The 115,343-nt window shown below is 63.2% G+C and carries 103 protein-coding genes (2 of these 103 only partly in view); 62 read left to right on the top strand and 41 right to left on the bottom strand.

All coding sequences use genetic code 11. The features are described from left to right. Positions 1 to 363 carry the final stretch of a urate hydroxylase PuuD gene (locus BLU15_RS13805; RefSeq protein WP_034799370.1) on the top strand. The gene continues 876 nt to the left of window position 1, outside the view, so the window shows 363 of its 1,239 coding nt (coding positions 877-1,239); its start codon lies off the left edge, out of view; its stop codon occupies positions 361 to 363. Continuing rightward, complete coding sequence (gene guaD / locus BLU15_RS13800; protein WP_090295943.1) at positions 360 to 1,712, top strand: guanine deaminase; 1,353 nt, start codon at positions 360 to 362, stop codon at positions 1,710 to 1,712. The genes BLU15_RS13805 and guaD overlap by 4 nt, the downstream gene beginning before the upstream one ends. A gap of 89 nt (positions 1,713 to 1,801) precedes the next feature. Here the strand turns inward: guaD and BLU15_RS13795 are convergent, their stop codons facing one another. After that, a complete protein-coding gene (locus tag BLU15_RS13795; RefSeq protein ID WP_034799375.1) occupies positions 1,802 to 2,623 on the bottom strand; it encodes an IclR family transcriptional regulator in 822 nt (273 codons plus the stop codon). A gap of 171 nt (positions 2,624 to 2,794) precedes the next feature. Here BLU15_RS13795 and gcl point away from each other — a divergent pair, with 171 nt between their 5' ends. The 4 genes from gcl to BLU15_RS13775 all read left to right on the top strand — a co-directional run bounded on the left by gcl (position 2,795) and on the right by BLU15_RS13775 (position 7,869). Further along, positions 2,795 to 4,579 (top strand): glyoxylate carboligase, encoded by a 1,785-nt coding sequence (gcl, locus tag BLU15_RS13790; RefSeq protein ID WP_034799378.1) that lies wholly within the window; start codon positions 2,795 to 2,797, stop codon positions 4,577 to 4,579. Between the two features lie 77 nt (positions 4,580 to 4,656). Then, on the top strand, positions 4,657 to 5,472 hold the full coding sequence (hyi, locus tag BLU15_RS13785) for a hydroxypyruvate isomerase (protein ID WP_060530281.1): 816 nt from the start codon (positions 4,657 to 4,659) through the stop codon (positions 5,470 to 5,472). A 5-nt stretch (positions 5,473 to 5,477) separates the two neighbouring features. After that, positions 5,478 to 6,362 (top strand): 2-hydroxy-3-oxopropionate reductase, encoded by an 885-nt coding sequence (locus BLU15_RS13780; protein WP_034799385.1) that lies wholly within the window; start codon positions 5,478 to 5,480, stop codon positions 6,360 to 6,362. A 238-nt stretch (positions 6,363 to 6,600) separates the two neighbouring features. Then, on the top strand, positions 6,601 to 7,869 hold the full coding sequence (locus BLU15_RS13775) for a glycerate kinase type-2 family protein (protein WP_090295941.1): 1,269 nt from the start codon (positions 6,601 to 6,603) through the stop codon (positions 7,867 to 7,869). Between the two features lie 42 nt (positions 7,870 to 7,911). On the opposite strand, the gene hpaH is transcribed toward BLU15_RS13775, so the two are convergent. The 3 genes from hpaH to BLU15_RS13760 form a co-directional block, all read right to left on the bottom strand. Then, on the bottom strand, positions 7,912 to 8,715 hold the full coding sequence (gene hpaH / locus BLU15_RS13770; RefSeq protein WP_090295938.1) for a 2-oxo-hept-4-ene-1,7-dioate hydratase: 804 nt from the start codon (positions 8,713 to 8,715) through the stop codon (positions 7,912 to 7,914). A 72-nt stretch (positions 8,716 to 8,787) separates the two neighbouring features. Continuing rightward, complete coding sequence (locus BLU15_RS13765) at positions 8,788 to 9,402, bottom strand: LysE family translocator (RefSeq protein WP_090295935.1); 615 nt, start codon at positions 9,400 to 9,402, stop codon at positions 8,788 to 8,790. 208 nt (positions 9,403 to 9,610) lie between these two features. After that, positions 9,611 to 10,270 (bottom strand): response regulator, encoded by a 660-nt coding sequence (locus tag BLU15_RS13760; RefSeq protein WP_034799397.1) that lies wholly within the window; start codon positions 10,268 to 10,270, stop codon positions 9,611 to 9,613. A 68-nt stretch (positions 10,271 to 10,338) separates the two neighbouring features. Here BLU15_RS13760 and BLU15_RS13755 point away from each other — a divergent pair, with 68 nt between their 5' ends. Then, positions 10,339 to 12,135: a hybrid sensor histidine kinase/response regulator gene (locus BLU15_RS13755; RefSeq protein WP_090295933.1), complete on the top strand. Its 1,797-nt coding sequence runs from the start codon at positions 10,339 to 10,341 to the stop codon at positions 12,133 to 12,135. Here the strand turns inward: BLU15_RS13755 and pbpC are convergent. The 3 genes from pbpC to BLU15_RS13740 form a co-directional block, all read right to left on the bottom strand. Further along, positions 12,125 to 14,206, bottom strand: a complete 2,082-nt coding sequence (gene pbpC / locus BLU15_RS13750; RefSeq protein ID WP_176960289.1) for a penicillin-binding protein 1C — start codon at positions 14,204 to 14,206, stop codon at positions 12,125 to 12,127. The genes BLU15_RS13755 and pbpC overlap by 11 nt on opposite strands. Before the next feature lie 8 nt (positions 14,207 to 14,214). Beyond that, on the bottom strand, positions 14,215 to 19,665 hold the full coding sequence (locus tag BLU15_RS13745) for an alpha-2-macroglobulin family protein (protein WP_060521826.1): 5,451 nt from the start codon (positions 19,663 to 19,665) through the stop codon (positions 14,215 to 14,217). 218 nt (positions 19,666 to 19,883) lie between these two features. Next, entirely contained in the window at positions 19,884 to 20,549 is a 666-nt protein-coding gene (locus tag BLU15_RS13740) for a GntR family transcriptional regulator (protein WP_051659493.1), read from the bottom strand. Positions 20,550 to 20,837: 288 nt separating this feature from the next. Between BLU15_RS13740 and BLU15_RS13735 the strand changes: the two genes are divergently transcribed. Then, positions 20,838 to 21,701 carry a GNAT family N-acetyltransferase gene (locus tag BLU15_RS13735; RefSeq protein WP_371589889.1) on the top strand — a complete coding sequence of 288 codons (864 nt, stop codon included), beginning with the start codon at positions 20,838 to 20,840 and terminating at the stop codon, positions 21,699 to 21,701. Positions 21,702 to 21,994: 293 nt separating this feature from the next. Further along, positions 21,995 to 23,026 (top strand): trans-3-hydroxy-L-proline dehydratase, encoded by a 1,032-nt coding sequence (locus tag BLU15_RS13730; RefSeq protein ID WP_090295928.1) that lies wholly within the window; start codon positions 21,995 to 21,997, stop codon positions 23,024 to 23,026. 71 nt (positions 23,027 to 23,097) lie between these two features. Here BLU15_RS13730 and BLU15_RS13725 read toward each other — a convergent pair whose 3' ends face one another. After that, positions 23,098 to 23,718 carry a helix-turn-helix domain-containing protein gene (locus BLU15_RS13725; RefSeq protein ID WP_082566307.1) on the bottom strand — a complete coding sequence of 207 codons (621 nt, stop codon included), beginning with the start codon at positions 23,716 to 23,718 and terminating at the stop codon, positions 23,098 to 23,100. A gap of 227 nt (positions 23,719 to 23,945) precedes the next feature. Here BLU15_RS13725 and BLU15_RS13720 point away from each other — a divergent pair, with 227 nt between their 5' ends. The 15 genes from BLU15_RS13720 (at position 23,946) to BLU15_RS13650 (ending at position 41,971) form a co-directional block, all read left to right on the top strand. Further along, positions 23,946 to 25,523: an ABC transporter substrate-binding protein gene (locus tag BLU15_RS13720; protein WP_060586177.1), complete on the top strand. Its 1,578-nt coding sequence runs from the start codon at positions 23,946 to 23,948 to the stop codon at positions 25,521 to 25,523. A 63-nt stretch (positions 25,524 to 25,586) separates the two neighbouring features. Continuing rightward, entirely contained in the window at positions 25,587 to 26,528 is a 942-nt protein-coding gene (locus BLU15_RS13715) for an ABC transporter permease (protein ID WP_060601471.1), read from the top strand. Then, a complete protein-coding gene (locus BLU15_RS13710; protein WP_090295926.1) occupies positions 26,525 to 27,394 on the top strand; it encodes an ABC transporter permease in 870 nt (289 codons plus the stop codon). The genes BLU15_RS13715 and BLU15_RS13710 overlap by 4 nt, the downstream gene beginning before the upstream one ends. Position 27,395: 1 nt before the next feature. Beyond that, positions 27,396 to 28,409: an ABC transporter ATP-binding protein gene (locus tag BLU15_RS13705; RefSeq protein ID WP_060530290.1), complete on the top strand. Its 1,014-nt coding sequence runs from the start codon at positions 27,396 to 27,398 to the stop codon at positions 28,407 to 28,409. A gap of 2 nt (positions 28,410 to 28,411) precedes the next feature. After that, complete coding sequence (locus tag BLU15_RS13700) at positions 28,412 to 29,434, top strand: ABC transporter ATP-binding protein (RefSeq protein ID WP_063894882.1); 1,023 nt, start codon at positions 28,412 to 28,414, stop codon at positions 29,432 to 29,434. 10 nt (positions 29,435 to 29,444) lie between these two features. Beyond that, positions 29,445 to 31,247: an aminopeptidase P family protein gene (locus BLU15_RS13695; RefSeq protein ID WP_090295924.1), complete on the top strand. Its 1,803-nt coding sequence runs from the start codon at positions 29,445 to 29,447 to the stop codon at positions 31,245 to 31,247. 223 nt (positions 31,248 to 31,470) lie between these two features. Further along, on the top strand, positions 31,471 to 32,202 hold the full coding sequence (locus tag BLU15_RS13690) for a DeoR family transcriptional regulator (protein ID WP_060601463.1): 732 nt from the start codon (positions 31,471 to 31,473) through the stop codon (positions 32,200 to 32,202). Positions 32,203 to 32,375: 173 nt separating this feature from the next. After that, positions 32,376 to 33,389, top strand: a complete 1,014-nt coding sequence (deoC, locus tag BLU15_RS13685; protein ID WP_043613541.1) for a deoxyribose-phosphate aldolase — start codon at positions 32,376 to 32,378, stop codon at positions 33,387 to 33,389. A 5-nt stretch (positions 33,390 to 33,394) separates the two neighbouring features. Continuing rightward, positions 33,395 to 35,779 (top strand): aldehyde dehydrogenase family protein, encoded by a 2,385-nt coding sequence (locus tag BLU15_RS13680; RefSeq protein ID WP_090295921.1) that lies wholly within the window; start codon positions 33,395 to 33,397, stop codon positions 35,777 to 35,779. A gap of 134 nt (positions 35,780 to 35,913) precedes the next feature. Continuing rightward, positions 35,914 to 36,366, top strand: a complete 453-nt coding sequence (locus tag BLU15_RS13675; RefSeq protein WP_060518285.1) for an RbsD/FucU family protein — start codon at positions 35,914 to 35,916, stop codon at positions 36,364 to 36,366. A 103-nt stretch (positions 36,367 to 36,469) separates the two neighbouring features. Further along, on the top strand, positions 36,470 to 37,402 hold the full coding sequence (gene rbsK / locus BLU15_RS13670) for a ribokinase (protein WP_090295919.1): 933 nt from the start codon (positions 36,470 to 36,472) through the stop codon (positions 37,400 to 37,402). Further along, complete coding sequence (locus BLU15_RS13665; protein WP_034799444.1) at positions 37,399 to 38,274, top strand: carbohydrate ABC transporter permease; 876 nt, start codon at positions 37,399 to 37,401, stop codon at positions 38,272 to 38,274. The genes rbsK and BLU15_RS13665 overlap by 4 nt, the downstream gene beginning before the upstream one ends. After that, the gene (locus BLU15_RS13660) at positions 38,271 to 39,299 is read left to right on the top strand and encodes a carbohydrate ABC transporter permease (protein WP_090295916.1); all 1,029 of its coding nucleotides are present in this window, start codon (positions 38,271 to 38,273) and stop codon (positions 39,297 to 39,299) included. Before BLU15_RS13665 ends, BLU15_RS13660 begins: the two co-directional genes overlap by 4 nt. A gap of 40 nt (positions 39,300 to 39,339) precedes the next feature. Further along, positions 39,340 to 40,794 carry an extracellular solute-binding protein gene (locus tag BLU15_RS13655; RefSeq protein WP_034799450.1) on the top strand — a complete coding sequence of 485 codons (1,455 nt, stop codon included), beginning with the start codon at positions 39,340 to 39,342 and terminating at the stop codon, positions 40,792 to 40,794. 85 nt (positions 40,795 to 40,879) lie between these two features. Next, positions 40,880 to 41,971 carry an ABC transporter ATP-binding protein gene (locus tag BLU15_RS13650; protein ID WP_090295915.1) on the top strand — a complete coding sequence of 364 codons (1,092 nt, stop codon included), beginning with the start codon at positions 40,880 to 40,882 and terminating at the stop codon, positions 41,969 to 41,971. A 43-nt stretch (positions 41,972 to 42,014) separates the two neighbouring features. Here the strand turns inward: BLU15_RS13650 and BLU15_RS13645 are convergent, their stop codons facing one another. From BLU15_RS13645 to BLU15_RS13625, 5 genes are all read right to left on the bottom strand, one after another. Continuing rightward, positions 42,015 to 42,521, bottom strand: coding sequence for a GAF domain-containing protein (locus tag BLU15_RS13645; protein ID WP_034799456.1), 507 nt, complete (start codon positions 42,519 to 42,521; stop codon positions 42,015 to 42,017). A gap of 68 nt (positions 42,522 to 42,589) precedes the next feature. After that, complete coding sequence (locus BLU15_RS13640; protein WP_034799753.1) at positions 42,590 to 43,330, bottom strand: ABC transporter ATP-binding protein; 741 nt, start codon at positions 43,328 to 43,330, stop codon at positions 42,590 to 42,592. Further along, positions 43,327 to 44,160, bottom strand: a complete 834-nt coding sequence (locus BLU15_RS13635; protein ID WP_034799458.1) for an ABC transporter ATP-binding protein — start codon at positions 44,158 to 44,160, stop codon at positions 43,327 to 43,329. The genes BLU15_RS13640 and BLU15_RS13635 overlap by 4 nt, the downstream gene beginning before the upstream one ends. Continuing rightward, a complete protein-coding gene (locus tag BLU15_RS13630; RefSeq protein ID WP_034799460.1) occupies positions 44,160 to 45,065 on the bottom strand; it encodes an ABC transporter permease in 906 nt (301 codons plus the stop codon). The genes BLU15_RS13635 and BLU15_RS13630 overlap by 1 nt, the downstream gene beginning before the upstream one ends. Before the next feature lie 13 nt (positions 45,066 to 45,078). Next, positions 45,079 to 46,152: an ABC transporter permease gene (locus BLU15_RS13625; RefSeq protein WP_051659494.1), complete on the bottom strand. Its 1,074-nt coding sequence runs from the start codon at positions 46,150 to 46,152 to the stop codon at positions 45,079 to 45,081. 129 nt (positions 46,153 to 46,281) lie between these two features. On the opposite strand from BLU15_RS13625, the gene BLU15_RS13620 reads away from it, so the two are divergent. The 3 genes from BLU15_RS13620 (at position 46,282) to BLU15_RS13610 (ending at position 49,119) form a co-directional block, all read left to right on the top strand. Further along, positions 46,282 to 46,965 (top strand): helix-turn-helix domain-containing protein, encoded by a 684-nt coding sequence (locus tag BLU15_RS13620; protein WP_034799462.1) that lies wholly within the window; start codon positions 46,282 to 46,284, stop codon positions 46,963 to 46,965. Between the two features lie 10 nt (positions 46,966 to 46,975). Further along, on the top strand, positions 46,976 to 48,565 hold the full coding sequence (locus BLU15_RS13615; RefSeq protein ID WP_090296064.1) for an ABC transporter substrate-binding protein: 1,590 nt from the start codon (positions 46,976 to 46,978) through the stop codon (positions 48,563 to 48,565). 125 nt (positions 48,566 to 48,690) lie between these two features. Next, entirely contained in the window at positions 48,691 to 49,119 is a 429-nt protein-coding gene (locus BLU15_RS13610) for an OsmC family protein (protein ID WP_060518277.1), read from the top strand. 81 nt (positions 49,120 to 49,200) lie between these two features. On the opposite strand, the gene BLU15_RS13605 is transcribed toward BLU15_RS13610, so the two are convergent. The 5 genes from BLU15_RS13605 to BLU15_RS13585 all read right to left on the bottom strand — a co-directional run bounded on the left by BLU15_RS13605 (position 49,201) and on the right by BLU15_RS13585 (position 52,687). Beyond that, positions 49,201 to 50,496, bottom strand: coding sequence for an MFS transporter (locus BLU15_RS13605; protein ID WP_034799465.1), 1,296 nt, complete (start codon positions 50,494 to 50,496; stop codon positions 49,201 to 49,203). A gap of 185 nt (positions 50,497 to 50,681) precedes the next feature. Next, the gene (locus BLU15_RS13600) at positions 50,682 to 51,077 is read right to left on the bottom strand and encodes a MarR family winged helix-turn-helix transcriptional regulator (protein WP_034799468.1); all 396 of its coding nucleotides are present in this window, start codon (positions 51,075 to 51,077) and stop codon (positions 50,682 to 50,684) included. 69 nt (positions 51,078 to 51,146) lie between these two features. Continuing rightward, a complete protein-coding gene (locus tag BLU15_RS13595; protein WP_034799471.1) occupies positions 51,147 to 51,671 on the bottom strand; it encodes a GNAT family N-acetyltransferase in 525 nt (174 codons plus the stop codon). A gap of 16 nt (positions 51,672 to 51,687) precedes the next feature. Then, positions 51,688 to 52,209, bottom strand: coding sequence for a carboxymuconolactone decarboxylase family protein (locus tag BLU15_RS13590; RefSeq protein ID WP_034799759.1), 522 nt, complete (start codon positions 52,207 to 52,209; stop codon positions 51,688 to 51,690). A 52-nt stretch (positions 52,210 to 52,261) separates the two neighbouring features. Beyond that, entirely contained in the window at positions 52,262 to 52,687 is a 426-nt protein-coding gene (locus tag BLU15_RS13585; RefSeq protein WP_034799473.1) for an Lrp/AsnC family transcriptional regulator, read from the bottom strand. A gap of 92 nt (positions 52,688 to 52,779) precedes the next feature. On the opposite strand from BLU15_RS13585, the gene BLU15_RS13580 reads away from it, so the two are divergent. The 8 genes from BLU15_RS13580 to BLU15_RS13545 all read left to right on the top strand — a co-directional run bounded on the left by BLU15_RS13580 (position 52,780) and on the right by BLU15_RS13545 (position 60,036). Further along, positions 52,780 to 53,862 carry an ornithine cyclodeaminase gene (locus BLU15_RS13580; RefSeq protein WP_060530301.1) on the top strand — a complete coding sequence of 361 codons (1,083 nt, stop codon included), beginning with the start codon at positions 52,780 to 52,782 and terminating at the stop codon, positions 53,860 to 53,862. 1 nt (position 53,863) lies between these two features. Further along, positions 53,864 to 54,835 (top strand): citrulline utilization hydrolase CtlX, encoded by a 972-nt coding sequence (ctlX, locus tag BLU15_RS13575; protein WP_034799479.1) that lies wholly within the window; start codon positions 53,864 to 53,866, stop codon positions 54,833 to 54,835. Between the two features lie 30 nt (positions 54,836 to 54,865). Continuing rightward, a complete protein-coding gene (locus BLU15_RS13570; protein WP_034799482.1) occupies positions 54,866 to 55,669 on the top strand; it encodes a dimethylarginine dimethylaminohydrolase family protein in 804 nt (267 codons plus the stop codon). A 28-nt stretch (positions 55,670 to 55,697) separates the two neighbouring features. Continuing rightward, positions 55,698 to 56,498: a transporter substrate-binding domain-containing protein gene (locus BLU15_RS13565; RefSeq protein ID WP_034799485.1), complete on the top strand. Its 801-nt coding sequence runs from the start codon at positions 55,698 to 55,700 to the stop codon at positions 56,496 to 56,498. Between the two features lie 160 nt (positions 56,499 to 56,658). Further along, entirely contained in the window at positions 56,659 to 57,372 is a 714-nt protein-coding gene (locus BLU15_RS13560; protein WP_034799489.1) for an ABC transporter permease, read from the top strand. After that, a complete protein-coding gene (locus BLU15_RS13555; protein WP_060586196.1) occupies positions 57,372 to 58,073 on the top strand; it encodes an ABC transporter permease in 702 nt (233 codons plus the stop codon). The genes BLU15_RS13560 and BLU15_RS13555 overlap by 1 nt, the downstream gene beginning before the upstream one ends. Positions 58,074 to 58,109: 36 nt before the next feature. Next, a complete protein-coding gene (locus BLU15_RS13550) occupies positions 58,110 to 58,874 on the top strand; it encodes an ABC transporter ATP-binding protein (RefSeq protein WP_090296061.1) in 765 nt (254 codons plus the stop codon). A 10-nt stretch (positions 58,875 to 58,884) separates the two neighbouring features. After that, the gene (locus BLU15_RS13545) at positions 58,885 to 60,036 is read left to right on the top strand and encodes a M20 aminoacylase family protein (protein WP_090295907.1); all 1,152 of its coding nucleotides are present in this window, start codon (positions 58,885 to 58,887) and stop codon (positions 60,034 to 60,036) included. 26 nt (positions 60,037 to 60,062) lie between these two features. On the opposite strand, the gene BLU15_RS13540 is transcribed toward BLU15_RS13545, so the two are convergent. Continuing rightward, a complete protein-coding gene (locus BLU15_RS13540) occupies positions 60,063 to 61,439 on the bottom strand; it encodes an FAD-containing oxidoreductase (RefSeq protein ID WP_090295904.1) in 1,377 nt (458 codons plus the stop codon). Then, a complete protein-coding gene (locus BLU15_RS13535; protein WP_034799505.1) occupies positions 61,436 to 61,903 on the bottom strand; it encodes a membrane protein in 468 nt (155 codons plus the stop codon). Before BLU15_RS13535 ends, BLU15_RS13540 begins: the two co-directional genes overlap by 4 nt. A gap of 335 nt (positions 61,904 to 62,238) precedes the next feature. On the opposite strand from BLU15_RS13535, the gene BLU15_RS13530 reads away from it, so the two are divergent. The 14 genes from BLU15_RS13530 to BLU15_RS13465 all read left to right on the top strand — a co-directional run bounded on the left by BLU15_RS13530 (position 62,239) and on the right by BLU15_RS13465 (position 74,895). Beyond that, a complete protein-coding gene (locus tag BLU15_RS13530) occupies positions 62,239 to 63,150 on the top strand; it encodes a glycine betaine ABC transporter substrate-binding protein OsmF (RefSeq protein WP_060518255.1) in 912 nt (303 codons plus the stop codon). Between the two features lie 99 nt (positions 63,151 to 63,249). Continuing rightward, positions 63,250 to 64,419: an ABC transporter permease gene (locus BLU15_RS13525; RefSeq protein WP_060601441.1), complete on the top strand. Its 1,170-nt coding sequence runs from the start codon at positions 63,250 to 63,252 to the stop codon at positions 64,417 to 64,419. Further along, positions 64,416 to 65,354 carry an ABC transporter ATP-binding protein gene (locus BLU15_RS13520; protein WP_090295903.1) on the top strand — a complete coding sequence of 313 codons (939 nt, stop codon included), beginning with the start codon at positions 64,416 to 64,418 and terminating at the stop codon, positions 65,352 to 65,354. Before BLU15_RS13525 ends, BLU15_RS13520 begins: the two co-directional genes overlap by 4 nt. Further along, the gene (locus BLU15_RS13515) at positions 65,354 to 66,091 is read left to right on the top strand and encodes an ABC transporter permease (protein WP_060601437.1); all 738 of its coding nucleotides are present in this window, start codon (positions 65,354 to 65,356) and stop codon (positions 66,089 to 66,091) included. The genes BLU15_RS13520 and BLU15_RS13515 overlap by 1 nt, the downstream gene beginning before the upstream one ends. 79 nt (positions 66,092 to 66,170) lie before the next feature. Next, on the top strand, positions 66,171 to 66,983 hold the full coding sequence (locus BLU15_RS13510) for a pirin family protein (RefSeq protein WP_090295900.1): 813 nt from the start codon (positions 66,171 to 66,173) through the stop codon (positions 66,981 to 66,983). Between the two features lie 241 nt (positions 66,984 to 67,224). After that, on the top strand, positions 67,225 to 68,382 hold the full coding sequence (locus tag BLU15_RS13505; RefSeq protein WP_034799520.1) for a Gfo/Idh/MocA family protein: 1,158 nt from the start codon (positions 67,225 to 67,227) through the stop codon (positions 68,380 to 68,382). A gap of 13 nt (positions 68,383 to 68,395) precedes the next feature. Then, entirely contained in the window at positions 68,396 to 69,280 is an 885-nt protein-coding gene (locus tag BLU15_RS13500; RefSeq protein ID WP_034799524.1) for a carbohydrate ABC transporter permease, read from the top strand. After that, a complete protein-coding gene (locus tag BLU15_RS13495) occupies positions 69,277 to 70,134 on the top strand; it encodes a carbohydrate ABC transporter permease (protein WP_034799530.1) in 858 nt (285 codons plus the stop codon). The genes BLU15_RS13500 and BLU15_RS13495 overlap by 4 nt, the downstream gene beginning before the upstream one ends. A gap of 38 nt (positions 70,135 to 70,172) precedes the next feature. Continuing rightward, entirely contained in the window at positions 70,173 to 71,402 is a 1,230-nt protein-coding gene (locus BLU15_RS13490) for an ABC transporter substrate-binding protein (protein ID WP_034799533.1), read from the top strand. A gap of 95 nt (positions 71,403 to 71,497) precedes the next feature. Further along, positions 71,498 to 72,631, top strand: a complete 1,134-nt coding sequence (locus BLU15_RS13485) for an ABC transporter ATP-binding protein (protein ID WP_034799536.1) — start codon at positions 71,498 to 71,500, stop codon at positions 72,629 to 72,631. Between the two features lie 152 nt (positions 72,632 to 72,783). After that, a complete protein-coding gene (locus BLU15_RS13480) occupies positions 72,784 to 73,560 on the top strand; it encodes a helix-turn-helix transcriptional regulator (protein WP_090295898.1) in 777 nt (258 codons plus the stop codon). 126 nt (positions 73,561 to 73,686) lie between these two features. Then, positions 73,687 to 74,082: a VOC family protein gene (locus tag BLU15_RS13475; protein ID WP_060518244.1), complete on the top strand. Its 396-nt coding sequence runs from the start codon at positions 73,687 to 73,689 to the stop codon at positions 74,080 to 74,082. Positions 74,083 to 74,137: 55 nt separating this feature from the next. Further along, on the top strand, positions 74,138 to 74,542 hold the full coding sequence (locus BLU15_RS13470; protein ID WP_060518242.1) for a VOC family protein: 405 nt from the start codon (positions 74,138 to 74,140) through the stop codon (positions 74,540 to 74,542). Then, on the top strand, positions 74,542 to 74,895 hold the full coding sequence (locus BLU15_RS13465; RefSeq protein WP_200949900.1) for a DUF1801 domain-containing protein: 354 nt from the start codon (positions 74,542 to 74,544) through the stop codon (positions 74,893 to 74,895). Before BLU15_RS13470 ends, BLU15_RS13465 begins: the two co-directional genes overlap by 1 nt. Positions 74,896 to 74,930: 35 nt before the next feature. On the opposite strand, the gene BLU15_RS13460 is transcribed toward BLU15_RS13465, so the two are convergent. Together BLU15_RS13460 and BLU15_RS13455 are read right to left on the bottom strand one after the other, a co-directional pair. Then, a complete protein-coding gene (locus tag BLU15_RS13460; RefSeq protein ID WP_090295895.1) occupies positions 74,931 to 76,406 on the bottom strand; it encodes a M81 family metallopeptidase in 1,476 nt (491 codons plus the stop codon). Between the two features lie 122 nt (positions 76,407 to 76,528). Next, on the bottom strand, positions 76,529 to 77,026 hold the full coding sequence (locus tag BLU15_RS13455) for a hypothetical protein (RefSeq protein ID WP_034799555.1): 498 nt from the start codon (positions 77,024 to 77,026) through the stop codon (positions 76,529 to 76,531). Positions 77,027 to 77,140: 114 nt separating this feature from the next. Between BLU15_RS13455 and BLU15_RS13450 the strand changes: the two genes are divergently transcribed. From BLU15_RS13450 to BLU15_RS13425, 6 genes are all read left to right on the top strand, one after another. Beyond that, a complete protein-coding gene (locus BLU15_RS13450; RefSeq protein ID WP_034799761.1) occupies positions 77,141 to 77,530 on the top strand; it encodes a RidA family protein in 390 nt (129 codons plus the stop codon). 72 nt (positions 77,531 to 77,602) lie between these two features. After that, positions 77,603 to 78,466: a MurR/RpiR family transcriptional regulator gene (locus BLU15_RS13445; RefSeq protein WP_034799558.1), complete on the top strand. Its 864-nt coding sequence runs from the start codon at positions 77,603 to 77,605 to the stop codon at positions 78,464 to 78,466. 21 nt (positions 78,467 to 78,487) lie between these two features. Next, positions 78,488 to 79,264, top strand: coding sequence for an SDR family oxidoreductase (locus BLU15_RS13440; RefSeq protein ID WP_034799561.1), 777 nt, complete (start codon positions 78,488 to 78,490; stop codon positions 79,262 to 79,264). 24 nt (positions 79,265 to 79,288) lie between these two features. Continuing rightward, positions 79,289 to 81,208, top strand: a complete 1,920-nt coding sequence (locus BLU15_RS13435) for a beta-N-acetylhexosaminidase (RefSeq protein WP_090295891.1) — start codon at positions 79,289 to 79,291, stop codon at positions 81,206 to 81,208. A gap of 11 nt (positions 81,209 to 81,219) precedes the next feature. After that, positions 81,220 to 82,662: a M81 family metallopeptidase gene (locus tag BLU15_RS13430; protein ID WP_090296059.1), complete on the top strand. Its 1,443-nt coding sequence runs from the start codon at positions 81,220 to 81,222 to the stop codon at positions 82,660 to 82,662. Positions 82,663 to 82,843: 181 nt separating this feature from the next. Then, positions 82,844 to 84,064, top strand: coding sequence for an MFS transporter (locus BLU15_RS13425; protein WP_090295889.1), 1,221 nt, complete (start codon positions 82,844 to 82,846; stop codon positions 84,062 to 84,064). Position 84,065: 1 nt separating this feature from the next. Here the strand turns inward: BLU15_RS13425 and BLU15_RS13420 are convergent, their stop codons facing one another. The 15 genes from BLU15_RS13420 to BLU15_RS13350 all read right to left on the bottom strand — a co-directional run bounded on the left by BLU15_RS13420 (position 84,066) and on the right by BLU15_RS13350 (position 100,785). Continuing rightward, positions 84,066 to 84,704 carry a hypothetical protein gene (locus tag BLU15_RS13420; protein WP_034799569.1) on the bottom strand — a complete coding sequence of 213 codons (639 nt, stop codon included), beginning with the start codon at positions 84,702 to 84,704 and terminating at the stop codon, positions 84,066 to 84,068. 268 nt (positions 84,705 to 84,972) lie between these two features. Then, positions 84,973 to 86,646, bottom strand: a complete 1,674-nt coding sequence (gene hutU, locus BLU15_RS13415) for a urocanate hydratase (protein ID WP_034799763.1) — start codon at positions 86,644 to 86,646, stop codon at positions 84,973 to 84,975. A gap of 2 nt (positions 86,647 to 86,648) precedes the next feature. Beyond that, on the bottom strand, positions 86,649 to 87,467 hold the full coding sequence (gene hutG, locus BLU15_RS13410) for an N-formylglutamate deformylase (protein ID WP_090295886.1): 819 nt from the start codon (positions 87,465 to 87,467) through the stop codon (positions 86,649 to 86,651). Position 87,468: 1 nt separating this feature from the next. Continuing rightward, positions 87,469 to 89,004, bottom strand: a complete 1,536-nt coding sequence (hutH, locus tag BLU15_RS13405; RefSeq protein ID WP_090295883.1) for a histidine ammonia-lyase — start codon at positions 89,002 to 89,004, stop codon at positions 87,469 to 87,471. Further along, on the bottom strand, positions 89,001 to 90,245 hold the full coding sequence (gene hutI, locus BLU15_RS13400; protein WP_090295880.1) for an imidazolonepropionase: 1,245 nt from the start codon (positions 90,243 to 90,245) through the stop codon (positions 89,001 to 89,003). The genes hutH and hutI overlap by 4 nt, the downstream gene beginning before the upstream one ends. A gap of 300 nt (positions 90,246 to 90,545) precedes the next feature. Next, positions 90,546 to 91,130, bottom strand: coding sequence for a phosphonate metabolism protein/1,5-bisphosphokinase (PRPP-forming) PhnN (gene phnN, locus BLU15_RS13395; RefSeq protein WP_060518225.1), 585 nt, complete (start codon positions 91,128 to 91,130; stop codon positions 90,546 to 90,548). Then, on the bottom strand, positions 91,127 to 92,266 hold the full coding sequence (locus BLU15_RS13390; RefSeq protein WP_090295877.1) for an alpha-D-ribose 1-methylphosphonate 5-triphosphate diphosphatase: 1,140 nt from the start codon (positions 92,264 to 92,266) through the stop codon (positions 91,127 to 91,129). Before BLU15_RS13390 ends, phnN begins: the two co-directional genes overlap by 4 nt. Position 92,267: 1 nt before the next feature. After that, positions 92,268 to 92,975 (bottom strand): DUF1045 domain-containing protein, encoded by a 708-nt coding sequence (locus tag BLU15_RS13385; RefSeq protein ID WP_090295874.1) that lies wholly within the window; start codon positions 92,973 to 92,975, stop codon positions 92,268 to 92,270. 128 nt (positions 92,976 to 93,103) lie between these two features. Then, positions 93,104 to 94,621, bottom strand: coding sequence for a phosphonate ABC transporter, permease protein PhnE (gene phnE / locus BLU15_RS13380; RefSeq protein ID WP_090295871.1), 1,518 nt, complete (start codon positions 94,619 to 94,621; stop codon positions 93,104 to 93,106). A gap of 9 nt (positions 94,622 to 94,630) precedes the next feature. Next, complete coding sequence (gene phnE, locus BLU15_RS13375) at positions 94,631 to 95,593, bottom strand: phosphonate ABC transporter, permease protein PhnE (protein WP_089043833.1); 963 nt, start codon at positions 95,591 to 95,593, stop codon at positions 94,631 to 94,633. A gap of 169 nt (positions 95,594 to 95,762) precedes the next feature. Then, positions 95,763 to 96,668, bottom strand: coding sequence for a phosphonate ABC transporter substrate-binding protein (gene phnD, locus BLU15_RS13370; protein ID WP_034799586.1), 906 nt, complete (start codon positions 96,666 to 96,668; stop codon positions 95,763 to 95,765). A gap of 84 nt (positions 96,669 to 96,752) precedes the next feature. After that, positions 96,753 to 97,595, bottom strand: coding sequence for a phosphonate ABC transporter ATP-binding protein (gene phnC / locus BLU15_RS13365; RefSeq protein WP_034799588.1), 843 nt, complete (start codon positions 97,593 to 97,595; stop codon positions 96,753 to 96,755). Between the two features lie 241 nt (positions 97,596 to 97,836). After that, positions 97,837 to 98,220 carry a YciI family protein gene (locus tag BLU15_RS13360; protein ID WP_090295868.1) on the bottom strand — a complete coding sequence of 128 codons (384 nt, stop codon included), beginning with the start codon at positions 98,218 to 98,220 and terminating at the stop codon, positions 97,837 to 97,839. Positions 98,221 to 98,609: 389 nt separating this feature from the next. Further along, positions 98,610 to 99,737, bottom strand: coding sequence for an NAD(P)/FAD-dependent oxidoreductase (locus tag BLU15_RS13355; RefSeq protein WP_090295866.1), 1,128 nt, complete (start codon positions 99,735 to 99,737; stop codon positions 98,610 to 98,612). Between the two features lie 94 nt (positions 99,738 to 99,831). Further along, a complete protein-coding gene (locus tag BLU15_RS13350) occupies positions 99,832 to 100,785 on the bottom strand; it encodes a LysR family transcriptional regulator (protein ID WP_090295864.1) in 954 nt (317 codons plus the stop codon). Positions 100,786 to 101,020: 235 nt separating this feature from the next. On the opposite strand from BLU15_RS13350, the gene BLU15_RS13345 reads away from it, so the two are divergent. Further along, on the top strand, positions 101,021 to 102,208 hold the full coding sequence (locus BLU15_RS13345; protein WP_090295861.1) for an acyl-CoA dehydrogenase: 1,188 nt from the start codon (positions 101,021 to 101,023) through the stop codon (positions 102,206 to 102,208). Positions 102,209 to 102,219: 11 nt separating this feature from the next. Continuing rightward, complete coding sequence (locus BLU15_RS13340) at positions 102,220 to 103,404, top strand: CaiB/BaiF CoA transferase family protein (protein ID WP_060601419.1); 1,185 nt, start codon at positions 102,220 to 102,222, stop codon at positions 103,402 to 103,404. Positions 103,405 to 103,496: 92 nt separating this feature from the next. Here BLU15_RS13340 and htpG read toward each other — a convergent pair whose 3' ends face one another. Beyond that, positions 103,497 to 105,386: a molecular chaperone HtpG gene (gene htpG, locus BLU15_RS13335; protein WP_060586224.1), complete on the bottom strand. Its 1,890-nt coding sequence runs from the start codon at positions 105,384 to 105,386 to the stop codon at positions 103,497 to 103,499. Between the two features lie 358 nt (positions 105,387 to 105,744). On the opposite strand from htpG, the gene BLU15_RS13330 reads away from it, so the two are divergent. The 4 genes from BLU15_RS13330 to fabI are packed head-to-tail and all read left to right on the top strand — an operon-like array spanning position 105,745 to position 110,923. Next, on the top strand, positions 105,745 to 107,961 hold the full coding sequence (locus BLU15_RS13330; RefSeq protein ID WP_090295859.1) for a DUF3141 domain-containing protein: 2,217 nt from the start codon (positions 105,745 to 105,747) through the stop codon (positions 107,959 to 107,961). Positions 107,962 to 107,976: 15 nt separating this feature from the next. Then, a complete protein-coding gene (locus tag BLU15_RS13325) occupies positions 107,977 to 108,933 on the top strand; it encodes a phosphate acetyltransferase (RefSeq protein WP_060518203.1) in 957 nt (318 codons plus the stop codon). A 2-nt stretch (positions 108,934 to 108,935) separates the two neighbouring features. After that, the gene (locus tag BLU15_RS13320; RefSeq protein ID WP_090295857.1) at positions 108,936 to 110,120 is read left to right on the top strand and encodes an acetate/propionate family kinase; all 1,185 of its coding nucleotides are present in this window, start codon (positions 108,936 to 108,938) and stop codon (positions 110,118 to 110,120) included. Positions 110,121 to 110,137: 17 nt separating this feature from the next. Next, entirely contained in the window at positions 110,138 to 110,923 is a 786-nt protein-coding gene (fabI, locus tag BLU15_RS13315; RefSeq protein WP_034799607.1) for an enoyl-ACP reductase FabI, read from the top strand. A gap of 20 nt (positions 110,924 to 110,943) precedes the next feature. Here fabI and BLU15_RS13310 read toward each other — a convergent pair whose 3' ends face one another. Next, on the bottom strand, positions 110,944 to 112,419 hold the full coding sequence (locus tag BLU15_RS13310) for an NAD-dependent succinate-semialdehyde dehydrogenase (RefSeq protein WP_090295854.1): 1,476 nt from the start codon (positions 112,417 to 112,419) through the stop codon (positions 110,944 to 110,946). Positions 112,420 to 112,676: 257 nt separating this feature from the next. Beyond that, the gene (locus BLU15_RS13305; RefSeq protein ID WP_034799611.1) at positions 112,677 to 113,945 is read right to left on the bottom strand and encodes a 4-aminobutyrate--2-oxoglutarate transaminase; all 1,269 of its coding nucleotides are present in this window, start codon (positions 113,943 to 113,945) and stop codon (positions 112,677 to 112,679) included. A gap of 225 nt (positions 113,946 to 114,170) precedes the next feature. On the opposite strand from BLU15_RS13305, the gene BLU15_RS13300 reads away from it, so the two are divergent. Further along, positions 114,171 to 114,983 carry a MerR family transcriptional regulator gene (locus BLU15_RS13300; protein ID WP_060601409.1) on the top strand — a complete coding sequence of 271 codons (813 nt, stop codon included), beginning with the start codon at positions 114,171 to 114,173 and terminating at the stop codon, positions 114,981 to 114,983. Between the two features lie 143 nt (positions 114,984 to 115,126). Here BLU15_RS13300 and fba read toward each other — a convergent pair whose 3' ends face one another. Beyond that, a protein-coding gene (gene fba, locus BLU15_RS13295; RefSeq protein ID WP_034799614.1) for a class II fructose-bisphosphate aldolase crosses the window boundary here: on the bottom strand, positions 115,127 to 115,343 show its 3' end. The gene runs 827 nt beyond the window's last position; the window shows 217 of its 1,044 coding nt (coding positions 828-1,044); its start codon lies off the right edge, out of view; the stop codon is at positions 115,127 to 115,129.

The raw sequence follows: 115,343 nt of genomic DNA, 5'->3' as shown, positions 1-115,343 counted from the left end.
GTCGTCATCATGTGGCTGTCGACCGTGCCGAAGATTCTTGCCGGCGGCGAGGAGGCGAAGATTTCCGCCGCGCAACAGCCGTTCGTCACCGCGGAAGCCTTTCCGAAGGTCCGCGACACGGTGCTTGGCCGCTGTTCCATGTGCCATGCCAAGGAGCCGGGCTGGGAGGGCATCGTCGTCCCGCCGAAGGGCGTGATGCTCGAGACCGACACTGAGATCGCCAATCACGCGCGTGAAATCTACCTGCAGGCCGGCCGCAGCCACGCGATGCCGCCCGCCAATGTCACCGGCGTATCGGACGAGGAGCGGCAGCTGCTCGTCGCCTGGTACGAATCCGTCGTGAATGGAGGAAAGACCCAATGACCGATCTGCTGATCCGCGGCCGTGTGCTGACCTTCGTCGAGGAACCGAAGGGCATCGACGGCACTACCTCCTATCGCTACTTCGAAGACGGCGCCGTGCTCGTGCGCGGCGGCAAGGTTGCCGATATCGGTGATCACGCCGATGTCGCCCGTCGTGCCGGTGCCGGCGTCAAGGTCGCCGACCATCGCCCCCATCTGGTGTTGCCAGGCCTGATCGATACGCATCTGCATTTCCCGCAGACGCAGGCGATCGCCTCCTACGGCGCCCAGCTTCTCGAATGGCTGAACACCTACATTTTCGTCGAGGAGCAGAAGTTCCGCAAACCGGAGCACGCCGACTTCATCGCCGGCCGTTTCCTGGATGAGCTTCTGGCGAACGGCACGACGACGGCGGCCGCCTATTGCTCGGTGCATCCGGAGAGCGTCGACGCCTATTTCGGGGCGGCCGAAGCGCGCGGCATGCTGATGATTGGCGGCAAGGTGATGATGGACCGCAATGCGCCCGATGCGCTGCGCGACACGGCGCAGCAGGGCTATGACGAGACGAAGGCGCTGATTGCCAAGTGGCACGGCCGTGGCCGCGCGCACTACGCCATCAGTCCGCGCTTTGCCATTACCTCGACGCCGGAGCAGATGGAGGCGAGCCGCGTGCTCGTCGCCGAGCATCCGGAGTGCTACGTCCAGACGCATCTCTCTGAAAACAGGGACGAAATCGCCTTCGCCACGTCGCTCTATCCGGAGGCGAAGGACTATACCGACATTTACGCGCGCTACGATCTGCTGACGCGCAAGACCTTGCTCGGCCACTGCATCTATCTGAGCGACCGCGAGATTTCGGTACTCGCCGAAACCGGTGCCGTCGGCAATTTCTGCCCGACCTCGAACCTGTTCCTCGGCTCGGGTCTCTTCGATCGCGATCGCTTCGACAAGCTCGGCGCCCGCTGGTCGGTCGCGACCGATGTCGGCGCCGGCACCAGCTTCTCGATGCTGGAGACGATGGACGAGGCCTACAAGGTTCTGCACCTGCAGGGCCAGCGGCTGACGCCATTCAACTCCTTCTACCGCATGACACTCGGCAACGCCCGGGCGCTCGATCTCGACGACCGTATCGGCTCGCTGCATGTCGGCGCCGATGCCGATATCGTGGTGCTTGATAGCCGCGCCAAGCCGTCGATGGACTTGCGCATGCGGGTTGCCGGTTCGCTTGTCGAGGAACTCTTCATCCTGCAGACGATGGGTGACGACCGATGCGTGGCCGAGACCTATGTCGCCGGCAAGCCGATGAAGGGAGCTGCACGCGCTGCGAAGGACGCAGCCACCTCGGCAGTAAAGAGCCTCGAAACGGCCTAAGGCGCGTCCGCCCCTGCTGGCTCGCCAGCATTGCTTATTATAACGCCGCGTGTCCGGATCGGACGCGCGGCGTTTCTGTTGGTCGGGGTTTAAAGCTCTTCCGGTCGCTTGCCGCCCATCGCCTTGGTCAGCGCATCCGCGCGTTCGCGCACGATGGGGCCGAAGGTCGAGAGCTTCTGATCGCTGACGCGGACCGACGGGCCCGAGATGGATATGCCGGCGATCGTTTCGCCATATTCGTTGAAGATCGGAGCGGCGACGCAGCGCATGCCGAGCGTGTGCTCCTCGTCGTCGACCGACCAGCCGCGGTGGCGGATCTCCTGTATATCCTTCAACAGCGCCGGCAGTGTATCGCGCGTCTTGTCGGTGAAATGCGCGAGTTCGCGACCGTGGAGCAGCTGGGCGATCTCCTTGTCGGACCAGGTGGACAGGATGGCCTTGCCGATGCCGGAGGCATGAACCGGACCGCGGCGGCCGGGACGGAAGAAAGCGCGCATCGGCGCGTGGCTTTCGACCTGCGAAATGAAGACGACGTCGCCGCCTTCCTCGATGCCGATATTCGCCGTCTCGCCGCTTTCCTCCATCAGTCCTTTTAGAAACGGCCGACTGATGGTGCCGAGCTTGCGGAAGCGCAGATAGGCGTTGCCGATCTCGAACGCCTTCAAGCCGACTGTCCAGGCGCCCGTGTCCGGGTCGTGCATCACCATGCCGTGGCCGGCAAGCGTTGCCAGCAGCCGGTGCACGGTCGACGGCGCCATGCCGGTCTCGTCGGCGAGCTGGGTGAGGGTTGAGCCGTCGCCTTCGGCCACGACCGTCAAAAGGGCGAGACTGCGATCAAGCACCTGGACGGATGAAGGGGCGGCGTTCTCGCCCGCCTTGCGTCCGCGTTTTCCCCTGCCGTTGCCGTCCATAAAAGCCTCTCTGCAAATCACGTGTCTCGCCCATCATCCTCTATCAGGCCATGCCGCGATTTTCTCCGAATTATTGAAGATCTTTATTTCCACATGCTGGAAATGAATTCCATTTGCGTGTTGCGTATCGACGATAATGGATTATTGTTTCAGGAAATTGGAGGAGTTCCCATGGCTAAGATGCGTGCCGTTGACGCGGCTGTTATTGTTCTGGAAAAGGAAGGCATCGACTGTGCCTTCGGCGTACCGGGTGCCGCCATTAATCCGTTCTACTCGGCGCTGAAGGCGCGCGGCTCGGTTCGTCATATCCTGGCGCGCCACGTCGAAGGCGCTTCCCACATGGCCGAAGGCTATACGCGCGCCAAGCACGGCAATATCGGAGTCTGCATCGGCACGTCGGGCCCGGCCGGCACCGACATGATCACCGGCCTCTATTCGGCCTCGGCGGATTCGATCCCGATCCTCTGCATCACCGGCCAGGCGCCGCGCGCCCGTCTCGACAAGGAAGATTTCCAGGCTGTCGATATCGCCAAGATCGCAGCACCGGTCACCAAGTGGGCGGTTACCGTCATGGAGCCGGCGCTCGTTCCCTTCGTCTTCCAGAAGGCGTTTCACATCATGCGCTCCGGCCGTCCCGGCCCGGTGCTGATCGACCTGCCGGTCGACGTCCAGCTTGCCGAGATCGAATTCGATCCGGACACCTACCAGCCGCTTGAAGCCTACAAGCCGAAGGCGACGCGGGCCCAGGCCGAGAAGGCGATCGCGATGCTGAACGAAGCGGAACGCCCGCTGATCGTTGCCGGCGGCGGCATCATCAACGCCGATGCATCGGACCTTCTGACAGAATTTGCCGAAATCACCGGAATTCCGGTCATTCCGACGCTGATGGGCTGGGGCACGATCCCGGATGACCATCCGCTGATGGCCGGCATGTGCGGCCTGCAGACCTCGCATCGCTACGGCAATGCCAACATGCTCGCCTCCGACTTCGTGCTCGGCGTCGGCAACCGCTGGGCAAACCGCCACACCGGCAACGTTCCGACCTACACGGAAGGCCGCAAGTTCGTTCACGTCGACATTGAGCCGACGCAGATCGGCCGCGTCTTCGCGCCCGATTTCGGTATCGTCTCGGATGCCGGCGCTGCGCTGAAGCTCTTCCTCGATGTCGCGACGGAATGGAAGACGGCGGGCAAGCTGCGTGACTGGTCCGCCTGGGCGGAGGAGTGCCGCGAGCGCAAGCGCACCATGCTGCGCAAGACCCACTTCGACCAGACGCCGCTGAAACCGCAGCGCGTCTATGAAGAGATGAACAAGGCCTTCGGCCGCGACACCTGCTACGTTTCGACCATCGGCCTCAGCCAGATCGCCGGCGCCCAGTTCCTGCACGTCTACAAGCCGCGCAACTGGATCAATTGCGGCCAGGCCGGACCGCTCGGCTGGACCTTGCCTGCGGCACTCGGTGTTCGCGCTGCCGATCCGGACCGAACGATCGTGGCACTCTCAGGCGACTACGACTTCCAATTCCTGATCGAGGAGCTGGCTGTCGGCGCCCAGCACAAGCTGCCTTACCTGCATGTGGTCGTGAACAATTCCTATCTCGGCCTCATCCGCCAGGCGCAGCGCGGTCTCAACATGGACTTCGAAGTCAGCCTCGCCTTCGACAACATCAACGCGTCGGGCGATGCGGAGAAGGGTTACGGCGTCGACCACGTCGCGGTTGCCGAAGGTCTCGGCTGCAAGGCGATCCGGGTGCGCAGTCCGAACGAGTTCCAGGAAGCCTTCGACCGGGCGCGCGCGCTGATGGACGAGCACCAGGTTCCCGTCGTCATCGAGTTCATCCTCGAGCGCGTCACCAACATCTCCATGGGCGCCGACATCAATGCAGTCGTCGAGTTCGAGGAACTGGCGCTGCGCGGCGAGGACGTGCCGACCGCGATCACGGCCCTGCTCGACTGAGCCTTGAATGACTGAGGAGATGCGGGCGCTCCGCCGCCCGCATCGCTCACAAGACAAACACAAGGAGGAAACATCGCATGGCGAAGTTCGCTGCGAACCTGACAATGCTGTTCAACGAGGTGCCGTTCCTCGATCGTTTCGCCCTTGCTGCCAAGGCCGGCTTCGAGGGCGTGGAATATCTGTTTCCCTACGAATTCGAAAAGGTGAGCCTGCGCGCAGAGCTTCAGCGCCATGGCCTGACCCAAGTTCTGCACAACCTGCCGGCCGGCAACTGGGCGAGCGGCGAACGCGGCATCGCCATCCTGCCTAACCGGGTCGACGAGTTCCGCAAAGGCGTGGCGAGCGCCATCGACTACGCGACGGCGCTCGACTGCAAGCAGGTCAACTGCCTGGTTGGCATCGCGCCTCACGGTGTCTCTGAACAGGTGCTGCGCGACACGCTGGTCGCCAATCTCAAGCTTGCTGCAAGCGAACTCGGCAAGCAGGGCATTCGCCTGCTCATCGAACCGATCAACGACTTCGATATTCCGGGCTTCTATCTCAACACGGTCGAGCAGGCGGCTTCGATCATTGAGGAGGTCGGCAGCGACAACCTGTTCATCCAGTACGACCTCTACCACCAGCAGCGCACGCAGGGCGAGTTGATCGGCACCTACAAACGCTTTGCCGATCGCATCGTTCATGTCCAGCTTGCCGACAATCCGGGCCGCAACGAGCCGGGCACCGGCGAGATCAACTATCCCTTCGTCTTCGACGCGCTGGAAGCGGCCGGCTACGACGGCTGGATCGGTTGCGAATATAAGCCGCGCACCACGACTGCCGAGGGCCTTGGCTGGCTCGGCGCCGAGCGCCAGCGCACCCAATCCGCAGACATCATCAAGATCAGGAGCTAAACACCATGGCAACAATCGGTTTCATTGGACTGGGTATCATGGGCACGCCGATGGCGCGCCACCTGCAGGATGCCGGCCACACCATCGTCACCTCGAAGTTCGTCATCCCGCCGCGCCAGGAGCTGCTCGACAACGGCCTCAAGTTCGTCGACTCGCCGAAGGCGTTGGCCGAAACCGTCGACACCATCATCCTGATGCTGCCGGATACCCCTGAGGTCAAGGATGTTCTCTTCGGCGAAAACGGCGTCGCCTACGGTCTTTCCAAGGGCAAGCTCGTCATCGACATGAGCTCGATCTCGCCGATCGAGACGAAGGAATTCGCCAAGAAAGTTCGCGAGACCGGTGCCGAATACATCGACGCCCCGGTTTCCGGCGGCGAAGTCGGCGCCAAGAATGCTTCGCTCTCGATCATGGCGGGCGGCGCCCAGGAGAGCTTCGACCGCGCCCTGCCGCTCTTGAAGTTGATGGGCAAGAACATCACGCTCGTCGGTGATTGCGGCGACGGCCAGGTCACCAAGGTCGCCAACCAGATCATCGTTGCGCTGACGATCGAAGCGGTCTCGGAAGCGCTTGTCTTCGCCTCCAAGGCGGGTGCTGATCCGGCGCGCGTCCGCGAAGCGCTGATGGGCGGCTTTGCCTCCTCGCGCATTCTCGAAGTTCACGGCGAGCGCATGATCAAGCGCACCTTCGATCCGGGCTTCCGCATCTCGCTGCACCAGAAGGACCTCAACCTGGCTCTCCAGGGTGCCAAGTCGCTCGGCATCTCGCTGCCGAACACGGCGGCAACGCAGGAACTCTTCAACAACTGCGCAGCCAACGGCGACAGCGGCCTAGACCACTCCGGCCTCGTCCGGGCGCTGGAGCGCATGGCGAACCACCAGGTTGCCTAAGCAATTCCAGGGAACGTGCGAAGCGGTTTTCCGTTAGGAATTGCGCCGCTTTGAAAAGATCAGGCGACGACCTTAAATGCGCATGACTCGTCCGGCGTCCCATTGTGCCGGACCGGTCATGCGTCCGGGCGGCGGTTGGAGGAACCGCCGCCCGAGACTTTCATGCAGTTCCAACCGCGATTTGCGCTGGGATGACATATAAGGATGGAGCGACGCGACATCCTCCAGGGGGAGACCAATGCCAACCATCACCGATCCACGCCGTTTCCTCGAAGCGCTGTTCACCTCGGCCGTTGCCGCGGCTGATCCGGAGAAAGTGATCGCGGCCAACCTGCCGGCGCGACCGAAGGGGCGGACGGTGGTGGTTGGGGCCGGCAAGGGTGCGGCCCAGATGGCAGCCGCCTTCGAACGCCATTGGGATGGTCCGCTCTCGGGCGTGATCGTCACCCGCTATGGCTATGCTGCCCCATGCGAGACGATCGAGGTGCTGGAAGCGTCGCACCCCCTGCCTGATGAAAACGGTTTGCTGGCCTCGAAGCGCTTGCTCGCCGAAGTCGGCGGCCTGACGGCGGACGATCTTGTCGTCGCGCTCGTCTGCGGCGGTGGCTCGGCGCTTTTGCCCTCGCCACCACCCGGCTTGACGCTGGAAGACGAGATCGCCGTCAACCGGGCGTTGCTTGCCTCCGGCGCGCCGATCAGCGCCATGAATGCCGTGCGCAAGCACGTCTCGATGATCAAGGGCGGTCGGCTGGCTGCCGCGGCCTATCCGGCCAAGGTCGTTTCGCTGATCGTTTCCGATATTCCGGGCGACGATCCGGCGCTGGTCGCCTCCGGCCCGACACTGGCGGACGCCAGCACGCGCGAGGATGCGCTGACGCTGATCGAGCGCTACAGTCTGAACCTGCCGGCAAAGGTTATGGCGTGGATCAATAGCCCGGAAAGCGCCGCGCCATCTCCTGATGACCCGCGTTTTGCCCGTAACGAAGTCCGGCTGATCGCATCCGCATCCGTCTCGCTCGAGGCCGCGGCTGCAGAGGCGCGTGCCGCCGGCATCGACGCGATCATTCTTTCCGATGCGATCGAGGGCGAGGCGCGCGACGTTGGCGGTGTGCATGCGGCGATCGCCCGGGAAGTCGTCGGCCGCGGTCGACCGTTCACCAAACCGGTCGTCGTTCTCTCGGGCGGCGAGACGACCGTCACCATCCGCGGCAAGGGCAAGGGCGGACGCAACAGCGAATTCCTGCTGGCGCTGGCGCTCGGCATCGACGGTGCCAAAGGGGTCTCGGCGCTGGCCGCAGACACCGACGGCATCGACGGCTCCGAGGACAACGCCGGCGCTTTCGCCGACGATACCACCATCGCCCGTCTCGCGGCGCAACGGCTGGATGCCGCGGCATTCCTGCAGAAGAACGACAGCTGGTCGGCGTTCGATGCGCTCGGCGATCTCTTCAAGCCCGGCCCGACCGGCACCAACGTCAACGATTTCCGCGCCATCCTGGTGCAGTGATATCCGCGCGGCGGGTGTGTAGCTTGCCTGTCGTTATACACTTCACGCGAAGTGGCAACTGACCGAGCCGTAAGCGCCGAAATCGGCGACGATCGTGTCGCCGCTCCTGGCTTCGAGCGTGCGGATGAAAGAGCCTGAGAGAACGATCTGGCCGGGCTCGATCGCGTCGCCGCATTGCGCGAGACGATTGGCGAGCCAGGCGATGCCGCGCGCCGGATGGTTGAGCACGCCGGCCGCAAGCCCCGTTTCCTCGATCACCGCATTGCGCGAGACGATCGCCCCCATCCAGCGCATGTCGACCGTATCGGGGCGCACGGCGCGGCCGCCGAGGATGAGGCCGCCATTGGCGGCATTGTCGGCGATCGCATCGACGAGGATGCGCGCCTTCTTTGTTTTCGGATCCGTGCGGACGATCCGGCTGTCGAGAATTTCCAGCGCCGGCATGACATAATCCGTGGCGTTCAGGACCTGGACGATGTTGACCCGCGGGCCTTTGAGCCCGGTTTTCATGATGAACGCGATCTCCGCTTCGACCCGTGGCTGGATGAAGCGATCGGGGGGTATGCTTGCGCCGTCGTCGAACAGCATGTTGTCGAAGAGCACGCCGGAATCGGGCGTGTCGATGCCGAGCGCCTGCTGCATGGCATTGGACGTCAGCCCGATCTTCCAGCCGATGATGCGGTGGCCGTCGTCGCGTTTGCGCCGGACCAGAGCCGCCTGGATCGCATAGGCGTCGTCGACCGTCATTTCGGGATGCTTGAGCGACAGGAGCCCGATCTGTTTTCGATCGCGTTCGGCCTGATGCAGGCTTTCGGCGGCCTTGGCGATCTCGGTTGCATTCAGCATGGCGCCCCCCGACTTCAGCGCCCTTAAGGATACACCAAGGTCGGACCCGGCGCGCGCACCGTCTTTGGGCGATCAGATCGGCTGACTTGCCAGCATCAGGCCGAGGCCGATGAGGATCGAACCGCAGGTGCGCGGAACAAGATTGCCGGCGCCACCAACCAGCCGACCGAGCGTGAAGGAGGCGAGGAAGACGGCCGCGATATCGGCGACCGACAGGGCAAGGTTCACCAGCAGGCCGAACATCAGGAACTGCAGCGACATCGGCATCGCCACGGCCGGATCCACGAACTGCGGCAGGAAGGTCACGAAGAACAAGGCGGTCTTGGGATTGAGGACCTCCACCCCGATGCTGTCGCGCAGGACGCCGGGTTTCGCAGCCTCGGCGTGGGCGGCATGTTTGCCGACCCCGAGCAGCATGGTCGCGCCGAGCCAGACCAGATAGACGGCGCCGGCAAGCTTGATCGCCCCATAGAGAAGCGGTGCATGGTGAAGCAGGGCGGCAAGCCCGAGCGCCGCGGCGGCGATGTGGACGTAGCAGCCGATATGAATGCCGAGCGCCGCCAGGAGGCCGGCCTTGCGGCCATGCGCCAACGTCTGCGCCGTCATATAGAGAATGGCAGGACCCGGCATGAAGGCGAAAATCGCCGTTGCCAGTGCGAACGAAATCCAATGCTCCAGCGACGGCATGGGGGCTCCTCCCGAAATAGCCGGAACGCCCCCGGGCCGACGTCTTGGCGTCGAACCATCTCGGTGGCGCGATAGAGCGGGAGAACTACGCTTGGTTGTATCCGATTGACATACGGCAGGTGCCGTATTTCGGCGTTGTGGCAGGATCGCCTGTTTTGCCGTGGTTAAGGGAAGGTGACTTCCGGAAAGACCGGCGAGGACTGCGATATCAACCGATCGGCAGGCCGATGCGCAGCGCATAGGCGGCGATCTCTGCCGTGTTGTGCAGACTGAGCTTGCGCATCAGGTTCTCGCGATGCTTGCGGGCCGTGAGCGGGCTGATACCGAGGCGATCGGCGGTCTCGCGCGCGGTCAGCCCCTGGGCGGCGAGAGAGAGGATCTGCATTTCGCGGCGGGTGAGGGGGATGGGGGAGAGCGCCGTATCGGTTGTCGGCGGCGGCTGGTGGCTGCGGGGATCGTCGATGGCGAAACGAACCGATTGGCTGAGATAAATTTCGTTTCGCAGCATTGCGTCGAGTGCTGCATTCAGTTCGGCCGGATCGCCGGTCTTCGTCAGGTAACCGCTGGCCCCGGCGGCGATCACGGCCCGCACGGTTCGCGGCTCGATGTTTGCGGTCAGCGCCAGGATCTTCATGCGCGGCGCGACCGCCCGGAGTTCGTTGATGAACTGCACGCCGGCAACCCCCGGCATGCCGAGGTCGAGGATCACCAGATCAGGACTGCTGGCGCGAACGATGGTCGTCAGCGTCTCGCCGTCGGCCGCTTCCGCAACCACCGATACATGGTCCATGGTGGAGAGCAGCAGCTTCAGGCCCTCGCGAACGATGGCGTGATCGTCTGCCACCACGATCGTCAGCAGTTTGCGCATGTAAGCAATCCTTCATCGAAATCGGCAATTCTCCGCGGACATGGCGTTGCATCGAGACAGGAGCGGCAATGGAGACTCGCGAACACCTGCAACCTCTCCTGATAGGCTTATTATTTCGTCAATCTTACGCGGTGCTTTTTGCCAATTTCGCAATTCCACTGCCGGTTGCTTATGTCCTGCGCGATCTTGTGTCGTGGGATCTGCTGTTTTCATGGGGTGCCGCACTCTATCTGCTGACGTTCGCCCGCATTCTTCTCGACTGGCGATATCGGCGTCAGACCGATGAAGGGCGGACGCGGGACTGGCGGCGATGGGCCTGGCGCTTCACGCTGCTTTCGTGGGTTTCCAGCGGTCTCTGGGGCGCGCTTGGCTGGTTTGCCTTCCATCCGGACGAGCCGCAGACGCTTGCCTTCGTCTGCATCGTGATCACAGGCATTGCCAGCGGTGCGGTGCCGTCGCTGTCTGCCTTTCCGCTCGCCTATGCCGGCTCGCTGGTTGCGATCCTCCTGCCCTTCGCGATCCGCTGCTTCCTCGGCGAAGGGCCGATCTACGACACCTATCTGATTTTCACCATCTGCCTCTTCGGCGTCGACCTCTACTACAGCCGCGTCACCCACAGGACGCTTGCCGAAACGGTGCGGCTGCGTTTCGAGAATCTGTCGCTGATCACGAGCCTTGAGGCAGAGCGCGACAAGGCGCAGAGCGCCGATCGCTCCAAGTCGCGGTTCCTCGCTGCCGCAAGCCACGACCTGCGTCAGCCGATCCACGCCCTCAGCCTTTTCACCTCGACGCTCGCAGCACTCGGTCGCAACGGTGACGTTCCGGCCAAGAACGCCCGCGACCTCGCCGATCGCGCGCGCTCGGTTATCGGCAATCTCGGCGGTCTGCTCGACGCGTTGCTCGACATTTCCAAGCTTGACGCGGGAATCGTGACCGTCGCGCGAGAACCGGTGTCCCTACGGCGACTGTTCCACGACCTCAAGGCGGAGTTCTCCGGCATTGCGAAGGACCAGGGCCTCGGATGGCGCGTGGTGATGACGGATGTCTGGGTCGATACCGACCCGATGATGCTGAAGCGTGTCCTCGACAACCTTCTTTCCAATGCCTTCCGCTACACGCGGACCGGCACGGTGCTGATCGGTTGCCGACGCCGCGGTGCTGCGCTGGAGGTGCAGGTCTGGGACACCGGTGTCGGCATCCCGGCGTCCGAACAGGACGCAATCTTCGAGGAGTTCGTACAGCTTCAGAACCCGGCGCGCGACCGGGCGCAAGGGCTCGGGCTCGGCCTTGCTATCGTCCAGCGTACCGCCGCTCTGCTCGGCCACCCGGTCAAGGTGGTCTCGACGGAGGGTCGCGGTTCGATGTTTTCCATCACTTTGCCGGTGGTCGCGCCGCCTTCGCTGGCACAGCCCGGACGCGCCCATCCGGCCGCTGCGACGCAGCATGGGGGCATCGTCGTCATCGACGATGAGCGCGACGCGCTGGATGCGACGGCGCTGTTGCTCCGCACGCTCGGCTATGCGGTCTATGCCGGGCGTTCGGCTGCCGGGGCCCGAAAGGAGCTTGCGAAGGCTGCGCGCTTAGGAGAGGTGCCGGTCGATCTTGTCATCACCGATTACCGTCTCGAGGCCGGCAAGACCGGGATCGATGCGATCCGGGAGATCAGGGCCCATCTCGGGCGGGAGGTGCCGGCGCTGATCCTTTCCGGCGATACGTCGCCGATACGGCTGAAGGAAGTGACCGCAAGCGGCCACCGTCTTCTCCACAAGCCGCTCGATGCGGTGCGGTTGGAGGAGGAGATCGAAGCGCTCCTCGCCGAGCGGGCTGAAGACGCGGCACGCGAGATCCGCACTGTTACTCGATGAAGACGCGCACGCTGGCGGCGCGGCCGACGGAATCGATCACCGTCAGCGTCGAATAGCCGGCACCATCCGGTTGCCACTGCGTGACCCGCCGGCGGGTGAGCTCCGGCAGAGGCTTGCCATTGGCAAGCCAGCGGAACGGCGCGCGTCCGCCCTGGAGCTTGAGTGTCAGCGGCGAAAGCGCCTGATGGTTCGCACTGAGCTCGACGCGTGCGCCCTCGGGCGGAAACACGATCTGCGGTGCCGGCTCGCGGGCCGAAGCGTTGACGAGGCCGCTTGCCGTCAGCGAGAAGCGGCGCTGGCTGATCGGCAGTTCGGCTTGAGAAATGCGGATCGCGCCGGCCGGCGCATCGGGCAGCGGCGTGATGCCGAAGCCGGATTTGGCGAAGCCTTCGAAGAGAATGGGGGCGGCGCTGCCATAGCCGGTGAGGCCGGGAACCGCCCCATTGTCGGGCCGTCCGACCCAGACCCCGAGCACATGGCGGCCGTCATAGCCGACCGACCAGGCATCACGGTAGCCATAGCTGGTGCCGGTCTTATAGGCGATGCCGCGCTGGCGACTGCCAGCGGGCGGCAACACGCCGGAGAGCGCGTCGGAGACATTCCAGACGGCGACCGGCGAAAGCACCGGTTCCGCTTCGATCAGGCCCGCCTTGCCCTCAACGCCGTCGCCGAGCCGGAGCGGGAAGCCGCGGTTGGCAAGCGCCGCATAGAGCTGCACGAGATCGCGCAGGGAAAGTCCGACGCCGCCAAGACCGATCGCAAGGCCGGGTGCTTCGCCGGCAGGAAGTGCCGGCTTCACCTCGCCGCGGCGAAAGCGCATCATCAGCTCGGCCGGGCCGACCGCGTCGAGCAGGCGGATCGCCGGAACGTTCAGAGACAATTGCAGCGCCTCGCGCACGCTGACATCGCCCTGGTAGCTCATGTCGAAGTTGCGTGGGCGGTAGCCGAAGAAGTCCGCCGGCCGGTCCTCGATGATCGTTTCCTGGCTGACGAGCCCTTCTTCGAAGGCAAGGCCATAGATGAAGGGCTTGAGGGTGGAGCCCGGCGAACGCGTGATGCGCGTCATGTCGATCCAGCCGGAGCGGCTCGCATCGAAATAGTCGGCCGATCCGACCGAAGCGACGATCTCTCCGGTCTTCGCATCGGCCATCACCATGGCGACCGAAACCTTCGGTCCGAGCTTGGCTGCCCCTTCCTTTGCCACGGCTTCGAGGTTGCGCTGGACGGCAAGGCGCAAGCTCGTCTCATGCCGAACCGCCCGCGGGTCCTTGCGCAACGCCCGTTCGGCGAGGTGCGCGGCATAGGCCGGGAGTTGCAGCCTGCGCGACGGAACGGACGTGGCGATTGCGCGTTCCGCTTCGCCGTCGCCAATCACGTCAGCAACGGCGAGACGCGTCAGCACCCGTTCGCGGGCGGCGACAGCGGCGGCATGGTTGCGGTCCGGGCGGCGCTTCTCCGGCAATTGCGGTAGTGCCACGAGCAGGGCCGCTTCGCCGGCCGTCAGCCGTTTCGGCTCCTTGCCTAGCCACGAGAGGCTCGCGGCGCGCACACCCTCGATATTGCCGCCATAAGGCGCATGGGTGAGATAGAGATTGAGGATCTGGTCCTTCGATAGCCGTCGCTCGATCTGGATCGCGCGTGCGATTTGCAACATCTTGGCGGTTATCGAGCGCTGCTGCCGCGGCTCGATCAGCCGGGCGACCTGCATGGAAAGCGTCGAGGCGCCCGAGACGATCCGGCCATTGCTGACGAATTGAAGCGCGGCGCGGCCAAGCGCCAATATATCGACGCCGGAATGCTCCTCAAAACGCTGGTCTTCGTAGGCGATCAGCATCTTCAGGAACTGCGGATCGACATCGTCGACCGTGGTCTGCAGTCGCCAGAGGCCATCCGGCGTTGCGAAGGCGCGCAAGAGCTGTCCGTTGGCGTCGTCCACCTCGCGCGAGACGACGTCCGCCTCCGCAAGCGGCGGCGGGAAGGCCTCGTCAGCCTTTTCGATCGCAAAGCCCGTCAGCCCCGTCACCAGCAGGCAGACGGGCAAGGCGATCAGCAGTTTGCGCCCAATCGACATGATCTTGCCTATTGCGCGGCCAGCACCTCCATGCGCCCGGTCGCGGTGCGGGCCGAAAGCTGCGGCCGGTACATGTCCTCGACAGTTGCGGCCGGATGGTCATAGGTGCCCGGCGTTACCGCGCGCACGACATAGGCCAGCGTGACCTCGCGGCCGGCGCCGATGCTGCGGTCGAGTGCTGCGACGAAGCGGTCGTTACGGAACTCCGTATGGGTCGCGGTGATTTCGCCGAGCCACTCGAAATTGCTGAGCTGGGCACTGTCGACGAGGCTCGGATTGTCGATCTGGAAACCGGCCGGCAGCAGGTCGGTGACCAGCACGCGCGACGGCCAGTCGTTGGCCTCCGTGACTTTCAGCACGACGACGTAGCGTTCGTTCTGCCGCGCTTCCATGACGTTCGCCTCGGCTCCGTCGAGCGTGTAGTAGGTGCGCTCGATGGTGAAGCCGTCGCCGCCGGCCGAAAGCGGCTGGGCGGGGGCGGCGACCGTGGTGACCACGGCCGAAACCGGATCGGCACCCTGGTTGCGGATCACCACCGGGTGGGTGATGAGCGCGTCGCCGGTCATCTGGGCGGCATAGCTGCCGGACTTCGATGCGCCGTTGACGTCGAGCGCCATGTCCTCGTCGCCATTCTGGATGGCGCGGGCGGCAAGCAGCATCCAGGCCTGTTCCTGGGTGCTGGTATAGGTCTTCTGTTCCCATTCGCGGGCGACCATTTTCGATAGCTCTGGAACGATCGGCGGGACCGGTCGGCTTTCGGCCGCAAGCGCCAGCACCGCCGCGCCGTCACGCAGCGACGAGCCGTAGTCGGAGCGCGACAGGCTGACATTGACGAGGCCCGTCGACATGTTCGCCGCGTTGGCAAACGTGTCCTGCGCCCCTTGAGCATCGCCATACAGCGAAAGCGCTGCGGCGATATGAGCCTTGGCGAGCGGCGTCGGGAAATCGTTGATCAGCGTGTTTGCGTAATAACGCAGGTCGTTGATCGCCGCCTTGCGATTGCGGGCAAGCACGTAGAGCGCATAGGCGATCTCGTTGCCGCGATCCTTGGCGTTGGTGTCGTAGCTGACGCCGTTCTGCAGGTTTTCCAGCGCCTGAACCATTGCGGCCTCGGGCACGTCATATTTCTGCTCGCGGGCGCGGGTCAGGAAGTCGGTGACATAGGCGTCGAGCCAGAGGTCGCCGTAGCCCGGGCCCCAAAGCCCGAAGCTGCCCGACGAGGACTGGTTGGAGAGCACGCGGTAGATCGCCTCCTGCACCCGTTTCGTCACGCCCTCGTCATCGGCAAGGCCGGACTGCTTGGCGAGTTCGCTCAGGTAGAGCAGCGGCAGCGCGCGGCTGGTCGTTTGCTCCGTGCAGCCATAGGGATAGCGATCGAGGGTCATCAGCAGTGCCGGCATATCGAAGGCGGCAGAGCGGGTGACGCTGAGGTTGACGGAAGCGCCCTGCAGGATGCTGTCGGCGAGCAACTGCCCGTCGACCGTCAGGCTGCTTCCTGGCGCGATCGAAACCACTTGTCGCTGTGTCACCGGCAGGGTTGCCGGACGCACGAGCAGGTCGAGCGACTGCTCGAGCGAAAGGCCGTTGGCGCCGGTCAGCGCCACGGTGACGACGCCGTTGCCGGGATATTGCCCGACGACCGGCAAGGTGATGGAGGAGCGACCGCCCTGGTCCAGGGTGACCGTGCTGCCCGTCCCCGGTTGCTCGACCGTGGCTTGGCCACTGGTCGTCACATGGATCTGGTAATCGCCGGCCGGTGCGTCGGTATTGGCGATATCGAGCCTCAGGTCCGACCGGTCTCCGGGCGCCAGGAACCGCGGCAGGCTGGCGGTAACGACGACGGGGTCGCGGATCACCACGTCGCGCGTGGCGTGGCCGACACCGGATTTCGTCCAGGCAACGGCCATCAGTCGCGCCGTTCCGTTGAACTGCGGGATGTCGAAGCTGACGGTTGCCTTGCCGTCGCCGTCGAGCTGTACCGGTCCTTCGAAGAAGGCGACCAGCTTTTCCGTGGGCGGGCTGCCCTGAAGCGCGACCTGGCCGCCATCGCCGCCGGTGCGCAGTTTTCCGGTCGCGCCGAGCGAGCCGTCGATCAGGCGACCGTAAAGGTCGCGGATTTCAAGGCCGAGCTGTCTCTGGCCGAAATACCAGGCTTCCGGGTTCGGCGGCTCGTAGCGGGTGAGATTGAGAATGCCGACATCGACGGCGGCGATCGTCACATAGGCTTCCTCATTGGCACCGGCACCGGCGACCTGGAGGCTGATGTCGAGCGGCTGGCGCGGCTCCATCTTTTCGGGCGCGTTAAGCGTGACGGCGAGCTTGCGCTCGGCCGGATCGACGGTGAGCCATTTGATGCCGATGGCGCGCATCGGCATGCGGCTTTCCTGGGCATCGCCCGGCCGGTAGAGCGTGGCGGTGACATAGGCGCCGGCGCCCCAGGCGTCGGTGACCGGCAATTCGACTTCGCCGCCTTCAGCCGCAATCGATACCGTCTCGGTCGTGATCAGGTTCTCTGTGCCGACGGTGACCAGCAGTTCGCCGGCAAAACGCGGCGAGACCTTCAGCTTGGCCGTGTCGCCGACCGCATACTTCTCCTTGTCGAGCGCGATCTCAAGGCCGTCAGGCGTTTCCGTCGAGGTGGCCGCGACATACCAGCCGGCGTCGAATTCGACGCTCGAAGTCGGGCCATCGACCGCGGCCGTCTCGACTTCCAGGCGATAGCGCCCCCAGCCGACGGGCACGGAGATATCGCCGCCGTCTTCCGTCAGGTCGACGCTGCCGTTGGCCACCTGTTTGGTGGTAACGACGGGCTCGTATTTCCAGGCGCTGCCGTCGCGATACCAGTGATAGTTCCGTTCGACGCTGATCAGCTTCCAGAGGAGCCCCTGCATGGCGACCTTGCTGCCGGCCGGATCGACGGCGATGACGCGGAACTTGCCGACGGAGTTTTCGGCGAGCTCACCCTCGAATTCCGGCTTGATGCCGAGCATCGGGCCCTCGGCGCGCACCGGCAGTTTCAGCGAGCGCTCGACGGCGCGGCCGCCGGCTTCACGCATGCGAACGGTCACGGTGGCATTTAGCAGCTGCGTGGTCGAGGGCACTTCGTCGATGAGGACGTCGAAGCTGGATTTGCCTTCCTCGTCGAGCGACGAAAGCTCTTCGAGCGGCAGGCGCGTGTCTTCGCTCGCCTCTTCGTCGGCAAGACCGAAGGAATAGCCCTTGAAGGCGGCGTTTTCGCGCGTCGGCTTGATCGTCACTTCGCCTTCAAGTTCGAGGCCGGCAGCCGGTGCGCCATAGAGATAGCGCCCGTCGACTGCCACGCTTGCCGTCTCACCGACGGCGATTTCCTTGGCGTCGCTGGTGAGATCGAATTCGGTGCGATCCGGCACGAAGTCATCGATCAGGAACTGCTTCTCGCCGATCGCAGGCGACTTCGGGTCAGTGAAGATCTGCATCGTCCAGGTGCCGCGCATGGCGTTTGCCTGGGTGTCGAGGTCGAGCGTATGGCCGCCGAGCTTGCCGCCGGCACTGGTCATGCGGCGATATTCGACACCATCCGGGCGGAGGAAGACGAAGGTCAGCGGCAGGTTCTCGATCGCCATGCCGTCAACGTCACGGGCAAGCGCTGCCGCATGCACGGTTTCGCCGGCACGATAGATGCCGCGCTCGGTCCAGGCGAGAATGTCGATGGCGCCAGGAGCCGCGCGCCCGGTGACGCCACGATCCGAAAGGTCGAAGCCGGCGCGGCTCATGTCGAGGAAGACATAGTCGTCCTCGCCCTTCTTGGCGGTGATGACGGCGGGCGTGAGGCCGGCCGTGCCACGGATCAGTCCAGCAGTGAAGGTCACGCGGCCGTCATCATCGCTCACCGCCGTGCCGAGGATCTCGTTGTTTTTGGCGACGAGCTGCAGTTCGACGCCTTCGATCGGCTCGGCAGTCGCAAGCGAGCGCACGAAGACGTTCAGCCCGTCTGTGCCGGCATAGGTGGAGATACCGATATCGGAAACGACGAACCATTGCGTCGCGCGCGCATCCCATTCCTGGCTGATACCGGTGGTCGGTGCGGCGGTTAGGACGTAGACGCCGGGCTTGCGTTGAGGCAGTGCCTCGTCGACCGGGAAGCTTGTGACGACCTCTTTGTTGACGTCGCGCTCGATGTCGATCGAGCCTTGCCAGACGAGTTCGCCGATCTCATCCTCGATGCGCTGGGCGCTGTAGCCGTCGAGCTGGGTCAGGAACTGCGAGCTCTGAAGCACCTGGGCGATGCTGCGATCGCCGACGCGGTAGAGTTTCAGCTTGGCGCTGTCGGTGTTGACGGAAACGAGCGGGATGCCGCGGCGCGCGGTCGACGGCAGCACGAAGCTGTCGCCGGTGAAGCGCACCATTTGGGCGCGGTCCGCGACATAGATATCGAGGGTGACGGGCGCTTCGAGCATTTCGTCGACGGTGGACGGCAGGCCGGCGCGAAGGGTCAGCTTGTAGCGCTCGCCATGCGATAGGCCTTCGATGCAGATCTGGTCGCCCTTCGCCTCAAGCGCCTTTGGCGCAGCACCATTGACGGTGACGAAGGAGGCATAGTCGGCGCCGCTCTTCAAAAGCTGCTCGGAGAACTGCACGCAGGCGCGCGGCGTCGCAGCGTCGGAATCGATCGTATGTTCGACGACGCGGAAGCCCTTGCGCTGCTTAAGGTCGAGATAGGCTGCCTCGACCGATTTTGCCTTCACCAGTTCCAGGCTCGCCTTGTAGGCGTTCAGTGCGGCGCGGAAATTCTCGGCGCCTTCCAGCGATTTGGCCATGACGGCAAGCGCATGCGCCCGGCTCTCGGTGGTGCGGGTCAGCTCGTAGCCGTTGATCGCGGCGATCGCCGCCTGGATCGATACGCTTGAATTGTTGGTGATGCGGTTCGCGGTTCGCGCCGCCTCCAGCCAGAGTTCGGCGTCATCAGGATTGATCGCCAACGCGCCCTGGAAGGCCTTCAGCGCATTTTCGATATTGCCCATGCCGGCCTGGCCGCGTGCCATGTCGATGAGCGTATTGACGCCCATGCCCTGCTGATCGTCGGCAAGGGTAAGATTGGCCTTGGTGTTGCGGGCGTCCTGCAGCAACTGATCCGACAGGAATTTCAGGCGCGGCGGCGCCCCGATGTCGGCTTGTGTGACCTGCGGCTGCACGACCTTGCCGGCGATGGCGCCGGGGAAGGTGTTGAGCTGGTTATAGTCGGACTTGAGGAAGCACCACTTCACCTTGGGATTGTAGGTGAAGGCGCGGCAGGCCTGGTCCGCGATGCATGTCTGCTGGCATTCGTCGAGCGAGACGTTCTGTTCGGTCCTGAGGTCGAAACCGAAATAATCGCCGTCCTGAGTGATCTCGATCTGCCGTCCACTCTCCTGGGCAACGGCGGGGATGCCGGCGGTCAAAAGCGACAGGAAGAGGGTGGAAAGGCCGAAAAACGCGCGCACAGACATCAAGTCCTCCCAACGCTGCCGGTCTCGATAGAGGCTTCACTTTTCAGGCTTCCGCCCCGCTTGTCAACCGGAGAGCAGTCGACGTGCGGCGCAATTTCAGCGGGAGCACTGCTGTGAAGGATCGAGCATCGATCCGGAATGAAACACGATAAAACGATATGTAAATCAAACTATTATGACGGTCGGCCAAAGCCGCGGGAGAAACCGCGCCGCTAGCCTCGTTGTTCTCTCAGGAAGACGGTCAGCGAGCGACCGGCATCGAGGATATGATCGCGCGTCAAGGCGCTGGCCCGCTCGGCGTCGCGCGCCACACAGGCATCCAGGATCGCCTTGTGTTCGCGGCGCGCGCGCGCAACGCCCGAGGTTAGCGTCAGCTGCGCCCGCAGGTAACGGTCGATGCGATCGAGAGAGGCGCGAACGATCTGCAGGTAATAGGGGCGACGTGCTGCCTCGTAGAGGCTGTAGTGGAAGTTGCGGTTGATTTCGCCCCAGCGGTCGGAATTTTCCTCCTGCTCGAATTCCTCGCAATGCTGGCGTGCAAGGTCCAGCGTACGGCGGTCGAGACTGGGTACGGCAAGCCGAATGACCTCCGCCTCGATCAGTGCGCGGAACTCGAAAATCTCCTCGATTTCCTCAATCGAGAGGCCGGCGACAACGGCGCCCTTATAGCGCTCGGTGGTAATCAGCCCATGCTGCTCCAGCCGTGAAAGCGCCTCGCGCACCGGAATGCGGCTGGTGTTGAACATCTGGGCGATGTGGTCCTGGCGCAGGTTCTCGCCTTCGGCGAGGTCGCCTTCGATGATCGCCTTGCGCAAGGCCTCATAGACGATATCGGCCGCTGAGGCGGCTTGCCTGACATCGACGGCGTCGAGTTTCATCCTGTTCAAACCCCGCTGGCCAAGCCCCTCGGCACGGCGAATTCGGAAGCGTTTTCGCGCTGTTGGTCAACGGTCATAGGTCCAATCCGGGCGCCGGGCAACAGAGCTTTGGAAAGTAGGCGCGACGATCTCGTCGCCGGAACCGGAAATCGTCTGACGGAGGAAAGGTCTCTGATGAAGCGGAGCGGCAGAGCGTGATATGGTCGAGCTGCGAAGCCAGCCTTGTCTTGGAAACCTCTCGTGGTGTTACCAATGCCGCTCGTTTACAGGCCTGCTCGAGCCGACGAATTGGCTGCGACCGATGCACTGGTCGTCTCAAGCATCAACGATCTTACCATTCGGCACGGCTTCGGCCCGATGGCGGCGACAAGCCCTCCCAATTTTCAGCTTTTTTGCCTTAGGGACGATCCGGACGGCCTCTGGGTGGCCGAAGAGGGCGGGGGCATCGTCGGATGCACCTGGAGTTGGACTTGCGGGGATCTCTGGTTTCTCGCCCAGTTGTTCGTCGATCCCGCTCAACAGGGCCGGGGCATCGGAAATTCGCTGCTGGAACGAACTCTGGAACATGCGCGCAAGTCAGGCGCAGCCCACAAGGCGCTGATCACCTTCACCTTCAATCGGGTGTCGCAGGGGCTCTACATGCGACACGGCTTCTTTCCGCGCACGCCGATCTATTTTTTCGATGCCAGGCGAGAGGCAATGCGGATGTTGCCGGAGACGGTCCTGCGCGCCGTGCCGATCGAACCCGATGCAGCGACCATGGAGACGCTGGCGACGGTCGATCGCTGCGCCATCGGCGTATCGCGGGACAAGCATCATCGCTACCTGCTTGGCGATCTGGCAACCCGAGGGTTTCTGTTTTACGCCGGCAGCGATCCTGCCGGATACGGCTATATCGGCGCCAACGGGCACATCGGCCCACTCGCCGTCCTGTGGCCCGGTCATGTTCAAGATGCCTTCGCGGCCGCGTTGCGATTGGCCGCCGCGGGCACGTCTGAGAGGATTTCGGCCTTCTTGCCCGGGGCATGCGACGGCGCTTTGAGCCTTGCGGTCAATCAGGGGATGCGGATCACGTTTCCAATGCTGCTGATGGCGTCTCCCGGTTATGGCGACTGGACGCGCTATCTGCCCCGCAATCCGGGGTTCATGTGAGCTCTTGAGGTGTGCTCGAGGCGCTTCCATGTCGCTGATCGAACTCAAAGCGCAGCTATTTCGACGTCGCTGCCGACAAGCCGGTCGGCGGACTGTCACGGCCTACGTTTGCAGGCCTCTCTGGCCGGATTTGGATTATGAGTATTTTCAGATTGTATATTGGATCCAATTTTTCTAAGAGTCGTTTCGTCGACGGGCGACGCCATCGCGTCACCCGGTGAAATGGGGGAGCGGCCGCAAGTGAAGGGCGCGCCCGGGTGGCGTCCGTCCACCGTCACGGAAGGAGAAAGCGCATGCGCAGCAACAAGGTCGTTCATATCGTTTCCTGCCACGCGGAAGGGGAAGTCGGCGACGTCATCGTCGGCGGCGTCGCGCCGCCGCCTGGAAACACGCTCTGGGAACAGCGCCGCTTCATCGCCGAAGACCAGACGCTGCGCAATTTCGTGCTCAACGAGCCGCGCGGTGGCGTCTTCCGCCACATCAATCTGCTTGTGCCGCCGAAGGACCCGCGCGCGACCATGGGCTTCATCATCATGGAGCCCGAAGATACGCCGCCGATGTCCGGTTCGAATTCGATCTGCGTCTCCACCGTTCTGCTCGACAGCGGCATCGTACCGATGCAGGAGCCGGAAACGCGCATGGTGCTGGAAGCGCCCGGTGGACTGGTCAACGTCGTTGCCGAGTGCCGCAACGGCAAGGCCGAGCGCATCACCGTCACCAACGTGCCGTCCTTTGCCGACAAGCTCGACGCCAAGCTTGAAGTCGAGGGTCTGGGCACGTTGACGGTCGATACCGCCTATGGCGGCGACAGCTTCGTCATCACCGACGCTCGCGCTCTTGGTTTCTCGGTGACGCCAGACGAGGCGCGCGAGCTTGCCGAAACCGGTATCAAGATCACCCGCGCGGCCAACGAACAGCTCGGCTTCACCCATCCGGAAAATCCGGAATGGGATCATATCTCCTTCTGCCAGCTGACGATGCCGGTCGAAGAAAAGGACGGCATTCTGCATGGCCGCAACACGGTGGTCATCCAGCCGGCCAAGCTCGACCGCTCGCCGACCGGCACCGGCTGCTCGGCGCGCATGGCGGTGCTGCACGCGCGTGGGCTGATGAAGGTCGGCCAGCGCTTCAGCGGCCACTCGATCATCGATTCGACCTTCAATTGCCGCATCGTCGGCGAAACGACGGTCGGCGGACGCCCGGCGATCGTGCCTGAGATCTCCGGACGTGCCTGGATTACCGGCACGCACCAGGTGATGCTCGACCCGGCCGATCCGTGGCCAGCCGGCTACCGCCTTGCCGACACCTGGCCGCTCAAGCAGTAAGGTCTGCCTTTGCGGGCCGCCTCGTTGCGGCCCGTACCTTTCGGCCCAGGCCTTTGGATTGTTCTGCCGGTTCAGTCTTCCTTGATGATCCGGGTGGTGCCGACCCAGAGTTCGCGGGCCGGTCCCGCGCCGACATTGCGGGCGCGGTGCGGCAGCGAGGCGGGGAAGTGCAGCGTGTCGCCGGCCTTCAGCAGATAGTCCTTGCCATCGATCTGGTAGAGCATCTCGCCCTCGATCAGGTAAAGGAAGTCCTCGCCCTCGTGGCTGGTCAGTTCCGACGCATAGCCCGGCGGCATATGGGTGATGCAGCCGTTGAGCGCCGCGCCCGGAAAGCCGCGTTCGATCAGTTCGTAGACGCGCTCCTTGGTCTCGACATTGTAGCCGGGGCGTTCCCCTGCGTGCGAGACCATCGAATGCGAATGCTGCGGCGGCTGCGACAGGAAGGTGTCGACGCTGGTGCCGAGCGCATTGGCGACGTTGTACAGCGAGATTAGCGACGGGGTGGAAATGCCGCGCTCGATCTGGCTGATGAAGCCTTCCGTCAGCCCGGCCTCGCGCGCCACGTCCTTCATGGTCTTGCCGATTTCCTTGCGGCGGGCTCTGAGCATTTGCCCGAGCGAGGCGGGTGTCGAGGCTTCGGGGAGGGAGGCGCCTTCATGGGCTCCGGGCGCCTCTTCGATCTTCAGGGGCATGACTTTCTTTCCGCTTGACTCACGTCTATCGATGTACTTTAGTCCAGCTAAAGTTGGTTCGGCAAGCCGATCAGATCGTATGCCAGCCTTCTTGAAAAGGGGAACTACAAGAACGTCTTCGCGGCAATCCGTCGGCGGCAAAAAATACTAAGAAAAATTGGATCCAATATCCAATAAACGTGTTCAGCGCGCGATCGATGTCGGCTGCGGTCAAAAGGAGGAGTGAGATGAAACCTATATTGCCTATTCTGCTCGGCACGACGCTGGGTCTGCTTGCGGCCACCTCGGCGTTTGCGATCGAACGCGGTGGCGCGATGACATTCGCCCGCTACGACGACTCGACCGTCATCGATCCCGTTTACGCCGACCGCAATCCCGATCTCTGGATGGTGAACGGTCTCTACGAAACGCTGCTCCGCAACGGTCCTGATGGTTCGATCGTGCCGGGTCTCGCCGAGGCTCACGAGGTTTCGGCAGATGGCAAGACCATCACCCTGACGCTTCGAAGCGGCCTCAAGTTTTCCGACGGCTCCGACCTTACCGGCGCCGACGTCGTCTTCTCGCTGGATCGGGCACGCAATGCCGAACTCGGCCCCTGGGCGGGGCTGCTCGGCGCAGTCGACGCGGTCACGGCCGATGGCAACAAGATCACTGTGTCGCTGAAAAATCCCGACCCGACGATCATCTCGATCCTTGCAACTTTCAACACCGGCATCATGCCAAAGGCAGCCTTCGAAAAGGCGGCCGGCGCGACCGACCAGGAAAAGGCGCGCGCCTTCTTCTCGGCTGGTCCGGTGACATCGGGGCCCTTCGTCATGAAGAGCCATGTGCAGGGCTCGAGCATGAGCTTCGAACGCAACCCGAACTACTGGCGCCAGGGCGAAGACGGCAAGCCGCTGCCCTATCTCGACCGGGTGGAATTCCTCGTCATTCCAGATGACGCGACCCGCATCCTCAAGCTTCAGGCCGGCGAAGTCGACGCCGCCGAGTTCATTCCGTTTGCCCGTGTCGGCGAGCTCGGCGCCGATCCGAACCTGAAGATGGAGCTCTTCCCCTCGACCCGCATCGTCTACGCGCCGATCAATACGCGCGAGGCGAAGAAGGACGGCGCGAAGAACCCGCTTGCCGACGTCAAGGTGCGCCAGGCGCTGAACTATGCGACCGACAAGAGCGTGCTGATCAAGCTCGTGACCTTCGATACCGGCAAGCCGATGACCTCGCTGATGTCGGCTGCGACGCAGCTGCATTACGGTCCGGCGCCGCTTTACCCCTACGATCCGGAAAAGGCCAAGCAGTTGCTGTCGGAAGCCGGCCTCAGCGGCGGCTTCGAGGTTAAGCTCACCACGCTTGCCGGCAGCGCCGACGATGCAACATTGTTTACCGCACTTCAGCAGATGTGGGCGCCACTCGGCGTCAACCTCAAGGTCGAGCAGGTCGACAACCCGACCCGCGGCGAGAAGAACCGGTCCGGCGATTTCGACATCCATACGTATGGCTGGGCGAACGACGTCAACGACCCGGCGCAGGTGACCGGCTGGCTCGGCTATTACAAGCAGCGTCAGGCCGTCGGCACCGGCTGGAACAACCAGGAATTCAACACGCTGTTCGAGGCCTCCAACGTCGAGACCGATCCGGCCAAGCGCAAGGACGAATACAAGCGCATGCAGGAGATCTACGCGGCCGAGGCACCGTTGCTCTTCCTGTTCGAAACGCCGTTTGCCGTCGCCGTCTCGAAATCGATCGAAGGCTACGTCCAGACGCCGCTCGGCGCCAATGACTTCTCTGAAGCCTGGCGCGCCGACTGATAGCGGAACGATCTGCGAAAACCGGGCGGCAAGCCGCCCGGTTCTCCGTTGAAGGTTGGAACCATGCCCCCACTTTCCTATCTCGTGGCACGGCTGCTGCAGATCATCCCGACGTTCCTGTTGGTGATGATCTTCATCTTCCTGCTCGTGCGCCTTTTGCCGGGAGATCCGGCCATCGCCATGGCCGAGGCCAAGGCGACCGATGCGCAGCTTGAACAGATCCGGCACAATCTCGGTCTCGATGAGCCGTTGCCGGTGCAGTTCCTCGTCTTCGTCAAGAACACGCTGACCGGCGATCTCGGCCGCTCGATCATGTTGAAGGCCCCGGTGACCGAGGTCATTCTCAGCCGGTTGCCGACGACGATCTTCCTGGCGCTCTATGCGGTCGTGCTCGCTGTGTTCCTCGCCGGGCCGCTCGCCTTCCTTGCGGCAGCGCGCGTCAACAGCCCTGTCGATGTCGCCATCCGCAGCGTCTTTCAGGTCGGTCTTTCCATGCCCGTCTTTTACATCGGGCTCCTGCTGCTCACCGTGCTTGCGGCGCAGTTGCGCTGGTTTCCGGTCGGCGGCTACGGCAAGACCTTTTTCGCCAATCTCTATCACCTGATCCTGCCCGCACTCAGCGTCGCGCTCTATACGTCGGCGATCATCCTGCGCAATCTACGCGCCTCGCTGATCGAGGTGCTCGACGCCGACTATGTGCAGTTCGCGCGGGCCAAGGGCCTGTCGCCGCGTATCATCATGACCCGGCACGTGTTGCGCAATGCGCTCGTTTCGACGGTCACTCTGCTGGGTTTGTCGATCGGCAACCTGATGAGCGGCACGCTGGTGACCGAGACGGTTTTTGCCATTCCTGGTGTCGGCCGGCTGATGCTGGAGGCGATCTTTGCCCGCGACTATCCGCTGATCCAGGGCCTGACGCTCACCTTCGCCGTGCTCGTCTCCGTCGTCTTCCTCTTGACGGATGTCGTGCAATCCTGGCTCGACCCGAGGCTTCGCCAATCATGACGGTCCTGACTCTCACCCATTCGCGGACGCGGGGACGGCTCGCCGCCTTTCTGGCACGCGCCTTCGCCCGTCCTTCTTTCGTGATCGGCATTGTCATTCTCGGCCTGTCGCTGGCGCTTGCGGTGTTCCCTCAGCTCTTTGCTCCTTACGACCCGCTTGCCTTCGACCTTCAGGCGATCCAGCAGGGGCCGAGCCTTGCGCATCCCTTCGGCACCGACAATTTCGGCCGCGATGTGCTCTCGCGCGTCATCTGGGCCTATCGCGTCGACATGCAGATGGCCTTCTTCGCGACGATCTTCGCGCTTTTGATCGGCCTCACCGTTGGCGCCTTCGTCGGTTACTACGGCGGCATTGCCGACGTGATCTTCGGCCGTTGCGTCGACGCGATCATCACCTTTCCCTTCCTGGTGCTGGTGATCGCGATCGTCGCGGTGCTGGGGCCTGGCCTCGTCAACATGTACGTGGCGATCACCGCGGTGAACTGGGTCTATTACGCCCGGCTGACGCGCGCCGAAATCATGGCGCAGAAGGCCAACGACTATGCCGCGGCCGGCCGGGTTCTCGGCTACTCCGATCGCCGCATCATCTTCCGCCATCTGCTGCCGAACGCGATCTCGCCAATCCTCGTCTATTGGATGACCGATATGGCGCTCGCGATCCTGCTCGGCTCGTCGCTCGGCTATCTCGGCGTCGGCGCACAGCCGCCGGCTGCCGAATGGGGCGTCTTGATCGCCGAGGGCCGCAACTTCCTGATGACGGCCTGGTGGATGAGCCTGATGCCCGGCATCGCCATCGTTCTGACCGGGCTCGGCTTCAGCCTCGTCGGCGACGCGCTGGCCGATCTGCTTCGGCCGAAGGGGCGCTGAGATGAAAAGCACAGAAAAACCGGTCGTGCTCGACGTCAGGCACCTTCGAACCGAGTTCGGCCCGCAAGATCGCCCACTGGTCGCGGTGGACGACGTCTCGTTCCAGGTGGGGCAGGGCGAGATCCTCGGGCTGGTCGGCGAATCCGGCTCGGGCAAGAGCATCACGCTGCGCTCGATCCTCGGCATCATCCGGCCGCGCGGCCGGGTCGCCGGCGAAATCCTCTGGAACGGCCGCGACCTCGTTCCGCTCGACGAGGCGCGTCTCCGGCGCATCCGCGGCCGCGAGATCGCGATGATCTTCCAGGAGCCGATGTCGTCGCTCAATCCACTGCTGACGGTCGGCCTGCAGATCCAGGAAAACCTCGTGGCGCATACGAACCTCGACGCAAAAGCGCGGAAGGCACGCGCGATCGAACTGCTCGATCTCGTCGGCATCCCCGGCGCCCGCAATCGTCTCGACGATTTCCCGCACGAGTTCTCCGGCGGCATGCGCCAGCGGGTGATGATCGCCATTGCGCTTGCCTCCAATCCGAAGCTGCTGTTGGCCGACGAGCCGACGACGGCGCTCGATGTTACCATCCAGGACCAGATCCTCAGGCTCATCCAGTCGCTGAGCCGCGATCTCGGCATGGCGGTGATCCTCGTCACCCATGACATGGGTGTCGTCGCCGAGACCTGCGATCGCGTGGCCGTCATGTATGGCGGCAGGCTTTGCGAAGTCGGTACGACGACGGATGTGATCGCCGACGCGCGCCATCCCTATTCCCTGGGGTTGTTGCGCTCGATCCCGCGCGACGTTGCGCCGCGAACGCCGCTCTATTCGATCCCCGGCGCGCCGCCGGCGTTGAACGCGCTTCCAGGCGGCTGCGCCTTCAGCGCCCGCTGTCCGGTCGCAGGACGCGAATGTCCTGACATTCGGCCAGCGCTCGAAGAGATCGGTTCGTCGCGGCTCGTTGCCTGCCATCATCTTGAAGATGCCCAAGCGCATTTCGGACCGCGGGAGGCGGCGCAATGATTATGCCCACTTCAGCAAGCACAACGCCTTTGCTTTCGCTGCGTGCGCTGTCGATCCAGTTCGAGAAACGGCGCTCGCTGTCCGACACGCTCGCCCGCCGTCCGCAGCAGGTCGTCTCGGCGGTCAATGGCATCGATCTCGATGTGATGCCCGGCGAGACGCTCGGGATCGTCGGCGAATCCGGCTGCGGCAAGTCCACGCTTGCGCGCCTGATCGCCGGCCTGCACCGGCCGACATCAGGCGATATCCTGTTCGAGGGCGAGAGCGTCGTCGGCCTCAAGGGGGCACGGAGGCGCGCCTATAACCGGCGCGTCCAGATGATGTTTCAGGACCCCTATACCTCGCTCAACCCGCGCATGACCGTGCGCGATACCTTGCGAGAGGCGATCACGGTGCATCGCATGCGCGATGGAGCGGCGATCGACCGTCGCGTCGACGAACTGCTGGATCTGGTGCGGCTGCCCGAAGGGGCCGCGGATAAGTTCCCGCACGAGTTCTCCGGCGGCCAGCGCCAGCGCATCGGCATTGCGCGCGCGCTGTCGCTGGAACCGACCTGCCTGGTCGCCGACGAACTCGTTTCCGCGCTCGACGTTTCGGTGCAGGCGCAGGTCGTCAATCTCCTGATCGAGCTTCAGGACGAGCTGGGCCTGACGGTGCTGTTCGTTGCCCACGACCTTCGCCTCGTACGCCATGTCTCGCACCGCGTCGCCGTCATCTATCTCGGCGCCATCGTCGAAATCGGCCCGTCGGAGGCGCTGTTTTCGAAGCCGATGCATCCCTATTCCAAGGGACTGCTTGCTGCCGCACCGTCGCTTGACCCGGGCGCCAGGCGTCGCACGCCGGCACTGTCGGGTGAGCTGCCGAGCCCGCTCGCCATCCCGCCCGGCTGCCCCTTCCACGTGCGCTGCCCGCACGCGACCGAACGCTGCCGCCGCGAAAAGCCGGCGTTGCGCCCGGTCGGATCGGGCATGACCGCCTGCCATTTCGCCGAGACGATCGGCGGCGCCTCAAACTCCACTCGATAGGAAAGACATCATGGATACGAGAGCAAGGCCGGATATCTCCGGCCGCATCGGCGCGCTGCGGCGCAAACTTGCGGAAGCGGGGCTCGACGGCTACGTCGTGCCGCGCTTCGACGAACATCAGGGCGAATACTGCGCGCCACACGACCATCGACTGGCCTTTGTCACCGGCTTCACTGGCTCGGCCGGCGTGGCGATCGTCATGCGCGACCGCGCCGCGATCTTCGTCGATGGTCGCTATCAGGTGCAGGTGCGCGACGAAGTGGATCTCGGCACCTTCGCGATCGAACACTTCTATGACGCACCGCTCAAGGATTGGCTGAAGAACAATCTGCGCAACGGCGAACGCGTCGGCTTCAATGCGATGCTGCTGCCGTCCACCTGGGATGCGGATTGCAACCGCTCGGTCGAGCTGGCGGGTGGCGTCTGGACGCCTGTCGACGGGGATCTTGTCGACGCGATCTGGACCGACCAGCCGGAAAAACCGCTCGGCAAGATTACCGCCTTCCCGGTCGCCAATGCCGGCGAAAGTGTTGGAGAGAAGAGGCGCCGCATCGCCGCCATGCTGGCGGAGCAGGGGGCCGATCTTTTGATCGAGGCGCAGCCGGACAATATCGCGTGGTTCCTCAATGTCCGCGGCCGCGACGTCGCCTTCAACCCGATGCCGCAGTCCTTCCTGATCTTCGACCGCGCCGGGCAAACGGAGTGGCTGGTCGATCATCGCAAGCTTCCGAACGACCTCTCGGACTTCGAGCTTGACGATGTTGCCATTGCCGAGCCTGGCAAGCTGCTCGACCGCGTCAGGGCGATGGCGGCCGGACGCACGGCGCTGATTGATCCCGGATTTGCCCCGTCGGCCACGGCCCATGCCACACGTGCCGCAGGTGGCACCGTGCAGCTCGCGAAGAGCCCGATCACGCTCGCCAAGATGCACAAGAACGCGACCGAGCTCTCGGGCTTCCGCGATTGTCACCGTCTGGACGGCGCCGCCTGGGTTCGCTTCTTTGCCTGGCTCGAGCGGCACGCCGCCGAACGGGAGGCGAGCGGCAAACCGGTGACCGAACTGGAAGCGGAAGAGCGTATCCTCGCCTATCGCCAGATGGCCGAAAGTTTCGTCGAACCGAGCTTCCGCTCGATTTCGGCAGCCGGCGGTCATGCCGCCATGTGTCACTATGCAGCCACCGAGGCGAGCAACGGGCTGATCCGCAAGGACGGTGTCTATCTGCTCGATTCTGGCGGGCAGTATCTGACCGGCACCACCGATGCCACGCGCACGACGGCGATCGGTCCGGTCAGCGACGAGATCCGGCGGGCCTACACGGCCGTCCTTAAGGGGTTGATCTCTATGGCATCGCTGAAATTCCCCAGGGGAAGCTTCGGCCACCAGCTCGACGCCTTTGCCCGCCGCCCGCTCTGGGATCTTGGTCTCGACTATGACCACGGCACCGGCCATGGGGTCGGTCACTTTCTCTCGGTCCACGAACAGCCGCAGCGCTTCGATCGCCGCGTCAACGAGATCGAGTTGAAGCCGGGCATGGTGACGACGATCGAGCCGGGCTACTACAAGGCCGGCGCCTACGGCATCCGCATCGAAAACCAGGTGGAGGTGGTCGACGACGGCGACGGTTTCCTGAGCTTCCGCAGCCTGACGCTGGTGCCGATCGATCTGCGGCTGGCCGATTTCGGCTTGCTGACGGCGGCTGAGCGGACCTGGATCGATGCCTATCACCGTCGCGTCGCGCAGGAACTGGACGGCTTGCTTGAACCGGAGACGGTGGGCTGGCTTTCCGACCGGTCGGCTCCGATCAGCGCGTGATAGCGCCTCGTCCGCTTCTTCTCGCGGATTAATATGACGACAGTGGAGCGGCGGGCCGGTAGGTCCGCCGTTGTCATTTCTTGGCGATGGGCTCCCCGGCCGCGATCAGGTCGCTTTCAATCAATGTGACTCCTCTTGCTTGGGGGAGATAGTTTGTGATATTTTTCACAAAACCTGTTCACGCCATGAACGGCTGCAGAACTCGTCGGACACGGAAGAAATCATGGTCAGCCGCAAGACAGCCCGCATCATCCAGCTCGCCGATGCCCTTTCAGGACGGAGAGTCTTGCACTTGCGCGACGCCGCGGCCCTGCTCGGCGTCTCTGAAATGACGATCCGTCGTGACGTTGCCGACAATCCCGGCCAGTTTGCTTTTCTCGGCGGACATATCGTGCCGGCGTCGGAGATCGAAGGCGATGTGCCCTACGAGCTGGCACGCGAGGCCGACAGCCACGCTGCCGCCAAGCGCGAGGCCTGTGTCCACGCGGCGCGCCATATCCGCCCGGACGAGACGATCTTCATCGATTGCGGCACCACACTCGAATATCTCGTCGACCTCGTTCCCGAGAATTATTCAATAACAGCAGTATGTTATTCCCTGAACGTGGCAGAGAAGCTGACCCATAAGCCGAATGTCCGGATCGTCATGCTTGGTGGCGTCTATCACCCTTCGTCTGCGTCTTTTTCCGGCAACTCCGGTCTGGAGACTCTCGATTCGCTCGGCATCAACGTCGCATTCCTGTCGGCCGCCGGCATCGATCCGGCGCGTGGTGCGACCTGCGTGCATTTCCACGAAGTGTCGGTGAAGCAGAAGGTCATCTCGCTGGCGCGCGAGAGCCATCTGGTCGTCGACCTCAGCAAGATCGGCAAGCTGAAGCCGGCTTTTTTCGCGCCAATCGGCGTTTTTCGCTCTATCATCACCGAAGAGGGTGAAACGCAGCTGCCGGGTCTGTGAAGGCGGCATCCGCAAAAATATTACGAAATCGTCAAAACGGCGGTGTCTCGCTTGACACTCTCTGTTCTTGATGGAATAGTCACAAAAATTCGATAGAAAAATAACAAAAATGAGTTCTCGGCGGCTGTGCTCGAGTGCGGCTGGTCGTGACAGGGAGTTCAAGGAGCCATCGCTTGGAAGACCTTGCTGTGAAAACTGGCGCGCCGAAGGCCGCGCATTCTCCGGCGGCGGGCCATAACTGGCCGCGCAACAACGGCATCGATCTCGATCTTGGCTGGGTGCTGGACCAGCGTGTCAATCTGTCGGCCGCCGAGCGTCGCGTTGCGACGCTGCCCGGTCGCCGCACGGTGAAGAAGGACGCGCAGGCCGCCTGGCTCTTGAAGGCTGTTACCTGCATCGATCTGACGACCCTCAACGGCGACGACACGACGGAGCGCGTCAAGCGGCTCTGCGCCAAGGCGCGCCAACCGGTGCGCCAGGATCTGCTCGACGCGCTCGGCATGGGCGGTCGCGGCATCACGACGGGCGCTGTCTGCGTCTATCATCGCTTCGTCTCGACCGCCGTTGAGGCGCTCGAAGGTTCCGGTATCCCGGTGGCAGCCGTCTCCACCGGTTTTCCTGCCGGCCTGATCCCGCATGACGTGAAGCTGCGCGAGATCGAAGCCTCTGTCGCCGATGGCGCCAAGGAAATCGATATCGTCATCACCCGCGAGCATGTGCTGACGGGCAACTGGCAGGCACTCTATGATGAGATGCGCGATTTCCGTGCCGCCTGCGGTGACGCTCATGTGAAGGCTATTCTTGCGACCGGCGACCTGAAGACGCTGCGCAACGTCGCGCGCGCTTCGCTCGTCTGCATGATGGCTGGCGCCGATTTCATCAAGACCTCGACCGGCAAGGAAGGCGTCAACGCCACGCTGCTGGTGACGCTCATCATGCTGCGCATGATTAGGGCCTATCAGGAGCAGACCGGCCTCAAGGTCGGCTACAAGCCGGCGGGCGGCATTTCTGCGGCAAAGGACATCTTGAACTACCAGTTCCTGATGAAGGACGAGCTCGGGCGCGAATGGCTCGAGCCGGATCTCTTCCGCATCGGCGCATCGAGCCTGCTTGCCGATATCGAGCGCCAGCTCGAACACCACGTTACCGGCGCCTATTCGGCCCTCAACCGTCACCCGATTGGATGATCCCGATGACTGTCGCAAGGTATTTTGACGAAATGTCCTATGGTCCAGCCCCTGAAGCCGATACGGAAGCCCGCCAGTGGCTCGCCCGTCACAAGGGCGAATTCGGCCACTTCATCAACGGCGCCTTCGTCGCCTCCGCCTCGGGCAAGACCTTCGAGACGAAGGAGCCGGCAACCGGCAAGCTGCTCGCAAAGATCGCGCTCGGCGGTGCCAAGGACGTCGACGATGCGGTTGCCGCTGCCCGCAAGGCGCAAGCCGCCTGGGCGAAACTGCCGGGCCATGCCCGCGCCCGCCATCTCTATGCGCTCGCCCGCATGATCCAGCGCCATGCGCGTCTGATTGCCGTGGTCGAGGCGCTCGACAACGGCAAGCCGATCCGCGAGACGCGCGACATCGACGTGCCGCTCGCCGCCCGCCACTTCTATCACCACGCCGGCTGGGCGCAGCTGCAGGAAGCCGAGTTTGCCGATCAGGTGCCGGTCGGCGTCGTCGGCCAGGTCATTCCGTGGAACTTCCCGTTCCTGATGCTCGCCTGGAAGGTCGCGCCGGCGCTGGCGCTCGGCAACACGGTTATCCTGAAGCCGGCCGAGTTCACGCCGCTGACGGCGCTTCTTTTTGCAGAGCTTGCAGCCGCTGCCGGTCTGCCGGCAGGCGTGCTCAACGTCGTGACGGGTGAGGGCGACACCGGCGCCCTGATCGTCGAGCACTCCGACATCGACAAGATCGCCTTTACCGGATCGACAGAGGTTGGCCGTCTCATTCGTGAGCGCACGGCCGGAACCGGCAAGTCGCTGACGCTGGAGCTTGGCGGCAAGTCGCCCTTCATCGTCTTTGACGACGCCGATATCGATGGCGCCGTCGAAGGCGTGGTTGACGCCATCTGGTTCAACCAGGGCCAGGTCTGCTGCGCCGGCTCGCGCATCCTCGTGCAGGAAGGCGTGGCACCGCTGTTCTACGAGCGCCTGAAGCGCCGCATGCAGACGCTGCGCGTCGGCCATCCGCTCGACAAGGCGATCGACATGGCAGCGATCGTCGCGCCGGTGCAGTTGCAGCGGATCGAAGACCTAGTCGCCAAGGGCGTCTCCGAAGGAGCAGCGCTGCATCAGCCGAAGATCGAACTGCCGCAGGGCGGCAGCTTCTATCCGCCGACCCTGCTCACCGGCGTGCAGCCGACCTCGATCGTTGCGACGGAAGAGATCTTCGGCCCCGTCGCCGTCTCCATGACCTTCCGCACCCCGGAAGAGGCGATCCAGCTTGCCAACCATACGCGCTACGGCCTTGCCGCCAGCGTCTGGAGCGAGACCATCGGCCTGGCATTGCATGTCGCGGCCAAGCTCGCCGCCGGTGTGGTTTGGGTCAATGCGACTAACCTCTTCGATGCGTCTGCCGGTTTCGGCGGCAAGCGCGAATCCGGCTTCGGCCGCGAGGGTGGTCGCGAGGGCTGCTACGAATATCTGAAGCCGAAGGCTTGGGCCGGCCGCAAGCCGCGTCCCGCCGCCGTCGAACCGGCATTGAAGCCCGTGGCTGGCGATTTCGCCATGCCTGACGTCGACCGTACCGCCAAGCTTTTCATCGGCGGCAAGCAGGCACGGCCGGATGGCAACTATAACCGCAACGTGCTCTCGCCCAAGGGCAAGGTGCTTGGCGAGGTCGGCGAGGGCAACCGCAAGGACATCCGCAACGCAGTCGTCGCAGCGCAAGCCGCATCCGGCTGGTCGTCGGCAACGACGCACAACCGCGCGCAAATCCTCTACTACATCGCCGAAAACCTGAGTGGCCGTGCGGGCGAATTCGCCGATCGGATCGCCGACATGACCGGCGCGTCTGCGGCCAACGCCAAGGCGGAAGTCGAAGCCTCGATCGCACGCCTCTTCACCTATGGCGCCTGGGCCGACAAGTACGAAGGCGCGATCCACCAGCCGCCGCTTCGCGGCGTAGCACTTGCGATCCCCGAGGCGATCGGTGTCGTCGGCGTCGTTTGCCCGCCGGAAGCGCCGCTGCTTGGCATGATCAGTCTGGTCGCGCCGCTGATCGCCACCGGCAACCGTGTCGTCGTGGTGCCGAGCGAACAGCATCCGCTGGCGGCCACCGATTTCTATACGGTGCTCGAAACATCAGACGTCCCGGCCGGTGTCGTCAACATCGTCACCGGTTCGACGATCGAACTGGCAAAGACGCTCGCAAGCCACAACGACGTGGATGCGCTCTGGGCTTTCGGCTCGGCGGAACTTTCGACCCTCGTGGAGAGGCTCTCGGTCGGCAACCTGAAGCGCACCTTTGTCGACTACGGAAAGGCGACGAACTGGCTCGATCGCGAGGCGGCAGAAGGCCCGGCCTATCTGCGCCGCGCGACGGACGTCAAGAACATCTGGATCCCCTACGGCGAGTAGGAGAGCCACCACGCGCGGGGCGGGGGGAGCCGGCCCGCGCTGTGGGACAAGTGAACAGTAGGGAGACGCGCTCGCCTGCAAGGGGGAATGCATTGCGCGCCACGGAAACCGGAGCGCGCCAGGAGGAGGACTGTATGCTGAAGAATATCGATCCGGCGCTGAACGCCGATGTGCTGCACGCGCTCAGGTCCATGGGACACGGCGACACGCTGGTCATTTCCGACACCAACTTCCCGTCCGACGCCATTGCCCGCAAGACCACGCTGGGCACGCTGTTGCGCATCGACAACGTCTCGGCCGCGCGTGCCGTCGAAGCGGTGCTTTCCGTGCTGCCGCTCGATACGCCGCTGCAGCCTTCGGCCGGGCGCATGGAGGTGATGGGTGCGCCCGACGAAGTGCTGCCCGTGCAGCAGGAAGTGCAGGCGGTAATCGATCGCGCTGAGGGTAAATCGGCGCCGATGTACGGCATCGAGCGCTTCAAGTTCTACGAGGAAGCCAAGAAGGCCTATTGCGTCATCACCACGGGCGAGACGCGCTTCTATGGCTGCTTCCTGTTCACCAAGGGCGTCATTCCGCCCAAGACCTGACGGACCGCGCGGTCGCCGCGCGGCACGAGACGACAGATGAAATCGCGAGAGATTGCCTGGGCACGCCGCTTTGCTTGCGGTGCGGTCGCAGGGGGAGGCTTGAATGAAGACTGGTGTTTCGATCCTTGGCATCTTCGTGGCCGACACGGCCTATCTGGCGCGGCGCATGCCGGTTGTCGGTGAAACGATTACCGGCAGCGGCTTTTCCGTCGGGCCGGGAGGCAAGGGCTCGAACCAGGCGGTCGCCTGTGCTCGGGCGGGAAGTCCCGTTTCCTTCATCTCCAAGCTCGGCTGCGACACCTTTGGCGAGATGGCGCTGCGCACCTATGCCGAGGCCGGCGTGACGCCGAAGATCGTTGAGATGGACGATCTGCCTACGGGGGCTGCCTTCATCTATGTCAACGACCAGAACGGCGAAAACGCTATCATCGTCTATCCGGGAGCCGCCGGCTCGATCGGGATCGACGATGTCGAGGCCGCGCGCGAGACGATCGAAGGTTCGCGCATCTTCGTCACCCAATTGGAGCAGCCGGTGGCCGCCGCTCGGCGGGCGCTCGAAATTGCCCATGCGGCCGGCGTCATCACCGTCTTCAACCCGGCACCGGCCGAAGCCTTCCCGGATGCGATCTATCCGCTCTGCGATTATCTTGTGCCGAACGAGACGGAAGCCGCAGCCATCGTCGGTTTTGCGCTCGCCACGGAAGACGACGTTCGTCGTGCCGGTGACGCGATCCTGAAGAAGGGTGCGAAAACGGCGCTGATCACGCTCGGTGAACGCGGCGTGCTCTATCACAACCACGAGCAGTCGGTGCTGGTGCCGGCGATCGCCAGCGGGCCGGTAATCGACACGACCGGGGCGGGGGACGCTTTTGTCGGAGGCTTCTCCGCAGCGCTCGCCCGCGACCTTTCACCGGTTGACGCTGTACGCTTCGGCTGCGCCACCGCCGGCATCGCGGTCACCCGCCGCGGCACCGCGCCCGCCATGCCGACGCTTGCCGAGATCGAGGCGCTGCTTGCGCGCGGGGCGTCCGCATGACGCGCAACGACCCGATCAAGCACTTCTTCATCTGGCCGGCGCTGATCATCGTGCTGATGATCTCGATCTTCCCGCTCGTCTATTCGCTGACGACCAGCTTCATGAGCATGCGGCTGGTGCCGCCGACGCCGGCCCGCTTCGTCGGCTTCGGCAACTATCTCGATCTCCTGCAGAACCCGCGGTTCTGGCATGTGGCGGGAACGACGACGCTGATCGCCTTCATCTCCGTCGGGCTGCAATATGTGATCGGCCTTTCGGTGGCGTTGGCGTTGAATTCAAGAGTGCCGGGAGAGGGCATCTTCCGCGTCAGCTTCCTGCTGCCGATGCTGGTGGCGCCGGTCGCCGTCGCGCTGATCGCCCGCCAGGTGCTGAACCCGACGATGGGCCCGCTCAACGAGCTGATGACGGCAATCGGGTTCCCCAACCTGCCGTTCCTCACCCAGACCAGCTGGGCGCTCGGCTCGATCATTGCCGTCGAGGTCTGGCAATGGACGCCTTTCGTCATCCTCATGCTGCTTGCCGGGCTACAGACCTTGCCCGACGACGTCTACGAGGCGGCCGCGCTCGAAAATGCCACGCCGTGGCAGCAGTTCCGCGACATCACCTTTCCTATGCTCCTGCCGATCTCGGTTGCCGTCGTCTTCATCCGGCTGATCGAGAGCTACAAGATCATCGACACGGTCTTCGTCATGACTGGCGGCGGGCCGGGGATATCGACCGAGACGCTGACGCTGTTTGCCTATCAGGAAGGCTTCAAGAAGTTCAATCTCGGCTACACCTCGGCGCTTTCCTTCCTGTTCCTGATTGTCATCACGGTGATCGGTCTCGTCTATCTCGCCATCCTCAAGCCCTATCTGGAGAAGCACAAATGAGCGTGCGCACTCTCAAAGGGAAACGGCGCTGGCTGGCGCTCGGCGGCTGCCTCGTCTGGCTCGCCATCACCTTCTTTCCGCTCTATTGGGTGCTGATCACCTCGTTCAAGACGCCGATCGCCGTCGTCGGCGGGCCGACCTATCTGCCCTTCGTTGATTTCGAACCGAGCTTGACGGCCTGGAGCGAGCTGTTGTCGGGCCAGCGTGGCCAGTTCTTCAACACCTTCCTGGCCTCGACAATCATCGGCCTTTCGGCGTCGATCGCCGCGACCTTCATCGGCGCCATGGCAGCCTATGCGCTGGTGCGCTTCACCTTCCGCTTTCGCCTGCTCTCGGCACTGATCTTCGTGGTGATCGCCTTCGGCGGCTTCCTGCTCGGCCGCCATGTGCTTGGCTACGGCCAGGGCATCTCGCTGGTCTATGCCTTTGTCGCAGCGCTCGCGCTTGCAGTGATCTCGAGCCGCTTTCGCCTTCCGGGGCCGGAACTCGGCAACAACGACATCGTCTTCTGGTTCGTCAGCCAGCGCATGTTCCCGCCGATCGTCGCTGCCTTTGCGCTCTACCTGATGTATACCGAGATGGGAAAACTCGGCTTCAAGCTGGTCGACAGCTATATTGGCCTCACTTTCGCCTATATCGCTTTCTCGCTGCCGATCGTCATCTGGCTGATGCGCGACTTCTTCGAGGCGCTGCCGGTGGAGGTCGAGGAGGCGGCGATGGTCGACAACGTGCCGTCGTGGCGGATCTTCTTCGGCATCGTGCTGCCGATGTCGAAGCCGGGTCTGATCGCCACCTTCATGATCACGCTCGCCTTCGTCTGGAACGAGTTCCTGTTCGCGCTGTTCCTGACCAACTCCAAATGGCAGACGCTGCCCATTCTCGTTGCCGGCCAGAACAGCCAGCGCGGCGACGAATGGTGGGCGATTTCCGCTGCCGCCCTCGTTGCCATCGTTCCGATGATGGTCATGGCCGGGCTTTTGAGCCGGCTCATGCGCTCCGGCCTGCTTCTTGGAGCGATCAAGTAACCAACCGCTTTGGCATGCATTCATTCACAGGGAGGATAGAATGAGGAAATTGCTACTGGCATCTGCATCTCTCGCCGCACTCGCATCGGGGAGCGCGGGAACGGCGCTCGCCTGCGACCCGGATTACACCGGCGTCGAACTGACGGCGACCACACAGACCGGTCCTTACATTGCCTCGGCGCTGCAGCTTGCGGCCAAGGGCTGGGAGGAAAAGACCTGCGGCAAGGTCAAGGTCGTCGAGTTCCCGTGGTCGGAGCTCTATCCGAAGATCGTGACCTCGCTGACCTCTGGCGAAGACGCTTTCGACGTGATCGCCTTTGCACCGGCCTGGGCCCCTGATTTCACCGACTTCCTGTCGGAAATGCCGGCCGACATGCAGAAGGGCGCCGACTGGGACGATATCGCGCCCGTCTACCGCGAACAGCTGATGGTCTGGAACGGCAAGGTGCTGTCGCAGACGATGGACGGCGACGCCCATACCTACAGCTACCGCATCGACCTCTTCGAGAACGCCGACAACCAGAAGGCCTTCAAGGAAAAGTACGGCTACGATCTGGCGCCGCCGAAGACCTGGAAGCAGTACCTGGACATCGCCGAATACTTCAACCAGCCGGCCAACAACCTCTGGGGCACGGCGGAAGCCTTCCGGCGTGGCGGCCAGCAATTCTGGTTCCTGTTCAGCCACGTGGCCGGTTATACCAGCCACCCGGACAACCCGGGCGCCATGTTCTTCAATCCGGAAACGATGGATGCGCAGGTCAACAATCCCGGCTGGGTTCGTGGCCTCGAGGAATACATCCGGGCCTCAAAGCTCGCGCCGCCGAACGCGCTGAACTTCTCCTTCGGCGAAGTAAACGCCGCTTTTGCCGGCGGCCAGGTGGCGGAATCGATCGGCTGGGGTGATACCGGCGTCATCGGTGCCGACCCGAAGCAGTCGAAGGTGGCCGGCAATGTCGGCTCGGCATCGCTGCCGGGATCGGACGAGATCTGGAACTACAAGACCAAGAAGTGGGACAAGTTCGACCACGTCGTCCAGACCTCCTTCATGGCCTTCGGCGGTTGGCAGGCGGCAGTTCCCGCGACCTCGACCAAGCAGGAAGCAGCCTGGAACTACATCCAGTACCTGACGAGCCCGGCCGTCTCGGGCCAGGCGGCGATTACCGGCGGCACCGGTGTGAACCCTTACCGCATCTCGCACACGACCAATCTCGATCTCTGGTCGAAGATCTTCTCCGAGCGTGAGGCGAAGGAATATCTTGGTGCGCAGAAGGAGGCGGTGACCGCCAAGAACATCGCGCTCGACATGCGCCTTCCCGGCTACTTCTCCTATACCGAAGTGCTGGAGATCGAGCTTTCCAAGGCGCTTGCCGGCGAAGTGACGCCGCAACAGGCGCTCGATAGCGTCGCGGAACAGTGGAACAAGCTGACCGACGAGTTCGGCCGCGACAAGCAGCTTGCCGCCTATCGCGCCTCGATGGGCTTGCCGCAGCAGTAACGAACCCACGCCCGCCCCGAAACGATCGGGGCGGGCGCCACCGTCCCCGGCGAGACCGGGCACAGACAGCATCAGAGGCTACAGCATGTCACAGGTCCGATTGCAGCAGATCACCAAGTCCTTCGGGAGCGTCACCGTCATTCCGCCGCTCGATCTCGACATTGCCGATCGTGAGTTCGTCGTGCTCGTCGGTCCCTCCGGCTGCGGCAAGACGACGACGCTCAGGATGATTGCCGGCCTCGAAACTGCGACTTCGGGTTCGATCCGGATTGGCGATCGCGACGTGACCGATCTCAGACCGGGCCTGCGCAATTGCTCCATGGTGTTTCAGAATTACGCGCTCTATCCGCACATGACGGTCGCCGAGAACATCGGCTACGGCATGAAGGTGCGCGGCACGCCGAAGGCGGAGATCGAAAAGGCGGTAACGGATGCCGCTCGCATCCTCAACCTCGGCGCCTATCTCAATCGCAAGCCGAGCGCACTTTCGGGCGGCCAGCGCCAGCGCGTGGCGATCGGCCGGGCGATCGTACGCCAGCCGGATGTCTTCCTCTTCGACGAGCCGTTGTCGAACCTGGATGCCAAACTTCGCATCGAAATGCGCACCGAAATCAAGCTCTTGCACCGGCGTCTTCAGACGACTGCCGTTTACGTGACCCACGATCAGGTGGAAGCCATGACCATGGCCGACCGCGTCGTCGTCATGAACCAGGGCCGCATCGAGCAGGCGGCCGATCCGATCACGCTCTATGAGGCCCCCGCCAATCTTTTCGTCGCCGCCTTCATCGGTGCGCCGAGCATGAATTTCCTCGAGGGCCGGCTGGAGCGCGGCGATGGAGGGATGCAGTTCATAGCGGATGGGGACGTGGCCGTGGCTATCCCGGAAAACCGCGCCGAAAAACTCGGCGCCTACGTCGGAAAAGCGGTCGTGCTCGGCATCCGGCCGGAACATACGATGGCGGCGGACGCCAATGCGCCAACAGTCAGGCTGATCGTGCGCGATATCGAACCGCTCGGCCCGCATACGCTGGCTCTTGGCCGGGTCGGGCCCGCCGCTTTCACGGCGCAGGTTCACGCTGCGTCACGCATCGGCCCCGATGACCAGATCGCGGTGCCGATCGAGACGGAGAAAATGCATTTCTTCCTGAAGGAAACCGGTGGGGCGATCGGCCGCTGAGCGGATGGATGGCCGAAGGCGATGACGCCTCCGGCCTGCTGTCTTACTTCTTCTCGGCGCGTGCTGCGGCGAGGAAGGCGAGCTTCGCCGGCAGCTCCAGGTGCTTGGAGAGTGCCACGCGCTCCGGCGTGTAGTGATGCTCGACGTCGAGGCAGTTGACGGTGCCGAGCAGCTCGCCGCCGACAACGACCGGGATGTTGGCAACCGAGCCGCAGCCGAGCGACCAGATCGTCTCGTGGTCCGGGAAAACCTTGGCGATATCGGCGATGGTGTTGGCGACGAAGGTCTGGTGCGCCTTGTGCACGATGTCGAACCAGCTGTCGTAGCGGATCGGCTTGGTGCCCGAGGTCGGGTACTCCGCGGGGTGCGAGGTGTAGGCGCGGCGCGCGACTTCGTTGACCATGTCTACGGTCATGATGGTGAAGAGCTTGGCGCCGATCACCTGGCGGCTAAGCGTCTGCAATGCGGTCCATACCGCATCGGCATCGGTGGTCTTGGCAATGGCCGCGTCGAATTCCGCCAGCGCGGCAGCGATCTGTTCACTGTTCATGCTATGTCCTTGGGGTTACTCGATATCTTAGAAGGGGACAGACGAGAAATCGTCGGTGTTGTCCCATCCTAGTTGGCATGCGCGGCGCTGATCTGCATCAGCTCGCGCGAATAGGGATCCTTGAGGTCACCGCGCTTGAGGTCGGCGACATCGGCAATCTCGACGATCCGGCCCTGGCGCATGACAGCGAGGCGATCGCAGAGGAAGGAGACGACCGCCAGGTTGTGGGTGACCATCAGGAAGGTGAGGTTCTGCTCGCGCCGGAGGCGCTTCAACAGGTTGAGGATTTCGGCCTGGACCGAAACGTCGAGCGCGGATGTCGGCTCGTCGAGTAAGAGCACCTTCGGCTTCAGCATCAGTGCACGGGCAATCGCCACGCGCTGGCGCTGGCCGCCCGAGAGCTGGTGCGGAAAACGGAAGCGGAACTTGCGATCGAGGCCGACCGAGGTCATGACCTCTTCGATGCGGGCGTTGCGGTCGCCGATGCCGTGGATCGTCAGCGCTTCGCCGAGCGTGGCGTCGACCGTCTTTCGCGGGTGCAGCGAGCCGTAGGGATCCTGGAACACCATTTGGCACTGACGCGAAAAGGCGCGGTCGATGCCGTGGCCGCGGGGCGAGCCGAGCACGGTGATCTCGCCGGTCCATTCCGGCGCGAGACCTGCGATTGCCTTCAGCACCGTCGATTTTCCCGAGCCGCTTTCGCCGACAAGGGCAAAGCTCTCGCCGTCGGCGATATCGAGATTGACGTCGTGGGTGATCTGCACGTCGCCGTACGAGATGTCGAGGTTCTTCAGAGAGAGCGCGGTCATGCCTTGGCCCATGCGCTGCGGTCGAGCACCGGCAGCTCGTCCCGTGTTTCATCGAGGCGCGGAATGGAGGCGATCAGCCCGCGCGTATAGGGGTGCTTGGCCGCCATCAGTTCGCCGGCCTTGCATTCCTCGACCACCTCGCCGGTGTTCATCACGAGGATGCGGTCGCAATAGCTGGAGACGAGATTGAGGTCATGGCTGATGAAGATCAGGCCCATGCCCTTGCGTTTCACCAGTTCGTCGATGATGTCGAGCACCTGGGCCTGGACGGAAACGTCGAGCGCCGAGGTCGGCTCGTCGGCGATCAGAAGGTCCGGCTCGGGGATCAGCATCATCGCGATCATCACGCGCTGGCCCATGCCACCGGAGACTTCGTGCGGGTAGAGCTTGGCGACGCGTTCCGGATCTGCAATGCGCACCGATTCCAGCATCGTAAGCACGCGCGCGTTGACCTCGCGGCGCGGCAGCTTCTGGTGCGTCAGCAACGCTTCGGCGATCTGCTCGCCGATGGTCATGACCGGGTTCAGCGAGAACTTCGGGTCTTGCATCACCATGGAAATGCGGGCGCCGCGGATGGCGCGCATCTGCCGCTCGGACTGCTTCAGGAGGTCGACGCCGTCGAAGACGAGCTTGTCGGCGGTGACCCGACCCGGTGCCCGGATCAGCTGCAGGATCGAGCGACCGGTCATCGACTTGCCCGAGCCGCTCTCGCCGACGATGCCGAGGCGTTCGCGGCCGAGGGTGAAGGAGATGCCGCGCACGACTTCGAGATCACCGCGGGGCGTCGGGAAGGTGACGCGCAGGTTTTCGACTTCGAGAAGATTGCTCATCAGCGCTGCTCCCCGCTCTTCGGATCGAGCACGTCGCGCAGGCCATCACCGAGGAAGCAGAAGCCGAGGCTAACGAGAATGATGGCAAAGCCGGGCATGGTCGCGACCCACCACTGATCGAGAATGAAGGAGCGACCGCGCGAGATCATCGCGCCCCATTCGGGAAGTGGCGGCTGAGCGCCAAGTCCGATGAAGCCGAGACCGGCGGCCGTCAGGATGATGCCGGCCATGTCGAGCGTGACGCGGACGATCATCGATGAGGTGCAGAGCGGGAGCACGTGGCCGAGATTGACCCGGAGGCTCGACGCGCCGAGCAGACGCACCGCCGAAATGAATTCGGAGTTCTTGAAGGTCAGCGTCTCCGCACGAGCGACACGGGCATAGCCGGGCCAGGAGGTGATCGCGATGGCGATGATCGCGTTCTCGATGCCGGGACCAAGGGCTGCAACGAAGGCAAGCGCCAGGATGAGCTTCGGCAGCGACAGGAAGATATCGGTAATGCCCATCAGGATACGGTCGACCCAGCCACCGAAATAACCGGCAGCCACGCCGATCACCAGGCCGGCAGGGGCTGCGAGCACTGCAACCAGCGTGACGATGGCCAGCGTGATGCGTGAACCGTAGACAACGCGGGACCAGATGTCGCGGCCGAGTTCGTCGGTTCCCATCCAGTGGGCGGCACTCGGCGGCAGCAGGCGTTCGCTCAGCGACTGGCGCAGCGGATCATGGGTGGCGAGCCACGGCGCAAAGAGTGCGGTCAGCACCAGAACGAGGATGATGACGGCGCCGACAACGGCGAGCGGATTGCGCATCAGCGCGCCGAAGATGCGATAGAAGCGCCCGAGGCGCGCCTGCATCGGCGAGGCGGGGCTGTCGTCGATCAGCCAGTCGCGAAGTGTGGTCATGGTCGCTCCTCCCTTAGCGTGCACGCGGATCGAGCACGCGATAGAGCACGTCCGAAATCTTGTTGATGCCGATAAAGACCGCGCCGATGACGAGGGTCGAGCCGAGCACGGCCGACATGTCGGCATTGAGCAGAGCGACGGTCAGGTAGTTGCCGATGCCGGGCCAGGAGAAGATCGTCTCGATCATCACGGAGCCTTCGAGCAGGCCGGCATAGGACAGGCCGATAACGGTGATCAGCGGCACGCGGATCGGCCGGAAGGCATGGCGCCAGATGACCAGGCGCTCCGGCACGCCTTTGACCCGGGCGGTCGTCACATATTCCTGGCTCAGCTGGTCGAGCATGAAGGAGCGCGTCATGCGGGCGATATAGGCGAGCGAGAAGAAGCCGAGGCAGGACGCCGGCAGGATCAGGTGCCAGACGGCGTTGCGGAAGATCTCCCATTCGCCAGCAATGATGCTGTCGACAAGGATCAGGCCCGTGACCGGCGACACCATGCCGTCGTAAAAGATGTCGACACGGCCGGGGCCGCCGACCCATTTCAGCTTCGCGTAGAAAATCGCCAGGCCGACGAGACCGAGCCAGAAGGCAGGCACCGAATAACCGAGCAGACCGATGACGCGGATGCCCTGATCGAGCCAGGAGCCACGGCGGGCGGCGGCAAAAACACCGAGCGGCACGCCGATCAGCACGCCGAGCATGATGCCGAGCGTCGCCATTTCGAGTGTTGCCGGGAAGACGCGAGCGAGGTCCTCGATAACCGGCTTGCCCGTCGAAACCGATGTTCCGAAATTGAAGGTGGCGACGTCACGTACGTAGCTGACGAACTGGGTGATCAGCGGCTGGTCGAGCCCCATTTCCTGGCGCACGCGCTCATAGACGGCGACGGGTGCGCGGTCGCCGACGACAGCCAGAACCGGGTCGATCGGCACGATGCGGCCGATGAAGAAGGTGATTGCGAGCAGGCCGAGGAAGGTTATCGCAAGCGTTACCAGGAAGCCTGCCAGTGAAAGAAGGCGCTGCCGTCCCCGACTGGGTCTGGCGGCGCGGCGCGCCGGCGCTGCTGCTGTCGTGCTGTCGTTTGCCACGTGGCGTCACCATCCCTCTTCGCTTGCGGTCTCACTTGTCGATACCGCAAAAATTTGCTTGGAGTATATAAATAAGTTTGCTTAAATCAAAAAAATTTTACTGGGGCGGAAACGGGAGGAATAACCGCTGTGAGCGATCCGTCAGAGGATACGCAGGCCGCGTCGGGCAAATCGGCCGGGGCAGGGCAACCGAAGGTGGGCGCGCTGGTGCGTGCGCGCCGCCGGCAGATGCATATGACCCTGCAGACGCTCAGCGACGCAGCGGGCGTTTCGGTCGGCTATTTGAGCCAGATCGAGCGCGATCTTGCCATGCCCTCGCTCGGCACACTGGCCCAGATTGCGCAAGGCCTGGGCGCCGAACTCAACCATTTCATCCTGGCACCGGCGATCGACACCGGGCTTTCGCGCGCCGAGGGGCGCATGGTGTTTTCGGTCGGCGGCTCGCCTGTTTCCTATGAGCGCATTGGCGCGGATTTCGCCGGCAACCAGCTTTCGAGTTTCGTCATCACCATTCCGCCGGGGCATCGCTCCGAGGTCTTCAGCCATGAGGGCGAAGAGCTCGTCTACATGCTCGAAGGCGAGATCCTCTTCGGGCTCGATGGCGACGACACCATGCTTTCGCCTGGCGACGGCCTGCACTTCCGCGGCATCCAGCCCCACTACTGGTGGAACAAGACAGACGCACCCGTGCGGTTGATCTGGACCGGCACCCTGCCGCTCTTCCGGCCCCGCGCTTCCCAATCCAACGAGACCGGTCAGCCGCAATCGGCGCTGAAGCCGGCACCGACAAAAACCAAGCCTCATCGAAAATAGGAGAATGATGATGAGAATGTTCAAGGCTGCGGTCTTCGCGGCGTCCCTGATGATGAGCGTGGCGCCGGCCGCACTCGCCGAAACGCCAGCCGATGTGTTGGTCGTTGCCCAGAATATCGACGACATCGTCAGCATCGACCCGGCCGAGGCCTACGAGTTCTCCTCGGGCGAATACGTCACCCAGACCTATGACCGCCTGGTGCAGTACGATGCGCCCGACGTGAAGAAGCTGGCGCCGGGTCTTGCCTCCGAATGGACGGTCGACGATGCGGCAAAGACGATCACCTTCACGCTGCGTGATGGCGTTACCTTTTCCTCCGGCAATCCGCTGCGTGGCGAAGACGTCGTCTACTCCTTCAAGCGCGTCGTCGTTCTCAACAAGGCGCCGGCCTTCATCCTGACGCAGCTCGGCTGGACGCCCGAAAACATCGACAAGATGGTGACCGCCGCAGGTAACAAGGTCACGGTCAAGTATGACGGCGACTTCTCGTCGGCCTTCGTTCTCAACGTTCTCGCCGCTCGCCCGGCTTCGGTGATCGACGCGGAAACCGTCAAGGCCAACGAGGCCGATGGCGACTTTGGCAATGCCTGGCTCAAGGCCAATTCGGCCGGTACCGGCCCGTTCGTGCTCAAGGCCTTCCGCGCCGGCGAGCTGCTCAACCTTGCGAGCAACCCGAACTACTTCGGCGGCGCTCCTGTTATCAAGGGCGTCATCATCCGTCACGTGGCCGAAGCCGCAACCCAGCAGCTGATGCTGCAGACCGGCGACGTCGACATGGCGAAGAACCTGACCCCGGACCAGGTTTCGGGTCTTGAAGGCAAGGACGGCGTGAAGGTCGAATCCTATCCGCAGGCCGCCGTACACTTCCTGTCGTTCAACCAGAAGGACGAAGCATTGCAGCCGGAAGCCGTCTGGGAAGCCGCTCGCTACCTCGTCGACTACAAGGGCATGACCGACAGCTTCCTCAAGGGCCAGATGGAAGTTCACCAGGCCTTCTGGCCGAAGGGCTTCCCGGGCTCGCTCGACGAGACCCCCTACAGCTACGATGTTGAAAAGGCGAAGAAGATCCTGGCCGATGCCGGCATCAAGACGCCGATCAAGGTGACCCTCGACGTCATCAACTCGACGCCGTTCACCGACATGGCGCAGTCACTGCAGGCGTCCTTCGCCGAAGCCGGGATCAACTTCGAGATCATCCCGGGCACCGGTAGCCAGGTCATCACCAAGTACCGCGCGCGCACCCACGAAGCGATGCTGCTCTATTGGGGCCCGGACTTCATGGACCCGCATTCGAACGCCAAGGCCTTCGCCTATAACGAAGACAACGCCGACGACAAGTATCAGTCGACGACCACCTGGCGTAACGGCTGGGCGGTTCCGGCGGAACTCAACGAAGCGACCAAGGCAGCCCTCAAGGAAGCCGATCCGGCCAAGCGCGACGCGCTTTATGTCGACCTGCAGCGCAAGGTGCAGGAAAAGTCGCCGATCGTGATCATGTTCCAGGCCGCGACCCAGGTCGCGATGAAGGACAAGGTCGAAGGCTACGTCAATGGCGCCATCTCGGACTATGTCTTCTACCGCCTGGTGAAGAAGAACTGATCCGCCAGCGATCGCCCTTGCGCCGATGAGAAAAAGGCGCACATATCAAAACGCCCTGGGCCTTCCGGCCCGGGGCGACGTGTTTCTACCGATCGGTTTGATAAGTTCTGGGAAGGTTTTACGACATGGCGGATGTGAAGGTGAGAACGCGGGAAACCGGTGCGACGGCTGTGGTCGGCAAGACCGGCTTTCCGCATGTGACCTCGGTCACCGGTGGTGAACTCGATATCGTCACCGGCCCGTCGCAGGCGGGCTACGGCCCGCTCGATCTGCTCTATGCGTCGCTCGCAAGCTGCCTGGTGCTGAGCGCCCGCATCGCCGCCAGCCGTTTTGGCGTGCTCGACCGGCTGACGGAAGTGAGTGCCAAGGTGACGGGCGAGAAAGCCCATGACGAGCCGTCCCGCGTCGCAAAATTCAACATCGTCTTCGACATCAAGGGTGATTTTGACGACACGGTCCGCCATGCGATCGCGGAAGCCGCCGAAAACGAGATCTGCACCGTTAGCAATACGATCCGCGGCAATCCGGAATTCGTGACCGAGTTTGCCCACTGACGTTCATTGGGTCTCAGCGTCCAACAAAAGGGCGGGCTGCCATTGGCAGCCCGCCCTTTTTGATGCAACTGGCAGAAGGACTCAGGCCGGTTGCGGCGTAAGCGCCTCCGGTTGACGCCGACCGATCGTCAGCACCAGCAGGGCCGCGACAATGCAGAGCATCCCGGCGGCAATCAGCGCCGGCGTATAGGTTTCAAGCGACGTCCGGCTGGCGCCTGCGAGGAAGGTCGCACTGGCCGCACCCAGCTGGTGACCGGTGAAGACCCAGCCGAAGACGAGGGCGGCGCGTTCCGGACCGAAGCGTTCGGCCGAAAGTTTCACCGTCGGCGGTACCGTCGCGACCCAATCCAGGCCGTAGAAGATCGCAAAGATCGACAGCGTGTAGATGTTGAAGCCGCTGAACGGCAGGAACATCAGCGACAGGCCGCGAAGGCCGTAGAACCAGAAGAGCAGCCAGCGGTTGTCATAACGGTCCGAGAGCCAGCCGGAACCGATGGTGCCGATCAGATCGAATACGCCGATCAGCGCCAGCAGGCTGGCTGCTGCGACGGGGGCAATACCAACATCGCCGCAGATCGAAACCCAATGGGTCTGGATCAGCCCGTTGGTGCTGAAGCCGCAGACGAAGAAGGTCGCAAACAGCACCCAGAAGGTGTTGGTCTTGGCGGCGTCGGAAAGCGCCCGGATCGGTGCCATCAGCAGTTCCCCGAAGCTCTTCGCCTTCGGCGGCGCCGCCACCATTTGCTTGCCGCCGAAGGGCGCAAGGCCAAGGTCCCCAGGGCGATCCTGCATCAGAAGCAGGACCAGGGTGAAGGCCGCAAGCAGGATGACGATGATCAGCGTCAGCGCCGAGCGCCAGCCGATCGTTTCGGTGAGAGAAGCGAGCAACGGCAGGAAGACCAGCTGGCCGGTGGCGTTGCTGGCGGTCATCAGCCCGACGACGAGCCCGCGCCGTTTGTCGAACCAGCGCGTTGCGACCGTCGCGCCGAGCACCAGCGCCGTCATGCCGGTACCCACGCCGAGCACGACGCCCCAGATCGCCACCAGGTGCCAGAGTTCCGTCATGTAGAACGAGGCGGCGATGCCGGAGATGATCAGGATCAGCGCCGTAGACACGACCGGGCGCACGCCGAAATGGTTCATGAACGAGGCTGCGAACGGACCGAGCAGACCGAAAAGGCAAAGCCGGATGGCGAGCGCCAGCGAGATTTGCGCATTGGTCCAGCCGAATTCGGTCTCGAGCGGTTTGATGAGCACGCCGGCCGAGCCCATGGCGCCCGCTGTCGAAAGCATGACCAGGAAGGTGACGGCGGCGACAGCCCAGCCGTAGTGGATATTGCGTCTGGCAAGATAACGCGCAAGCGCCGGACCGAGCATCGTCGACTTCCTTTCGTCGGTGTTTTTAGGGCGTGCGACAGCGCTGCGCGGGCTTTCGGAGCGCAGGTCGCAGATTGAACTGTTGTTTGGCAGTTTTCTGCCGGTTCCTGGCAGCTTAGGCTGCCCGGATTCTTCTGGCCTCAAGTCGCAGACTGCGACCAGAAAGTTGGTCTGGAAACGAGGCGCTAGAGCGCCAGCAGCAGGTCCTCCAGCTGGGCGGCGGCGTCGGCTCCCAGCCGCGCCTCGATCTTGTCCTGAGCGGCCTGCCAGAGCGGCGCGCCGTCAGCCAGTATCCGGTGGCCGCTCTCCGTAAGCTCGACAATGGCCTCCCGCTGATCCTTTCCGCTTCCAGTTGCGGTCAATCCCATTCCCTCCAGCACTTTGACGTTGCGGCTGACCGTCGATCGCTCGAGTTCGATCTTGCGGCCAAGCTCGGTCATCGAGATCGGTTCATCGCGCGCGATGTGTCGAAGCAGGCTGAACTGGGCAAGGTTAAGACCAATCGGCTGCAGCGCGTCGTCATAGACTGACGTCACTCGCCGGGTGGCTTTGCGTAAGAGGGCACAATAGCAACGAGACATAATGTGTGTATATACACGCAAGCGATCGACGTCAACCGTTTCTTGGTGTGAAGGCGCTGTTCGAAGCGATCAGCGGTCCAAGCGAAACTGAAGAACGTGGTTGGGGTAAGCCTTGTCGCCGATCGTGAAATGGGTTTGTCCCGCCATCTCAAAGCCACTCGCGAGGTAGAAGGCCGTGGCTTTTTCGTTTTCGGCGTTCACCGCCAGCCAGGTGCCTAGCTGGCCCGTGTCCAGGCAGAATTGCAGGCCGGTCTTCAGGAGTGCCTTGCCGAGGCCGCGACCATGGTGACGGGGCTGGACATAGAGCGTCGTGATTTCCAGGTCGGAGGCGATATCGACCGGTGCCGGCGAATTCGCGGACATGCGCAAGAAGCCGTCGATACCGACAACGTTCTGCGAAACCCAGACGGTCTCGTTGCGGTCGCCCAGAATTTCTTCGAAGCGCGCGGTGGTAAAGTGCTGCAGCGCATAATCGGCAAAGAATGCGTTGACGCCATCCCTGATATACGTGTTCAGCCAGACTTCCAGGCTGATCGCCGCAAGGCTTGACGCATCCGCGACGGTCGCGCGCCTGATTGTCATATCGTTTGTCACGCTGCTCTTCACTGTCTCAATCGACGAAGGGTTCCAGTTCCTTGTCGAACTCCACTTCGACGACATTGTTGAAAAGCGCCGTCGCCACCATGATACCGGAGAAAGCGACGAGGTCGACCAGCGCCTTGGCGTCGTAGCGTGCCTTGAGGCCAACCCAGATTTCCTCCGTAACGGCATTGCTGTCGGCGACGATGGCGCGGCCGAACGCGATCAGGCGCTGTTCGTCTTCGCTCGGCACGTCCGTGTGAAAATCGATGCCGGCATTGGCGAAGGCGCGACGAAAGAAGCCCATGGCGATTGGGGATTTCATGGCCTCCGAAATGGAATGGGAGAGGAACCAGATCGCCCTGTCGTCGAGGGTAGGGCGTAGTTCCTCGCGGAGCGTGAACCATTCCGCATAGATCCGGTGCGCGACCGGCGAATGTAAAAGCGTGCGCTTCATGTTGGTCATGCGGCCACGCACGCGCACCTCCTCGTCGTGGGCGGCGCGGATTTCATCCGAGGCGGTGTCGTAGTCGATCTGGGGGATATGGCTCATGGTCATGCCTGTCTTGGTCGTGCGCGAGCTGCGCAGATGATGGGTAGGAGCGTCAGACGGTGCTGAGCAGAATGCTCGTTTCGCTGTTCGACACGCCCTCGACGTCGCGCACTTCGCGCAGGATGCGGTCGAAATCGCTGAGGCTGTTGGCGCGGATTTCGGCGACCAGGTCCCAACCGCCGTTGGTGGTGTGCAGGGCATAAAGTTCCGGCAGGCCGCGCAGGTATTTGATCACCTTGGTGGTGTTTCGGCCGCTCACCTCGATCATCATGATCGCACGGATGGCGCGATCGTCATAATCCTGCCGCACGCGCAGCGTGAAGCCCAGGACCGCGCCGCTTTCGAGCAGCCGGTCGATGCGAGTCTGCACGGTCGCCCTCGATATGCCGAGCACCGCAGCGATCTTGGAGTAGGGCGCGCGCCCGTCTTCTCGCAGGAGCGAGATGAGCTGGTGGTCGAGGTCATCGAAGATATGCATGAAAGGTGTATATTACGATTGCGCAAATTGCTCAATATGTCCTGTAATTTTGCGCAGGTTTAAAATTTCAACTCACTTCTTGCAAGCCTAGGCTGACTTCATCGAATTTCTCCGATGGAGTTTTAAACGTGGTTCAGTATGTCGGTGTCGGCAACGTAATCGAGCTGGTCAAATCGATCGGCATTGAGACGTTTCTTGTGGGTCTTGCGGAATACATCGAAGACGATTTCCGCCGGTGGAACGTTTTCGAAAAAACTCCGCGGCTGGCCAGCCACTCGAAGACCGGCGTCATCGAGTTGATGCCGACCTCGGACGGCGAGCACTACGGCTTCAAATACGTCAACGGCCATCCGAAGAACCCCAATGTCGGCCTGCAGACGGTGACCGCCTTCGGCGTTCTTTCCGACGTCAGCACCGGCTACCCCTGTCTCGTTTCCGAAATGACGATCATGACGGGACTGCGCACGGCGGCGACATCGGCGCTTGCCGCGAAGTACCTCGCACGTCCTGATGCCCGCTCGATGGCGATCATCGGTCTCGGCGCCCAGTCCGAATTCCAGGCGCTCGCCTTCCGCGCCCTTCTTGGCGTCAAGCGCCTTCAGGTCTTCGATATCGATGCGGAAGCCGCCGCCAAGTTCTGCAACAACCTCTCGGATATGGACTTCGACATCGTCGTCGCAACCACGGCGGAAGAAGCGGTTGCTGGCGCGGACATCATCACGACCGTCACGGCCGACAAGCGCAATGCCACGATCCTCTCCGACAACATGGTGGGCGCCGGCGTTCACATCAACGCCGTTGGCGGCGATTGCCCCGGCAAGACGGAGTTGCAGGGGGACATCCTGCGCCGCGCCGACGTCTTCGTCGAATATCCGGAACAGACCCGCATCGAGGGCGAGATCCAGCAGATGGCGCCGGACTTCCCGGTCACCGAACTCTGGCAGGTGATTGCCGGCGAGGCCGAAGGCCGTCGCTCGAGCGCCCAGATCACCATCTTCGATTCCGTCGGTTTTGCTACCGAAGACTTCTCGGCCCTGCGCTTCCTGCGCGACAAGATCCAGGGTACCGCATTCTACACCGAGCTCGACCTGACGACCCAGCCGGACCATCCGCGCGATCTCTACGGCCTGTTCCGGCAGCAGCCGGCGGTCCCTGCCGAGCGGAGTGCCGCATAACATGAAGAGACTGTCCGTACAGGCGCCGAAGGGCGTCGTGATGATCCGCCCGCACCACTTCGGCCCCAACCCGATGACGGCCAAGGACAATGCCTTCCAGGCGACCGACGCGGCGCGCCAGCCGACTGCGATCGCCAAGGCCGCCTATGACGAAGTCAGCCGCATGGCCGACGGGCTTTCGAACGCCGGCGTCGCAGTCCATCTCTTCGAAGACGAGACGACGACGCGGCCGGACTCGGTGTTCCCCAACAACTGGTTCTCGACCCATTCGGGTGGCCATGTCGCGATCTATCCGATGTATTCGGAAAGCCGTCAAAGCGAGCGCCGCTCCGACATCATCGAGATGCTGAAGAACGAGTACCGCGTTCAGGACGTGATCGATTACTCCGGCCTTGAAAAGGACGGCGTCTACCTCGAAGGCACGGGCGCCATGGTGCTCGACCATATCGGTCGCGTCGCCTATGCCGCACGTTCCAACCGCACCAATGAAGTGGCGCTAGAACGCTTCTGCACCCACTTCAATTTCGAGCCGATGATCTTCGGCGCGGTCGATCGCCAGGGCAACTCGATCTACCACACCAACGTGCTGATGTGCATCGGCACCGAGTTTGCGCTGATCGGCACGAGCATGATCCCGGATCTCGCCCGTCGCCAGGAGATCTGCTTGCGGCTTGAGGAAACCGGCCGCCAGGTCATCGATCTGACGCTGGAGCAAATCGAGAACTTCGCCGGCAATGCCATCGAACTCGACGGTGCCGATGGCCGCGTCGTGGTCATGTCGGCTCGCGCGCTCGCCTCGCTCCGCGCCGACCAGATCAAGGCGCTCGAAGTCTCTGCCCGTGTTCTCGCCTTCGACGTTCCGACCATCGAGCTCGCGGGCGGCTCCGTGCGCTGCATGCTCGCTGGCGTTCACCTGTCACGTCGGGAAAACGTGAACAAGCAACCGCTTTACGCCGCCATGTCCGATCGATAGAAGCACCTCATCCAAGCCAAAGGTCTACAAATGTCGCAGTCACGCCCCGTCTACCAGTTCAACAACATCATCGTCCGCACCCCGTCGAAGTCGGTCGTCAACGGCCTTCGCGCCGATGACCGCGGCAACCCCACCTTCGAAGGTGTAAAGGCAGAACACGATGCCTATATCGCGGCGATGAAGGACGCGGGCGTCAAGGTGACGGTGCTGCCGGCGCTCGAAGCCTTCCCGGACTCGATCTTCGTCGAAGATCCGGCGCTGGTCTTCACCGAAGGCGCGATCCTCTTGCGTCCGGGTGCCGAAACCCGCGTCAAGGAAACGCCGGAGATCGAGCCGACGCTTCGCGCCATGTTCGAAACGGTTCTCGATCTGCCAGGCACCGGCTTTGCCGATGGCGGCGACGTTCTGACCACCCGCGAAAGCGTGATGATCGGTCTTTCGGCCCGTACCAACAAGGTTGGCGCCGAAGCACTTCAGGCCTGCCTGACCAAGCTCGGTCGCAAAAGCGAGATCGTCGCCACGCCGGAAGGCGTGCTGCACTTCAAGACCGATTGCTCGCTGCTCGACGACGAGACCGTGCTTTCGACCGCGCGCCTCGCCAAGTCCGGCGCCTTCGAGCGCTTCAAACAGGTGATCATTCCCGAAGGCGAAGAGCCGGCAGCGAATGCGCTGCGCGTCAACGACGTCGTCATGGTCGGCTCGGACTTCCCGCGCACGATCGAGATGCTCGACAAGCTCGGCTACAAGGTCGTGCCGATGAAGACGACGGAGATCGGCAAGATCGACGCAGGTCTTTCCTGCATGTCGCTGCGCTGGTTCAGCAACACGCTCTGATCCGACGCAATCCCCGAGGAGGAACATTATGAAGACGTTGAAGACCGCCCTGTTCGCAGGGATCGCCCTTTCCATGGCTGCCGGCAGCGCGTTTGCCGAGGAGACGCTGCGCCTCGGCATGACGCCGGAGCCTTACATGCCGTTCACCCAGGTGAACGCCGGCGGCGAGTGGGAGGGCCTTGAAGCCGATCTCTCCCGCGCGCTCTGCGAGAAGATGGCCGTCAAGTGCGACATCAACCAGATGGCCTGGGACGGTCTCATCCCGTCGCTGAAGGAAAACAAGGTCGATTTCATCATCGGCGCCTTCTCGATCACCGACGAGCGCCGCCAGGTCGTCGATTTCTCGACGCCCTATTACACCGAAGGCACGTCCTTCGTTGGCTCCAAGGGTGACACGAGCGAGATCAAGACGGCCGACGCCGCCGACGGTTCTGGCAAGATCATTGACCCGGCAAGCGTCGAGGGCAAGATCATCGGCGTGCAGACGTCGAGCGTGCAGTCGGCCTATGTCGCCAAGTACCTGACCGGCGCCGAAGCCAAGAGCTACGACACCGCCGACAACTCGGTCGCCGACCTCATCGCCGGTCGCGTCGACTACGTGCTCATCCCCGACCTCTACATCCAGACCTTCCTGAAGACGCCTGAAGGCGCCGACTACGAGGTCAAGGTCGAAGTGCCGAAGAACGTCACGCTCGGCGAAGGCGTCGCCTATGCCGTCCGCAAGGGTGACGCTGCGACCCTCGACAAGGTCAATGCCGGCCTTGCCGCGCTCGAAAAGGATGGGACGACGCAGAAGCTCGTCGACAAGTGGATCTTCGGCAAGAAGTAAACCGGATTTCGGAGGGCGGCGGCCAGCGTCGCCGCCCTCATTCGCCAAAACCGGCCGCAGCGCCGGGGCACCATCGCAGCAACCGCTACAGCCACCTTGCCCGCACCGATCGGGCAGCGGCGTAGGGGCTGACGAGACAATCGGGAACAGGTAACGACGGATGGACTATTACTGGCAATTGCTTGCCTGGGGCGGCGAGGGCTGGGGCGACGATTTCGCCTGGGGCCTGGTGATGACCCTGCAGGTCTCCGTGGTCGCCTATGCGGTTGCGGTTCTCTTCGGCTTCCTGGGCGCTGCCGGCAAACTGTCGAAGCACCGGATCCCGCGTTTCCTTGCCGATATCTACACGACGGTCGTGCGCTCGCTGCCTGAGTTGCTCGTCATCCTGCTTCTCTATTTCTCGGTCGCGAGCGGTGCCGAGCGGCTGTTGAAGCACTTCGGGCTCGTTGCCGAAACCTTTCAGTTCAGCTCGTTCTGGGCGGCGATCATCGCGCTCGCCTTTGTTTCCGGCGCCTTCATGACCGAGGTGCTGCGCTCGGCCTTCCTCTCCGTGCCGCCGGGCCAGATCGAGGCGGCGGTTTCGATCGGCATGAACAGGCGCAAGGTCTTCACCCGCATCATCTTCCCGCAGATGATGCGCCACGCGGTCCCCGGCATGGGCAATCTCTGGCTGTCTATCACCAAGGAAAGCGCCATCATCAGCGTGCTCGGCTCCTTCAGCGAGCTGCTCTACACGGGCTATCGCGCGGCGGCAGGCACCAAGCAGTACATCTTCTTCTACGGGCTGACGGCCATTCTGTTTCTGGCAATTACGCTCGTTTCCGTCCTGGTGATCGCCCAGATCGAGCGCCGCCTCAATCGGGGGCACAACTGATGGAAACGATCTCCAACGTCGTCGGCTTCCTGCCGGCGCTGATCAAGGCGACACCGCTCACGCTGCTTCTGACGGCGGTCGCCGGCGTCTTCGGCCTCGTCATCGGCACGCTCGTGGCGCTCGCCCGGCTTTCCGGTCGCCGCGTGCTTTCGGTTCCGGCCTATGTCTTCACCTTCGCCTTCCGCGGCACGCCGCTTCTGGTGCAGATCTACCTGATCTATTACGGCCTCGGGCAAATCCTACCCGGCACCTGGGTGCGCCATAGCTTCCTCTGGCCCTATCTGCGTGACGGCCTGTGGTATGCGATCTTTGCACTCAGCCTCAACCAGGCTTCCTACAATGCCGAGGTCATCCGCGGCGCGATCAAGGCGATCCCGCGCGGCCAGATCGAGGCGGCAAAATCGATCGGCATGCGCTCGTCGATGGTCCTGCGCCGCATCACCCTGCCGCAGGCGTTCCGCTCGTGCCTGCCGGTTTTGACGGGTGACCTGATCATCCTGCTGAAGACGACGTCGCTTGCCTCGACCATCACCATTCTTGAGGTCATGGGCACCGCCCGCATGCTGCAGCGCCAGTCGCTGCTGATCTTCGAACCGCTGATTGCCGCCGGCATCATCTATTTCACCGTCGTGTTCATCCTGACGCGCATCATGGGCGTCGTCGAGAAGCGGCTCACGCGCTACCGCACGGCGAAGGCATAAAGAGGAGACGCGCCACGGCGCGCGAGAGGAATGAACATGGTCGCATCAGCGCTTTCGGTGAAGAACATTCACAAGAGCTTCGGGTCCGTCGAGGTGCTGAAAGGCGTCTCCTTCGAGGCGAAGTCCGGCGACGTCATCTCGCTGATCGGCAGCAGCGGCTCGGGCAAGAGCACGCTTCTGCGCTGCATCAACTATCTGGAGACGCCGGACGAGGGCGAGATCTCCGTCTCGGGCGAGGTGATCCGCACCGTCAAGGGCAAGGACGGCAAGTTCCATGCAGCCGACAAGCGGCAGCTCGAACATATCCGCACGCGCCTCGGCATGGTGTTCCAGAGCTTCAACCTCTGGTCCCACAAGACCATTCTCGAAAACATCATCGAAGGGCCGATCCACGTGCTCGGCATGACCAAGAAGGATGCGATCGGCGAAGCCGAACTGCTGATGGAGAAGGTCGGCATCACGCCCAAGCGCGACCACTATCCGAATCAGCTCTCGGGCGGTCAGCAGCAGCGCGCGGCAATTGCCCGGGCGCTGGCGATGAAGCCTGAGGTGATGCTTTTCGACGAGCCGACCTCGGCGCTTGATCCGGAACTCGTCAACGAGGTGCTGCTCGTCATCAAGAAGCTCGCCGAAGAGGGCCGCACCATGGTGATGGTCACCCATGAAATGTCACTCGCCCGTGATATCTCCAGCGAAGTGATCTTCCTGCACAAGGGATTGGTCGAAGAACGCGGCGCGCCGTCTGAGATGATGCGTGACCCGCAATCGGCGCGCCTGCGCCAGTTCCTGCAGATGGCTTGAGGAGGCCCCGATGCGCGACACCAATTTTTCCGAGTTCCTGCCCGAACTCGTCGATATCCGCCACAAGCTGCACGAAATGCCCGAGATCGGCCTTTCCGAGGTGAAGACCTCGGAGTTCGTTGCGGGACTGCTGCAGTCCTGGGGTTTCGAGGTTACGCGCGGTCTTGCGACAACCGGCATCGTTGCAACGCTGAAGCGTGGCAACAGCAACCGCGCCATCGGCTTTCGTGCCGACATGGACGCGCTCCCGATGCACGAAGAGACCGGTCTTGTTTACCAGAGCAAGCATCCGGGCGCGATGCATGCCTGCGGCCACGACGGTCATACCAGCATGCTGCTCGGTGCCGCCTGGGCGCTGTCGAAGGACGCGAGCTTCAACGGTACGGTTCATCTGATCTTCCAGCCGGCCGAGGAAAACTTCGGCGGCGGCAAGCTGATGATCGAAGACGGCCTTTTCGAGCGCTTCCCTTGCGAGCGGGTCTATGCGCTTCACAACTGGCCGGGTCTTCCGGTCGGCCAGTTCTCCAGCCGCGCCGGTGCCATGGCGGCATCGATCGACGTGCTGACGCTGACGATCAAGGGTAAGGGCGGCCACGGCGCCCAGCCGGAACTGACGGTCGACCCGGTCGTCGTCGGTTCCAGCGTGGTGATGGCGCTGCAGACGCTGGTTTCGCGCAATGTGTCGCCGCACCAGCCGTCCGTGTTGACGGTCGGCTCGTTCCAGGCGGGCTCGGCCTCGAATATCATTCCGGATACCGCAGTGCTGGAAATCAGCATGCGCGCGATGGATCCTGTTGTTCGCAAGCAGTTGCAGGAGCGCGTCGAGCAGATCGCCCGCCTGCAGGCGGAAAGCTACAACGCCGAAGCCGTCTTTGACTGGCAGGTCGGTTATCCCGCGACGATCAACGATGCTGAGGCGGTCGAGGATGCGCGTGCGGTGATTGCCGACACATTCGGCGCTGATGCCTATGTCGAGCTTCCCGAGCCGTTGATGGGCAGCGAGGATTTCTCCTTCCTGCTGGAAAAGGTGCCGGGCGCCTATGTGCTGATCGGCAATGGCGACAGCAGCGGACTGCACACAACCCGCTACGATTTCAACGACGACATCCTTGAGCGCGGCGCGACCTATTTCTACCAGCTCGCACGCGCGGCGCTCGTTTAAGCGCGAGGAATCAAACGCCCGGCCGCTCAGGTGGCCGGGTGCATGTCTCCAAAGACCGTCGGGATCAGTTCCGACACGGTTGGGTGGATATGAACCGCGTGCGTGATCGTCGTGTAGGGCTTGCCCGCATACATCACGTCGAGGATGCTCTGCACTGCCTCGTCGCCGCTCGTTCCGAGGATCGAAGCACCGAGGATCTCCTTGCTGTCGCCGTCGACGATCACCTTCATGAAGCCTTCGGTCTCGCCCTTTTCCACGGCGCGGCCGACGCGGGTCATCGGCCTCGTGCCGATGAGCAGCTTGCGCCCCGATTTGCGCGCCTCGGTCTCGGTCATGCCGGCGCGACCGAGCGGTGGATCGATGAAGAGGCCGTAGGTCGAAATGCGATCGCTGACCTTCCGCGCCTCTCCGTCGAGCAGATTGGCGGCGATAATCTCGAAGTCGTTATAGGCCGTATGAGTGAAGGCGCCGCGTCCATTGCAGTCGCCCATCGCGAAGATGTGCGGTACGTTGGTCCTGAGCGTCTCGTCGACTTCGACATAGCCGCGGGCGTCGGTCTTGACGCCGCTCCGGCCGAGCTCGAGGTCGTCCGTGTTTGGCCGGCGGCCGGTTGCAAGCAGCAGGTGAGAGCCGACGATCTCGGGCGCGCCCGCCGTGCAATCCACGCCGGCGACCACATCGTCGCCGCTCCTGGCAAAGCGGATGCATTCGGCATTGAGGCGAAACTGGATGCCCTCTTTTTCGAGGATCGCGAGAATGGCGTCTGAAACGTCCGCATCCTCCCGGCCGATCAGCCGCGGCCCCTTCTCGATTACGGTGACCTCGGAGCCGAAGCGACGGAACATCTGCGCAAACTCGAGTCCGATATAGCTGCCGCCGACGACGATCAGGTGGCGGGGCAGGGTGTCGAGATCCATGATCGAGACGTTGGTGAGATAGGGCACCTCTGCGACACCAGGGAAATCCGGGGTTGCGGCGCGTCCGCCGACATTCAGAAAGATCTGGTCGGCCGAGAGCAGCGCGTCGCCGACTCGGATCTCATGCGGGCTTTCGAAGCGCGCATGGCCTTCGAAGACGGTGCAGTTCTCCATGCCTTTCAGCCAGTTTTCGATGTTTCCCCTGGACGTGAACCGCACCGTGTCCTTGCGCGCCATGACGCGGGTAAAGTCGATGGTGACGGGACCGGTCGTCACGCCATAGTCCGCGCCCCGTCGCGCCAGATGCGCGGCATAGGCGCTCGCGACCATCGCCTTGGTCGGCATGCAGCCGGTGTTGACGCAGGTGCCGCCGAAGTGCTTGCGCTCGATCAGCGCGACGGTTTTGCCCGCTGCCGTCAGCCGGCCGGCAAGCGATGGGCCGGCCTGGCCGGCACCGATGATGATTGCGTCGAAATGTTTCGTCATGAGACCGAGGACACCACCCAGAGTGCGAGGAGAACGGCAACAGCATCCTCGAGAAGGGCGATCGGCAGGTCCTTGCCGCCGATGGCCGCGACGAGGCGCTTGCGGGCTTCATAGCCGCCGAGCGTGCCGATGACGGCACCGATAACGCCGGCGACCAATCCTTGGAGCATAGCATGTCCGGTCAATCCGAGCGCGGCCCCGCAGAACGCGCCGCTGACGATGCGGGCGCCGAACTGTTGCGGCACCTTTCGGCTCGGTGTGCTCGGCAATTGGTCGGTGACGAACTCAACTAGGGCCAGAAGGCCGAAGATGTAAGGTGTGAAGCGAAAGCCCATGAAGGCCGCCCAGGTACCGCTGAGCGGCAACCATCCCGCGGCTGCGCCAATACTGACGGCGGCGGGTGCGGTCATGGTGCGCAGGCCAGCGACCACGCCGATAATGAGCGTCAGAAAATAGATCGACATCGTGTCCCCGAACGTTCGCCGGGCGAACCCAAGCCACCAGCCCCCAAGCGGTTCGGGTCGAGCGGCATCGCAACCAAGAGTGAAAGCGGGTGTTTCTGGCGGGCCGCGATCAGAGTGGCCGACAACGCCGGCGATTGCAACGCCCAATCAGCTACCGCCATAAACGGTAGTCTATGCTTTCGATCGTGTTTATCAATGTAGGAAAATATTCGCCTGCCACAGTCTCTGGATGCAACCCTATTTTTTGCCGGGGGCTGACATATATGGAATGGCTTGCCCCGACGGAGCGGACGTTCCGTGATCAAACTTGCGCATCGAAATCCGAGGAGAAACCTATGCGCCTGACCAGACTGCTTATCGGAACTGCCCTTGCCTTCACCTTGACTGCCGCCGCGGCGAGCGCCGATGTGGTCGTATCCTCGAAGATCGACACGGAGGGCGGCGTGCTCGGCAACATCATCCTTGCCGTGCTCAACGCCAACAACATAAAGACGGTCGATCGCGTCCAGCTTGGGGCGACGCCGGTCGTACGCAAGGCGATCACCGCCGGCGAGATCGACATCTATCCGGAGTATACCGGCAATGCCGCCTTTTTCTTCGAAAAGGCCGACGATCCGGTCTGGAAGGATGCCGCCAAGGGCTACGAGACGGCCAAGAAGCTCGACTATGACGCCAACAAGATCGTCTGGCTGACGCCATCGCCGGCCAACAACACCTGGGCGATCGGCCTACGCAAGGAAGTCGCTGACGAAAACAAGCTGAAGACGCTGAGCGATTTCGGCAAGTACATCGCTGGCGGCGGCAAGGTCGTGCTCGCGGCGTCGTCGGAATTCGTGAATTCGGCCGCCGCACTGCCGGCCTTCCAAACCACCTACGGCTTCACCTTGAAGCAGGACCAACTGATCACGCTTTCCGGCGGTGATACCGCGGCAACGATCGCGGCCGCGGCGAACCAGACCAACGGTGCGAACGCAGCCATGGTCTATGGCACCGACGGCGGCATCGCCCCGTCCGGGCTCGTGGTCCTGGAAGACGACAAGGCCGTCCAGCCCGTCTATCAGCCGGCCCCGATCATTCGCGAAGCGGTGCTCAAGGAAAACCCGCAGATCGAGGAACTCTTGAAGCCCGTGTTCGAGAAACTGGACCTGGTGACGCTGCAAGACCTGAACGGTCGCGTGCAGGTCGGCGGCGAACCGGCCAAGGCGGTCGCCGAGGACTTCCTGAAGAAGAACGGCTTTCTGAAATAAGTTGACGGAGATCCGGGACGCTGGTCGGATGGCTGGCGTTCCGGGGATAGGCCTGCAGGTGCCGGAGATGCGCCGGCACAGGCGGGGAGGGAATGTGGTTTGAAAGCACTCCGCTTTGACAAGCTCGGAGCGATCATTGCGGCCCTGGCGCTCGGCGGCGCCTTCATAGCGCCTTTTGCAACGTTTCGTGCCAACCGTATCGTCGCCGGTGAGGTCAAGTCGGTGGCCGACGCCCTGCCTTCGGGGTGGAGTGCCGTGCTGTTGGGCATCGTGGTCTGCGCGGTCATCGTCGCGCTGGTCCGATCGCCCGCTTACCTACGTCTCGCTGCCGCCTTTGTCGCGCTCGCCGCGCTGGCGCTCGGCATCGGCGTTGCCGCCACGCATCTGACACCCGAAGCCAACACCTATGCCCGCGTCTCGCCGGCTTCGGGCTTCTGGATCATGCTCTTTGCCTTCGGGTTGCTCGCCGCCGACGCCTTGACGCGACTGCGCCCGGCGCCCTTCGTGCGCATCGTCGTTCTCGCCGTCGTGCTGGCCTTTGCTTCGGCCATCCTTCTTGCCGGCGCCTGGGACGGCCTGTCGATTCTCAAGGAATATGCAAGCCGGGTGGACACGTTTTGGGCGGAGGGCCGCAAGCATGTGACCCTGGCGCTCGGTTCGCTCGTGGCTGCGACCCTCGTCGGCATCCCGCTCGGCATCCTCTGCCACCGCGTCACGCGGCTGCGCGATGGGTTGCTCGGCGTCCTGAACGCGATCCAGACGATCCCGTCGATTGCGCTCTTCGGCATTCTCATCGCGCCGCTCGGCTGGATCGCCCTCCATGTGCCGGGTGCGGCTGCCATCGGCATTCGTGGCATCGGTGTTGCCCCGGCCTTTGTTGCGCTCTTTCTCTATTCGCTGCTGCCTGTCGTCGCCAACACCGTCGTCGGTCTGGCAGGCGTTCCGCGGGACGCGAATGATGCCGCGCGTGGCATCGGCATGACCGATTGGCAGCGGCTGGTCGGCATCGAATTTCCGCTGGCCTTCCCGGTGATCCTCACCGGCATCCGCATCGTGCTCGTCCAGAATATCGGCCTTGCGACCATTGCCGCGTTGATCGGCGGCGGCGGCTTCGGCGTCTTCGTCTTTCAGGGCGTCGGTCAGACCGCGATGGACCTCGTGCTGCTCGGCGCCGTCCCGACGGTCGTGCTGGCGTTCGCCGCGGCGATCGTGCTCGACGCGGTGATCGAGATGGCCACACCCAACACCAGGCAGGCAGAGGCCGCATGATCGAGATCGAGAACATCACCAAGCGATATGGCGAAAGCACCGTTGTCGACGACGTCAGCCTGACGATCGCGCCGCGCACCGTCACCGTCGTCGTCGGCACCTCCGGCTCCGGCAAGACCACGCTCTTGCGTATGGTCAACCGGCTGGTTGAGCCGACCTCGGGCACAATTCGCCTCGATGGCGAGGACAATCGTTCGCTGCCCGGTTATGAGTTGCGCCGCCGGATCGGCTACGCAATCCAGGGGCACGGTCTGTTTCCCCATCGCACCGTCGCCCAGAACATCGCGACCGTGCCGACCTTGCTCGGATGGGAACGGGCGCGCATCGATGCGAAGGTGGAAGAACTCCTGCGCCTTTTCCAACTCGATCCCGCAGATTTCGGTCCACGCTTCCCACACGAGCTTTCCGGCGGCCAGCAGCAGCGCGTGGGCGTTGCCCGGGCGCTTGCCGCCGAGCCGAAGGTGCTCTTGATGGACGAGCCCTTCGGGGCGCTCGATCCGATCATCCGCGCCAAGGCGCAGGACGACCTGCTTGCCATCCAGAAACACTTCCAGACGACGATCATTCTCGTCACCCACGATATGGAAGAGGCCTTTCACCTCGCCGATCGCATTGCCGTCATGGACAAGGGCAAAGTGGTGCAGTACGCGACCCCCGCCGAAATGCTGCTGAAGCCGGCCACGCCCTTCGTCGAAAGCCTGATCGGGGCGGGCGAACGGCCCTACCGCCTGCTCGCGATCGCGCCGGTCTCGAGCGCGGTGGAACCCGGGGCCGCCGAAGGCGCGCCGATATCGAGCGATGCCAGCCAAAGGGAAGCCCTGGCCGAACTCCTCTGGTCCGGACGAGATGCGCTGCCGGTGTCAGGTCCCGACGGCGCCGTAATCGGCAGGGTCAGCCTTGAGGGGTTGGCCAAACGCGCGGCCGGTCCAGCCTGATGCCGAAGCTCGCCACTCTCATTCGCATCGCGGTTTTCCTGGTTCTCGTCGCGTTCCTGCTGCAGCCGCATTGGTTCGAGCCGCTGCTGCGGCCGCTGGTGCAGGACAACGCCCCTGTCATCTACAACCAGGGAAGCCTGCTGCACCTGACGTTCTTGCATCTGCGCACGGTGGCGCTGGCGGTGGCAGCGGCCGCGCTGGTCGCGCTTGCGCTTGCCATTCTCGTCACGCGCACGTCCGGAGCAGAATTCCTGCCGCTGTCGCGCAGCCTGGTGAATATCGGTCAGACCTTTCCGCCCGTCGCGGTTCTGGCGCTCGCTGTTCCGATCTTCGGCTTCGGCGAAAAGCCGACGCTGATCGCGCTTTTTCTCTATGGCCTGCTGCCGATTTTCGAGAATGCGCTGACGGGGCTGACGACCTTGCCTTCCTCCGTCATGGAGGCGGCGCGCGGCGCCGGCATGACCAGCGGCCAGCGGCTTCTCAAGGTGGAGTTGCCGCTGGCGATGCCGGTGATCCTGGCGGGTATCCGGCTTTCGGTCGTCATCAGCCTGGCAACCGCCACGATCGGATCGACGGTCGCCGCAAAAACACTCGGCGAAGTAATCATCGCCGGGCTGCAATCGAACAACCTTTCCTTCGTCGTCCAGGGCGGCCTGATCGTCGCAACGCTTGCGGTGCTTTTGCACGATGGGTTGCAGGCGGCGGAGCGGAAGCTTGCTGCGCGGATGGGGCGCTAGGCGCAGGCGGTGGCGACGCGCGGCCGGGCAATCGGCCGGCTGTCGCAGCAAACTGCGGTCACCCGTGTTAGGATGGCCGATGCTCTACCGCGGCGCCAAAAGTCCTGTTGTCAGGGACATGGGTGGATTCAAGGTCAGGCTCAACATGCCCGGCTGGCTGTTGCCATGGCCGCGCGATCATGGCTACGGACCGCTCGCGATGGTCGCTGAAACGATATTGGATCCTGGCAGGCTGGTCGCCATGCACGAGCACAGGAACGACGAGATCCTGTCATGGGTGCCGGAAGGGGTCATGCGCCACGACGACCGGGCGACCGGCAGACTGGTCACCGATCGCGCGCATCTGATGGTGATGAACGCCGGGCAAAGCTTCTGGCATTCGGAGGAAACCTTGTCTGGTGATCCTCCGCTGCGCATGCTGCAAATTCTCGTGCGCCCCCATAGCGTCGATCTCCCGCCAAACATTCAGTACGGTCCGATCGAGCCGGCGCCCCTCAATTGCTGGCGGCATCTCGTTGGGGCCGAGGGGGAGGGAGCGCCATTCTACTTCCGCAACGCCATCGATTTCTTCGATCTCAGGCTCGAGGCGACGGCAAAGGTGGCGTTTCCCCGGAAGGAGGGGAGGCACCTTTACTTCTATGTGTTCTCCGGTTCGGTGGAAGTCGGGGGCGTCCGGTTTGACGAGGGAGATCAGGGGCTCCACCAGTCGGACGGACCATTGGACCTCGTCGGCATCGGCAACGCGCTGATCGTCGCGTTCCTGATCGATCCGCGGGCGCCGTTAGCGCGCAAGGGGACGGTCGGCGATCATCCCAAGATCCCGTCACCCGTTCTGGCGCGGACCTTGCTGACACTGCTACGCTTGCGCGATCGTCTCCGACGGAGGAGCTAAGTGGATCAGCGACCCCTCACGCAACGTGCAGTGGTCTGGACCGCTTTCCTCCTGCCGTAGAGTTGCGATGCGTGCACCCTTCTTGGTTGTCTGTAGAATGCCTGCTTTGTCGGCATTTGCCTGAGATATGAAAATGAATTTCACAATTTTACAAAATATGCGGATTTGAGTTGACGGCCTGAAAAAACTGTCCCAGTCTGCGAAAATAAATTACGCCAAAAGGCAGGGGAACAGGACGAGCATGAAAGTTGGCATCATCGGACTCGGATTCCGTTTGGGTTATCTCGGCTATGTCTTCAAGGCCATGGACGAGAGCTTCGAAATCGCCGGATACGTCGATCCGAACCCGGCCGGTCTGGCCACGCTCACCGAAAAAGGCATCTCGCCTGGCAAGGCCTACGCGACGCCCGAAGAACTGATCGCCAACGAGAAGCTCGATCTCCTGATGATCGGCTCGCCCAACCACATGCACCTCGACCACATCCGGATCGGCCTTGAAGCCGGCCTGAAGGTCTTCAGCGAAAAACCGATCGTCACCACGATCCAGGAAAGCCTGGAACTCGCAGCGCTGATGGCGAAGTTTGGCCATGAGCGGCTGATGGTCGGTCTCGTGCTGCGCTACGCGCCGATGTACCGCGACCTCCGCCAGGCGCTTGCCGAAGGCAAGCTAGGGCAGGTGGTCTCGATCGAGGCTTCCGAGCACATCGAGCCCTACCATGGCGCCTTCTTCATGCGCGACTGGCGCCGCTACGAGCGCTATTCCGGCAGCTTTATGCTGGAGAAATGCTGCCACGACCTCGACCTCTACAATGGCGTCGTCGGAGCCCGGCCGGAACGCGTCGCAAGCTTCGGCGGCCGCAAGAGCTTCATCCCTGCCAACGACCCGGCCCGCGAAGGCATCAACGACCTCGAACTCTTCCATCGCAAGCCGAGCGGCTGGATGGGGTCCGACAAGGTCTTCGACAGCGACGGCGACATCATCGACTACCAGGTGGCGATCGTCGAATACGCCAACGGCGTCGGCATGAACTTCCACACCAATCTCAACGTGCCGGATCAGTTCCGCCGCTTCTGCATCATGGGCTCGCGCGGCATGGCCGAGGGCGATTTCATCCGCGGTTACTTCGACGTGCACGAGATGCTGACCGGCAAGAAGGTCATCGAGAACAAGTACAAGGCCACCGAACTGTCGCAGCACTATGGTGCCGACGAGCAGATGGCAACCGACATCATCGGCCACGTCCGCGACGGCCGACCTCTGCCGGTTTCGACGCGCGATGCGCTGGAAGCCGGCATTCTGGCGCTCTCCATGGACGAGGCTCGGCGCAAGAAGAGCGTCATAGACCTCCGGCCCATATGGGACCGTTTCGACGAAGCCCTGCATTCCCGCGCGGCGTAAGGGGAGGCGACGGATGAGTGTTCAACGCAGCACAGTCATCTTCGCCTGGATCCTGCTTCTTCCTGCTGTTCTTTACGTCACGGTGATCGTCGCCTATCCGCTGGTCGACACCTTCATCCTGTCGTTTACGGACGCGTCGCTGAAGAAGACGACCAATTGGGTCGGCTGGACCAACTATGACAAGATCTTCAACGAGACCTTCGCCGAGGTCATCTTCCGGACCTTCATCTGGACGTTTTTTTCGGTGTCGATCAAGATGATCATCGGCGTTTTCGGCGCAACGATGCTGAACGCGGCCGTGCCCGGCCGGGCGCTTTTCCGCCTGCTCACCATGCCGCCATGGATCGTGCCGATGGCCATCGGCATCTTCATGTGGGGCTGGATGTACAACGGCCAGTTCGGGATGATCTCCGGCGTGTTGCAGAACATGGGGTTGTCGAACGGGCCGATCGCCTTCCTCGCCCGCGGAGAGACTGCCTTCTGGGCGACGATCATCACGGACGTGTGGATCGGCGTGCCGCTAGTGACGCTCTATATGCTGGCAGCCATGCAGGCGATCCCGCAGGATCTCTATGAGGCCGCGTGGACCGATGGGGCAGGGCGTTTCTATCGCTTCCGCCGCATCACGTTGCCTCTGCTCGTGCCGTCGCTGATCACCATGTCGATGCTGTCGCTGATCGCGACCTTCAACTCGTTCGATATCATCTGGATCCTCACCCAGGGTGGACCCAACGGTGAGACGACGACGATGATCATCGACACCTATCGCACCGCGATCGGGTCGAAGAAGTATGGCGAAGGGGCAGCGCGCGCCGTGCTGATCTGCATCTTCCTGTCGATCTTCTGCTTTGCCTATTTCCGGGTGACGAGCCGCCTTTCTCAGGGGGAACAGAAATGAGCCAGCCTGCCCTGATCAATCGCTACCGCTGGTACGAGCTTGTCGGAATCTATGCCGGTATCTTCGTGTTCCTGTGCTTTATCCTGGCGCCCTTCGTCGAGGGCTTTCTGGTGTCGCTGAAGCCGCTCGGGCTGCTGTTCTCGTCACCCTATCGCTTCTGGCCGGAAAACGGCTCGTTCGCCGCCTACTTTACGATGTGGGAGAGCGTGCCGGGCTTTGCCCGCTACATCTTCAATTCCTTCTTCATCTCCACCATCGTCACGGCCATCGTGCTGGTGCTGGTCATACCCGCTGCCTATGCCTTCGCCCGCTTCAACTTCCGTGGCGCCGGCGTGCTTTTGGGGGCATTCCTTGCCGTCAACATGTTTTCGGGCGCGGTGCTGCTGATCCCGCTCTTCCGGCTGATGCGCACCTTCGGCGTCCTCAACACTTATCTGGCCATGATCGTGCCGGGCGTTGCCTTCCTGATCCCGTCGGCGATCTGGCTGTTGCGCACCTACATGATGCGCATCCCGCGTGAACTGGACGAGGCCGCCTTCGTCGACGGCGCCAGCCACTTCTATACGCTGCGCCGGGTGATCCTGCCGATCGCCATGCCCGGCATCACCGTGGTGGCGATCACCACCTTCATCGGTGCCTATGCCCAGCAGTTCATCTACGCGCTGACCTTCAATTCCAAGAGCGAATACATGCCGCTTCCCGTCGGGCTGTTTGCCTATTTCGGACGCCAGGAGGTGGTCTGGAACGAACTGATGGCGGCAAGCTTCGTCGGCATCGCGCCGGCCGTCGTCGTGATCTTCCTCTTGCAACGCTATCTCGTCAGCGGGCTCACCGCGGGCGCGGTGAAACAATAAGACTTAAGTCAACCACCAGAGAACGGGAGCATAAAAACGTGTCTATTCAATTCAAGACGGGGGTGCTCGCCCTTGCCCTGCTCGGCTCGACCGCGCTGGGCGCCGTGACCGCCAAGGCGGCCGACCAGGAGATCAGCTGGATCTACTGCGGCGACACCATGGATGCGGTCCACCAGAAGTACATCAAGCAGTGGGAAGAGAAGAACCCGGGCTGGAAGGTAACGCCTGAAGTCGTCGGCTGGGCCCAGTGCCAGGACAAGGCAACGACCCTTGCCGCCGCCGGCACACCGGTCGCCATGGCCTATGTCGGGTCGCGCACGCTGAAGGAATTTGCACAGAACGACCTTATCGTTCCCGTGCCGATGACGGACGACGAAAAGAAGACTTACTACCCCAACATCGTCGATACCGTGACCTTCGACGACAACCAGTGGGGCGTTCCGATCGCCTTCTCGACCAAGGCGCTCTACTGGAACAAGGACCTGTTCAAGCAGGCCGGCCTCGATCCGGAAACGCCGCCGAAAACCTGGGCTGAAGAGATCGAATTCGCCAAGACGATCAAGGAAAAGACCGGCATTGCCGGTTACGGCCTGCCGGCCAAGACCTTCGACAACACCATGCACCAGTTCATGCACTGGGTGTACACCAACAACGGCAAGGTCATCGACGGCGACAAGATCGTCATCGACAGCCCGCAGGTGCTCGCAGCGCTGCAGGCCTACAAGGACATCACGCCTTTCTCTGTTGAAGGCGCCACCGCCTACGAACAGAACGAAATCCGCGCCATCTTCCTTGACGGCAAGGTCGGCATGATCCAGGCGGGCTCGGGTGCCGCAACGCGCCTGAAGGAAACCAAGGTCAACTGGGGCGTAGCACCGCTGCCGCTCGGCCCGGAAGCAAAGGGCGAGGGCACGCTGCTCATCACCGACAGCCTGGCGATCTTCAAGGGCTCGGGCGTTGAGGAGAAGGCGATCGAATTCGCCAAGTTCATCACCTCGCCAGGACCGCAGGGCGAATACGAGCTTCAGGGCGGCGCCGGCCTGACGCCGCTGCGTCCGTCGCCGATGGTCGATGAGTTCGTCAAGAAGGATCCCTATTGGAAGCCGTTCATCGACGGCATCACCTATGGTGGTCCCGAGCCGCTCTTTACCGACTACAAGGGCTTCCAGAACGTCATCATCGAGATGGTTCAGTCGGTCGTGACCGGCAAGGCCGAGCCGGCCGACGCCTTGAAGAAGGCGGCTTCCAGCCTCGAAGAGTACAAGTAAGGCCACCGGGGCCGCGCGCCGACAAGATCGGTTCGCGGCCCCACCTAACTCTGCTATAAATGAGCCGCTTCTCGCCGGTGGCCGGAGACAGTTTCTTGGGACAGCTCAATCTCAATCGGGTTCAGAAATTCTACGGGACGTTCGAGGTGCTGAAAAGCATCGATCTCGAAGTCAGGAACGGTGAGTTCGTCGTTTTCGTCGGGCCCTCCGGTTGCGGCAAGTCGACCTTGCTCAGGATGATCGCTGGTCTCGACGAGACCAGCTCGGGGGACATCCTGATCGAGAACAAGCGCGTCAACGATCTGCCGCCGGTCAAGCGCGGGATCGCCATGGTCTTCCAGTCCTACGCGCTCTATCCGCACATGTCGGTCTTCGAGAACATCGCCTTTCCGCTTCGCGTGGAAAAGATGGCCGAGGAGAAATTGAAAGCCAAGGTGGAGCATGCCGCGCGCATCCTGCACCTGGACCAGCGGCTGCAGCAGAAGCCGGGCATGCTTTCGGGCGGCCAGCGCCAACGTGTCGCGATCGGGCGGGCGATCGTGCGCGAGCCGAAGATCTTCCTCTTTGACGAGCCGCTCTCAAACCTCGATGCGGCCCTTCGGGCCGACATGCGCATCGAACTGGCGAAACTGCACCGGCAACTGAAAGCAACGATGATCTACGTCACGCACGACCAGGTCGAGGCGATGACGATGGCGGACCGGATCGTCGTTCTCAATGCCGGTGAGATTGCCCAGACGGGCGCGCCGCTGGAGCTCTACCACAAGCCTGCCAACACCTTCGTTGCCGGCTTCATCGGCAACCCGAAGATGAACTTCCTGCCGGTCACCTGCAAGGGCGTCAGCGATGCCGGCGTCGAGGTCGACTACAAGGGGCAGACGGCGGTCATCCCCGTCACCCCGCAAAGCGGCCTTGCCGGGCGCACGCTGACGCTTGGCGTGCGGCCGGAGCACATCATGCTCGGGTCCGGCGACCTGACCCTCAAGGTGACGCCAACGGTCATCGAACGGCTCGGCGCCCATACGGTCGCCTATGCGGCTATCGGTGGTGAGGGCGAGAACTTCTGTGCCATGCTGCCGGGAACAGCAGCTGTGCGACCGGAGGAGACCATCCAGACAGGCATCAAGGCAGTCGATTGCCACCTGTTCGACGAGGCTGGCCTCGCGCTCGAACGTCGCGTCGAGTTGACCGACATCGATATGGGCGTGCTCGACCCCGCGGCTGCCTGACGTCGTCGAAGCCAGGATCATGGTCGCGGCCAATCAGGGCGCGGCCAGTGTTTGGCCGTTGTGGCTGGATATCCGGCAGCTCTACCTGTAAGGATTGCCGGTCGCCGACGCCCTCTATTCAAAGGCGATCAAGCGCACTTGGATAGAGCATCATGACGCTTGGCCGCTATACGGAACTTCCCCATCTGGCCGACGCCAATGCCGGGATCGAAGTCGTCTGGGCGTCTGTCAGTCGCAACGAGGGCAGCTACCGGGTCCTGCCGGATGGGCGATGCGACATCATCCTCCGATTTGCGCTGAACGCCCTGCCACTCCGCGAGCTGACGCCGATCGTGACCGGTCCAACCACGGGCTATTACGATGTTCCGCTGGAACCCGGCGCCGCCTTCGTCGGCGTGCGCCTGCGACCTGGCCATTTCCAGAAAATTCTGGGCCTGGAGCCGATCCGGTTGCACGGTGACGCCCTGATCGGCGCAGCGGCTCTGGGTCAATGGCCCGACATGGCCGCCCTTTGCGTGCCGGCATCGGACCAGCAGGAGCTTGCCGGCCGCCTGGTGCGGTTTGTCCGCAAGCGTGATGCCGAGAGCGACTTTGAAGTGGCGCCGCTCGGCCGCAACATCATAAGCGCGCTGAACGCCTCGGGCGGGCGGCTGCGCATCGCCGAGCTTGCCGCGATGCACGGTGTCTCCGAGCGCACCGCCAGACGCGTTCTCCTTCGCGCAACTGGGCTCACGCCGAAGGCGTTTGCCGCCATCATCCAGTTCCATCGCGCCTTGCGGCTGTTGCGGGATCACCATCTCAGTCCTGCGGATGCCGCGTTCGAAGCCGGTTTCGCCGACCAATCCCACATGACCCGGGTCTTCCGGCGGCTGGGCGGGTTCTCGCCGGCGCGCTTGCCCGAAGTCACACTGGTGACGATCTCGGACTGATGTCCGAATTGTTCAAGATCAGAGCCTGGCAATGAATGATGATCGCCCGTAACCGTTCGCGCTGCTTCGGGTAGCGCGCTTAGCGCGTTGCCGACTTCGGCGGCGAGCAACCCTTGGAGACGAACCATGGCCGTCCGTTTCGGATACACAATCCTCTATGTTCCCGATGTGCCGGCAACGGTCTCGTTTTATGAGGCTGCCTTTGGTCTGAAGCGCAGGTTCGTACACGAAAGCAGCCTCTATGCGGAGATGGAGACGGGTGAGACGGCTCTGGCCTTTGCCAGCGAAACCATGGCGGAGCTGAATGGTTTTGCTGTTCGCGCGAACCGCAGGAGCGATCTTGCCGCCGGGTTCGAAATCGCGCTGGTCTGCTCGGCGCCGCACCAGGCCTATGAAAAGGCTGTTTCGGCCGGAGCATCGCCGGTGAAGCCGCCGGAAGAAAAGCCGTGGGGGCAAGTGGTGGGCTATGTTCGCGATCTCAACGGCTGCCTTGTCGAACTCTGTTCCGCCACGCCCGCTTAGCCGCCCGGCCCGACCACGCAACCCACGAACGCCATGACTCAGGAGGAGCCCGCCTGTGCGCCCGACCACTGCCTCGCCCTGCATCACGACCAACCAGATCGGCGCGTCGCGAGACTTCTATCAGACATATTTCGCCGCACGGCTGACGTTTGACTGCAGCTGGTACATCAGCCTGGAACTCGGCCAAGGCCTGTCCCTCCAGTTCATGGAACCGCAACAGGGGCAGCCTGTGTGCAACACCGAAGGCCTCACCTACAATTTCTGCGTCGCAGACGTCGACGGCGAGTATAGCCGGATCAGGGCAGCAGGCCTTGCCCCGGCGTTGCCGATCGAGGATCACCCATGGGGAGATCGTGGCTTCGCCGTAAAGGATCCGAACGGTGTCCTGCTCTATATTTACTCGAATCGCGAACCCGCGCCGGAGTTCAAGCCGTTTGTCATCGCTTCGGGTGCGGCATGATGGATGACCGGATCCAGACCCTTCTGCGGGAGATCGAGCTTCATCGCGGCGATCAGTTCGTGATCGTCACCCGACTACGGGAGATCGCGCTCGCCTCGGGCCCCGCAGTCACCGAAGAGGTGAAGTATGGCGGCATCCTGTTTTCGTCCAAGGACAGCTTCTGCGGCGTCTTTTCCTACGCCCAACACGTGACGCTGGAGTTTAGCCGGGGCGCCGCTTTGCCCGATCCACATGCCGTCCTGGAGGGTTCAGGCAAGCTTCGCCGCCACATCAAGCTCCTGGGCCCGGCGGATATAGATGAGAAACAAGTCGCGCTATACATCAAGATGGCTCGCGAGGCTGCCGATCGCTGAAGGGTCGGTTGCGCCCGGCGACGGTGCCGCAAACCTCAGGCCGCGCCCTTCTCGGTTCCGTGCGGGTTGTCGACCTTCGGCCAGATGTTCTTCGGCGCGCGCTTGTAGTCGGTCTTGGCGGGATTGTTCGGGTAAGGCGTGCCGGCCGAACAATAGAGGATTTCGGACGCGATCTTGGAGAACGAGGCGTAGAAGTGGTTGGTCGACTTGATGACCAGGATCTTCTTGCTTGTCGGGTCGATGCCCATCACCGAAAACAGGCTTGGATCGAAGCTCTGCGCGCGGGTCGAGTTGAGGATGATGTCGATGCCTTTGAAGCGAATGTGGGCCGCATCGCCGAAGGGGGCGAAGCTCTCGCCGAAGCGCATCTCGGCGTCGCGCACCAGCTTGACCACCTTGACCGTGCCATCGACCGGATTGCCGGTTCCCGGTGCCGACTTGGCGCCGAAGCGCAAGGGGATGTCGGCGCCTTCGCCGGCCGCCATGCAGATCTGCACCGCCATCGGGTCCCAGATCGTGCCGACCGCAACGTCGGTTGCGCCGCGAGCCAGCAGTTCTTCGAGCAGAACTGTCGCGTCGCCGGCCGTACCACCGCCCGGGTTGTCCCAGACATCGGCGATGACGACGGGACCTTTGGTTGCTGCGAGTGCCTCATCCACCGCCTGCCTCTCGTCGATCTGCGGCATGATGAAGGTGCCGCGGTGGGAGAAGAGTTCCAGACCCAATTCCCGTGCGAGGCTCGCGCCTTTCTCCGGCTTGCCGTCGGTGACGGCGAGCAGCTTCGATCCCATTTCCGGGACGTCGCCGGCCATGAAGCCGTGGATCACGGAGAGCGAAAGCACGTCTGCGTCTTCCTTCTCGATCCGCATCAGCTTGTCGACGAAGGAGCGCATCGGATCGCGAGATGTCGGGTAGACGTCGATCATCCGACAGTCGAAGATCGACATGACGGGCGTGATGCGGCCTTCGAGCGTGTCGACAGCGATCTTCCAGAGGTCCTCCGCGCGGTCGACGAAGTCGGTGTGCGGGAATTCCTTGAAGTAGACGAAGAAGTTCGATGCGGCGGCGCGGTTGGCCGTCAGGTGGCTGTGGGGATCAAGCTCGGCGCAGACGAGGATATCGGGACCGACGATCGCACGGACGCGCGTCAGCAGGTCGCCTTCGGGGTCTTCGTAGCCGTCGGCGACCATGGCGCCGTGCAGGCCGAGCACCACGGCATCGACGGGCATGGCGGCGCGCAACTGGCCGAGGATCTCGTCGCGCAGGCCCTCATAGGTCTCGCGGTTGACGAGGCCAGCCGGGTCCGCCCAGGTCGCGGTTCCCTCGATCAGTTCCCAGCCCTTCTCAGCGCAGACGCGCCGCCCGACGGTGATCGGCGCCGTGCAAAGCGTCGGCGTCTGCGGGTGTTCTCCCGGCGGGGCGTAGAGCGAGGCTTCGAAGGCCCGGCGGTCGATGCAGATCGGGGAGAAGGTATTGGTCTCGGTCGCAAGCGCCGCTGTGAAGATCCGCAATGCCGTTGCCTTTTCTATTGCGTCACGCCTGCAGCGCCGCTCATCCGGCCGGATGTGCTAAGGTCGCTGCGGGCTCTAAGTCTGGCGCATGATTTTTCCCGGATGCATGGCGATCCAGGAAACTACGCGGAAGCCGCGCCCATCGGGTTCGGCAGGTAGCCGGTAAAGCCGGCAATCTTCCAGCGTCCTTCGTGCAGACGGCAGTAATAGACCGTCTGCCATTTCAGGATGTCGACGCTGCCGTCCGTCTTCTTCAGGCTGCCATCGAACTTCTTGCGCGCCAACGCCTGGTCACCGTTGATCTCGATGTCCTCGAGCGTCGTCGTGGTGAAGATCGCCGTGCGCGGGTCTTCGGCGAAGCTCTGTGTCGCGAAATCCTGCGCCTGGCGCAGCCACTCTTCGCGATAGGCGGCCAGCGACGGGAAGGTCAGCCGCCAATTGTCCGGATTGGTTTCGCGGCGGCCGTCGATGCCGATGAAGCTCTCCCCGACGAAATCGTCTGCAACCATCGACCAGTCGGCTGCCAGAAAGGCAGTGATGTCGCGGGAGACCAGCATCTCCCAGATCGAGTGGCGTGCAGCATCGGAAGAGGGGAATGGATTGAGAAAAGGATCCCGCATATTCGCGCCCTGGATTGAAATTCTTTTCATGAATGGCGTTTTTCGCTAGCCAAATTCGGCTTTCTATGGTCACTTGTCAACGATCAAAGAAAATAATTTGCAAGAAGGCTCATGATGACGATCAAGCGCTATGGTGCGGAACAGGTCGGCGCTGGCGGCAAACCTTTGCCCTTCGCGCGCGCTGTCGAGGCGGACGGCTGGCTCTATGTCTCTGGTCAGGTTGCCATGGAAAACGGCGAGATCATCGAGGGCGGGATCATCCCCCAGACCCACAAGACGATCGCCAATGTGATGGCCATCCTGACGGAAGCCGGCTACGGTCCGGAGCATGTGGTTCGTTGCGGCGTCTGGCTCGACGATCCCAGGGATTTCTGGACATTCAACAAGATCTACCAGGAGTATTTCGGTGCTCATCCGCCGGCGCGGGCCTGCGTCCAGTCGTCGATGATGGTCGATTGCAAGGTCGAGATCGACTGCGTCGCCTATAAGCCGAAAGAAGGCTGATCCTGGAGCGGGAGCGGTTTTCTGCCCGCATCCCGCTCTCACTCGTGATCCGAAGCAAGGCATAAGCGGGCGATGGACATCTTCGCGACATTGCAGGAAGAAAAGGGGCGGCTTTCCCAGTCGGAAAACCGCATCGCCGATATTCTCCTGAACGATTTCGAGTTCGCGGTAAACGCCTCCATCATCGAGCTCGCGAGCAAGGCGGACGTTTCGCCGCCGACCGTCACCCGCTTCTGTCGGCGGTTGGGTTGTGACAGCTTCTCCGACTTCAAGGTGCAGCTCGCGCGGACCGCCTATATCGGCATGCGCTACCTGAAGCCCGAGCCGAAGAGCCGGGAGACCGGCGATGTCGCCCAGGACATCATCACCAAGTCGCAGAACGCGCTGTTTCTTCTGCATCGCTCGCTCGATCTCGCCGCGATCGAGCAGGCGGTCGAGCGGATTGCCTCAGCGGAAATGATCTACGCCTTTGGTTCCGGCGGCAATTCGTCGATGATCGCCGGCGAGCTTCAAAACCGGCTCTTTCGTTTCGGCCTGCGCATCACATCGAGCTCGGATCACAGCATGCAGTTGATGATGACGGCGGCGGCCCGGCCGACGGACGTGCTGATCGGCTCCTCCTTTTCCGGCCGCAACGCCGAACTCGTGCGCGCCTTCACGCTTGCGCGCGAACTGAAAGTGCCGACCATCGCGCTGACGCAGAGCGGCAGCCCGGTGGCCACCGCTGCCAGCATCACCGTTCCGGTCGATCTGCCGGAGGGCAACAATATCTACCGCCCCACCTCCACCCGCATCGCCTATCTGGCGCTGCTCGACATCCTCTCCAGTCTCGTCGCTTATCGGGTTCAGCCGCAGGCGACAGCCACACTTCGGCGCATCAAACAGCAGCTGGTGACCCACCGCGACGGTGACGACCGCCAGTTGCTCGGAGACTGACGTGCCGCGAAAGGTCAACGCATGACGCAATCTCTCGCGATCGTCACCGGCGCCGCCGGCGATATCGGCCGTGCTATCGCCCGCAAGCTTGCCGACGACCATGACGTGGTTCTGCTCGTCGACATCGATGCGGAGGCCGCCGAAAAGGCAGCGCGGGCGCTTGGCGACGGCAAGCGCTTCGTCGCAGTCGCCTGTGACGTCACCAATGCCGAAAGCGTGGCGGCGATGGCAGCGAAGGCCGCAGAGAAGGGCGCTGTCCGCACCCTCGTCAACAATGCTGGTGCTGCCCGTGCCGTCAGCCTGCACGACACGACGCCGGAGATCTGGCGCATGGACAATGCGCTGAACCTCGAGGCGGCCTTCCTCACTTTTCGCGCCGTCGAGGACATGCTGAAAGAGACCCACGGCTCGGTCGTCAACATCGCCTCGGTCAACGGCATGAACGTCTTCGGCCATCCGGCCTATAGCGCCGCCAAGGCCGGGCTCCTGCACCTGACCCGGCTGATTGCGGTCGAATACGGCAAGTTCGGCATCCGCTCGAATGCGGTGGCACCCGGCACGGTTCGCACCCAGGCCTGGGAGGCGAGGGCGGCATCGAACCCGGATGTCTTCGAAGAGGCGCGCCGCTGGTATCCGCTGCAGCGCATCGTCAATCCGGATGACGTCGCCAATGCCGTGCATTTTCTCGCAGGCCCGCTCGCGGCCGCCATTTCGGGCGTCTGCCTGCCTGTCGATTGCGGCCTGACCGCCGGACAGGCTGAGTTGGCCCGCACGTTCTCGCAATCAAACCACTACTGACATAGAGCATTCTGGAGGAAGAGCATGCACCCGGTTTCCTACCGTCTCGAGGCGTCCTGGCAGCCGGATGGCGGGCCGTTCGGGCGGTTTACCTTCACGCTGTTCAATTTCTCCGGCGCGCCACTTTCCGGCTTCAGGATCGTCTACACCTCGCTCACCCGGGTGATCGATCCCAAGGCCTGCGACAATGCCGTGTTCCTGCGCCGTAACGCCAATTTTCACGAATTCGCGCCGCCTGCGGGGCTGACGATCGAAAACGGCGGGAGCTGGACCTTCACCGTCAGCGGCCTGCACCGCAACGCGCGCCACTGCACCGACGGTGCCAAGTCCGCCTATCTGACGCTTGCCGATGGTGGTCACGTGCCGGTCGCTGTCTCCGATCTGTTGCTTGAAAATGCCGTCAGTGAACCGCCGCCGGTGCGGCTACCGGACGGCAAGCTCGATCAGCCCTATGCGTTGCAGCCCTGGCCAGCGAAGCTTGAGCTTCGTCCTGGAGACGGTTTTCCAGTGGTGCTCTATCCGGCGGTCGGCTCGACGGGCGAGGATGTCGCTGCCATCGATACGGTTCTGGCGATGTACCATCGGCTGTTCCCTGCGGGCCACGCCCCCTTCAGCCTGGCAGCCTCGAAGCAGGGGCGGGCGATTGTCTTTACCGCCGACGCTGGTCTTAAGGCTGAGGCCTATCGGCTCGACTTCTCTGAGACCGAAATCCGGCTTAGCTTTGGCGGCAGCGCCGGCCGGCAATATGGTTTGACCAGTCTGGCCCAGCTTCTGGATGGGGCACGCAACCATCCGGAAAAGTTCCGCTTTCCGGCGAGCGGCAAAATTTCGGATGCGCCGCGTTACAGCTGGCGCGGTTGCCATCTCGACGTCTCCCGCCAGTTCTACCCGACGGCGGATGTGGCGCGGCTGATTGACATTCTCGCCTGGTTCAAGCTCAACGTTTTCCACTGGCACCTGACCGACGACGAGGCCTGGCGCCTGGAGATCAAGGCCTACCCGCAGCTGACGACGCTTGGCGTCCTGCGCGGGCCGGATGAGCCGCTTCTGCCGCAGCTTGGTAATGGCGCTGAGCCTGTCGGCGGCTTCTACAGCCAAGCGGACGTGAGGGCGATCGTCGCGCAGGCGACGGCGCTGCATGTCGATGTCGTGCCGGAGATCGATATCCCTGGCCATAGCACGGCGACCTTGGTGGCGCTGCCGGATCTGACAGACGGTCAGGAGGCCCCGGAGAGCTACCATTCGGTTCAGGGCTATCCCAATAACGCGCTCAACCCGGCCGTTGCCTTTACCTACGAGTTTCTGGAGAAGGTCCTCGACGAAATGGTCGAGCTTTTCCCGAGCGCCTACATCCATATCGGCGGCGACGAAGTGGCGAACGGTTCTTGGCTCGCTTCGCCGCTGGCCAAGAAGCTGATGGAGCAGGAGGGCATCTCCGGCACCTTCGCGCTGCAGTCCTATTTCCTGAAGCGGGTGAAGCAGATGTTGACGGCGCGTGGCCGCAAGCTCGCCGGCTGGAACGAAGTGGCGCATGGCGGCGGTGTCTCGACCGAAGATACGCTGCTGATGGCCTGGGAGCGGCCGGAGGTCGGCATCGAGCTCGCCCGCGAAGGCTATGACGTGGTGATGACCCCCGGCCAGGCCTATTACCTCGACATGGCGCAGGCCGATGCCTGGCAGGAGCCAGGTGCAAGCTGGGCCGGCACGGCGACACCCGCCCACACCTACGGCTACGAGGCCGAGGGCGAATTCCCGGACGAGCTGAAGGCCCGCCTCAGAGGCGTGCAGGCGTGCATCTGGTCCGAGCATTATCTTTCGCGCGGCTACTTCAACCGGCTCGTCTTCCCGCGGCTTCCGGCGATCGCCGAGGCGGCATGGACACCGAAGTCGGCGAAGGACTGGCTGCGCTTTGCGGCCATCGCGCCGCTCAGCCCGAACCTCTGAGAGGAACGCTCATGCGCATCGCCGTTGGTGGCATCCATACCGAATGCAGCACCTATTCGCCTGTTCTGATGACAGAGGAAGATTTTCGCGTTCTGCGCGGCCAAACGCTGCTGGACGCCGAGTACTTCAGTTTCATGAAGGCCGAGGGTGTCGAGCATCTGCCGCTTTTGCATGCCCGCGCCGTGCCCGGCGGCCCCGTGTCGCGCCCAACCTACGACGCCTTCAAGGCCGAGTTCCTCGAAATGCTGCGTGACGCGCTGCCGATCGACGGGCTTTATCTCGCCATGCATGGCGCCATCAAGGTCGACGGGATGGACGACGCCGAAGGCGACTGGATCTCCGCCGCCCGCGCTGTCGTCGGTCCCAATTGCCCGGTGGCGGCGAGCTACGACCTGCATGGCAATGTCAGCCAGGAGATCATCGACCAGCTCGATATTTTTGCCGCCTACCGCACCGCGCCGCATATCGATACGCCGGAGACCATGACCCGTGCCTGGTCGATGCTGGTATCTGCGCTGAGAGACGGGACGCGCCCGGGCATCGCCTGGGCACCGGTCCCGGTCCTGCTTCCCGGCGAATGCACCTCGACCGAGGACGAGCCGGCAAAGTCGCTCTACGTGCAACTGCCCGAGATCGATAAGCGGCCGGGCGTTCTCGATGCCAACCTGATGGTGGGCTACGTCTGGGCCGACGAGCCGCGGGCGACCGCCTGTGCGGTCGTAACGGCCACCGACAGGGCGGCGGCCAAACGGGCAGCGGAAGAGATTGCCGCGGGCTACTGGTCGGAACGTCGAAACTTCCGCTTCGGTCCGGTCACCGGACCGCTCAACGAAATGCTGGATATCGCCGAGCGGGCGACGACGACGCCGATCATTCTTGCGGACTCCGGCGACAACCCGACCGGCGGCGGCGTTGGTGATCGCGCAGACGTGCTGAAGGCGCTGCTCGCCCGCGGCTGGCGGGGCGCGTTGATCGCCGGCATCACGGACCTGCCGGCGGTCGAAGCCTGCTTTGCCGCTGGGGTCGGCGAAACGTTGATGCTCAAGATCGGCGGCAGCCTCGATCAGGCAAGCCCCCGTGCGGAGATGCTGGCCGAGGTCGTCACGCTGGATGATCCCGGGCCTGCGAAAGAGCGGCAGGCGGTGGTGCGGGTCGGCGCGATCGATGTCGTTATCGCGGCACGGCGCAGGCCCTACCACAACATCGAGGACTTCCGGCGGCTGGGCCTCGACCCTGAGGCGGTGCGGCTGCTCGTCGTCAAATCGGGCTACCTGTCGCCCGAACTGGCGCCGATCGCCAACCCCAACCTGATGGCCCTGACCGAAGGGGTCGTCAATCAGGACATCCAAGGGCTCGCGAGCCTCCGCCGTCAGCGGCCGGCCTACCCCTTCGATCAGGACTTTTCCTTTGAACCCGTCGCCCGCTTTTCGGCGCGTTGGTCGAGCGGCGCCTGAGACATGCTTCGCACATTTCCTACCCGAGTTTCGGGTAGGGGCTTCCCTCAAAGCACCGCGCGTCGTTCGACGCGCATGGGCGCTGAAACGCCTTAGCCTTCCGCATAACACCGTCCTTAAATCGATCACAATTTAAGCGATTGTGCGATATCCTCCACCCGCTTCGCGGACACATTCTAGCATGACCTCCACCATTCTCAGCGCCATGCGCAACCCGGCCATGCGGATCAGCATGCTGGCAATCTTCCTGTTCGGGTTTGCCGGTGCGGCCACCTCGCCCTACCAGTCCGTCGTCGGCATCAACGAGCTGGGGCTCAGCGATGCCGTCTATTCGCTGCTGATCCTGCTTGCCTCGACGGTGAACGTCATCGTCAGTGTTTCGATCGGCATTCTGGCCGATCGCGTCGGCAACTACCGGCTGCTGATGTCGACGGCGATCTTTTTCGGCGTTGTCGGCTACGGCATCGTCTATGTGCTCCCGCATCAGATGAGCTTCGTCGTTAGCGTCTTGTTGCTGTTGCCGATCTACGGCGCGGTCTACACGCTGCTCTTTGCCAATGTGCGCAGCATCGCCCGGCGGATGAGCGGCCATGACGCTGCCTCGCTCACGACGGGCGCCCGCGCGGCCATATCAGTGTCCTGGGTTCTGGTGCCAGGACTGGTCGGCTTTGCACTCGCCGGCGGCGACAGCATGCTGCCGGCCTATCTGCTCGCCTGTCTCGGCTGCCTCGCCAATCTGCTGATCGTCTATTTTAAACTGCCCAACGAAAATGGGGCCGACGCATCGCTCGGCAAGCGGCTTTCTTACTGGACGTCTTTTCGGGAGATCCTGGCGCCGGGGATTTTCCTGCGCGTCATCGCCGTTGCGATCATCACCTCGTCGCTGCACGTCAACGCCGCCGTGCTGCCCCTGATCATGACCGACGAGATCGGCGGCAGCGTCACCGATATCGGCATCATCGTTGGGATCGTCGCTTTCCTCGAAGTCGTGTTCATCTTCGTCTGGGCGCGCATCCAGCTGAGCCTTGTTCCATTCAAGGCGCTGGCGCTCGGAACCGCGATCTACATCGGCTACATGGTGCTGCTCGGCTTCTCGACGGCGACCTGGCAGATCTACGCGCTCACCGTGATCAGTGCCTTTGGTGCCGCCGCGTTGATCACGATCCCGATCAGCTACCTCCAGGACCTGATTGCCGACCGCCCGGGCCTCGGAAGCTCATTGCTCGCCGTGAACCTCTTCCTGAGCGGCGGCCTTTGCGCCGGGCTTTTTGCGCTCGGCACGCGGATCAGCGACTATTCGGGCACGGCGCTGCTTGGCGGCGCCGCAGGCCTTGCCGGGCTGGTGCTGCTGCTCGCGCTCGACGGCGATAAAACAGGGAAGAAAACATTCCGCCGCTCGTGAATTAGTCCCAGGGCTCATCGACAAAACTGCAGGTGAACTTTGTCTGGTTGTCCTGGAGACATCTCTTCTTTTGATCGGCGAGGATCATGATCCTCGCGAAGAAGCGCGAAAAGTCGGCCTTGCTGGAGGTAAACGTGGCTATCCCCAAAGCGTGCGCCTGGGCCTGCGCCACGCAGGTCGCCAATTCCTGATCGGGGACATCGCTGTTTGCAACGATGACAGCGCGGTCAAATCGCCCTTCCGCGGAATAGTTCACGGCGGAAGCGCAATTTGGTACGCCAGTTGCTGCAGTATCGTTCAGCAACCGCTCGTAGTAGGGGTCGAAGCCGAAATCTTCAATTTTGCTGACGTCGACCCGGCCATTCTTGACGACGTCCTTTCTGAAGATCACGCCGATGGTGTTTCTTCCGAGGCCCGGTTGGGCCTTGGTCTCAATTCCGGCGGCCATGGCGATCATTTGAATTGTCGAGAAGACCACGTCCCTCTTCTTGGTCTCCCCTTGGCTCATTCCGACGCCGATAAATTCCGGGAAGGCGGTAAAGTGCCGTTCTCCGTTGCGAACAGGGCCGAAGAAACTCACGTTTTGAGCGACCGCAGACGAGGCAACAAAGACGCTCGCAAGAAGCCCGGTGGCAAACATAAGATGTCTAATGGTTCTTCTCCCGTACCCGCCCTAGCGCATGAAGCCTTCTCATAAAAAACCAGCGCTCGCGTGAGCGAACAGAGATGTTCTGCAACGCGTCGCCAGCAATGCGATGGCATCTCGATTTTTCTAGCATTGCTATCAACAGCTGCAAGGCGCCGGAGCGAGGAAGACGCAGTCCTGACGCTAGTCTCATCAAAAAGTGATTGGGGCGCCTTTCGGCGCCCCAATCAGTACGTCCGTGAGTATGTCGGTCGAGAGCGGATCAGTTGCCGAGAATGCCCGGCAGGCGCAGGCCCTTTTCCTTGGCGCAATCGAGCGCAATGTCGTAGCCCGCATCGGCATGGCGCATGACGCCGGTTGCCGGGTCGTTCCAGAGCACGCGTTCGAGGCGCTTGGCCGCATCGTCGGTACCATCGGCGCAGATGACGACGCCCGAATGCTGCGAGAAGCCCATTCCGACGCCGCCGCCGTGGTGCAGCGACACCCAGGTGGCGCCCGATGCGGTGTTGAGCAGGGCGTTGAGCAGCGGCCAGTCCGAAACAGCGTCCGAGCCGTCCTTCATCGCTTCGGTCTCGCGGTTCGGCGAGGCGACCGAGCCGGAATCGAGGTGGTCGCGGCCGATGACGACCGGCGCCTTCAGTTCGCCGTTCTTGACCATTTCGTTGAAGGCGAGGCCGAGGCGGTGGCGATCGCCGAGTCCGACCCAGCAGATGCGCGCCGGCAGGCCCTGGAAGGCGATGCGCTCACGTGCCATGTCCAGCCAGTTGTGCAGGTGCTTGTTGTCGGGCAGCAGTTCCTTGACCTTGGCGTCGGTCTTGTAGATGTCTTCCGGATCGCCGGACAGGGCCGCCCAGCGGAACGGGCCAACGCCGCGGCAAAAGAGCGGGCGGATATAGGCCGGAACGAAGCCCGGGAAGGCAAAGGCGTTTTCGAGGCCTTCTTCCTTGGCCATCTGGCGGATGTTGTTGCCGTAGTCGAAGGTCGGGATGCCCATGTCCTGGAAGGCGATCATCGCTTCGACGTGGTCGCGCATCGAGGCGCGCGCGGCCTTTTCGACGGCCTTCGGATCGCTGACGCGCTTTTCCTTCCACTGGCCCATGGTCCAGCCCTTCGGCAGGTAACCGTTGACCGGGTCGTGCGCAGAGGTCTGGTCGGTGACCATGTCCGGGCGGATGCCGCGACGGACCATCTCCGGCAGGATTTCGGCGGTGTTGCCGAGCAGGCCGACGGACTTGGCTTCGCCGTTCTTCGTCCAGCGGGCGATCATCTCCATCGCTTCGTCCAGCGTCTCGGCCTTTTCGTCGAGGTAGCGGGTGCGCAGGCGGAAATCGATCGAGTCCGGGTTGCATTCGACGGCCAGGCACGAAGCGCCTGCCATGACGGCGGCGAGCGGCTGGGCGCCACCCATGCCGCCGAGGCCGCCGGTCAGCACCCACTTGCCCTTAAGGTTGTCGCCATAGTGCTGACGGCCGGCTTCAACGAAGGTTTCGTAAGTGCCCTGAACGATGCCTTGCGTGCCGATATAGATCCACGAGCCGGCCGTCATCTGGCCGTACATGGCGAGACCCTTCTTATCCAGCTCGTTGAAGTGATCCCAGGTCGCCCAGTGCGGCACGAGGTTGGAGTTGGCGATGAGAACGCGGGGCGCATCCTTGTGGGTGCGGAACACGCCGACCGGCTTGCCCGACTGCACCATCAAGGTTTCGTCGTCGTTGAGGTCCTTCAGCGTCTCTACGATCTTGTCGAAATCGGCCCACGTGCGGGCGGCACGACCGATGCCGCCGTAGACGACCAGCTCGTGCGGGTTTTCCGCGACGTTCGGGTCCAGATTGTTCATCAGCATGCGAAGCGGCGCTTCGGTCAGCCAGCTCTTGGCATTGAGCGTGGTGCCCTGAGGGGCGCGCACGTCGCGAATATTGTGGCGCGGATTGTTGATGGTCATGCCTCGCTCCCTGTCAGTGTCTTGAGGTCAAATGCGATGGTTTCGATGCGGTTCAGGATCGCACCCAGCGGCTTTCGCAACAGGGCGGATCGTGTGGCGTCGAGTGCGAAAGGCGGCTCTTCGGCGGCGAGATGGGTCGATTGCGCGAGCTCCATCTGGATGGCATGCACGCCGGTTTCCGGGCGGCCATAGTGGCGGGTCGTCCAGCCGCCCTTGAAGCGGCCGTTGAGAATGCTGCTGTAACCTTCCGCAGCGGCAGCGATTTCGGCCGTCGCCTTCTCGATGTCAGGCGCGCAGGTCTTGCCCATGTCGGTGCCGATGTTGAGATCCGGCAGCTTGCCTTCGAACAGGAACGGAATGCGCGAGCGGATCGAGTGGCAGTCATAAAGCACGACCACGCCATGGATCGCCTTGACCCGCTCGATCTCGGCGGCAAGGGCCGCGTGATAGGGCGCATGGAATGACCGGAGCCGTTCGGCGATATCCGCTTCGGTCGGTGCCTCTCCGTCCTTCCAGATCGGCTTGCCGTCGAAATCCGTTTCCGGGATCAATCCGGTCGTGTTCTGGCCGGGATAGAGGCTGACGCCCTCGGGATCGCGGTTGGCGTCGATCACGTAGCGGTGGAAGGTGGCGCGAACGACGGTCACCTCCGGCAGCAGGCCATCATAAAGTTGATGGATATGCCAGTCGGCATCGGCGAGGATGCGACCGTTATTGTTCAGCCGATCCCAGATCGCAGCCGGCACGTCGGTGCCGGTATGCGGAAAGCCGAGAATGACCGGCGAGTTGCCTTGTCTGACTTCGACGACCGCCATTTCAGGCCTCCAGGCTTGGCAGGATGCCGGCGGAGACGGCGGCGTTCAGACGGCCCGAGGCGATGAGGTTGCCGGCGGCCTTGAGGTCGTTGGCCATGTAGCGGTCCTCTTCGATCGTCGGCGAGACGGCGCGAAGGGCGGCAGCGGCCTTCTGCAATTCAGGGCTCGTGGCGAGCGGCGCGCGGAATTCGACGCCTTGGACGGCGGTCAGTGCTTCGATGCCGACGATTGAGAACAGGTTCTCGGTCATCTGCAGCAGGCGGCGCGCGCCGTGGCAGGCCATGGAAACGTGGTCTTCCTGGTTCGCCGACGTCGGCGTCGAGTCGACAGACGCCGGATGCGAGAGCTGCTTGTTCTCCGACATCAGCGCCGCCGAGGTGACTTCCGCGATCATCAGACCAGAGTTCAGGCCCGGCTTCTTGGCGAGGAAGGCCGGCAGGCCGTAGGAGAGAGCCGGGTCTACGAGCAGCGCGATGCGGCGCTGCGAGATCGCGCCGATCTCGCAGACGGCAAGGGCGATCTGGTCGGCGGCAAAGGCAACCGGCTCGGCGTGGAAGTTGCCGCCGGAGACGACCGAGTTGTCTGAAAGAACGAGCGGGTTGTCGGTGACGGCGTTGGCTTCGGTTTCAAGCACGCGGGCGACCGAGCGCAGCAGATCGAGGCAGGCGCCGTCGACCTGCGGCTGGCAGCGGATGCAATAGGGATCCTGCACGCGCTCATCGCCTTCGATGTGGCTTTCGCGGATTGCCGAGCCGGCAAGCAGCGCGCGGAGAGCCGCGGCCGTATCGATCTGGCCGCGATGACCGCGCAACGTATGGATATCCGGATGGAAGGGCGCTGACGAGCCCATGGCCGCATCGGTCGACATGGCGCCGGTGATGAGTGCCGCCTGTGCGGCACGATGGGCGCGGAAGAGACCGGCGAGTGCCAGCGCCGTCGACGTCTGGGTGCCGTTGATCAGCGCAAGGCCTTCCTTGGCGGCCAGCACCACCGGTTTGAGGCCGGCGGCGGACAGCGCTTCGCCGCCGGACATGCGACGGCCTTCGAAATAAGCTTCGCCGTGGCCCATCATGACTGCGGCCATATGGGCGAGCGGGGCGAGGTCGCCGGAGGCGCCGACCGAGCCCTTTTCGGGAATGACAGGGATGACGCCCTTTTCGAGCATGGCTTCGATCAGCCGCACGAGTTCGAGGCGGACGCCGGAGGCGCCGCGACCGAGGGAGACGAGCTTCAGCGACAGGATGAGGCGAACGACGTTCTCGGCGAGCGGCTCGCCGACGCCGCAGCAATGCGACAGGATCAGGTTGCGCTGCAGCGTTGCAACGTCGGCGCTGTCGATCTTGATCGAGGCGAGTTTGCCGAAGCCGGTGTTGATGCCGTAAACCGGCGCGTTACCGGCGACGATCTCGGCAATGCGGGCGGCAGCCTTGTTGATGCCGGCGTCAAAGGACGGATCGAGGCGGGCCGGCTCGCCGGTCCAGTAAATGGTTTCGAGATCGCGGAGGGGCACGGAGCCCGGGTGTAGAGTGATGGTCATTGACCGATCCTTTGCCCTCTAAAGATGCGTTCATGAAGCGGATTGAAGCCGATGCGGTAGACGAGCTCGGCCGGATCCTCGATGTTCCAGATTGCCAGATCGGCGGATTTTCCGACTTCGATCGTGCCGGTTTCGGCCAGTAGGCCAAGCGCGCGGGCGGCTTCGCGCGTCGCACCGGCAAGGCATTCGGCAACCGTCAGCCGGAAGAACGTCGCCGACATGTTCATGGTGAGAAGCAGCGAGGTCAGCGGCGAGGTGCCGGGATTGCAGTCGGTGGCGATCGCGATACGCGCGCCGGCATCACGCAAAGCCTGGACCGGCGGCAGGCGCTCTTCGCGCAGCGCATAGAAGGCGCCGGGCAAAAGCACGGCGACCGTACCTGATTTGGCCAGGGCCGCAGCCCCTTCGGCGTCGAGATATTCGAGGTGGTCGGCCGAAAGCGCGCCGTAGGAGGCCGCGAGCTTTGCGCCGCCAAGGTTGGAGAGCTGTTCTGCGTGCAGCTTGACCGGCAGGCCGAGTGCCTTGGCGCGGTCAAAGACGCGGGCGATCTCGGCAGTCGAAAACGCGATGCCCTCGCAGAAACCGTCGACCGCATCGACCAGGCCTTCGGCATGGGCGGCGTCGAGGCCGGGCAGCACGACATCGGTGACGTAGTCATCGTTGCGGCCCTTGTAGTCCACAGGCGTTGCGTGTGCGGCGAGATAGCTCGTCATAACGCGCACCGGCCGCAGCGTTTCGAGTTTGCGGGCGGCACGCAGCATGTTGAGCTCGGCCGTGACGTTCAGTCCGTAGCCGGATTTGATTTCGACGGTCGAGACGCCTTCGGCAAGAAGCGTGTCGAGCCGCGGCAGGGTGCTTTCGACAAGCTGGTCGACGGTCAGCGCATTGGTCGCCTTGACCGAGGAAACGATGCCGCCACCGGCACGCGCAATCTCTTCATAGGTGGCGCCTTCGAGGCGCATCTGGAATTCGCGGGCGCGGTTGCCGCCATGAACGAGATGGGTGTGGCAGTCGATGAGAGCGGGCGTCACTACGCGGCCCTCGTAGTCCGTCGCTTCAAGGCTGCGTGCGAGGTCGGCGGGCAGTCCGCTCTCCGACCCGGCATAGGCGATACGCCCATCGACGACCGCAACGGCCGCATTCTCGACGAGGCCAAGACCGTCAACGGTTTCGCCAAGCGTCACGAGACGCACATTGCGCCAGATGCCGGATGTCTGCCTGCGGGTCGAGAGTTCGTTCATCAGGTCGCCTCCACTGAATATAATGTATATACATATTAATTCGCTCCACAAGGGGAAATTTATGGAGCCTGCGGAAAAGGAAAGGGTGATCGGCCGAGTGAAACAGAACGGGGGCTTTGAGGAGATGACCGTAGAACTCTGATTTCTCGGGAATTTCTCACCCCGGGTTCGTCATCACCGCAGGCAAAAAGAAAAGGCCCCGAGCCCTGAGGTTCGGAACCTTTGTCTGTGTCCTTGGAATGGGGATCGCGACGCGTGCCCGCGACCCGAAATCCTGCCGGGCCGCGAAAACAGATCACGCTAAACCGCGTGATCCGCCTTAGTGCGCAGCCGTTCAACCACCTCGACGAAGCGATTTCCGGCAATGTCGAGGCGACCGCTGTTGTCGATCACGCTGACATCCGGGCCTGAGGTCACGTCTGGAGCCTGGCGGCTGAGGCGTCGCAAAACTTCCTCTTCACTTTCGCGGCCGCGTTCGGCAAGCCGCTTTGCAAGCACAGGCGTCTCGGCTGTAACAACGACGACGGCGATCTCGCCGAAGGCTTCGCGGAACGCCGGCAGGGCACCACGGCTGCCATTGACGATCGCCGTCATGCCGTCCCTGACATTCCTGAGCACGACGGCGGGGATGCCGTATTTCAGCCCATGCGCATCCCAGAAAACGGCGAAGGCGCCGTCCTTCTGCATCTCGACGAACTCGTCTTCCGAGACGCTTTCATGTACCTCACTGCCGGCATCCGACGGACGGGTAATGACGCGGCGGACGAAATGCACGTCGTGACAATCCGCGAAATGCCGGGCGGCAAAGCCCATGACGCTGTCCTTGCCGGCGCCGCTCGGTCCAACAACGACGACAAGCGCGCCGCCCTGGTTGTTCGCGCTCATGCGACACGCCGTCCTTCGCGCCAGACGGAGCGCACGACCGGGATGCCTTCCTTGCGATGGACGCGAGCGATATCGGCGTGAAGGCCGACGCCGATGCGGCCGCGGTCATCGAGACCGACGGTACGCGCCGGCGTCGACGTCACCATGGCGATTGCCTTTGGCAGGTCGACGGCGTCGAGTTCGTCGGAGAGCACGAAGGGGGCGTGGATCAGACTGAAGGGCACATAGTCCGACGACAGCACGTCGAGCACGCCGCGCTCGGCGAGATCGCGGGCGGCGATGTTGCCGGAGTGCGACTTGCCGCGCACGATGTTCGGCGCGCCCATCAGAACGCTGAGGCCCGCGCGGTGCGACGCCTCGGCGGCCTCGAAGCTCGTCGGGAACTCCGCAAGCTTGATGCCGAAGCCGATCGATTCCTCGACGTGGTCGACGGTCGCGTCGTCATGGCTGGCGATCGTGATGCCGCGGGCCGCACAGGCCTCGGCGAGCGCGGTGCGGTGCGGACCGGCATACTTGGCCGACAACGCCTGCTGCCGCTCGACGAAGCGCGCGAATTCTTCGTCCGAGAAGCCGCGCTTGGCTTTGTAGTAGAGCGTGTACTGGTCCATCGTCTGGAACTGGCGCTGGCCCGGCGCATGGTCCATCAGCGAGACGAGCTTGACCTGCGGATCGTTCTGGAAGTCCTCGTAGTGATCGAGCACGTCGGACGTTGAAACTTCGCAGCGCAGGTGGATCAGGTGATCGGCGCGAAGGCGACCCTCTTCCTTGGCCTGGGCCAGCGCGTCGGCCATGCTGCGCATCTCGCCCTTCTGGAAGCCGCCATCCTCGTCGGAGCCGAGACGCAGGCAGTCGAAGACCGTGGTGATGCCGGAGGTGACCACCTGTGCGTCATGGGCCTGGATTGCCGCGATCTTCAGCCAGCGCACGCCCGGGCGCGGCGAGTAGTGGGCTTCGAGGTGGTCGGTGTGCAGCTCGATGAGGCCGGGGATCAGATAGTCGCCTTCAAAGTCCTCGCCGCTGGCAACCGTGCCCTCGGAAATGTCGGCAATCTTGCCGTCGCGGATCAGCACCGAACCATCGAGGATACTATCCTCGAGGACGATGCGGGCGTTGGTCAAAACCTGTTCTTTGCTCATCTCATGCGATCTTTCGTTGGGTGTCGCTGCCGAGCGGCAGCAGGGAGCGGACAGTAAAGGGTGCGCCGCGCTCCGGTTCGACGAAGAGCGCGACTGACGTGACGTGAAGTGGCTTGCCGATATGCTCGGCAAAGGTGGTTTCGAGCGCGGTACGCATCACGCCGCTGGTTTGCGTGGGCACCGGGCCAGTCAAGGTCAGGTGGAACTGGAACTCTTCGAAAACATAGGGATAGCCCCATTCTTTGAGGTAGCGCCTCTGGCGCTCCGGCAGGCTGTTTGGCTTGCGGCGGGCAAAGTCGGCGTCCGACAGCGGCGCGCGGAACGGGTCGAAGCGGTGAACGGCGTCTTCGGCCAAATCCAGCAGGTCGACGCAAGGCGCAGACGGCACGAGTGCGAAGAACGGGCCCAACTGGTGCAGCACGATTTCGGGGATCTCGAACGGGTCGAGGTCGGCGGCAAAGCACTCGAAAATACTTAGGAGCTCGTCTTCGTCCCGGCCTTCGGCAAGCTCGAAGGGAGCCTTCAGCGTACCGTGGAAACCGTAGCGCCGCGGGTCAGCCGTCAATGTGCGTTGCGTCTCTTCGTCAATCCCGGCGATCGTCGGAAGCGTGAGGTCCTCACCGGTAAAGGCGTCGCGCCCCAGCCAACGGGACGCGACCTGCGACAGCCGGTCGTCCGCCGGCGGCGCGAAATAGATGGCATAACGCACGGTCTTCACTTTCTTGTAGCGACCGGCCCGCCAGGGCGGCGGGTCGATTGTTTGCGGGGATGCGATGCGCAGCTAGCCGATTTCCATGACAACATCATGATGGCGGACACGCAAATGCTTGGCTGTCGTCAATGTGCCTTGCTGCCCATCAGGCGCGAACGGCACGCGTTCGAGATGCTGTCGAAAATAAAGACAACCAGCAAGATCAGAAGCACCATATAGGCGACATTTTCCCAATCGGAATTGGTACGCATCGCTTCCCAGAGTTTGAGGCCGATACCGCCGGCGCCGACGGCGCCGATGATCGTCGCCGAGCGAGTGTTCGATTCCCAGAAGTAGAGCGCCTGGCTGGCAAAAACCGGCAGCACCTGCGGAAGAACGCCAAAGCGCTGGACCGCGAGCGGGGCGGCACCCACCGACTTGACGCCCTCGCGCTGCTTGTCATCGATGTTTTCCAGCGCCTCGGAATAGAGTTTGCCGAGCGTACCGGTGTCGGTGAAGAAGATCGCGGAGATGCCGGCAAGCGGTCCGGGGCCGAAGGCGCGGGTGAAGAACAGTGCCCAGATGAACATGTCCACCGACCGCAGGAAGTCGAAGAAGCGCTTGACCACCTGGTTGGTCAGGAAGCTCGGCGTGATGTTGCGGGCGGCAAGGAAGCAGAGCGGGAAGGCGATCAGCGATGCAAAGAGCGTGCCGACAAAAGCCATGACGACCGTCTGCAACAGCTTCGTCCAGACGTCCAGATGCTGCCATTCGGCGTTATAGAGGATGTTGTTCCAGGCGAGCGAAAGGTTCGAGCGGGTCGGGTCGATCTGTTCGCCGGATGTGATGAGCGCGACGACCTCGCCATAGCTTTTGCCGAAGAAGGGCGAGTTGGTGTCGAACAGGAAGTTCGCCCAACCGAAGAAGCGGTTGCGGACGGAAACCTCGTCGCCTTCCACTTCAGCCCACCCGGTGGCGCCAAAGGCAAGCACGATTTTTTCGCCTGGCCGCTTCTGTGTCGCCCAGGCGGGCAATTGGCCCTGCGGCCTCACCGTGTCGGCGCCGTCGACGGTCATCACAAACGTGTCGCCGCCGTGGGTAGCCTTCACCAGACCATCGGCGATCTCGATTCTGGTCGAGCGGTCGTAGGTTACGACGACGCGCGTCAGCACGTCTTCCGTCCGGGTTTCGACACGGTTCTGCGTTTCGGCAGCGGCCGTGCCACCGAGCGCGGAGCCGGGCGCCATGAAGCTGAACGACGAGCTTGCCTTCGGCTTGACCGCCTGCGCGGTGGAGGCCGGTATCTCGACCTGGCGCGTCACCGTCTGCCTGTCGAGCTCCACCCAATCCGGATTGGGATTGGGCCCGAGCGGCGAATTGCGCTGATAGTTGAGACGCATCGTACGGTCGGGGGCGACGTGGATTTCCGGGCGTACCTCATAGGAAACCCAGTCGGCGAGGTAGGTGCCAGCGATGCCCCAATTGGCATTGCCGAGCACGTGGCCGATCGAGAAGAACCACCAGCTGAAGATGAGGTAGACGACGACGCCGCCGGCGATGGCTGCGGTGCGCACGCGGCTGGAGGTCGAGGATTTGAGGAGGTCGGGATGGCGGCTCGCGATCGCGTCCATTTCAATCGGGTTCAATCGTGTGGTCGTGGTCATGGTACGCACCTACTGGGCAAGCTGGAAGGCCTGCTCGCCAACGAGGCGGCGGCGAAGCCAGGCGGAAAACTGGTCGACGGCAAAAATGGTCGCAAACAGCAGGAGGACGATTGCAAGGGTCTTGGCCTGGTGTCCCTGGCCGATCGAAAGGCGCAGCAATTCGCCGATGCCGCCGCCACCGACGGCGCCGATGATCGTCGAGGCGCGCACGTTGATCTCGAGGCGCAGCAGGAAATAGCTGGTGAAATTGGGCAGCACCTGCGGCACCATGCCAAACCAGACGCGCTCGATCCAGTTGCCGCCGGCAGCCCGCAGGCCCTCGTCCGGCTTCATGTCGGCGTTTTCGACCACTTCATAAAAGAGCTTGCCGAGCGCGCCGATCGTGTGGATCGAGACCGCGGCGATCGCCGGAATGGGGCCGAGCGAGAGGATCGCGAGGAAGAAGCCGGCGATCACCACCTCCGGAAATGCCCGGAGAACTTCCATGATGCGGCGAACGATGCCGCGGATCCACGGATTGGGCATCAGGTTGCGCGCGGCAAAGAAGCAGAGCACAAAGCCGAAGGCCGTACCGATCACCGTCGAGAAGATCGCGATGTTCACGGTCTCCAGCATCTTGTGCACGTATTCGGGGATGTAGAAGCTTTCGGTCAGGTACAGCCGGCCCTCGGGGTAGTTGTACTTGAAGCTGCCATCGTCATAGGGCGAGGGCAGGTCGAACATGGCGCGGAAAATTTCTAGCCCGTCGCGCGGCGCGAGATCGCCGACGAAATCGAAGAAATGCGGCAAACGGTCGAAGAACTTGCCGGCATTGGAATCGTTGGCGAACCAGAGCGAGCCCGATAGCGCCAGGAGGAGAACGCCGAAGCCAAGCCAGGAATAGAGCCGGCGGCGGGAACTGAGTTCCTGCCAGTGACGCTCGATGACGGCGCCGTTGTCGCTCAGATGTCGCGGGAGCAGGGAAGTTGCCATGACCGTTCCGGCTTTCGCCGGCCTCTTGAGCATTTCCAGGTAAAGTGCGAAGCGGTTTTCCGCCCCGGAAATGCGTGAAAACAATGCGGCGAAGGATGCGAAAGCACCCCTTCAAACAGTGAAACGCTGGCCGTTTGGGCGGCCAGCGTTCCCGAGTGGTGCGGGTCTATCAGCCGCCGATCGTCGCCTTGCGGGCGTCGATGATCGGCTTGTAGAAGTCGGCGTTGACTTCGGTGTAGCCGGTGAAGTCACCGCCCTGGATGGCCGAGAAGCAGGCCGCGTCGGTCTTCGGCAGGTCCAGCATGAACTGCTTGAACTTCGCCTTCATGTCGTCGTTCATCGTGTTGCGCACGACGATCGGGCCGTTCGGGATCAGCGGCGACTTCCAGAGCTCGACCAGGTCGTTCATGTCGAGGATGCCCTTGTCGACCATCTTCTTCAGGTTGCCCGAGGTGTAGCCGTCCTTGAATTCGCCGACGCCCGAGCCGAAGGTCGTGCCGGCATCGAAGGTGCCCTTGACGACTTCGAGAACGAGGTTTTCGTGACCGCCGCCGAAGCCGGTTTCACCGAAGAATTCCTTGACCGGGGCGCCGATCGCTTCCGGGAGCGTGACGAGCGGGACGAGGTAGCCCGAGGTCGAGTCCGGGTCGGCGAAGCCGAGCTTCTTGCCCTTCAGGTCTTCGATCTTGGTGATGCCGGAATCCTTGCGGGCAACCATGATCGAGTGGTAGCCGGTCGAACCGTCGGTCTGAACGGTCGTCAGGATCGGCTCGACGGCGTCAGCCTTGGCGAGGTAGATCTTGGCGTAGCCGGAAGCGCCGAGTTCGGCGTAGTCGAGCGTGCCGCCGAGCAGGCCCTGGATGACGCCGTCATAGTCGGCGGCCGGGAACAGCGAGACCTTCTCGACGCCAATGGCGGCCGGCAGCTTGTCGACCAGGCACTGGAAGTTGCGCAGGCGGTCGGCTTCGTTTTCGCCGCCGAGGATGCCGATGCGGAATTCCTTCAGGTCTTCAGCCTGGGCGTGGCCGACGAGGGCGAGGAGCGCTACGGCGCCCAGAAGAGCTTTCTTCAGCATAAGGTTCTCCCGTGTCCGGCTTGGCCGGATCCTATTGGGTTTCAAAGAGGTGCCCTTGACGCGGGCTTTCGATCATGGCGGGCGTCAGATGCCGGCCAGTGCCAGCGGCTTGAGGCCGGCCGATGCCGTTTCTTCCTGCGGTACTGCCGCCGGAATGTTGATGCTGGTGGAGGTCATCGATTCCTCGATGCCTGTGTCGGCGCCGTAGATCTCGGCAACCGCTGCCGCGGTCAGATCCTTGGGTTGGCCGTCGAAGACGACGCGGCCATGCGCCATGCCGATGATGCGTTCGCAATAGTTGCGGGCGGTATCGAGCGTGTGGAGGTTGGTGATCACCGTGATGCCATCGCGCTCGTTGATATCGCGCAGCGCATCCATGACGATCTTGGCGTTCAGCGGGTCGAGCGAGGCGATCGGCTCGTCGGCAAGCAGAACCTTCGGCTGCTGCATCAGCGCGCGGGCGATCGCGACGCGCTGCTGCTGGCCGCCGGAAAGCGTGCCGGCCGGCTGGAGCGCGGTCTGCTCGATGCCGAGGCGCTCAAGTGCGCCGATCGCCATGATGCGTTCTTCGCGGGTAAACATGTTGAGGATGCTCAAGACGGTCGAGCGGTGGTTGAGACGCCCGAGAAGCACGTTGGTGAGCACGTCGAGGCGCGGCACCAGGTTGAACTGCTGGAAGATCATCGCGCAGTCGCGCTGCCAGGTGCGAAGGGCAGCACCGCGCAGCGACGAAACTTCCGTGCCATCGAAGACGATCGAGCCGGACGACAGATCGACGAGGCGGTTGATCATACGCAGAAGCGTCGACTTGCCGGCGCCCGAGCGGCCGATCACGCCGACCATCTGCCCTTGCGGTATGTCGAAGGTAACCGAACTCACGGCTGTCTTCTTGCCGAACTGGCGGGTTACATTCTTCAACTGAAACATGTCTAGCAGGTCCTCTTCCGGGGAGACCGGTCATCGGTATGACCCTGCCATATCGGCGCTTCATGAAGCCGGAATGTCAGTTTGTTGTAAGTTCTGTTACAGTTCACAGCCCCGCATGTTTGGTTAACAAAATTTGAATGGCTGCGCGCAGGCGCCTGCACTCCCCGTCAACTTCAAGGGGCGCGTATCAACATCGAGCGGATATCTGTGGTCGGAGCCGCCGTCGCGGCCGGCGCAGTCGTTAGCTTTGTGGACCGGGGTCCAGCGTCGCGCCGGGAACATAGAGCGCAATCGGCCGGATCTCGTAGATCGCGGTCGGATTGGAGCGGCGCAATTCGCGCGCGGCGTCAACTGCCGCGTCGATGGCCGGGAAGTCGACGACGTAGAGGCCGAGCAATTGCTCCTTGGTTTCGGCGAAGGGGCCATCGGTGACAATGCCTTCGCCCTTGCCCCTCAGCGTCACAGCACCTTCTGTAGGCCCGAGCCGTGCGGCCGGGCCAAAGGCCTTCTGCTGGACGAACCGGTCATGAACTTCAAGCAGGTCGGACATCAGCGCTGCGTCCTCCTCCTCGGTCCAGGATTCGACGACGCCTGCTGTATGGTAGGCCAAGATTGCGTAATACATGAACCGTCCTCCCGCGCGTATTCGTGTCAGGTTTTGCCGGCCGCATCAACGCCTCGTCGTGCGGACGGCGTCACCGAGCGTGCCGCCGGAGTGGGGCGCGTGTTCAGCGGATCAGCCCCAGGCCGCCGCTGCCTAGCGACAGGCCTGCCTGGCAATCCGAGAACCGCCCTTGATCTCGCCGCGGGCTGCTGCGTCGCGGGCCCTCCAGACGGGGCCGCGCGCGAGCGAGCGAGCAACTTCGCGCCCGGGTATCTTCGGCTGAGCGCGCGCAGGCCTTCATCGATCGCGGCGTTGCCGAAGACCTCGTCACAGTCGTATTTCGACCCCGTCGCGCGCCGCAGTATCGTGTCAGGCGTGGCCTCCCTCGCCTGCGGCCAACTCTGCTCGGGCTAGCGTTCCAATCGAGCCGGGCTGAGCTTTGCGGCATCGAGGCCGATCGCTTCGAAGGCCTCGGGCGCTGGTGCACCGACGAGGAGGCTTGCGGCGAATGCGCCGAGCGCCGGTGAGGTGAGGATGCCGTAGCCGCCCTGGCCGGCGAGCCAGAAGAAATCCGGTCGCTCGCGGGCAAAGCCGATCACCGGAAGCTTGTCCGGCGAGAAGCTACGCATGCCGGCCCAGCTCTTGAAGATGCGGCGCACCGGCACGGTCGTTGCCTCCTCGACGTAGTGCGCAGCCCAGGCGACGTCGATCTCCTCCGGCTGGACGTCGGCCGGCTCGCACGGCGTTGCGTCAGCGGGCGAGGAAAGCAGCCGCCCGCCTTCGGGCTTCATGTAGAAGTCTTCATCGATCTCGTTGATTTCGGGCAGCGTCAGCGCGTCGATGCCTTCGGGCAGGTCGACGGTGATTGCGGTGCGGCGATGCGGCACGATGCCGATGGGGGCGACGCCGAACGATTGTGCGACGGGATCGGCCCAGCCGCCGACAGCATTGACGATCGTCTTTGCACTGACTTCGCCGGCACTCGTCGCCAGCACCCAGCGGTCGCCGTTCCGGCACGGCGCCAGCACGTCCGAGCGCTCGATAATTACCGCGCCATGGCGACGCGCGCCCCGGACGTAACCCTGCAGCAGGTTCTCGACTTCGATGTCCCAGAATTGCGGATCGTAATAGGCCGCAGCCACATAGTCGCGGCGCAGGATCGGCACACGCGCGATCGCCTCGTCGACGGTCAGCCGTTCAATTTCGGCGTTGGCACGGCTCTCCGCGGCAAACACCTCTTCGAACCGGGCAACTTTCTCGGCATTGGCGATCATGACGCCACCGCGCTGCTTGAGCAGCGCGACGTCCGAGAAGCCTTCGGGCGGATTATCGAAAAAGCTCTTGGATATCGCCGCCAGCGCACAGACCTCCGGCGCGTTATAGCGCAGCACGAACTCTGCCGCCGAGCGGCCGGTGCTGTGATAGCCGAGCCCTTCTTCCCGCTCGATCACCACGACGGAGCGATGCGGTGCCAGGAAATAGGCAAGCGACAGGCCGGCGATTCCACCGCCAATGATCGCCACGTCGTAGTCTTGCATGTCCGCCTCCGTTGGTTGTCGGCGGGACCATAGGCAACGCATCATCTGTGTTCAAATTTATAACTGGAAAGGCGGCTATCAATCTTGGTGATGGTCAGGCCCGATCGTCGAGGCAGTGGTCCAGCGGCTCCGTATCGGCCACATTGGCAAGAAATGCGGCTTCTGCCGGATTGAGGATCGCATTCGGATTGGAGATGCGGAAGACATCGGTGGTGGGCAGATCGCTATAGGGCGGCAGCTGCCACAGTTGGCCCGCCGCGACGGCTGGCGATGCCAAGTGATCCGGCAGCATGCCGATGCCGACATTGGAGGCGATCAGCCGCATCACCTCCTCGACATTGCAGGAGACGGCGCGGACCTGCTGGCCAAAAGACCCGATCGCGCGCACGGCGGTTACCGAGTTCATGTGCTGGCCGCCCAAAACGTCGGCGATGAAAGCGATATAGGGATTGCCCCTGAGGTCGTTGAAGTCGACACCTTCGACGCCGAAAAGCGGATGGCTTCTGCCGCAATAGAGCGCATAGCGCTCGCGCACGTGAAACCGCCTGTTCAGCCAGTCGGGAATGTTGCCGTCGCATAGGCCCATGGTCGCAACATTGCGCTCGACGGCGCTCAACACATCCACGGTAGTTGCGACCGTGACCGACAGCGTGACCTTGGGGTGCAGGCGAAAGAAGCTTTCGAGCTTGCGGTCCCAGGCGGGATTATGCGCGTGGCTGACCGAGTGGATGTTGAGATGGCCGGTGATCTCCTCGCCGGCGGTTTCAAGAACATTCGGCAGGCGGATGACGGCTGCGAAGATATCGCGGCACTGCGCATGCAGGCGCGCACCGGCGTCGGTCAGGTTGAAACGCCCGGGACGCCGGTCGATGAGTTTCTGGCCGACGGTTTGCTCCAACCGCTTCAACGCCATGCTGACGGCCGGCTGTTGCAGGAGCAACCGGTTGGCGGCGGCCGTGATGCTGCCTTCCTCGACGAGCACGACGAAGGTGCGCAGCAGATTCCAGTCGAGATTGTGGGCAAAGCGTTCGAGGCGGTCATTGGCCATGGTCGTGGCTTGCTTCTGATCTCTGGCGTTGAACTGGCCCTTTGTTCTGCAAGGAGGGAAGCGGAGCGAAGGACGTCCGTTCTTGTCGTCATATTCCAGCGAATTTGCAACATGGGCTGCTCGATGGCGAGGGAGGGGCCATTCCCCGGACGCATGAGGCGGTGCCTCAATTTCGTTTGAAACGGCATGCACCCCTTGCGATAACGTGAGCCGAATAATCCGATGGGAGAGAAACATGGCCGGCAAGACGCAATTTCAATGGGATGATCCGTTCCTCCTCGACGATCAGTTGACCGAGGACGAGCGTATGATCCGCGACACCGCGCGGGCCTATGCGCAGGACCGGCTGCAGCCGCGCGTCATCGACGCCTACCGCGAAGAATCGACCGATCCGGAGATCTTCCGCGAGATGGGCGAGCTCGGTCTGCTCGGCGTCACCGTTTCCGAAACCTATGGCGGCGTCGGCGCTTCCTACGTTGCCTACGGCCTCGTTGCCCGCGAAGTCGAGCGCGTCGATTCGGGCTACCGCTCGATGATGAGCGTGCAGTCGTCGCTGGTGATCTATCCGATCTATGCCTATGGTTCTGAGGAGCAGAAGCAGAAGTACCTGCCGAAGCTCATCAGCGGCGAGTGGATCGGCTGCTTCGGCCTGACCGAGCCGGACGCCGGTTCTGACCCGGCCGGCATGAAGACGCGCGCCATCAAGACCGAGAGCGGCTACCGCCTCGTCGGCTCGAAGATGTGGATCTCTAACGCACCGATCGCCGATGTCTTCGTTGTCTGGGCAAAGTCGGAAGCGCATGGAGGCGCCATCCGCGGTTTCGTGCTCGAAAAGGGCATGAAGGGTCTGTCCGCCCCGAAGATCGCCGGCAAGCTGTCGCTGCGGGCGTCGATCACCGGCGAAATCGTCATGGACAATGTCGAGGTCGGCGAAGAAGCGCTGCTGCCGAACGTCGAGGGTCTCAAGGGCCCGTTCGGCTGCCTCAACCGTGCCCGCTACGGTATCTCCTGGGGTGCGCTCGGCGCTGCCGAGTTCTGCTGGCATTCGGCGCGTCAGTACGGTCTCGATCGCAAGCAGTTCAACCGGCCGCTGGCGCAGACGCAGCTCTTCCAGAAGAAGCTTGCCGATATGCAGACGGAGATCACGCTCGGCCTGCAGGGGTCGCTGCGCGTCGGCCGCCTGATGGACGAAGGCCGCATGGCCCCGGAAATGATCTCGATCGTCAAGCGCAACAATTGCGGCAAGGCGCTCGACATCGCCCGCATGGCCCGCGACATGCACGGCGGCAACGGCATCTCGGAGGAATACCAGGTCATGCGCCACATGGTGAACCTCGAGACCGTCAACACCTACGAGGGCACGCATGACGTCCATGCGCTGATCCTCGGTCGCGCCCAGACCGGCCTTCAGGCCTTCTTCTGAGCGGTGCCGTCATGGAAACGCCGCTGAAGGGCATTCGTGTCCTGGAATTGGCCCGCATTCTGGCGGGCCCATGGATCGGCCAGACGCTGGCCGATCTCGGTGCCGACGTCATCAAGGTGGAAAGCCCGGCCGGCGACGACACCCGCACCTGGGGCCCGCCCTTCGTTGCGGGCGAGGAAGGCGAGAAGCTCGATGCCGCCTATTTCCACGCCTGCAACCGCGGCAAGCGCTCGGTGGTGCTCGACTTCACGACCGAGGAGGGGCAGGAGGCCGTGCGCCGCCTTGCCGCCCAGTCGGACGTGCTGCTTGAGAACTTCAAGGTTGGCGGGCTTACGAAATACGGGCTCGACTACGAGAGTCTGAAGAAGATCAATCCGCGGCTGATCTACTGCTCGGTCACTGGCTTTGGCCAGGATGGTCCCTATGCGCACCGCGCCGGCTACGACTACATCGTCCAGGGCATGAGCGGCATCATGGACCTGACCGGTGAGCCCGATCGCGAGCCACAGAAAATCGGCGTCGCCTTCGCCGATATCTTCACCGGTCTTTACGGCGTGATTGCCGTGCAGGCAGCCCTTGCCCAGCGCGAGCGTACCGGCGAGGGGCAGCAGATCGACATGGCGCTGCTTGACTGCATGACGGGCGTGCTTGCCAACCAGGCGCTCAATTTCCTCGTCTCGGGCAAGGCGCCGCGCCGGCTCGGCAATGCGCACCCGAACATCGCGCCCTATCAGGTCTTCCCGACCTCGGACGGTCACCTGATCGTCGCTGTTGGTAACGACCGGCAGTTCGTGAAGTTCTGCACCCTGCTCGGGCGTTCGGATCTTGCGACCGACGAGCATTATCTGACCAACGCGCTTCGCGTGCAGAACCGGGACACGTTGACGCCGGAACTCGCCGCCGAAACCGCGAAGATCGAGCGCGATACGCTGTTGAAGTTGCTGGAAGATGCAGGCGTGCCCGGCGGACCGATCAACACCGTTGCCGACGTCTTTGCCGATCCGCAGATCGAGCATCGGCAAATGCGTGTGGATACGCCGCATTCGGGGGCCGCTGCCGGTACGTCGCCCGGGGTCCGGACGCCGATCCGGTTTTCGGCCGCCGAGCTTGCGCTCGAGCGTGGCGTGCCGCGGCTTGGAGAGCATACGGCCGAGGTGTTGGCCGAAATCGGGATGGACGCGTCGAAGAGCGATTAACGCAACGTGAGACGCTGAGTGTCTCGTTGAGGCGTGACCTGAAGAAAATAGCGAAAGCCCTGGAAATCGGCGAGATTTCCAGGGCTTCCTTGTTAAGCCTTGAGGGCGCGATCAAAGACGCGCGACAGCCGTTCGGCGAAGCCGCGTGGGTCCTGCGGCTTGTCGCCATCGAGCACGCGCGCCTGGTCGAGCAGGAGCTGGACGGCGTCCGTGCGGAACGCCGTATCGCCGGCGGGGCTCGCGGCCATGGCGGTGATCAGAGCGTGGCTCGGGTTGATCTCAAGGATCGGCTTGGGGGCGTCGTCGAGACGGCCAGCACCTTGCAGCATCTTTTCGAGCTGGCGGTCGGGGCCGTGTTCGGGTGCCACCAGGCAAACGGCGCTTTCCGTCAGGCGGTCGGAGGTGCGCACGTCCGAGACGGACGCACCGAGCGTCTCCTTGGCGAACGCGACGAAGTCGATGACCAGCTGGCTGGCCTGCGGCGCTTCTTCCTTGGCCCCCTCGGCCTTGGCGATGGCGCTGAGATCGGCCGCACCCTGCGTGATCGACTTCCACGGTTTTCCGTCGAAATCGGGCGCGGATGTCACCCAGAAGCTGTCGACCGGATCGGTCAACAGCAACACCTCGATCCCGCGGGCGCGAAAACCTTCGAGCTGTGGTGAGGCCTTGAGCTGGGCGAGGTTGTCACCGGTCAAGTAATAGATCGCCGACTGGCCGTCCTTCATGTCCTTGACGTAATCGGTAAGGCTGCGCTGGCTCGCATCCGAAGTAGTGGTGCGGAAGCGCGACAGCGCCACCAGCTGCTCGCGGCGCTCGTAATCCTCATAGATGCCTTCCTTCAGCACGCTGCCGAAGTTTTCCCAGAGCTTGTCGAAGGTCTCTGTCTCGTTTTCCGCAAGCTTCTCGATCGCCGTCAGCACGCGATTGGTGACGCCCTTGCGGATGCTGGCGAGCAGCGGGCTTTCCTGGATCATCTCGCGCGAAACGTTGAGCGGTAGGTCCGACGTGTCGACGAGGCCGCGCACGAAACGCAGGTAACGCGGCAGCAATTCCGCTTCGTCGGTGATGAAGACGCGCTTGACGTAGAGCTTCATCCGGCCCTTGCGGTCCGGGTCGAACAGATCGAATGGCTTGGAGCCGGGCACGAAGGCAAGGGCCGTATATTCATGGCGGCCTTCGGCGCGGAAATGCACCGTCAGCGCTGGGTCGTCATACTGGCCGGCGACGCCGCGGTAGAAATCGGCATAGTCTTCCTTGCTGATCTCGCTCTTCTGCTTGGTCCAGAGCGCGGTGCCGTCCCCGACCTGGACAGGCTCGGCATCGGGCTTTTCGAGAATCGAGATAGGCACCGGCACGTGGCCGGACTGGTCCTTGACGATGCGCTCGACGGTCCAGCGCGACGTGTAGGTCTTGGCGTCTTCCATCAGGTGCAGCGTGATGCGTGTGCCGCGCGCCGGGGCGTCCGCAAGTTCGGCTGCGGAAACGGTGTAGCTGCCCTTGCCGTCGGACGACCACAGGAAGGCATGCTCCGAGCCGGCGCGGCGCGAGACCACATCGACCTTGTCGGCGACCATGAAGGCGGAATAGAAGCCGACGCCGAACTGGCCGATGAGCTGCGCGCCCTCCTTGCCCTGGGCGGCTTCAATGCGCTCCATGAAGGCGCGTGTGCCCGAGCGGGCGATGGTGCCGAGCGCTTCGACAAGCTCGTCGCGACCCATGCCGATGCCGTTGTCCTCGACGATGAGCCGGTTGTTTTCCTCGTCCAGCGTCAGGGTGATGCGCGGGGTCGGGTCGCCCGCCAGAAGCTCCGGCGAGACGATCGCCTCATAACGCAGCTTCTCGCAGGCATCCGCCGCGTTCGAAATCAGTTCGCGGAGGAAGACGTTCTTGTCGGAATAGACCGAATGCACCATCAAATGGAGCAGTCGCGCCACATCGGCTTCGAAGACATGTTTCTCTACGGACATTTCGGTTTCGCTCATTGCCTGGCAACTCCTTTGGGTTTCGCCCCAATTGGCAAGCTGTGTCCTGAATTTCAAGGCCCGACTTGCGCACTCCCCATTTCTGGACAATGCTGCACTGCGAAAGATCACTCAACACCAGCGAAACGATGCTTCTTCAACGGGGTCGAAGGCGAGGAATTCGCAAGGGCGACAAGTCGCCGTAACACTCCGCTGTTATGTTCCTGCGACCCGGACAGATGGTCCTGGGTCATCATGCCGAGTTCATATCGCGCTCTGCCGCCAGTCGATTTGACTAAGGTCAATGCGCGACAAATTGCGTTGCTCTATTGGCCTTGGCGACGGGGCTGACCTTCAATCGCACCGAGGAGTGGACATCATGCCCAAGCATTCCACGAGCCCGAAAATCCCGACTTTCGCAGATGCCTATTCCTTTTCGCTCGATGCCTGGCAACGTTCGATCCTTTTTCTCGATGTCATGCGTCAGCGCGGCGCGCAATACGAGGAACATCGCACGCAGACCGCGCCGAACGTGCTGGAGTTCGAGGCCCAGCTTGTTACCGATGGGCGCACGCTCGCCCGGCCGGTGAACTATGCGCTGGTCAGCATCGTTCCGCCCGAGGGCGTCACGGTCGATCCGACCAAGCGTCCCTTCGTCGTCGTCGACCCCCGGGCCGGCCACGGCCCCGGCATTGGCGGCTTCAAGGCCGACAGTGAAATCGGTGTCGCGCTGAAAGCGGGCCATCCCTGCTACTTCATCGGCTTCTTGCCGGATCCGGTTCCTGGACAAACGATCGAGGACATCGCACTGGCCGAAGCCGGCTTTCTCGAAACCGTCATCGCCCGCCATCCGCAAGCGGACGGAAAGCCCTGTGTGATCGGAAACTGCCAGGCGGGTTGGGCGGTCACGATCGTCGCCGCGCTGCGTCCCGAACTCTTCGGCCCGATCATCATTGCCGGCGCGCCGCTGTCCTATTGGGCAGGCGTGCACGGGCAGAACCCGATGCGCTATTCCGGCGGGCTTCTCGGTGGCAGCTGGCTGACGGCGCTGACCGGCGACCTCGGCGGCGGCATATTCGACGGTGCCTGGCTGGTACAGAATTTCGAGAACCAGAATCCGGCCAACACCCTCTGGACCAAGCAATACAATCTCTATTCGAAGATCGACACGGAAGCCGCGCGCTACCTCGGGTTCGAACGCTGGTGGGGTGGCCACGTCACGCTCAATGCCGAGGAGATGCAGTTCATCGTCGACGAACTCTTCGTGGGCAACAAGCTTGCCGCGGGCGAAATCCGAACATCGGACGGCACGGCGATCGACCTTCGCAACATCCGCTCGCCGATCGTGGTCTTCTGCTCCAAGGGCGATAACATCACCCCGCCGCAGCAGGCGCTCGACTGGATCCTCGACCTCTATGACAGCGTCGACGAAATCCGGGCCTACGGCCAGACGATCGTCTACACCGTCCACGAGACGGTGGGACATCTCGGCATTTTCGTCTCCGCCGGCGTCGCGCGGAAGGAACATGACGAATTCGCCTCCAACATCGAGTTGATCGACGTGCTGCCGCCTGGGCTTTACGAGGCGGTGCTGACGCCGGCGAACGAGGCGGCCGAGGGCAGGGCGCTCGTCTCCGGAGAATGGCTGATGCGCTGCGAGCCGCGCACCCTCGAGGACATCCGCGCTCTTGGCGGCAACGACATCGAGGATGACAGGCGTTTCGCCACCGCGGCGAAGCTTTCGGAGATCAATCTGGCGCTCTATCGCACCTATCTGCAGCCGATGGTCAAGGCAGCGGCAACGCCGCCCGTGGCGGAGGCGATGCGCAACATGCACCCGCTGCGTCTGCAATACGCGCTTTTCGGGCCCGACAACCCCTTCATGGCCTGGACGTCGGCGCTCGCGGACTATGTCCGTGAAAACCGCGAACCTGCTGCCGCCGGCAACCCGTTCATCGCCTGGCAGGAGGCGCTGTCGCAGCAGATCGTGGACGGGTTAGAGACCTGGCGACGGACGGCTGAATATCTTTCGGAGCAAAGCTTCCACGCCATCTACGGCGCTCCGACCCTGCAAGCGGCGCTCGGCATCGACACCAACTCGGACCAGCCGCCGCGCAAAGCGGAGAAGAGCCTCTTGCACCGCGAGCTCGTCAAGGCGCGGATCGCCGAACTCAAGGCCAGAATGGCCGTGGGCGGAACCTGTGAAGGTCTTGCCAGAGCCCTGACCTTCGTCGGCATGGCGCGCGGAGGCGCGGACGAACGCGGCTTCGAGGCTGTGCGCCGGCTCCGGCTTTCCCATCCGGAAGCAAAGCAACTGAGCCTGGCCGACTTCAAGACCGTTATGCGGGAGCAGTATTTCATGCTGCTGATCGACGAGGCTGCGGCGCTCGCCGCTCTTCCGAAGCTGCTACCGGAGGCGGTCGAGGAGCGTCGCAGTGCCTTTACGGCCCTTCGTGAGGTACTGGAGGCATCCGGAGCCGTGACGGGCGTGGCTGCCGAGCGGTTGCAGCAGGTTGCCGCGCTCTTCCGCCTGGACAGCGAGCCGCCGGTTCCGATCGCGGCGGGCAAGATCATTCGCAATCGCACCGCTACCTGATGGGGGAGTATCGACGTGTCCGAGGTAACCGAACTGCCGATTGAGCAGTCCAAATACGATCTCCTGATTGCCACCGCGCGAGACGAAACGCCGGCGGTCACCATTGTCGCGCATCCCTGCGACGAGACCTCTCTGCGCGGTGCGTTGGAGGCCGCGCAAATGGGGCTGATCGCGCCCGTTCTCGTCGGGCCAGAGGCAAAGATCCGCAGCGTGGCCGCCGAACACGGCCTCGACCTCGGTCGGTGCGAGATCGTCGACGCGCCGCATAGCCATGCGGCCGCGGCGAAAGCGGTGGCGATGATCCGCGAGGGTAGCGGCGAGCTGCTGATGAAAGGCAGCCTGCATACCGACGAACTGATGAAGGAGGTCGCGGCGTCAGCGACCGGGCTCAGGACCGATCGAAGGATCAGCCACGTCTTCATCATGGACGTGCCGGGGCATTCAGAGACGCTCTTCATCACAGACGCCGCCATCAACATCTTTCCCGACCTCGAAGCCAAGCGCGACATCGTACAGAATGCCATCGATCTCTGGGTGACGATCGGTCTCGGCGAGCCGCGCGTCGCCATTCTTTCTGCGGTCGAAACGGTAACGACGAAGATCCCGTCAACGATCGAGGCGGCAGCACTCTGCAAGATGGCCGAACGCGGCCAGATCACCGGCGGCCTGCTCGATGGTCCGCTTGCCTTCGACAACGCGATCGACCCGGAGGCAGCAAGGATCAAGGGCATCACGTCGCCCGTGGCCGGCCGCGCCCAGATTCTGGTGGTGCCGGACCTTGAGGCGGGCAACATGCTCGCCAAGAACCTGACGTTCCTGTCCCATGCCGATGCTGCCGGCATCGTGCTTGGAGCGCGCGTGCCCATCGTGCTGACGTCGCGGGCGGACTCCGTGCGCACGCGCCTCGCCTCCTGCGCGGTCGCCGCGCTCTATGCGGCGCGCCGGCGGACCTCGCAAGTTGCGGCGGTATGACCATGGATGCGCTTCTCGTCGTCAACGCCGGCTCATCGAGCTTGAAGTTCCAGGTTTTCGGGATCACGGATCAAGGGCTCGAACGCCAGATCAAGGGCCAGATCGGTGGCATCGGCACGCGTCCCCGCCTGCAGGCGAAAGCGGCCGACGGCACCATTCTGATCGACAAGAGCTATGATGCCGACGTCGTTGGCGATCTGCCGGCGGCGATCGCGGCGGCACGCGACTGGTTGATGACGCTCGAAGGCTTCACCTTACGGGCGGTCGGCCATCGCGTAGTACATGGTGGCCCCGATTATGCGGCGCCGGTGCTGATCGATGCGAACGTCCTTGATCGCCTCGCGAGCTACCAGGATCTGGCACCGCTGCACCAGCCCAACAATCTTGCTCCGATCCGTCAGGCGATGGCGATCAATCCGGATGTACCGCAGGTCGCCTGTTTCGATACCGCCTTCCATCATGGACACCCGGAAGAGGTGAGCTGCTACGCCATGCCGCGCAGCTTCTATGAGGATGGTGTGCGGCGCTACGGCTTCCACGGCCTTTCCTATGAGTACATTTCAGAGCGTCTGCGGGATGTGGCGCCTGCGGTCGCAGGTGGTCGCGTCATCGTCGCCCATCTCGGCAGCGGCGCCTCTATGTGCGCCTTGCGCGATGGTCACAGCATCGAGAGCACCATGGGCTTCACCGCGCTCGACGGCCTGCCGATGGGAACGCGGCCCGGTCAGCTCGATCCAGGCGTCGTGCTCTATCTGATCCTGCAGCGCGGCATGAGCGCCCAGGCCGTTTCCGACCTGCTCTACCACGAGGCCGGCCTCAAGGGGCTCTCCGGCGTGTCGAACGACATGCGCGACCTGCTTGCAAGCGCAGACCCCCATGCCAAGCTCGCCATCGACCACTTCGTCTATCGCTCAGGGCTCAATGTCGGGATGCTTGCAGCCGCGCTCCGTGGCATAGACGCCTTGGTTTTCACGGCGGGCGTCGGGGAGAACTCCGCACAGATCCGCGCCCGCATCGCCGAGAACATCGCCTGGCTCGGGGCCGAACTCGACCCAGCCGCCAACGAGGCCGGCGCGACGCTGATTTCGACGCCTTCGAGCCGCGTTGCGCTTTACGTCATCCCGACCGACGAGGAACTGATGATCGCCCGCCACACGCTTGCACTGCTTAAAATCCGCGCAGACTGATCCATCGGAGACAATTGATGTCCATTCCTGTCGCAAAGGCCAAACTTCTGGACGGCCGCAAGGGCCTGATCGTCGGCATTGCCAATGATCGATCGATCGCCTGGGGCTGCGCCCGTGCCTTCCGCGCCTTCGGGGCGGAGGTGGCGGTCACCTATCTGAACGACAAGGCGAAACCTCACGTCGAACCCCTGGCGCGTGAAATCGAAGCGCCGATCTTCCTGCCGCTCGACGTGGCCGTGCCAGGGCAAATGGAAGCGGTGTTCGAGGAGATCGAGAAGACCTGGGGTGAACTCGACTTTGTCGTCCATTCGATCGCCTTTTCGCCGAAGGATACGCTCGGCGGCCGCGTCGTCGATGTCCCGCGCGAGGGCTTCCTGAAGACTATGGACATTTCCTGCTGGTCCTTCATCCGCATGGCGCATCTCGCCGAGCCGCTGATGAAGAACGGCGGCACGCTCTTCACCATGACCTATCATGGCTCACAGGTGGTGGTGGAAAACTACAACATCATGGGTGTCGCCAAGGCCGCACTCGAAAGTGCCGTCCGATACCTCGCCTCCGAACTCGGCCCGAAGGGGATCCGCGTGCACGCCATTTCGCCTGGCGCGCTGGCGACGCGCGCCGCTTCCGGCATTCCGGAATTCGACGCGCTGCTCGAAAAGACCAAGGTCAAATCGCCGAGCCGCGAGCTGATTGACATCGACGACGTCGGCGCGGCCACCGCCTTCCTTGCGCATGACGCCGCCCGCCTGATCACGGGCCAGGTGCTTTATGTGGACGGCGGCTACCACATCATCGACTAACCGCCGGGTCTCCGCATGGGTCAGATATTGCCCATGCAGAGATACTTCATCTCGAGATAGTCTTCGAGCCCGTGGCGGGAGCCTTCGCGGCCGATGCCCGATTGCTTGATGCCGCCGAAGGGCGCGGCTTCGGAGGACATGCGGCCGGTGTTGATGCCGACCATCCCGTATTCGAGCGCCTCGGCCACATGCCAGACGCGCTTCAGATTTTCGGCGTAGAAATAGGCGGCAAGACCGTAGATCGTGTCGTTGGCTTCGGCGATCACCTGCTCGGCGGTCTCGAAGCGGATGATCGGGGCGATCGGACCGAAGGTCTCTTCCTGGGCGACGCGCATGTCTGTCGAAATGCCTGTTAGCACCGTCGGCTCGAAGAAGGTGCCGGACGTGCCGATCCGGTGGCCGCCGGCGCGCACCTTGGCACCCTTCGAAACGGCGTCGGCGACATGGGCCTCGATCTTTTCGATCGCGTGTTTGTCGATCATCGGGCCGATGGTGATATCAGGCGTGAAACCGTCGCCGACAGTCAGCTCGGCGACGCGCCTGACGAACTTTTCGGCAAAGGCGTCGTGCACGCCCGCTTGCACATAGATGCGGTTGGCCGAGACGCAGGTCTGGCCGGCATTGCGGAACTTCGCCTGGACAGCGCCATCCACCGCCTCGTCGATGTCGGCGTCGTCGAAGACGATGAAGGGGGCGTTGCCGCCAAGCTCCAGACTGACCTTCTTGATCTGGTCGGAGCATTGCCGCATCAAAAGCCGACCGACCTCGGTCGATCCGGTGAAGCTGATCTTGCGCACCTTCGGGTTGCTGCAAAGTTCGCGGCCGATTGCAGCGCCTTCTGCGGCATAGAGCAGGTTGACGACACCGGTCGGGAAGCCTGCCTTTTCGGCGAGCAAGAACATCGCGCCGGCAACGAGCGGTGTCTGTTCGGCGGGTTTCAGCACGATGGTGCAGCCGGCGGCTAGCGCCGGCGAGATCTTGCGGGCGACCATCGAGGCCGGGAAATTCCATGGCGTGATCGTGCCGACGACGCCGACGGGCTGCTTAATCACAAGCATGCGGCGGTCGTTGGCCGGGGCGGGGAAGGTTTCGCCATAGATGCGTTTCGCCTCTTCCGCATACCACTCGACATAGGCCGCGGCATGCAGCACTTCACCCTTCGATTCGCCAATCGGTTTCCCCATCTCGGCCGTCAGGATGGCTGCAAGGTCGTCGGCATGCGCGACGATCAGGTCGTACCAGCGGCGAAGCACGGCACTGCGGTCTTTGGCAGGCTTTGCCGCCCAGAGAACTTGCGCCTTGGCCGCAGCTTCGATTGCCGCATGGGCTTCGTCGATGCCCATATCCGGCAGCGTCGCCAGCTTTTCGCCGGTCGATGGATTGAAGACGTCGAAGGTTGCGCCAGCCCAATTCTTGCCGGCCGTGGGGATAAAATGAAGCGAAGCGAACAGGTCGGCGTCGCGCAAGTGCTTGGTCAAGGCGGGGGTCAAGGTCATGGCGGGCATCCTCCGGCGATGGCCTGCCGCGAGACGGCAGGCCCGCTTTTGCTTGTTCTTGCGGGTGCCGATCAATCCCGGCACCCGAGCATTGCGCGTCTGAATTGGCGCGCAGCACCTACAGCGCCGCGCATCCCTCAGGATGCGCTAAGGCCGCCATAGCACTTTGAATTGCTGCATAATTTTGCCCTCAAGTCGATCCTGAATTGAGGAATTATGCACCGGGCAACCCGCGTTGCTGGTCGCCCGGTCGAGGGTCAAGCACGCGCTGCGAGGATCGACGCTTCGAGAATGTCGAGCGCTTCGGCGAAGACTTCGTCCTGGATGGTGATCGGCGCCAGGAAGCGGATGACGTTGCCGTGTACACCGCAGGTAAGCAGGATCAGGCCCTTTTCCAGAGCGATCAGGCGCACCTTGTTGGCAAAGTCAGCGCTCGGCAGGTTGGTCTTCACGTCGTTGAACTCGACGGCGTTCATGAAGCCGGGGCCGCGGATGTCGGCGATTTCGGGCGCCTGCTCGCGGATTGCGGCAAGCCGCTGCTTCAGCCGGCCGCCAAGCTGCTCGGCGCGCTCGCAGAGCTTCTCCTCAGCGATAACGTCAAGGACGGCGTGCGCTGCGGCGATGCCGAGTGGGTTGCCGCCATAGGTGCCGCCAAGGCCGCCCGGCGCTGGAGCATCCATGACTTCGGCGCGGCCGGTAACGGCGGCAAGCGGGAAGCCGCCGGCAAGGCTTTTCGCCATGGTGATGAGATCGGGCGCGACATCATGGTGGTCCATGGCAAACATCTTGCCGGTACGGGCAAAGCCGGTCTGAACTTCGTCGGCGATCAAGAGAATGCCGTGCTGGTCGCAAATTTCGCGCAGCGCCTTCATGAAGGCGGCAGGCGCCGGATAGAAGCCGCCTTCGCCCTGCACGGGCTCGAGAATGATCGCGGCGACGCGACCCGGATCGACGTCGGCGGCAAAGAGCTTCTTCAGCGCAGCGAGCGACTGTTCGGTGGTGACGCCGTGCAATTCGATCGGGAAGGGGGCGTGGAAGACGTCGCCCGGCATCGCGCCGAAGCCGACCTTATAGGGAACGACCTTGCCGGTGAGCGCCATGCCCATGAAGGTCCGGCCGTGGAAGCCGCCACTGAAGGCGATAACCGCCTGACGGCCTGTCGAGGCGCGGGCGATCTTGACGGCGTTTTCGACGGCTTCGGCGCCGGTGGTCACGAAGATGGTCTTCTTGGCGAAGTCGCCGGGCGTCAGTGCATTGAGGCGCTCGGCGAGATGCACGTAGGATTCGTAGGGAACGACCTGGTGGCAGGTGTGGGTGAAGCGATCGATCTGCGCCTTGACCGCCTCGATCACCTTCGGGTGGCGATGGCCGGTATTGACGACCGCGATGCCGGAGGCGAAGTCGATGTAGCGATTGCCTTCCTTGTCCCAGATTTCCGAATTTTCCGCGCGGTCGGCGTAGATCTGGGTGGTCATGCCGACGCCGCGCGAGATGGCGGCGTTCTTGCGGTCGGGGAGGCTGGTCATGGCGCGTTCCTGTCGTCTGGAGTTAATATATTGCATTTTTTCTGCAAGTTTATTGTGGAAGTGGTACACCTTTCACTGTCGATTGCAAATCAAATTTGGTGATCGAGACACCACGGTTGCTGATGCGCCGTTCTTGTCAGATCTCGATCACGGCGGCTAAGGTTGCGGACACGCCGGAATTGCAAGGATTCGGGCAGCGCCGCTGGGCGGTAAAGGGAAATTGGAATGGGCGCAGTGCGCTACAAGGTCGCTGAAGCGGCGCGACTGGCGGGGGTTTCCGCCTCGACGCTGAGGCTATGGGAGACGCAAGGTCTCGTCGTGCCCGAGCGCTCGCCGACGGGGCATCGGCAGTATACCGAGAACGATCTTGCCCGGTTGAAGCGCATCTCCTGGTTCCGGGCCGAGCGTGGTCTCAATCCGGCTGCGATCCGTGAAGCGCTGGACGCCGAAGGGGCTGCGGACGACCAGCCCCCATCGGCGACGAGCGACGGGCCTGAAAACCAGATCGGGCGCAAGCTACGCAGCCTCAGGCACGCCGCCGGCAAGACGCTGGAGCAGGTCGCCGGCGAGATCGGCATCGCCGCCTCGGTGCTCTCGACGCTGGAGCGCACGTCGCAGGGCGTCTCGGTCGCTGTGCTGCACAACATCGCGGAATTCTTCGGAACCACCGTTTCCAGCCTTGCTGGTGAAGAGGAGGCGGATACGCGCGCCGTCGTTCGGGCCGGCGAATGGCGGACATGGCCGCGCACGACCCCCGGCGTCACGGTGCAACTGCTTGCCGATGGCCGCAACCAGATGGATTGCCACCGCTTCGTGCTGGAGCCGGGCGCGTCCAGCGAAGGCGCCTACGGGCACGAGGGCGAGGAGTTCGTCTATGTGCTTTCCGGCCGCGTCGAGTTCATTCTCGACAGCGACCAGTTCTACGATCTCGGTGTCGGCGACTCGCTCTATTTCGAGAGCAAGAGGCGACACGCCTGGACGAACCGGCATGACGGCGAAACCGTGCTGCTCTGGGTCAACACGCCGCCGACGTTCTAATCGTCGGCCGATCACGCGGCATTCCCAATTGAAACGAAATCGGCGCGCGGTGCGAATAGAACCGCGCGCCGATCGGTGTTGTGAGCCTAGGCAAGCCGTCTGCTCCCCGATCCGGTGGCCCGGAGCGGGGAGGGATTGTCGGATCAGCCGGCCGCGTAGCGCTTTGCCATTTCCGGCAGGCGCAGCGTGCGGATCTTCGAGGCCTTGCCAGCGGTGCGGAAGGCTTCGAAGCGCTCCTTGCAGACTTCGGTCATCAGCGCGGTTGCCGGCTTCAGGTAGGTGCGCGGGTCGAAGTTTTCCGGGTTCTCGGCGAAGTTCTTGCGGATCGTGCCGGTCATGGCGAGGCGCAGGTCAGTGTCG

The organism is Ensifer sp. YR511 (genome assembly GCF_900103045.1).
Lineage (GTDB): Bacteria > Pseudomonadota > Alphaproteobacteria > Rhizobiales > Rhizobiaceae > Ensifer > Ensifer adhaerens.
Note: the sequence above shows the minus strand (reverse complement) of the source record. Positions and strands in the feature narration are given on the sequence as shown.

Bases quoted from the DNA above. Each gene is read 5' to 3' on its own strand.
- guaD (WP_090295943.1), top strand. From the start codon at position 360: ATGACCGATCTGCTGATCCGCGGCCGTGTGCTGACCTTCGTCGAGGAA.
- BLU15_RS13795 (WP_034799375.1), bottom strand. From the start codon at position 2,623: ATGGACGGCAACGGCAGGGGAAAACGCGGACGCAAGGCGGGCGAGAAC.
- gcl (WP_034799378.1), top strand. From the start codon at position 2,795: ATGGCTAAGATGCGTGCCGTTGACGCGGCTGTTATTGTTCTGGAAAAG.
- hyi (WP_060530281.1), top strand. From the start codon at position 4,657: ATGGCGAAGTTCGCTGCGAACCTGACAATGCTGTTCAACGAGGTGCCG.
- BLU15_RS13780 (WP_034799385.1), top strand. From the start codon at position 5,478: ATGGCAACAATCGGTTTCATTGGACTGGGTATCATGGGCACGCCGATG.
- BLU15_RS13775 (WP_090295941.1), top strand. From the start codon at position 6,601: ATGCCAACCATCACCGATCCACGCCGTTTCCTCGAAGCGCTGTTCACC.
- hpaH (WP_090295938.1), bottom strand. From the start codon at position 8,715: ATGCTGAATGCAACCGAGATCGCCAAGGCCGCCGAAAGCCTGCATCAG.
- BLU15_RS13765 (WP_090295935.1), bottom strand. From the start codon at position 9,402: ATGCCGTCGCTGGAGCATTGGATTTCGTTCGCACTGGCAACGGCGATT.
- BLU15_RS13760 (WP_034799397.1), bottom strand. From the start codon at position 10,270: ATGCGCAAACTGCTGACGATCGTGGTGGCAGACGATCACGCCATCGTT.
- BLU15_RS13755 (WP_090295933.1), top strand. From the start codon at position 10,339: ATGGAGACTCGCGAACACCTGCAACCTCTCCTGATAGGCTTATTATTT.
- pbpC (WP_176960289.1), bottom strand. From the start codon at position 14,206: ATGTCGATTGGGCGCAAACTGCTGATCGCCTTGCCCGTCTGCCTGCTG.
- BLU15_RS13740 (WP_051659493.1), bottom strand. From the start codon at position 20,549: ATGAAACTCGACGCCGTCGATGTCAGGCAAGCCGCCTCAGCGGCCGAT.
- BLU15_RS13730 (WP_090295928.1), top strand. From the start codon at position 21,995: ATGCGCAGCAACAAGGTCGTTCATATCGTTTCCTGCCACGCGGAAGGG.
- BLU15_RS13725 (WP_082566307.1), bottom strand. From the start codon at position 23,718: ATGCCCCTGAAGATCGAAGAGGCGCCCGGAGCCCATGAAGGCGCCTCC.
- BLU15_RS13720 (WP_060586177.1), top strand. From the start codon at position 23,946: ATGAAACCTATATTGCCTATTCTGCTCGGCACGACGCTGGGTCTGCTT.
- BLU15_RS13715 (WP_060601471.1), top strand. From the start codon at position 25,587: ATGCCCCCACTTTCCTATCTCGTGGCACGGCTGCTGCAGATCATCCCG.
- BLU15_RS13710 (WP_090295926.1), top strand. From the start codon at position 26,525: ATGACGGTCCTGACTCTCACCCATTCGCGGACGCGGGGACGGCTCGCC.
- BLU15_RS13705 (WP_060530290.1), top strand. From the start codon at position 27,396: ATGAAAAGCACAGAAAAACCGGTCGTGCTCGACGTCAGGCACCTTCGA.
- BLU15_RS13700 (WP_063894882.1), top strand. From the start codon at position 28,412: ATGCCCACTTCAGCAAGCACAACGCCTTTGCTTTCGCTGCGTGCGCTG.
- BLU15_RS13695 (WP_090295924.1), top strand. From the start codon at position 29,445: ATGGATACGAGAGCAAGGCCGGATATCTCCGGCCGCATCGGCGCGCTG.
- BLU15_RS13690 (WP_060601463.1), top strand. From the start codon at position 31,471: ATGGTCAGCCGCAAGACAGCCCGCATCATCCAGCTCGCCGATGCCCTT.
- BLU15_RS13680 (WP_090295921.1), top strand. From the start codon at position 33,395: ATGACTGTCGCAAGGTATTTTGACGAAATGTCCTATGGTCCAGCCCCT.
- BLU15_RS13675 (WP_060518285.1), top strand. From the start codon at position 35,914: ATGCTGAAGAATATCGATCCGGCGCTGAACGCCGATGTGCTGCACGCG.
- rbsK (WP_090295919.1), top strand. From the start codon at position 36,470: ATGAAGACTGGTGTTTCGATCCTTGGCATCTTCGTGGCCGACACGGCC.
- BLU15_RS13665 (WP_034799444.1), top strand. From the start codon at position 37,399: ATGACGCGCAACGACCCGATCAAGCACTTCTTCATCTGGCCGGCGCTG.
- BLU15_RS13660 (WP_090295916.1), top strand. From the start codon at position 38,271: ATGAGCGTGCGCACTCTCAAAGGGAAACGGCGCTGGCTGGCGCTCGGC.
- BLU15_RS13655 (WP_034799450.1), top strand. From the start codon at position 39,340: ATGAGGAAATTGCTACTGGCATCTGCATCTCTCGCCGCACTCGCATCG.
- BLU15_RS13650 (WP_090295915.1), top strand. From the start codon at position 40,880: ATGTCACAGGTCCGATTGCAGCAGATCACCAAGTCCTTCGGGAGCGTC.
- BLU15_RS13645 (WP_034799456.1), bottom strand. From the start codon at position 42,521: ATGAACAGTGAACAGATCGCTGCCGCGCTGGCGGAATTCGACGCGGCC.
- BLU15_RS13640 (WP_034799753.1), bottom strand. From the start codon at position 43,330: ATGACCGCGCTCTCTCTGAAGAACCTCGACATCTCGTACGGCGACGTG.
- BLU15_RS13635 (WP_034799458.1), bottom strand. From the start codon at position 44,160: ATGAGCAATCTTCTCGAAGTCGAAAACCTGCGCGTCACCTTCCCGACG.
- BLU15_RS13630 (WP_034799460.1), bottom strand. From the start codon at position 45,065: ATGACCACACTTCGCGACTGGCTGATCGACGACAGCCCCGCCTCGCCG.
- BLU15_RS13615 (WP_090296064.1), top strand. From the start codon at position 46,976: ATGAGAATGTTCAAGGCTGCGGTCTTCGCGGCGTCCCTGATGATGAGC.
- BLU15_RS13610 (WP_060518277.1), top strand. From the start codon at position 48,691: ATGGCGGATGTGAAGGTGAGAACGCGGGAAACCGGTGCGACGGCTGTG.
- BLU15_RS13605 (WP_034799465.1), bottom strand. From the start codon at position 50,496: ATGCTCGGTCCGGCGCTTGCGCGTTATCTTGCCAGACGCAATATCCAC.
- BLU15_RS13600 (WP_034799468.1), bottom strand. From the start codon at position 51,077: ATGTCTCGTTGCTATTGTGCCCTCTTACGCAAAGCCACCCGGCGAGTG.
- BLU15_RS13590 (WP_034799759.1), bottom strand. From the start codon at position 52,209: ATGAGCCATATCCCCCAGATCGACTACGACACCGCCTCGGATGAAATC.
- BLU15_RS13585 (WP_034799473.1), bottom strand. From the start codon at position 52,687: ATGCATATCTTCGATGACCTCGACCACCAGCTCATCTCGCTCCTGCGA.
- ctlX (WP_034799479.1), top strand. From the start codon at position 53,864: ATGAAGAGACTGTCCGTACAGGCGCCGAAGGGCGTCGTGATGATCCGC.
- BLU15_RS13570 (WP_034799482.1), top strand. From the start codon at position 54,866: ATGTCGCAGTCACGCCCCGTCTACCAGTTCAACAACATCATCGTCCGC.
- BLU15_RS13565 (WP_034799485.1), top strand. From the start codon at position 55,698: ATGAAGACGTTGAAGACCGCCCTGTTCGCAGGGATCGCCCTTTCCATG.
- BLU15_RS13560 (WP_034799489.1), top strand. From the start codon at position 56,659: ATGGACTATTACTGGCAATTGCTTGCCTGGGGCGGCGAGGGCTGGGGC.
- BLU15_RS13555 (WP_060586196.1), top strand. From the start codon at position 57,372: ATGGAAACGATCTCCAACGTCGTCGGCTTCCTGCCGGCGCTGATCAAG.
- BLU15_RS13550 (WP_090296061.1), top strand. From the start codon at position 58,110: ATGGTCGCATCAGCGCTTTCGGTGAAGAACATTCACAAGAGCTTCGGG.
- BLU15_RS13545 (WP_090295907.1), top strand. From the start codon at position 58,885: ATGCGCGACACCAATTTTTCCGAGTTCCTGCCCGAACTCGTCGATATC.
- BLU15_RS13540 (WP_090295904.1), bottom strand. From the start codon at position 61,439: ATGACGAAACATTTCGACGCAATCATCATCGGTGCCGGCCAGGCCGGC.
- BLU15_RS13535 (WP_034799505.1), bottom strand. From the start codon at position 61,903: ATGTCGATCTATTTTCTGACGCTCATTATCGGCGTGGTCGCTGGCCTG.
- BLU15_RS13530 (WP_060518255.1), top strand. From the start codon at position 62,239: ATGCGCCTGACCAGACTGCTTATCGGAACTGCCCTTGCCTTCACCTTG.
- BLU15_RS13520 (WP_090295903.1), top strand. From the start codon at position 64,416: ATGATCGAGATCGAGAACATCACCAAGCGATATGGCGAAAGCACCGTT.
- BLU15_RS13515 (WP_060601437.1), top strand. From the start codon at position 65,354: ATGCCGAAGCTCGCCACTCTCATTCGCATCGCGGTTTTCCTGGTTCTC.
- BLU15_RS13510 (WP_090295900.1), top strand. From the start codon at position 66,171: ATGCTCTACCGCGGCGCCAAAAGTCCTGTTGTCAGGGACATGGGTGGA.
- BLU15_RS13505 (WP_034799520.1), top strand. From the start codon at position 67,225: ATGAAAGTTGGCATCATCGGACTCGGATTCCGTTTGGGTTATCTCGGC.
- BLU15_RS13500 (WP_034799524.1), top strand. From the start codon at position 68,396: ATGAGTGTTCAACGCAGCACAGTCATCTTCGCCTGGATCCTGCTTCTT.
- BLU15_RS13495 (WP_034799530.1), top strand. From the start codon at position 69,277: ATGAGCCAGCCTGCCCTGATCAATCGCTACCGCTGGTACGAGCTTGTC.
- BLU15_RS13480 (WP_090295898.1), top strand. From the start codon at position 72,784: ATGACGCTTGGCCGCTATACGGAACTTCCCCATCTGGCCGACGCCAAT.
- BLU15_RS13475 (WP_060518244.1), top strand. From the start codon at position 73,687: ATGGCCGTCCGTTTCGGATACACAATCCTCTATGTTCCCGATGTGCCG.
- BLU15_RS13465 (WP_200949900.1), top strand. From the start codon at position 74,542: ATGGATGACCGGATCCAGACCCTTCTGCGGGAGATCGAGCTTCATCGC.
- BLU15_RS13455 (WP_034799555.1), bottom strand. From the start codon at position 77,026: ATGCGGGATCCTTTTCTCAATCCATTCCCCTCTTCCGATGCTGCACGC.
- BLU15_RS13450 (WP_034799761.1), top strand. From the start codon at position 77,141: ATGACGATCAAGCGCTATGGTGCGGAACAGGTCGGCGCTGGCGGCAAA.
- BLU15_RS13445 (WP_034799558.1), top strand. From the start codon at position 77,603: ATGGACATCTTCGCGACATTGCAGGAAGAAAAGGGGCGGCTTTCCCAG.
- BLU15_RS13440 (WP_034799561.1), top strand. From the start codon at position 78,488: ATGACGCAATCTCTCGCGATCGTCACCGGCGCCGCCGGCGATATCGGC.
- BLU15_RS13435 (WP_090295891.1), top strand. From the start codon at position 79,289: ATGCACCCGGTTTCCTACCGTCTCGAGGCGTCCTGGCAGCCGGATGGC.
- BLU15_RS13430 (WP_090296059.1), top strand. From the start codon at position 81,220: ATGCGCATCGCCGTTGGTGGCATCCATACCGAATGCAGCACCTATTCG.
- BLU15_RS13425 (WP_090295889.1), top strand. From the start codon at position 82,844: ATGACCTCCACCATTCTCAGCGCCATGCGCAACCCGGCCATGCGGATC.
- BLU15_RS13420 (WP_034799569.1), bottom strand. From the start codon at position 84,704: ATGTTTGCCACCGGGCTTCTTGCGAGCGTCTTTGTTGCCTCGTCTGCG.
- hutG (WP_090295886.1), bottom strand. From the start codon at position 87,467: ATGGCGGTCGTCGAAGTCAGACAAGGCAACTCGCCGGTCATTCTCGGC.
- hutH (WP_090295883.1), bottom strand. From the start codon at position 89,004: ATGACCATCACTCTACACCCGGGCTCCGTGCCCCTCCGCGATCTCGAA.
- hutI (WP_090295880.1), bottom strand. From the start codon at position 90,245: ATGAACGAACTCTCGACCCGCAGGCAGACATCCGGCATCTGGCGCAAT.
- phnN (WP_060518225.1), bottom strand. From the start codon at position 91,130: ATGAGCGCGAACAACCAGGGCGGCGCGCTTGTCGTCGTTGTTGGACCG.
- BLU15_RS13390 (WP_090295877.1), bottom strand. From the start codon at position 92,266: ATGAGCAAAGAACAGGTTTTGACCAACGCCCGCATCGTCCTCGAGGAT.
- phnE (WP_090295871.1), bottom strand. From the start codon at position 94,621: ATGACCACGACCACACGATTGAACCCGATTGAAATGGACGCGATCGCG.
- phnE (WP_089043833.1), bottom strand. From the start codon at position 95,593: ATGGCAACTTCCCTGCTCCCGCGACATCTGAGCGACAACGGCGCCGTC.
- phnD (WP_034799586.1), bottom strand. From the start codon at position 96,668: ATGCTGAAGAAAGCTCTTCTGGGCGCCGTAGCGCTCCTCGCCCTCGTC.
- phnC (WP_034799588.1), bottom strand. From the start codon at position 97,595: ATGTTTCAGTTGAAGAATGTAACCCGCCAGTTCGGCAAGAAGACAGCC.
- BLU15_RS13360 (WP_090295868.1), bottom strand. From the start codon at position 98,220: ATGTATTACGCAATCTTGGCCTACCATACAGCAGGCGTCGTCGAATCC.
- BLU15_RS13355 (WP_090295866.1), bottom strand. From the start codon at position 99,737: ATGCAAGACTACGACGTGGCGATCATTGGCGGTGGAATCGCCGGCCTG.
- BLU15_RS13350 (WP_090295864.1), bottom strand. From the start codon at position 100,785: ATGGCCAATGACCGCCTCGAACGCTTTGCCCACAATCTCGACTGGAAT.
- BLU15_RS13345 (WP_090295861.1), top strand. From the start codon at position 101,021: ATGGCCGGCAAGACGCAATTTCAATGGGATGATCCGTTCCTCCTCGAC.
- BLU15_RS13340 (WP_060601419.1), top strand. From the start codon at position 102,220: ATGGAAACGCCGCTGAAGGGCATTCGTGTCCTGGAATTGGCCCGCATT.
- htpG (WP_060586224.1), bottom strand. From the start codon at position 105,386: ATGAGCGAAACCGAAATGTCCGTAGAGAAACATGTCTTCGAAGCCGAT.
- BLU15_RS13330 (WP_090295859.1), top strand. From the start codon at position 105,745: ATGCCCAAGCATTCCACGAGCCCGAAAATCCCGACTTTCGCAGATGCC.
- BLU15_RS13320 (WP_090295857.1), top strand. From the start codon at position 108,936: ATGGATGCGCTTCTCGTCGTCAACGCCGGCTCATCGAGCTTGAAGTTC.
- fabI (WP_034799607.1), top strand. From the start codon at position 110,138: ATGTCCATTCCTGTCGCAAAGGCCAAACTTCTGGACGGCCGCAAGGGC.
- BLU15_RS13310 (WP_090295854.1), bottom strand. From the start codon at position 112,419: ATGACCTTGACCCCCGCCTTGACCAAGCACTTGCGCGACGCCGACCTG.
- BLU15_RS13305 (WP_034799611.1), bottom strand. From the start codon at position 113,945: ATGACCAGCCTCCCCGACCGCAAGAACGCCGCCATCTCGCGCGGCGTC.
- BLU15_RS13300 (WP_060601409.1), top strand. From the start codon at position 114,171: ATGGGCGCAGTGCGCTACAAGGTCGCTGAAGCGGCGCGACTGGCGGGG.